Here is a 115343-nt window from a genome sequence, read left to right as displayed (position 1 = left end):
TTTATGAGCGCGAACAACAATTTGGTGGCGCTCAGCTGACTCAGGACATCGTCAGAAATTATGGTATGTCAGCAGAAGAAGCTGAACAGAAAAAGAAAAATGGTGATTTGCCTGATACCTATGAAATGGAATTGCTGGAACCCTTCCTGGAAAGTGCAGCCCTGGAAGTGACGCGTGCCATACAATTCTTTTTTACATCTACCCCATATACACGGGTTGATCAGATTTATCTGTCCGGCGGCTGTGCAGTCATTCCTGGACTGGTTGATATCATTGCTGAACGCACCAAGATTTCCACCGCGGTCATCAGTCCTTTCAAGGGTATGGAATTAGGTTCGAGCGTGAATGAGAAAGCTTTACGCAATGATGCTCCGGCATTCATGGTTGCCTGTGGTCTGGCATTACGGAGATTTGGCTAATGATCAAGATTAATCTTCTGCCGCACAGGGAAGAAAAGCGCAAGCAGTTAAAAAGCGACTTTTATGGACTCTTGCTTTTGTCTGCCATTGTTGGCGCGCTTATTGTTGTGGTTGTCAGCGCCTATTTCTCGCGGGAGCTGGGTACGCAAACTGACAAGAATACTTTCATAAAAAATGAAATAGTCAAACTCGATGAGCGTATCAAGGAAATTGCCACGCTCAGGCAGGAAATTGATGGTTTGAAAGCGCGTCAGCAAGCGGTAGAAGATTTGCAGGGTGACAGGAATCAGCCGGTGTACCTGCTTGATGAGCTGGTTAAATTAACACCTGAAGGTGTGTATTTACGTACGCTGAAGCAAGAGGGGCAAAGAGTAGTGTTGACTGGTTATGCCCAATCTCAGGACAGGGTTGCTGAATTTATCAGAAATCTTGGTACCAAATCTGACTGGATGTACAAGCCTGATCTTGATGGCATCAGTTCTGCCGTTTTGGGCGCTGCCAAAGATGCTAAAAAAGTATCTGATTTTCAGGTGAACGTGAGTATTCGACGCCCTCGTGAAAAAGAAGATATAGCTTCCCAAGCTGGTGAGACAGCTAAGAAACCTGGTGCGCCTTAGCGCGTAATGATATGCAATACAACGGAAGATTGTAAATGGCGATTAATCTGAATGAAATTGGTGACTCTATCAGTGGCCAATTTCGAGACCTGAACGGGCTTCATCCTGGTCTTTGGCCTATTGCACCGCGTATGGCGTCTGCAATTGGTGTGTTTTTGGTTGTCATATTTTTAGGCTGGTACATACAATGGAGTGACCAGCAACTGGCCATAGAAAAAGGGCAGGCTGAAGAACTCAAGCTCAGGGATGAGTATAAAGGCAAGTTGCAACAGGCAATTAATCTTGATGCTCTGAAAGAGCAGCGCAAGTTGGTTCAGCAATATGTTGCTACTATGGAAAAGCAATTGCCAAGTCAGGCTGAAATGGCTGCTTTGCTCGCTGATATTAATCAGGCAGGTACCGGACGTGGATTGCAATTTGATTCTTTTAAACCAGGATCACCTGCTGTCAAAGATTATTATGCCGAGCTGCCTATCGCGATCAAGATTCAAGGTAGTTATCATGATTTGGGGCAATTTGTAGCTGATATAGCAAAATTGCCGAGGATTGTTACCTTAAATAATCTCAACATCATTGCATTGAAAGAGGGTGGGCTGTCATTGGATGTGACTGCAAAAACTTTCCGTTATCTGAACAGGGATGAAGTTCTGGATCAGGCTGATAAAAAGAAAAAGGAGCCTAAGAAATGATGAAAGTCCTCGTTAGGCCGATCATTTATGTGATGTTGGCGCTGTCTTTGTCTGCCTGTGGAGATTCAGAAGAGACTGAGTTAAAGGCCTGGATGGCTGCAGAGCAAAAACAGGCAAAGGCAGTCATTCCAAAATTGAGTCCGCCCAAGGTATATACCCCATTTTCTTATGGTGGCAAGGGGGATATAGAACCATTTGATCCAGCCAAGTTGCTGGTGGTTCTAGCTCGCTTGAGGGCGCAGTCTGGCAACGGTATCAAGGCTCCGGATTTAACCAGAACAAGGGAAGCCTTGGAATCTTATCCCATGGACAGCCTGAAAATGGTTGGTACGATAGAAAAAAACAAAATGGTCTATGGTCTGGTTCAGGTCGACAAGACGGTATATCAGGTCAAGCTGGGCGCATATATAGGGCAAAACCTGGGGATGATCATCAAAATTTCCGAGAATGAAATCGGTATCAAGGAAACCGTACAGGATGCCGCAGGTGATTGGGCTGAGCGTGAAGCCAAGTTAGAGTTGCAGGAGGCAAAGAAATGAATGCGTTGATAAATACAAGTAAAAGGGGCGCCAAAGTGGTTAAATTTATTTTATTTGCTTTACTCAGTTTTTGTGGTGCGGCATTTGCGCAGACAAATTCCATTGAGTCTTTGACGGCAAATCAGCAAGGCGCCAATATCATAGTGAAAATCACCATGAAGCAGCCTTTGCAAAAACTGCCTGTGGGATTTGCGATTGCCAATCCTGCCAGAATTGCCATTGATTTTGCTGATGTCAGCAACAATACTGGCAAAACCTCTTTTGAAATGAATATGGGTGATTTGCGCGCTATCAATTTGATAGAGGCCACTGGTCGCTCACGCCTGATATTCAATTTGAATAAATCCCTCAACTACGCCACTGCCATAGACGGTAATTCACTGATTGTGACTATTGATGCTTCCGGTGGTGTTGCAACTGCAGTTAATTCTCAAGGTTTGCCTACCAATGTACAGCCAGCTGTAGTCGGGAAACGTTTCTTGAGAGATATTGATTTCCGTCGTGGTAGCGCTGGTGAAGGTAGAATTGTTATTGATTTGCCATTGGAGCAAGTCGCCGTTGATATTCGTCAGCAAGGGCAAAAAATCATCGTTGATTTCCTCAAGGTCGGTCTGCCAGAAAAACTGCGTAGCAGGCTTGATGTTGCTGACTATGGCTCACCAGTGCAGCTCATTACCACCACACCGTCTGGCGAAAACGTACATATGGTGATTGAACCTACCGGTTTGTGGGAGCATAGCGCCTATCAAAGTGATACGCAATTTGTGATCGAAGTCAAACCTATCAAGGAAGATCCAAACAAACTGACCCAGGGTACGCAGGGTTATCGCGGTGAACGTCTGTCCTTTAATTTCCAGAATATTGAAGTCCGCGCCATCTTGCAAATTATTGCTGAGGTCAGCAGCTTGAATATTATTGCCAGTGATACTGTGAGTGGCACGATTACGCTGAGATTGAAAGATGTACCTTGGGATCAGGCGCTGGATATCATTATGCAATCCAAAGGACTGGACATGCGTAAAAATGGTTCTGTCATCTGGATTGCGCCCAAGGAAGAGTTGCTGACCAAAGAAAAACTGGAACTTGAGCAAAAAGCGCAAATCGCAGATTTGGAGCCACTGAAAACAGAATCATTCCAGCTTAACTATCAAAAGGCGGAGTCTTTCAAATTGGTGTTTGGTATAGAAGGTGGTAGCGCTAACAACAGAATATTGTCAAAACGTGGTAGTGCAGTGATAGAACCGCGTACTAATCAATTATTTGTTACTGATATTGCTTCCAAACTCGAGGAAGTACGCAAATTAATCGCCAAAACTGACATTGCATCGAGGCAGGTTTTGATAGAAGCCAGGATTGTGGAGGCTGATGATAAATTCAGTAAAAATCTTGGTGCCAAACTTGGCTTTATTGATACACGTGGACTCAGCGGTGGTAACGCCGGTTATCAGGTGTCTGGCAATCAACGCGTCGCTTTGACTGGTAATTATCTTGGTGTCGGTGAGCAAACACTGCAAGCAAAACTTACAGATCAAAGTTTTATTCCAAATACACAGTTCGTGAATTTACCTGCGGCAGGTATCAATGGTTTAAACGCCGGTAGCCTGGCAGTGAGTTTGTTTTCTTCAGCTGCAAATCGCTTCCTGAATCTGGAGTTATCTGCACTGGAAGCTGATGGTAAGGGTAAAATCGTGTCTAGCCCCAGGGTTGTGACTGCCGACCAGTTGAAGGCATCCATAGAGCAGGGTACAGAATTACCATATCAAGTAGCTACTTCTAGTGGCGCAACATCTATTATTTTCCGTAAAGCGTCTTTGAGGCTGGAAGTAACCCCTCAGATTACGCCAGATGGTAATGTTATTCTGGATGTGGATGTGCATAAAGACAGCGTCGGTCAAGAAACACGTGCTGGTTTTGCAATCGATACTAAAGAAGTAAAAACCATAGTCCTGGTTGAAAATGGTGGCACGGTTGTTCTGGGTGGGATTTTCCAGCAAACTGAACGTGACAATGTAACAAAAGTGCCGTTCTTTGGTGACCTGCCCTTGTTTGGTAATCTGTTTAAATCTACAGGCCGTACCAATGACAAGACTGAATTATTGATTTTTATCACTCCTAAAATTATTGCCGAGAAATTTAGTGTTAAATAATGAAGAGTGCTTGATATGCGTGCCAGCTTATGGCAGACCGATTTTCTGAGTTTGTAAAAAATATAGGTGTTTCATGATGAAGTATATACGCGGTTTATTCGTGCTGATTTTAATGATAGGCCTGACGGCCTGTGGTGGCGGCGGTGGCTCCCCTGGTAATACCAGCGGTGGTGCCAAGTTGTTTACATCTGCCTCTGATAAAATAACTATCACTCCAGGTACAACGCAAACCTTTACTATCGGTGGCGGTGCACCCAATTATTCTGCGACTAGTAGCAACTCTGCTGCAATTGTTACAGTTGTAGACAAAACTTTGAGTATTACAGGTGGCGGCGGTGGTAGCGCAACTGTTACTGTCAGAGATGCCGCTGGTTCAACAGTGACCATAGACGTCACGATAGGCTCCGGACTGCAATTGTTCTCTTCTGCACCAGGATTGATCGTTGTTGGTGTAGGCGCGCAGTCATCTGAATACACCATAGGTGGCGGTAGTCTTATCTACAATGTTACAACCAGCAATGCCGCCGTCGCAGACGTGATATTCGCAGGTAATCGCTTTGTAGTCGTTGGTGTTCGTGGCGGTAGTGCTACTATATCAATACGTGATTCCATAGGCGGCATTGTTACTATCCCTGTAACTGTGGGTACGGTAGATGCCTTGGCAACTACGGCATTTACAGATATCAACGTAGGCGTCAATGCGGCTGTGACTTATACCGTAATTGGTGGTCAAGCTCCTTATACAGTTGGAAGCAGCAATGTTGCTGTTGCCACTGCGTCGATATCAGGAACAAAACTGACTATTACAGGTTTGAGCATAGGTACGGCAAAAATTGTCGTTCGTGACGCTACGATAGGCATAGTAAATATTAACGTGACAGTAGGTACAGCTATAGACTTATTCACAACTGCACCACCAGATTTGACAGTTGGTGTAGGCGCATCCAGCCCGACTTTTACAATCGGTGGTGGTAGCCAGGTGTATTCCGTGACTAGTGGTAACACTCAAGTGGCAACGGTTGGTATCAATGACAATAAATTCACTATTAATGGTGTAGCAGTTGGTACCACGACTGTTGTTGTCAAAGATACTGCGGGTAAAACAGTCAGTATCAATTTAACGGTGGGTTCTGCTGTAAAGTTCTACACTACGGCACCGTCGGCGATCACTTTGACTGCTAATGGCACAGGAACCTATGTGGTTGGTGGTGGTGTTGCGCCATACACGGCCACAAGTAGCAATACCGCAGTCGCAACCGCGTCTATCTCTGGCAATACCTTGACTTTGAAAGGTATTATTTCTGGTCAGGCAAATGTCATTTTGCGCGACAGTGCAGGCACAACGATTCCTCTTACCGTCACTCTGGGGTCGGGTGCCGCTAATGCTGTCTTCACGACAGCGCCAGCAGCAGTTACTATTGCCGTAGGTTCCAGCCCTAGCTACCAAATCGGTGGTGGTTCAGGACCTTATTCTATTACTAGCAGCAATACGACAATTGCATCAGTCAACCTGAATGCAGATAATACTTTCACGATCACTGGTGTTGCTACCGGTAATGCCAACGTTGTTGTGAAAGATTCTGCTGGTATACCAGTCACTATTGCCGTTAGCGTAGGTTCTGGCGCAGTCGTTGGTTTGTATACAACTGCACCTTCCACCATTAATTTGGGTCCTGGCTCTGCTCCTGTTTATAACATCGGTGGTGGTACTGCTCCTTATGCGGCAACCAGCAGTGATGTAAAAGTAGTGACGGTAGCCGTAGTTGGTAATGCAATGACTGTGACTGCGGTTGGTCCAGGTACGGCAACAATTCGACTCGTGGATAGCGTTGGTACACCAATTAGTGTTACTGCCAATGTGATTTCTGGAACAAATTCAGATTTGTCCGTAGCCCCTACGACCGTTTCAGCTGTTCCTGGCGACACGATTTACATTCGCATAGACGGTGGCAGCGCACCTTACAATGCAGTGTCTAGCAATAATAGTGTTGCAAGTATTACAAATGGTTCTATTCTGAATGCACCTGGTGTAGTTTCGGCTTTCATGTCGACTATAGGTACGGCAACTATTGTTGTTACAGATGCTAAAGGTAAGGTTATTACGGTTGCCATTACTGTCGCTGTTGGCGGACCGGGCATGTTCCTGACACCAACGACATGGACTATTGATGAGACAAATAACTCGTCCATTTCCTTGTCCATCTCCGGTGGTAACCCACCGTTCCAGGTGTTCACGAACAATACTTTGTTATCGTCAGTAGTGGGGACTAACATTGACCCAGCTAATCCTTTGACTTTCACCGGACGTACCGTGACTGTCAGCCTGGGTACGCAAGGTACACGCTGTGTCGCTGCCAATACACCGGTAACGATCACAGTCAAGGATGTAGTGAATACATCAGCAACCAGTGTAATGACTGTCCGTGACACGAATGGTGCTGCTGGCTGTTAATAGTTGAGACAGGTTTGCCTGAAGCGGAAAATTTCTACACAATAGCTGTTTATTTGCTTCGAACCAGTTATATTCTCCAGAGCCGCAAGCTCTGGAGAGTTCAGCAAAAGTCTTAAGCCAGGTAAACAGTTTTGAAGAATATTTTTCTCGTAGGCCTGATGGGCTCCGGCAAAACCACGGTTGGCCGGGCCCTGGCAAAAAAACTCAATAAGCGTTTCATTGATACTGATCACGAAATCGAGGCCCGTACCGGTGTCTCGATTCCCGTGATTTTTGAGATTGAAGGCGAGGCTAGTTTTCGACAGCGGGAGGCGGATGTGATCCGTGACCTGACTGGGCAAGAAAATATAGTCTTAGCCACAGGTGGTGGTGCCGTGTTAAGTGCAGAGAGCAGGAAGTATTTGCATGAACGCGGCATTGTCATTTATTTGCGTGCAGGCATACAAAGCATCTTGCAGCGTACCCGCCACGACAAGAATCGCCCTCTTTTGCGCACGACAGATCCGCGCAAAAAACTCGAAGAGCTGGAATCCCAGCGCGCCCCCCTCTACCAGGAAGTTGCCCATGTCAGCATAGAAACTGGCAGGCCCAATGTACAGTTTTTGGTGCAATCCGTACTGGATAAATTAGCTCAGGAAAAATTATTCGACATTCCTGAAGCCCTACTTAGTCATAGCAAATTAAATATGTCAGAGCAAAGTTCAGCCAGCACCAACACGGTCTTGAATGTCGATCTCGGTGAGCGCAGTTACTCCATCACCATAGGCGCATCCCTGTTAGCTGATAGCCAGTTCCTGCAGTCTAAAATCAAGGGCAAGAAAACGGTCATCATCACCAATACTGTGGTGGCCCCCTTATATCTGGCAACGCTGGAAACGGCTTTGCGCACGGCTGGCAAAGAAGTATTGTCCGTAGTTTTGCCTGATGGCGAAGAGCAAAAGAACTGGGCCAGCCTGATGCTGATCTTTGACGCCTTGCTGGAAAATAAATGCGATAGAAAAACCACTTTGCTGGCGCTTGGTGGTGGTGTCATCGGTGATATGACAGGCTTTGCCGCCTCGGCGTATATGCGCGGCATTCCTTTTGTGCAAATCCCGACGACCCTGTTGTCGCAAGTGGATTCATCGGTCGGCGGCAAGACCGGTATCAATCATCCTCTGGGCAAGAACATGATAGGGGCGTTTTACCAGCCCGAGGCTGTGATTGCCGATATAGGCAGTCTGCAAAGCCTGCCTGACAATGAACTCTCCGCTGGTCTGGCAGAAGTTATCAAGCATGGTGCGATTATTGATCCTGTGTTTTTTGACTGGATAGAAACCAATATGTCCGCCTTGCGCGCCAAAGATCCCAAGGCGTTGACACATGCAATTTTGCGCTCTTGTGAAATCAAGGCTGACATCGTGCGCCAGGATGAGCGCGAAGGTGGTTTGCGCGCCATCCTGAATTTTGGGCATACCTTTGGCCATGCCATAGAATCCGGTCTGGGCTATGGCAAATGGCTGCATGGTGAAGCGGTAGGCTGTGGTATGGTCATGGCGGCTGATTTGTCTTGTCGCCTTGGATTTATCGACTATGTCACCAAGACTCGCATCAAACAAGTCGTAGAAGCCGCTGGCTTGCCCAGTGTAGCGCCGGATCTTGGTGAAGAGCGCTGGCTGGAATTGATGGAAGTCGACAAGAAAAACGAAGGTGGTAAAATCAAATTCATCTTGTTGAAACCACTAGGGCAGGCACATATCATGACAGTCCCCAAAGAAATGTTGTTGCAAACCTTGCGTAGCTGTATCAGCAATTAACAAATATGTTTACCGACGCCCACCTCGCTCCCTATGCTGCACAATCTGCCAGTTCGCGAGGGCGGCGTCACACCGAAGAGTCATCATCCTCACGTAGCGAATATCAGCGTGACCGTGACCGCATCATCCATAGCACGGCTTTTCGCCGGCTAGAATACAAGACCCAGGTCTTCGTCAATCATGAAGGCGACCTGTTTCGCAACCGTCTCACGCATAGCCTGGAAGTGGCCCAGATAGGTCGCTCGATCGCACGTAATCTGCGCCTCAACGAAGATCTGGTGGAAGCGATATCCCTGGCACATGATCTTGGCCATACGCCCTTTGGCCACGCGGGCCAGGATGCCCTGAATGCCTGCATGAAGCCCTTTGGTGGCTTTGAACATAATCTGCAAAGTCTGAGGGTGGTCGATGAGCTGGAAGAGCGCTATGGCGCTTTTGATGGTCTTAACCTGACCTACGAAACCCGCGAAGGCATACTCAAACATTGTTCGATCACGAACGCCAGGTTGCTGGGTGATGTAGGGCAGCGTTTCATTGATAAACAGCGGCCTACGCTTGAAGCGCAAGTCACCAACCTGGCCGATTCCATCGCCTACAATAATCACGATATTGACGATGGTCTGCGTTCCGGTTTGCTGCTGGAATCTCAATTGCTCGACCTGGATATTTATGGACGCCATCGCGCGATTGTCGATGCGACTTATCCAGGCATCAGTGGCCGCCGTGGTGTCGCCGAAACCATACGGCGCATGATCAATACCCTGATTGTTGACTTGATTGAGACTTCAGCGCAAAAGATCAGGGATTGCCAGCCTGCTTCAGTCGATGAGGTGCGCAATATGGAAAGAATGATCGCTTTTTCAGAAAGCATCTACCGTGAAGCACAAGACTTGAAACAGTTTTTGTTTGAAAACCTGTACCGCCATTACCAGGTCAATCGCATGACCTTTAAGGCCAGGCGCACCATCACCGAATTATTTGATGCCCTGTACGCAGAACCAAATCTGCTGCCTACGGATTATCAGGTCCGCAAACTGGACAGCGCAGAGCAGCAGCAAATACAAGTCAGAAAAATCGCCGACTATATTGCAGGCATGACAGACCGCTTTGCCATGCGTGAACACAGGCGTCTCTATATAGTGGATGAAGTCTAGTTGCGACGACTGAATTGGCTACCCAGTATCTTCTGAGTTCCTACTGACGATGCCAGGCATTATCGGATTTACATAATTTGTACTTTCAAAAGCCAGGAAATACAGCAGGCTTTGTATAGAATATCAACTCTTTATCAGGAGAAAGCCATGCCATCCATTTCAACTTTATTTGCCCGCCTGCTGTTAGCCAGCAGCCTGCTCGTGGTCGCCACTGCCACTACTACTGCCCATGCAGTTTCTTTCTCTGATCTCAGTAATCAGGATGCAAGCACAGGTTTGAAAGCGGCCCTTGATAAAGGATCGGCGGCGGCTGTCAGCAAACTTGGTGTTGATGGCGGTTTCCTCAATAATGACAAGGTCAAAATCCAGCTGCCTTCGATATTGGAAAAAGCCCGCCCGATTTTGCAAATGACAGGCAAGGGTCAGCAACTTGATGAACTGGTGGTTTCCATGAACCGCGCCGCAGAAGCTGCCGTGCCCATGGCTAAACCCTTGCTGGTGAACGCTGTCAAATCCATGAGTCTGACCGATGCCAAGAATATTCTGACGGGTGGCGAGACTTCAGTGACCGATTTCTTCAAGGAAAAAACTTCCGCTCCTCTCAGTGCGAAATTCCTGCCCATGGTTAAAGGCGTGACCGACAAGGCTGGTCTGTCCGCCAAATACAATGGCATCATGAGCCAGGCACAAAAATTTGGCGCAGTGTCCCAGCAAGAAGCCACAGTAGAAGGCTATGTCACCCAAAAAGCCATGGATGCCTTGTTTTTGATGATCGCTGAAGAAGAGAAATCCATACGCCAGGATCCGCTGGGCGCTGGCAGCAAAGCCATCAGCAAAGTCTTTAGTTTGCTGAAATAAAATGCCAGGTGCAGGCAAGGCACAATATTGCCTTGCCTGTGCTAGTGGGCCGCATTGCATTGGCCATGGAATTCTTTGGAAATTAAAAATGCTGCTTTTTTGCAGCAGTTCTACCAAAAAATCACTAATCTGCACCGGTATCGATGAAATTCTTTCATCCCATCGCCGAAAGAGTTTCTCTCTGTCATAATTTTAGGTGTGTTTTTACCTGCCTTAAAACCCTGCTTTCTATCAAAAGCCTTGCTACACAAGGCCGTTTTCCCCGGATATACCTGCCAGATTACTGCTTGCCTCCACTTTTGCGTAGTATTACTTAAGTAGAACGGAGGCTGAGTTTTTTTCCATTTCCTGTTAATTTAGCGGGGTAATTCATGAATTTAATTTTTTGAAGTACTCTTATAAAAAATCAGGAGACAAAGATGTCATACAAAGTCAAAACCCTAGTCGCATCCATCGTTCTGGGTCTGGCTGCTGCCAGTAATGCAGCAGAGCCGATCAAGATTGGTGTCGCCGGTCCTTTTACTGCTGGTTCAGCACCGATGGGTGTTTCCATGCGCGACGGTGTCCGACTTGCAGTTAGCGAAATTAATGCCAAGGGGGGCGTATTGGGCCGCCAATTGCAATTGGTAGAGCGCGATGATGAGGCAAAAAATGAGCGCGGTGTGCAGGTAGCGCAAGAGCTTATCAACAAGGAAAAAGTATCTGCTACCGTAGGTTATATCAATACTGGCGTAGCGCTGGCATCCCAGCGTTTTTACCAGGACGCCAAAATACCGGTAATGAATAATGTGGCGACAGGCAGTGTGATTACCAAGCAATTTGCTGCGCCAGAGCACAAGGATAACTACGTTTTCCGTATTGCTGCCAGCGATGTCATACAGTCTGCAATGATTGTTGAAGAAGCTGTCACCAAGCAAAAATTTACAAAAGTCGCCATCCTTGCTGATTCATCAAATTACGGTCAGCTTGGCCGAGAGGATCTCGAAAAAGTATTGAGTGCAAAAGGCATCAAGCCAGTTGCGGTAGAAAAATTCAATGTCAAAGACGTGGATATGACACCTCAGTTGCTGAAGGCCAAACAAGGTGGTGCGCAAGTCATTCTGACTTATGGCATAGGTCCTGAGTTGGCACAGATTGCCAATGGCATGGAAAAACTGGGCTGGAAAGTTCCTATGATAGGCAGTTGGACTTTGTCCATGGGGAATTTCCTTGATAATGCTGGCAAAAACGGTGACGGTGCCATGATGCCGCAAACCTTCATCCAAGACCCGAATACACCAAAACGCAAGGCCTTTATCGAGGCTTATCAGAAAGCATATAAGGTAGAGCGCATGCCTTCTGCTGTCTCAGCAGCTCAAGGCTATGATTCCATTTATTTGCTCGCTGCTGCATTCAAACAGGCAGGAACTACTGACGGTGTGAAAGTGCGTGAAGCACTGGAAAACCTGAATGAAAAAATCGAAGGTGTAGTCACCACTTATAACAAACCATTCACGCATGACGACCATGAAGCCATCAAGCCTGGCATTCCTGTCATGGGTGAAGCCAAAGCCGGGCATATCGTCCAGGCCAAATAAGGGCAGGCACTCAGTATTCGCTCTTAGCCCAGCTGCGTCATCTATATGCAGTGGCTGGGCTGTTTTCAGATAAACAGCTGCAGGCTATCGACCGTATGTGGATAGTCGTGACAGGCTGCACTCCATGGGTGAGACAAAATGGAAATTTTACTTCAGCTCGTCTTCAGCGGCATTGCCCTGGGGATGATTTATGCTGTCATCGCGTTCGGCTATCAACTCACATTCGCTACTTCAGGTACCTTGAATTTTGGCCAGGGTGAAGCTCTCATGCTTGGTGCCCTGGTGGGCCTGAGCGTCGTTGGCAATGTGCATGGTGGTCCATATATGAATTATTGGTTGATGATACCCATCGTTATCGTCTTTGGTGCGCTGCAGGGCACCTTGGTTGAATGGATAGGCGTGCGTCCTGCCATCAAGATCAAATCAGAATTTGGTTGGATCATGTCTACGATTGCACTTGCCATCATTTTTAAAAATGTGGCAGAAAATATTTGGGGTAAGGATGACCTGACCTTCCCTTCCCCTTTGTCGGCTGCACCCTTCGAGGTTTTCGGTGTCAAGGTACAGGCCATGCAAGTGGTGGTGGTGTTAGGGGCGCTGGCCATGATGCTGGCAGTGGAATTTTTTAACCGCAAATCCATCTATGGCAAGGCCGTGGTTGCCACTTCCAACGACAGGGACGCAGCTGGCTTGATGGGTATCAATACCAGCATGGTCATCACCTTCTCTTATGCATTGTCATCGGCCACAGCGGCGTTTGCAGGTGTGTTGGTGGCTCCGTTGACACTGACAGGGGCCACCATGGGTTCTGCCCTGGGTCTGAAGGCATTTGCTGTGGCGATTATTGGAGGTTTGACCTCTGGTGTGGGTGCTATCGTCGGTGGTCTTATCTTGGGTGTGGCAGAAACACTGACAGGTTTTTATATCTCCACAGGCTACAAAGAGGTCCCAGGCCTGGTGTTGCTGTTACTGGTATTGGCGGTCAAACCGGCAGGTTTGTTTGGCAAAACTGCCATCAAGAAAGTATGAGGCCGGATGATGAATAAAAAGACCCTACTCGTTTCCATCGCTGGAATTGCTGCTCTGGGCCTGTTCCCGGTGATAATGCACAATCCCTATTACCTCCATTTGGTTGAAACCATACTGATCTACGCCATCCTGCTGTTTGGTCTGGACATTGTGGTTGGTTACACTGGCCAGGTTTCACTCGGTCATGCCGGTTTGTTTGGCATAGGCTCCTATACAACGGGCGTGCTGGTGTTCAAGCTAGGCATGTCGGTATTCGTCGCCATCCCCTGCAGTATCGCCGTCACGGCCGTATTTGGTGCCTTGCTGGCCCTCCCTGCGCTGCGTGTGACTGGTCCTTACCTGGCCATGGTGACACTGGCCTTTGGTACCATCATCCAGATTCTCATCAATGAAATGAGTTTCCTGACTGAAGGGCCGATGGGCATCAAACTCACCAAGCCTGTGATCTTTGGACAAAAGCTCGGTGAAGTTGGTTTCTTCTATCTGGTTGCTATCATGCTGGTGCTGGCGCTGATCGTGGTGCATCGTGTTTTACGCTCTCACTATGGCCGTGCTTTCCAGGCCTTGCGTGACAGCCCGATCGCGTCTGACTGTATGGGCGTGTCAGTTTACAAGTACAAAGTGATTGCCTTTGTCATCAGTGCGGCACTGGCTGGTCTGGCAGGCAGCCTGTATGCGTATTCGGAAGAATATATTTCACCGAATACCTACAACTTTGAACTGACCATCATGTTCCTGCTGGCAGTCATCATGGGCGGGCGCAAGACCCGTACTGGTTCATTGCTGGGTGCTTTGATTGTCGTGATGTTGCCATCGCTGCTGGCTGATATAGAACTGTTCCGCAAGATTGCTACCGTCGCTGCAGTCATCGCCGTGATTGCCGGTGGTGCCGCCATCGCCAAACAGCGCAAGACAGTCAGGGAACTCATCGTACCCGTTGGTGCGACTGTGGCCATGGCATTGTTCTCTTACAAGCTGGAAAACATTACTGACTGGCGTCTGACCATCTTCGGTTTGATGACCTTGTTTGTTGTGTACTACCTGCAAGATGGCATCGTTGGCTTCGTCAACAGCTTGCTTGGCAAAGGGCAGCAACATCTGGTCGTCAATGTAGAAAGCGCAGAGACCAATGCAGGCAATGCGATTGTCAACGCCAGCGATACTCGCGTTGGTGTCCTGTTGACAGGCCGGAAAATTCTCATGCAATTCGGTGGCCTGAAAGCCCTGAACCAGGTTGATCTGCAAATCAACAAAGGCACGGTACACGGCTTGATCGGCCCCAACGGTTCCGGTAAGAGCACCATGATGAATGTGCTGACCGGTATCTACCAGCCTACCGATGGCGTGGTGGAATTTGGCGGCAAAGTCATCTCCGGCAGCACTCCTTCCGCAATTGCTCTGGGTGGTGTGGCACGTACTTTCCAGAACGTGCAATTGTTTGGTGAGATGACAGCAACAGAAAACATCCTGGTTGGCTTGCACAGCACCTTCCGCAGTAATGTGGGTGATGCCATGCTGCATACGCCACGCTATCTGCGCGAAGAACGATTGGCAAGAGCACGTGCTGCCAGCATCCTGCAATTCGTTGGTCTGGCGGACCTGGCCAATGAAGAGGCGCGCAATCTGCCTTATGGCAAACAACGCCTGCTCGAAATTGGTCGCGCACTGGGTCTCAATCCGCAACTGCTGTTGCTCGATGAACCTGCTGCTGGTCTGACTGCGCCTGACATCAAGGACCTGATCGCCATCATCCGCAAGATACGTGAACACGGTATTACTATCATCCTCATTGAACATCATATGGATGTGGTCATGTCGATTTGCGATACCGTGACTGTGCTGGATTTTGGCCAGAAAATTGCAGAAGGCAAACCGGCGGCAGTGCAGGCCGACCCAAAAGTAATTGAAGCCTATCTCGGTGGCAGCGTTGCTGAAACCGTCGAAACTACTGCAGCCTGAGGAGAGAGTAATGTTAAGCATTTCAAATCTGCATGCAGCCTATGGCAAGGTCGAAGTCTTGCATGGTATTTCCATGGAAGTGCCCAAGGGTAAAGTCGTGACACTGATAGGTTCCAACGGTGCTGGCAAAACCACCACCATGCGCGCCATCTCCGGTATGTTGAAACCCAAAGAAGGTAAGGTGACACTGGCCGGTAAAGATGTTACCGGCCTCGATTCACACAAGATCGCCAGGGCAGGCTTGGCACATTCGCCAGAAGGCCGGCGCGTGTTTGCCACCATGTCGGTGACCGATAATCTTTTGCTCGGTGCCTTCCCGCGCTTCACCCGCAGCCGTCCGCGCGGTGACATAGAAAGTGATCTGCAAAAAGCCATGGAATTGTTTCCACGCTTGAAAGAACGCAAAAACCAGTTGGCAGGCACCCTGTCTGGTGGCGAGCAGCAAATGCTGGCGATGGCGAGGGCAGTCATGCTCAACCCTGACGTGGTCTTGCTGGATGAACCATCCATGGGTCTGGCACCGATATTGGTCGATGAAGTCTTTCGTATCATCGTACGCCTGAAAGAGCAGGGCACCACCATGCTGCTGGTGGAGCAGTTTGCCGCGGCTGCCCTGGCCGTGGCTGATTATGGTTATGTACTGGAAAATGGCAGGATATCTGTGCATGGCCCGGCGACTAGTTTGCAGAATGATCCGGCAGTGAAGGCGGCTTATCTGGGTGGTGGTGCGCAGCACTAATTAATGCCAGATTCTCGGTGGAAAATGTAGTGAAAAAATGGGGAGTTTGCTCCCCATTTTTTCATTTTGGCTCATCAATTCTTGCTTGAATTGTGATATTTTTCGATGCTGAATTGCGCTGGTTCGCGCTTCACATTGATCACCATTGGGCATCCCTATGAATTCCATTTCTTCAAAAATCCACCTTACGATTCTGGTGTTGGTCACACTCTTTAGTGCCTCCTGCATGGCAGCGCCAGTGCTGCAAGAACATACAATAAAAATCGATGGCAAGCCAAGACGCTACTATCATTTATCTGATACTGCCGCAACACCTCCTGGCCAGCCCATCCTGTTGGTCAGTGGCTCAGGTTGCGATGATTTTGCTACACGCTTGCCCCTGTTTTTTGAACGTTATCCCGCCACTGCCAATGTCTATTATCTGGAAAAACCTGGTGTCATCAAAAATGCCGACGGCAGCAAATGTAGTAAAGAATTTCAGGCAGCAGACAAATTTGATCAACGCTTGTCAGATCATTTAAAGTTCATCGAGCAAGAGCCTGAACTGAAAAAGATGCCAGTGCATTCCATTGCCGTACTGGGCTTTTCTGAAGGCGGTGCGATTGCGCCTTACCTCGCCAGGGATAGCGAGAAAATAGGCTGGCTGGCAACCGCTGGTAGTGGTGGTTTGAAACAAAGTGAAGAATTTTTGATCTTTGCTGATCGTGGTGTTGAGCCTTATGCCAAGCCATTTTCACGTGACTATTTTTTACATGTGTATGCTGACATCAAAAAAAATGGCAAGAGCCTCAGGAAAGAATTCTTTGGTCATCCCTATGCCTACTGGTCTGGTCGTTTGTTTACTGATCCTTTGAGCGTATATGCAGGCCTGGATATCCCCATGGTGGCGGCGATGGGGGAGAAGGATGAGAGTGTGCCTATAGAATCGGGGCATGCCTTGCGGGACTATTTCTTGAAGCACCCTGAGAAGGATTTTCAGTTTGTCGAATTTCCGGGCGCCAGCCATGGTTTGAAAACTGCGGAGAGGAATGGGGCGCAGGAGTTTATTGCGGGCTTGGCGGGGTGGTTTAAGGGGGATAAGAAGGCATTTGAGTTGAAGTGATTGCAGATATGCATAAGAGGCTGCTCAGCCTTGGATTTTAGGGCAATCTTATTAACGTCAATCCTGCGTAGGCAGGAATCTAGTGACGTTTGTTGTATACCGTAAAATGCATTAACTTCAGATTCTCATTATTTTACGAATCTGTTTTTCAAATACGTTTATGCGCCATTTAAGATTGCCGGTCGGGGGTAGCCCGACAGCTACATACCTTTCTTGCGTCGCCAAGAAAGGTATGCCAAAGAAGGCGACCCAGGCGTAGCCGCCCCCTAAAGGGGGTTCCCGTTTGTGCAGTACAAAAAATGGGAAATACCCGAAACTCGCCTGCGGCTCAAACAACGGTCATTTCTTTTTCCATTTTCTGTACCGCACAAACGGCGGCTACACATGGGAACTGCAAAAATCAATAGCAACTGCAACTGCAACTGCAACTGCAACTGCAACTGCAACTGCAACTGCAACTGCAACTGCAACTGCAACTGCAACTGCAACTGCAACTTCAACTTCAAAAGCAACGTCAATGCGACCTTTGTGCAAATTTTTGTATTGGCAATTGATTTAATTTTCTTAAAAAATCAGTTTTTAAATCACCCTTCCAAATACCGCAAAGGATGCGCATGAGCAGGCCATGCTTCTGCAAAGAATCCTGTCACCTGCTCTGTCGTCACTTCAGCCAATGTTGCAGGTGACCAGCGTGGACTATTGTCTTTGTCTACCACCAGGGCACGTACGCCTTCAAGTACTTCACCATGCTTGAAGCAATGGCGTACCATATTTCTTTCCATGCGCAGGCAGGCTGATACTGTCATGTCCTTACTGCGGCGCAGTTGTTCCAGTGTGACTGACATCAGCAAGGGTGAGCGCTTTTGCATGGTGGCCAGGGTTTGCTGGGCGAATTCGTTGCTGTTTTGCTGCAGTTTTTCACAGATGGTAGTGACACTATTACCTGCGAAGATGTCATTGATGGCCGCATGTTGCGCGGCCAGTTTGCTGGTATCCGGCTTTGCCTGGTCTGCAAAGCTAGCTGCGAAATCACGTATTGCCACGTGCAGGTCCGTGGCCGCGCTTTCGCTGAGCAAATTCATCAATGCTGGTATTTCAGCGGTGGGGATGTAGATATCTGCCAGCCCTGCATAGATAGCATCAGCGGCAGTAATGATCTCACCAGTCAGTCCCAGGTAAGTACCAATTTCACCCTCAGTGCGTGACAGGAAATAACCACCGCCGACATCAGGGAAAAGACCGATATTCACTTCCGGCATGGCCATCTTGGTACGCTCAGTGACAATGCGCAAACGGCAATCTGACCCTGCCTGGGCGATACCCATGCCACCACCCATGACGACGCCATTCATCAGCGCGATATAAGGTTTTGGGTAGAAATGGATTAAATGATTTAAGGCATATTCTTCTGTGAAAAAATCTTCCAGCAGGGCCGAGTCACCTTTCGGAGTAGCAGTGCCGACATCATAGAAAAAACGGATATCCCCACCAGCACAAAATGCCTTCTCGCTGCTGCTGTGAATAAACACGGCACGCACACTTTGATCATCCTGCCAGGCCAGCAAGGTCGCCGTCAATGCTCGCACCATATCGAGAGACAGCGAGTTCAAGGCTTTGGGTCTGTCAAGGGTGATATAGCCTATATTGTTCTTGACGGAGGTGAGGACAAATTCGCTCATGATGGACTATGCAGTGTAGGGGATGAAGCTGCTATTTTAACTTTGTCAGGCTTGGGCGTCACGGGGTGTATATGTTTATGAGGAAATAGAGTAAGGACGGCATGCTCGTTGCCGTTGGGTTTGACTTTGGGGTTGTTTTTGACTTTCGGCAGTTCCCATGTGTCGGCGCCGTTTGTGCAGTACAGAAAATGGAAAGAGAAGGACCGCTGTCTGAGCCGCAGGCGAGTTTCGGGCCTTCCCATTTTTTGTACTGCATAAACGGGAACCCCGCAGGGGCGACGACGCCTGGGTCGCCTTCTTTTGCTTCCTTTTCTTGGCGAGCAAGAAAAGGGAGTAGCCGCCGGTCTATCACCGGCGAGCAATCTTCAAATACGAATGCAGGTATTTCAAAATCCAGCTCGCAAAGTCTTACGATTCTGGCGTGAATAAACTTCGTGGCATACACCGAACGCCGCTGGATTCCAGCCAAAAGCACGCTGGAATGACGTTAATACGTGTACGGATTGCCATATGGCAATCAACTGAATAGATTGAGAAATATTATTTATTTCAAAACCACTCACCCAACAAAAAGGACGCCTTTAGCGTCCTTGTTTTGGATGTCCACAACCTGTTAGGGTAAGGACCGGGGTCTTATGAAGCCGATGCCGGATCAGGTATGTGCTTGATGGCGTCGTGCTGATGGTCTTGCATTTTATCTTTGTGCTTGATGACCTGGCGATCAAGTTTGTCTACCAGTGCATCGATTGCTGCATAAAGATCATGCGCCAGACTTTCAACGTGGATATCTTTACCGCTGATATGCAAATTAATGTCGGCTTTGTGTCGTTTTTCCTTTTCCCGGAGCTTGTCCACCGTCAGGATGACGGCGATATCAATGACCTGGTCGAAATGTCGCCTGATACGTTCTAGTTTGGTATGTACATATTCACGAATTGCAGGAGTTACTTCGACGTGGTGTCCACTGATGGTGAGATTCATACTGTGCTCCTATAGTGATGTTGCTTGCTGTAACGATACACTCTTGGCATTTATTTGCCTTGAGCTAAATCATATATAGCAATTCAAACCGTGATTACAAGGACTACTTACAAAGATTTACGCAAACTGACTGGGGGGATTTTCAGGGCTTCACGGTATTTGGCAACTGTCCGCCGGGCAATTACCATGCCCTGTTCACCCAGCATGTCTGCAATTTTGCTATCAGAGAGTGGGCTTTTCTGGTCTTCTGCTCCTATCAACTGCTTGATGAGTGCACGTATCGCGGTGGAAGATGCTTCACCCCCTGTTTCCGTCGCGACATGGCTGCCGAAAAAGTACTTCAACTCAAACATGCCATGTGGGGTCAACATGTATTTTTGGGTTGTCACACGTGAGATAGTGCTCTCGTGTAATCCTAGTGTATCAGCAATTTCGCGCAAAACAAGGGGTCGCATGGCAACGGCACCATGGGTGAAAAAATTGCGTTGCCTTTCAACTATCGCTTGTGCAACGCGCAAAATAGTGTCAAAGCGTTGCCGCATATTTTTGATGAGCCAGCGGGCTTCCTGCAATTGCGCACCCAGGCCAGCTTCACCACGGTTTTGCTTCATGATATTGGCATACACGCTGCTGACTCGCAGCCTGGGCATGACATCCTGATTCAGCATGACTTGCCAGCCATTGCCAGACTTTCTGACGATCACATCCGGCACCACATAATCTGATTCATCGGCGGCAAAGGCAATGCCAGGCCGTGGCTGGCACAGGCGTATGATGGTTTGTGCATCGCGCAAATCTTCATCATCGCAGTCGAGAATTTTCTTGAGTTTGGTGAAGTCTCTTTGTGCAAATAAAGCCAGTTGTGTTTCAACAATTTGCAATGCCAGTCTGCGTGTGACAAAAGCCACTTTGGGCATGCGCCTGATTTGCAGGGCCAGGCATTCTGAAGGGCTGCGCGCACCGACACCAGCCGGGTCAAAGCTTTGCAGCATATTCAGGGCAAAGGCCAGTTCTTCTGCTTCTACACAGAGTTCCAATGGCAAACTGGCATGTATTTCATCCAGGGTTTCAGTCAGGTAACCATTGCTGTCCAGCGCATCTATCATCAGTTCGACCAGGGCACGGTCACGCGGCTCACGCAGGTTCAGGCGCATTTGCTCCAGTAGATGTTCACGCAGGGTGATGTGGGCTGCTCCCAGTTGTGGACGGCCATCTTCATCATCACCAGATTTGCTGCCATGCTGCACATCATCAAAGCCCCAGTCTTCTTCGCTGGAGCTGGTGCTGTCATTGCTGATGACCGTTTCGGCATCGGCAGCGGCTGGCTCGGTGGATTTATCGCTTTCTTCTCTTTGCGCAGGTGCTTCCATGCCTGCGTCAGCCGAGGTACTTGTTGTATTGATGGCACCATCGGCCAGCAGGCGAACCGCATGGTCGAGTGGATCATCGACGCGTTCCAGCATGGGATTATCGGTCAGCAGCGTCTCCAGCTCCTGATGCAATTCCAAAGTCGATAACTGCAATAATCGTATTGATTGCTGCAATTGCGGCGTTAAGGCCAGATGTTGTGAGGTACGTAGTTGCAGGCTTTGTTTCATGATGATTCCCGTCACATCCGGAAGTGTTCTCCGAGATAAACGCGACGTACAGATTCATTTTGTATGATGTCGTCAGGCTTGCCGCTGGCAAGTACCGCGCCTTGATTGATGATGTAAGCGTGATCGCAGATGCCCAGGGTTTCGCGCACATTATGATCGGTGATCAAAACGCCTATGCCGCGTTCCTTGAGGAAGCGGACGATACGCTGGATTTCGATGACAGCGATAGGATCAACGCCGGCAAAGGGCTCATCCAGCAAGACAAAGCGTGGATTGGTGGCCAGTGCACGGGCAATCTCGACGCGGCGGCGTTCACCACCTGACAGTGACAAAGCCTGGCTCTCGCGTATTTTTTCTATTTGCAAATCTGCCAGCAAGGCATTCAGCCTTTGCTCGATTTTCTTGCTGCCGAGGAATTTGCCATCGCTGTCTTTTTGCAATTCCAGTACCGCACGGATATTGTCTTCTACCGTCAACTTGCGGAACACTGATGCTTCCTGCGGAAGGTAAGACAGGCCGAGCACGGCGCGCTCATGGATGGGCAGTTGCGAGATATTGACATCATCAATAATGATATCGCCAGCATCGGAAGGTACCAGACCAACGATCATGTAGAAAGAAGTGGTTTTGCCTGCACCATTCGGCCCCAGCAAACCCACCACTTCACCACTTTTCAATAGCAGGGAAACATCGCGCACGACCTGGCGTGCACCATAACGTTTTTGCAAACCCTTGACCAGCAAGGTGCTGCCTGACTGTGCTGTCATCTTAATTAGCCTGTTTTTCTGGTTTTGGTTGCAAGATGATTTTCAGGCTGCCCGAACCTTCTACAAACTGGCCACTGGTGGAGTTAGTGCCTACAAAGACTTCATTCTTGCTGTCATAAGACAGGTATTCGCCAGCCTGTTCCTGGGTGACTTTAGTGCCTTCCAGATAGCGTACCTTGGCCTTGGAAAAGAATTTGACGATTTCCGTGCTTTGATTGTATTCCGCACGTTCAGCTTCGCCATCTACCCACAGATCAGGTCCGCCATCGCGCTTTTGGCGGAAGGTGACTTTGCGATTGCTGCCACCAGTCAGTACTACAAATTGATCACCATTCGGCGCCTCGGTGACGACGGCATTTTCTGCCTTGACATTCAGAGTGCCACGCACCAGGGCGACACCCTTGGATAATCTGCGCACGCTGGTCTTGCCATCGCTCTCGCCATAACCGGCTTCGATGACGGTTTCCTTGTTGCTGTCGGCTTTTTCTGCATATGCAGTTGCACTGACCAGGCCCAGGCAGGCCAGGCCGAATAAATGGGTAATGCCGAATTTAGTAAGTGTCATGGAGATGATCGCTTTCTCAATTATTTGGTTTTAACTGCATTCACCGCTTCACGCTTCTTGAGCAGGATGCGGACTTTGCTTAACAGGGCCAGGTGTTGGGTAGAGTTATTGGCCAGCATACCGGTTGCGGTCGATGTCGATTTACCGGTGGTGATGGTGATGGGCTTATCGGTCTTGACAACATCATCATCTGGCAATAGCAATAGATAATCCGATTCCACATGCACGAATTGCGAACTCAGGCCCTCTGGCCTTTCCATGCTGACATTGTCATATAAATGCACTTCATCATGCTCACGCTTGGGTGTGATGACATTGGATTTTTGCGACACCACGGCCAGGTCGGCCCGCAGATGCAAGGGTGGCCGGTCCTGATCAAAGCTGTTGATCTGCGGATGCTTGATTTCTATATTGTCGTTACGCGGCAGATGTACCAGGCTGTCACCAGTAATATGGTAATTGGCCTTGCCATTATTCGACAGGCGTATGAAATTGAATTTCTCTACATAGTAATCAGGTGCTGATCTGGCTGCGCTGCGGTTTTGTTCATCGTCGCCATTGCGACGTATGACTTCCATGACCCAGATGGTGCCCAGGGTCAGTATGCCCAGCAGTATCACGGCCAGCCAGATGCGGAAGCGGTCTATGGTCAAATGGGATTTCATGTCAGATATGCTTGTAGAGCCTGTTCATATTTACCCTGGGCACGCAGGATGAAGTCGCAAACTTCGCGTGCTGCGCCCTGGCCACCGCTGGCCCTGGTGATGTAGAGCACGCGCTGTTGCACCTCTGCATGCGCATTTGGCACGCTGGCAGCAAAGCCCACGCGCGTCAGGATGGGCAAGTCGATGACATCGTCGCCGATAAAGCCGCAGGCTTCTGCGGGAATAGCCAGCTGGGCCAGCAATTCCAGGAACGCGGCTTTTTTGTCATGGATGCCCTGGCAAACATGGCTGATGCCCAGATCGGCAGCACGCTTGCTGACGATGGCGGATTGCCTGGCACTGATGATGGCCGTGATGATGCCAGCCTGTTGCAAGAGCTTGATACCCTGGCCATCCAGCACATTGAAGCACTTCATCATTTCACCTTCGGGCCCAAAATACAGGCTGCCGTCGGTCAGTATGCCATCTACATCAAAGATCATTAATCTGACCTTGCTGGCTCCTGCTGTCGCTGCATCTGCTGCATCTATTAAAGCTATGTCCATCAAATCACCTTGGCCCTGGTCAAGTCATGTATATGCAAGGCACCCACCAGCTTGCCCTGGTCGTCGGCGACCAGCAACTGGTTGATGCGGTAAGTTTCCATGACTTCGACGGCTTCTACCGCCAATTGTTCCGGACGTATGCGACGCGGGCTATGGTTCATGACATCGGCAATGCGTAATTGGGTAAAGTCGCGGGTGCCATCCATCAGGCGGCGCAAGTCGCCGTCGGTGAATATACCCAGCACCTGCTGCTGTTCATCCACCACGGCGGTCATCGCCATGCCTTTTTTGGTGATTTCGAGCAGTGCCGTCTTCAGGCTGGTTTCCGGGCCGACTTGCGGTATGGCTTCATCAACCCGCATGACATCCCTGACATGCGTCAGCAAGCGCCGACCAAGGGAGCCACCAGGGTGGGAGCGGGCAAAGTCTTCTTCGCGAAAACCACGTGCATCCAGCACTGCCACCGCGAGTGCATCGCCGAGGGCCAGGGTCACCGTGGTGCTGGCCGTTGGTGCCAGGTTCAGCGGGCAGGCTTCTTTATCGACATGCAGATTCAGATGGATATCCGCCAATTTGCCCAGGCTGGATTCCGGGTTGCCTGTCATGGCGATCAGTTTCACCCCCAGGCGCTTGATGATGGGCAGGATGGACATCAGCTCAGACGCTTCACCGGAATAGGAAATCGCAATAAATACATCCTGCGATGTCACCATGCCAAGGTCGCCATGCGCAGCTTCAGCCGGATGGACAAAGAACGAGGGCGTGCCAGTCGAGGCAAAGGTAGCAGCAATTTTGCGTGCAATATGACCAGACTTGCCTATGCCAGAGACCACGACCCTACCGTGGCATGCCAACAACATGCTGACCGCCTGAGAAAAACCGGCAGCATCGCCATTGCCCAGGCGCTTTTGCAGGGCCAGCAGGGCATCGGCCTCGATTTGCAGGGTTTCACAAGCCAGTTTCAGGGCGCGTTGCGCAGCGAGGGCCGCGTTGGCCTTGGCTTGTTGTTCAAAAGTTAAAGGTGCATTCAGTTCATTCATGCCGGAAGTATAAACGAAATCCTCAAAGCAAAAACTTTGCCAGTTGTAACGTAATGAATTATGTTTGCCCAAAAGCAGGATGACAGGTCTATAAATCGGCAATAATAGGCAGCATGACAGGTCTAGACACTACACTATTATTGTTGGCCGCCGCCGTATTGGGCGTGGTCGCATTCCGCATGTTGCAACTGCCGCCCATGCTGGGTTATCTGGTGGTGGGTATTTTCATAGGACCACATGGTTTTGGGGTAGCCGAAGATGGTGCAGTTACCCATGAGCTGGCCGAATTCGGTGTGGTTTTTCTGATGTTTTCCATAGGGCTGGAGTTTTCCCTGTCCAAACTCATGGCCATGCGCAAGGCAGTGTTTGGCCTGGGCATGGCGCAAGTACTGGTCACCATCTTTACCAGCATGGTCTTTGGCTGGGCTGCCAGCCGCTGGCTGCCGCAATTGTTTCAGATCAGCTGGGAAGCCTCATTTGCGCTCGGTGGCGCGCTGGCCATGTCATCCACTGCTATCGTCTCCAAAATGCTGACGGAAAGACTGGAACTGGAAAGCCTGCACGGGCGGCAAATTATCAGTGTGCTGCTGTTCCAGGATCTGGCCGTGGTGCCGCTGCTGATCCTGGTGCCTGCCCTGGCCTCAAAATCGCCAGACTTGATGCAAACCCTGGCCTGGGCCAGTGGCAAGGCTGTGCTGGTGCTGGTGTTATTGCTGGTGGTAGGGCAAAAACTCATGCGCGCCTGGTTCCATATCGTTGTCAAGCGGCGCTCGCAAGAGTTGTTCATGCTGAACCTCTTGTTCATTACCCTGGGGGCAGCCTGGCTGACCGAGAGGGCTGGCCTGTCCATGGCGCTGGGGGCATTCGTCGCTGGCATGCTGATTTCTGAAACTGAATACCGGCATCAGGTGGAAGAAGACATCAAACCTTTCCGCGACGTCTTGCTGGGCCTGTTCTTCATCACCGTAGGCATGCTGCTCAATGTAAGGCTGGTGCTGGAGCATTTCTGGCTGGTGCTCTTGCTGTTGACCGGGCCGGTCTTGTTGAAGTTTGTGCTGATTGCCGCCTTGGCGCGGGTTTTTGGCAATTCCACCAGCGTTGCCATGCGCACTGGCCTGGGTCTGGCACAGGCGGGTGAATTCGGTTTCGTTTTATTGAATCAGGCGGGTGGCTTGCAACTGGTCGATCCCCTGCTGGTGCAATTGATACTCGCATCTATGGTGATTTCCATGCTGATCTCGCCCTTCATCCTGGCCAAGTCGGATGCCATCGTCATGAAATTCTCTGCCAATGAATGGATGATGCAATCGCTGGCACTGACCCAGATCGCCGCGCGTACCATGACCACCAAGAAGCATGTCATCATCGCCGGTTTTGGCCGCAGCGGGCAAAGTCTGGCACGTATACTGGCAGAAGAAAATATCGATTACCATGCCCTTGATCTTGACCCCGACCGCGTGCGGGAAGCGCAAACTGCCGGTGCCAATGTCTCATATGGTGACGCAGCCAGGCGAGAAAGCCTGCTGGCGGCAGGTGTCAACCGCGCTTCGGCGCTGGTGGTGACTTATACCAGTACCGCGTCAGCCTTGAAAATTTTGCATTTCGTCAATGAAATGAACCCCAGCTTGCCGGTCATCGTGCGTAGCCATGATGATGTGGATCTGGATAAACTCAGGGCGGCTGGTGCGACGGAGGTTGTGCCAGAACTCATGGAAGGCAGCCTGATGCTGGCATCCCATGCCCTGGTCATGCTGGGTGTGCCTCTGCGCCGCGTGGTGCACCGGGTGCAGGCAGCCAGGGACGCGCGCTATGAATCCCTGCGCGGCTTCTTCCACGGTGCCAGTGACGCTGCCGATAGCCCGGAAAGCATGCAGATACGCCTGCATACTGTCATCTTGACCGAGCGTGCCAATGCGATTGGTCAGCATCTGGCTGAGTTAAAGCTGGTCGAACTGGAAGTTGATATCCATGCAGTAAGGCGTGGCAAGGCCAGGCTGGATCATCTGGATGACATCGTTTTACAGAATGGCGACGTGGTTGTCGTCAGGGGAACTTCCGAAGCAGTCGCTAGAGCAGAGCAGCGGCTGTTAAAATAGCGGGTTATTTTTAAAAATTGAAGGACATGCTCGATGTTGAATCCGGCCGAATACATTAAACAACATATACGCACAGTGGAAAACTGGCCACAAGCCGGCGTGATGTTTCGCGACATTACCCCCTTGTTGCAAAATCCTAAAGTATTTCGTGTGCTGATCGATATGTTTGTGCACCGCTACATGGATGAAAAGCTCGATGTGGTGGCTGGCCTGGATGCACGCGGCTTCATCATCGGTTCTGTAGTGGCCTATGAGCTGAACCTGGGTTTTGTGCCTATCCGCAAGAAAGGCAAACTGCCTTTCCATACCGTGTCTGAGCAATATGAGCTGGAATATGGCAGCGCCACAGTAGAGCTGCATTCCGACGCCTGTAAAAAAGGTGACCGCGTCGTCCTCATTGATGACCTGATTGCCACCGGCGGCACCATGATGGCGGGCAAGAAATTGCTGGAACGCCTAGGGGCGACAGTCGTGGAAGGTGCTGTCATCGTAGACTTGCCTGAACTGGGTGGTTCAAAAATTATCCAGGACAGTGGCCTGCCATTGTTCACCGTTTGTAATTTCGACGGCCATTGATAGGCTGGCTGGTACTTAGCTGGTACTTACTCACATGCATCAGTTTCACATTGCCAATGTAGACCCGGCCTTGCCCGAGGCTGTGGCTTTACTGGATGAACTCTGTGTCCGCCTGGCTGATATTACCGGCAGCAGCGGGCGTTCCTCCTTTGATGCAGAAGATGTGCGCGTGCCGGGTGCCTTGTTTGTGCTGGCCCGTAATGCTGATGGTAAGGCAGTGGGCTGCGGCGCTTTTCGCCCCATGGGTGAAGGCGTGGCAGAAGTCAAGCGCATGTATGCCCAGGTGGCCGGTGTCGGCCTTGCCGTATTGACACATCTGGAAAGTGCCGCCAAGGAATATGGTTACCGCAAGCTACGCCTGGAAACCCGCCTGATCAATCAGCGTGCTGTTGCCTTTTATGAAAAACACGGCTATGTCCGCATTTCCAATTTTGGCAAATATGTGGGCAAGGCAGAGGCTGTCTGCTTTGAAAAACAACTAAATCATCCGCAAAACCAGTCCTGACAGCGAATTTGCTGATTTTTTTGCTTATTTATTTGATAGCGCAAGAAATCAGCAAAAATGCCAGAGCTGCGCTATACTTCAAATCTTCCAAGGAGCGTTGCGACGAAAACTACGAGTTTTTGCCAGGCTTGGGATATCCATAACCGCGCTCACGTTACTTTTTTCATCAGAAAGGAGGGCGTGATGAACGCCGTCGTAACAAACACATCCAATACTTCCCAAGATTTTTTCGTTGCTGACCTGAGTCTGGCTGACTGGGGCCGCAAGGAAATCCGCATTGCTGAAACAGAAATGCCAGGCCTGATGGCGATCCGTGAAGAATTCGCGGCTACCCAGCCTCTGAAAGGTGCGCGTATCACCGGTTCCCTGCACATGACTATCCAGACTGCGGTGTTGATCGAAACATTGCTGGCCCTGGGTGCAGAAGTGCGCTGGGCATCTTGCAATATCTACTCCACACAAGATCACGCAGCTGCAGCGATTGCTGCTGGCGGCACACCAGTGTTTGCTTTCAAAGGCGAAAACCTGGATGAGTACTGGGATTTCACCCACCGTATTTTCGAATGGAAAGACGGCGGCTATTCCAATATGATCCTTGATGATGGTGGCGATGCTACTTTGCTGCTGCATCTGGGTACACGTGCTGAAACAGATATTTCTGTGCTGGCCAATCCAGGTTCAGAAGAAGAAATCTGTCTGTTCAATGCGATCAAAAAACACCTGGCGATTGATGCTACCTGGTACTCCAAACGCCTGGCAGAAATCAAGGGCGTGACAGAAGAAACAACCACAGGTGTACATCGCCTGTACCAGATGCACAAAGATGGCAAGCTGGCTTTCCCAGCTATCAACGTCAATGATTCCGTCACCAAGTCCAAGTTCGACAACCTGTATGGCTGCCGTGAATCCCTGGTCGATGGCATCAAGCGTGCAACGGACGTCATGATCGCTGGCAAGGTTGCTGTTATCGCCGGTTACGGTGATGTAGGCAAGGGCTCTGCACAAGCCATGCGTGCTTTGTCTGCCCAGGTATGGGTAACTGAAATCGATCCTATCTGCGCATTGCAGGCAGCGATGGAAGGCTACCGCGTCGTGACCATGGAATATGCTGCTGAACACGGCGACATTTTCGTGACGACAACAGGTAACTACCATGTCATCAGCCATGCACACATGCTGAAGATGAAAGACCAGGCCATCGTTTGCAATATCGGTCACTTCGATAATGAAATCGACGTCGCTGCATTGAAGCAATACACCTGGGAAAACATCAAACCACAAGTTGACCACGTGATTTTCCCTGACGGCAAACGCATCATCCTGCTGGCAGAAGGCCGTCTGGTGAACCTGGGTTGCGGTACAGGTCACCCATCCTATGTCATGAGTTCTTCTTTTGCCAACCAGACTATTGCGCAAATCGAATTGTTTGCCAATACAGCGAAATATCCAGTCGGCGTTTACACTTTGCCTAAACACCTGGATGAAAAAGTCGCGCGTCTGCAATTGAAAAAACTCAATGCACAACTGAGCGTGCTGACAGAAGAACAGGCAGCCTATATCGGCGTGAGTCAAAACGGCCCTTACAAGCCAGATCACTACCGTTATTAATCCACTATAGCGCCTGTCCGGGTTTGCAATTTGCAGACATGGACAGGTGTGCAATGAAGCTGTATCTTGTGGCTACAGCTTCATCCATCTACAACAGGAGCATGTATGCGTTTACTGGCAACCTGGTTGGTCAATGCGCTGGCTTTGCTGGCTATCCCTTATTTGATTTCCTCAGTACAAATCGATAGCTTCGGCACCGCACTGGTCGTGGCTGTAGTGCTGGGCCTGGTCAACACCATCATCCGCCCCATCGTCTTGATACTGACCTTACCTGCAACAGTATTGAGCCTGGGTCTGTTCATCTTCATCATCAATGGTCTGATGTTCTGGGCAGTAGCCAATATGGTAGATGGTTTCCATGTCACTGGTTTCTGGGCTGCAGTGGGTGGCGCTTTGTTGTACAGCGTGATCTCCTGGGCACTCTCGACCTTATTATTGCAGCAGAAAAAAGATGAAAATGCCTGATTTCAGCATAGAATTTTTCCCGCCCAAAACGGCGGAAGGCACGGAAAAGCTGCGTGCAACAAGGGCCAAACTGGCCGAACTCAAACCCAAATATTTTTCTGTCACTTTTGGTGCCGGTGGCACTACCCAACAGGGTACGCTTGATACCGTGACCGAGATACGTCGTGAAGGCCATGATGCTGCGCCGCATCTGTCCTGCGTGGGTGGCACCCGCGCATCGATACGCGCCATCCTGAATGATTTCAAGGCCAATGATATCCGTCGCCTGGTGGCCCTGCGCGGTGACTTGCCCAGCGGTTATGGCATGGGCGGTGAATTCCGTTATGCCAATGAGCTGGTGGAATTCATCCGCGCTGAAACCGGTGACTGGTTCCATATTGAAGTAGCGGCCTATCCTGAAATGCATCCGCAGGCACGTTCACCGCAAGATGATTTGAACAGCTTCGTGCGCAAGATGAATGCCGGTGCCAATGCCGCCATCACCCAGTATTTTTATAATGCCGATGCCTACTTCCGCTTTACAGAAGAAGCGCGCAAGGCAGGCGTGACAGCACCTATCGTGGCAGGCATCATGCCTATCACCAATAGCACACAGTTACAGCGTTTCTCTGAAATGTGTGGCGCAGAAATCCCGCGCTGGATACGCCTGAAGCTGGCCAGCTATGGCGACGATACTGCATCCATCAAAGCCTTTGGCCTGGATGTGGTGACTGCCATGTGTGAACGCCTGTTGGCCGGTGGTGCGCCGGGTCTGCATTTCTATTCTTTGAACCAGGCAGCAGCAACGACAGCAATCTGGCAGCGCCTGGTCTGATATAGTCACAGTCTTAGGCTCCTCTAAGGGTATCCACCAGTGCATGTATGAATTTTGATTCTTTCCCTCAAGTTGCCTGTCTGATGCTGCCGGTGTTTGGTTTGCTTTGTTTTGCTGTGGGCGTGTATGACTTCTGGGGCGCATGGCGCAGCAGGTCATGGCCTGCGACTGAGGGGGAAATAGTGTATTCCTGGGCGGTGAATGTGTTCCGGGTGACGGGGGCGAACAACGAGGGACCTGGCAGCAGGTTGGGGATTGGTTATGAATATACCCTGAATGGCGTTAGGTACGAAGGGCGGCGCGCATATTTCGGTGGCGAACCAACGCTGCGTGTTGCCCGCAATATCGTGGCAAAGTTTCCGGCCAAAGCTGTAGTGAAAGTATATTATTATCCAGAGCGGCCGGGTACCAGCGTGCTGATCCCCGGGTTTAATCGTTTTACCTATGGCGGCCTCATCCTGGCATTGCTATTCTTTTCACTGACTGCCTGGTTGTGGCAATATAGGTAGCCATAGCTAGCGCAAACCCAGCCACAAACCCAGCGGTACGAATAGCACCGCAGCGGCATTGCCGAGCAAAACGATAGACGCCACCTTGTCTGGTTCCTGTTTGTATTGTTCTGCCACCATGAAGCAAAATACTGCTGGTGGCAGGGCGGCAAACAGATACATCTGGCCGCGCTGTGTGGCCGTCAGCGGCAATGCCAACTCCAGTATCCCAGCCACCAGCAAACCAGCGAGAGGGCAAACGATGGCACCCGCCATGCCTATGCGCCAGCTGGCGAAATTGATGTCCAGCATGCGCACGCCGAGTGCAAACAACATGATGGGTATGCAGGCATCACCCGTCATCTTCAAGGCCAGGAACAAGGTAGGTTGCAAGGGAATATGCAAGACCGCAAACAGCATGCCCGCTGCCATTGCCAGCATCATGGGGCTCAGCAAAAAGCGCCAGGGATTATCCTGATGATCAGGATGCCCATGCTGGATGATGCGTATGCCCACCGTGAAATACACGAGGTTGCAAGCCATGAAGAGCGCCACCGCCGCCGACAGGCCAGCAGTGCCAAAGGCCAGTGCCGCCAGCGGCAAACCCATATTGCCACAGTTGTTATACATCATCGGCGGCACAAAGCTGCGCACGTCATAACCCAGCAAACGCGCCACCGGCCAGGCCAGCAAGCCTGAGCCCAGCGCAATCAATACTCCTGCCAGTATCAGCCAGAGATTGTGGGCCACATCAAAGTCCTTGCCTGCCAGCGCAGTGAAAATCAGCAAGGGGCACAGCACATCCATGCTGATGCGGTTGACCGAGACCATATCGGCTGCCGCCGCAGGGCCTTTACGCTTTGCATAGACAAAGCCCAGGCCTATGATCATGAACACAGGAAGGATGATGGAAAGTATGCGTTCTATCATGCGGGCTTGTCAGAAAAATGAGCGTATGGTTTTACTTCTGTTCACAAGAGTCTAGCCGCTTTATCTGCTTTGTGCTGTGGCAGAAAGCACAGGTGACAAGATTTCATGTGAGCCGAATTAGCCATGGCTTGATCCATGTCAAGAGCGGCTTTGCCAGTTTTTCTACAATATGATTTCACACCTAAGGTATGCGGGGATCAATTGGCGATAGAACTTTTTAATGATGGCAAACACATCTGCGTGATGTTCAATGATCTGCTGGACGATACTGCAGACCATGCCGTCCAGGCCAACCAGTTCCTTGTCGTATCAGAAGGTGAAGGGGCACTGATAGATCCCTCCGGCAACCTGACCTATAACGCGCTGCTGGTGAGCCTGCATAAGTATTTGCCCAAGAAGGATCTCAAATATCTGTTCGCATCACACCAGGACCCGGACATCATAGGCGCACTCGATAAATGGTTGATGGGGACCAATTGCGATCTGTATGTGTCCAAATTATGGTCACGCTTTGTCCCGCATTTTTGTAATCTGAATCGCGCTGAAGGCCGCATCGTTGGTATCCCCGATGAGGGCATGCCGGTACGTTTGCGCGATACCATCATCCATGCCGTACCTGCGCATTTCCTGCATGCGGAAGGCAATTTCCAGTTCTACGACAGCAAATCAAAAATCCTGTTTTCTGGCGACGTCGGGGCATCCATGGTTGATGCGCACGACATAGAATCTGCCATCACCACCAGGGCGCAATTCCTCGATCATGTATATACCATGAGTGGTTTTCATAAACGCTATATGGTGTCCAACAAGGTTTGCCGTTTGTGGGCGAACATGGTCAGGAAGATGGACGTGGATATGCTGGTGCCCCAGCATGGCCGTTACTTCCAGGGCAGGGAGGCTATCACCGCATTTCTTGACTGGATAGAAAACCTGCAATGCGGCATAGACTTGTTTACGCAAGAACATTACCGTTTCCGTGGATAAGCAAATGACTTGTCTTTTGTAGGAGCGGCTTCAGCCGCGAACATCCGTGCCGCATCGTGCATTCGCGGCTGAAGCCGCTCCTACGAGGAAAATGAAGCCTGTCTAGGCTTTACCACTTTTCAGCACTGCATAATTCAAGGGCAGGGCCGTGGTGTTCTTGATGACTTCCATCACAAAGCTGGAACTGACATCCTGCAAATCAGCCACTTTCACCAGCTTTTTATAGACCTGGTCAAAACCCGCCATGTCCGGCACATAAACTTTCAACAGATAGTCTATCTCGCCACTCATGCGCAAGATTTCGACAATTTCAGGAATCGCACTGACACCGGCAATAAAGCGCTGCATCCACTTCTCATTATGCTGGGCCGCTTTCAGCGCCACCATGACTGTCAGTCCAAGGTTGAGCTTGACCGGGTCACATAAGGTCACCTGCTGTTTGATGACCCCATCTTCCTGCAGTTTTTGCACGCGCCGCCAGCAGGGAGTGACCGATAAATGCACGGCCTGGGCCAGATCAGCCAGTGCAATTGAGGCATCTTTCTGCAAAATATTCAGAATTTCTAGATCAATTTTGTCCATATTTTTCAATTTGTAGGATATTTTTCTAAAAATAGCATGAATTTCTAAATAATTTGGTAAAAAATTCTTTCGCGCTGTTGTTAGCATCTGTCCTGTACTACCCCTGCTGCAATCAAGGTCTTTCACGGAAGGGCTATGCCGGGGTAAAAATCAGCAAACACAGAAACGGATGCCTTATGAACTTAGTCGAAACCCCATTGCAAACTGCCACCCGCCTGACCCATGCAGGTCGCAAGGGTAAGGATCATGCGGCCTTTGTCAATCCATCCGTGGTACGTGCATCGACCATGTTGTTCCCTGATGTTGCTTCCCTGAAAAATGCCTGTGGTACGCGCCGCGTGTATGGCCGCCACGGCAATGAAACCACACAGGCGCTGGAACAGGCCCTGTGCGCCGCTGAAGGCGCTGCCGCCTGCATGCTGACACCCTCTGGCCTGTCTGCCATCACCACCACCTTGCTGGCCTTGCTGCAACCGGGTGACCATTTGCTGATGGTCGATACCGTATATGACCCCACCCGCTTGTTCTGCGAAGGCTTGCTCAAGAAAATCGGTGTCACCACCACTTATTATGACCCGCTGGTTGGCCGTGGCATTGCAGAACTCATGCAATTCAATACCAAGGTGGTGTTTGTAGAGTCACCAGGTTCCCTGACGTTTGAAATACAGGACATTCCCGGCATTGCCGCTGCTGCCCATGCGCGTGGCGCTGTCGTCGTGTCTGATTCCACCTGGGCCACACCTATAGGCTGGGATTCTTTTGATCTGGGCATCGATGTCTCCATCCATGCCGCCACCAAATACATCGTTGGTCATTCCGATGCCCTGATGGGCGCGATCCTGACCACAGCCGCGCTGGAAGAGCGCATACGCGACACTTATCGCCAACTGGGCATGACCATAGGTGCAGATGATGCGGCATTGGCCCTGCGTGGCTTGCGCACCCTGGCAGCCCGTCTGGCAGCACACAGGGAAAGCGCCCACGTAGTAGCGCGCTGGTTGCAGGCACAGCCAGAAGTGGCGGAAGTCTTGTACCCACCCATGCCTGGCAGCCCTGGCCATGAATTGTGGAAACGCGATTTCAAGCCTGAATATGCCTGCGGCCTGATGGGCGCAGTTTTCCGCGCAGATATCACAGAACAGCAAGTTGCTGCCTTGATAGACCGCACCCGTTTGTTCGGCATAGGTTTTAGCTGGGGTGGCTTTGAGAGTTTGATCTTGCCGACCAGCCCGGCATCGTATCGCACAGTCAATGCCGATAAATGGCAGTCACCGATGTTGCGCCTGCATGTAGGGCTGGAAGCAGTACAGGACTTATTGGCTGATCTTGAGCAAGGCTTTGTGGCCTTGCGCAAGAATCAGGAAGCAGTGCGTGAGCGTAGTTATCTGAAAGCCGTCATCTAAGCTAGTCATCTAAGCTAAACAGGTTTTTAGCCATTCACCCACTCTATCGCCTTCCTGAAAATACCGGCAGGCGGTGGGCTGAAGGCTTCGGCATTGCTGGTAGTAGGTTCATCCGGTTCCAGGTGACGCATCATGGAGAGGGTGTGTTGCTGGCGTATCAGGCCCTGGCGGTTGATGGTGGCGATGGTGTTGGCGATTTTTTCTGCGGCTGCATCGAGGTCGAATTCATAGAATTCATCGCCCCGTTTACCGCGGCGTTGTTGCTGGAAGAGTTTCAGGATTTCATCCATGGCATGGCCGCAGTCCTTGGTATGCAGCTCGAATACGCATTCATAGACGCCAGGGATCAATTGTTGCTGGTCACGGTTGAGTTCCATGGCTTTGGAAACGCCAGAACGGCGGGTAGCCCCGATCTTGTACAGACCCTGGCGCAAGCCATCGTTTTGCAAAATGTAGATAGTACCAGGCGTGCCATGCATGAATTGCGGTTCGCGCGGCAAGGTCCTCTGGGGGCGGTAGGAAGTAGTCATCTCTTAACCTGACATTTTGTAAAGGGATGAAGAGCAGTCTACAAAACATGTACCTGGTTTCAGACGCGGAATAAGAGGGTGCTTTGTGCTCTGTTTGTTGTTTAGATGTTGCTGAAAAGTTCGAAACAGCAATTCGCAAAAGAAGTTTGTTAAGCCTGATGTCTTACTGAATTACCACCATCCTGTTCTTGTTCCCGGTCAGGATTTCAAGCCCGCTAGCTGAAGCTAGCGGGCTTTTTTTTGATGCCTGTCATGAGTATGTCATTTGCAGCCACTACCATGCGCCAGTCCTGAAAAGTTTTACCTCCAAAGGTCAGGATACTTGCCCGCAGAGCGATCTGCGGGCTTTTTCATACTACTGTGTCGATGTATTTGCCGGGGCTGTCGTGGTTGCCGAGCTGGTTGTTGGCGCAGCCTGTGGAATATCTCCCATATCCAGGGTGCGTACACCACCGCCATTCAAGAATTCATTGAACATCCAGTCCCCCTCGGCATTGCTGATACCTTCAGGCACGGCACGTGCCACTTCCGGCTTGCCAGCCAGGGCCACGCGCATGCTGTCTATCCAGATAGGCAGGGCCAGGGTGGCACCAAATTCGCGCCCACCCAGGGATTTAGGGTCGTCATAGCCCATCCAGGCTACGGCCACTACATTGCCTGCATAACCGGCAAACCAGCCATCGACGGCATCGCTGGTAGTACCTGTCTTGCCTGCCAGATCGTGGCGGCCGAGTTTAACGCTGGCGCTGGCACCCGTGCCGCTACGCACCACTTCGCGCAACATGACATCGGTGATATAGGCATTGCGGGCATCGATGACGCGTGCTTCTTCCTGGGCTTTGGCAGCGGGCTTGTTTTCAAACAATACCGTACCCTTGCCATCCACCACCTTGCTGATCAGCCAGGGGCTGACTGAGTAGCCGCCATTGGCAAATACCGCATAGGCAGAAGTCAGTTGCAGAGGCGTCACCGAACCCGTACCCAGGGCCATGGTCAGGTTGGCCTGGTGCTTGTCCTTGTCAAAGCCAAAGCGTGGCAACCAGGTCTTGGCATGGTCAACACCGATGGCTTTCAATATTCTCACGGATACTACGTTCTTGGATTGCGCCAAAGCTCTGCGCATGCTGATGGGGCCGTCATATTTTCCATCATCATTGCGCGGGTCCCAGCGCAAGTCATTGTCCGAGGTTTCCGAGAGTTGCACGTCATTGATCAGGGTGCCGGGATAAAAGCCTTTTTCCAGTGCGGCAGAATAGATAAAGGGCTTGATACTGGAACCAGGCTGGCGCCAGGCGCTGGTGACATGATTGAATTTCTTGCGGTTGTAGTCAAAACCACCCACCATGGCACGGAATGCACCATCTTCTGCATTCATGGCGACAAAAGCGCCCTCGACTTCAGGCATCTGGGTAATGCCCCAGTGTTTTTTATTATCCTGTATCACGCGTATGACGGCACCCGGGCGTATCTTCATGCCCGCCTTGGCCTTGTCTGACAATGCCCCGGCAGCGAAGCGCAAGCCTTCGCCAGAAATCTCTATGCCCTCGCCAGATTGCAGTTCTGCCTTGATGAGTTTGCCGCTGGCCTGGATGACAACGGCAGATTGCAGTCTGTCATTGTCAGGGTGTTTGCGCAAAATCTCATCAATTGCATCGTCGCGTTCATCTTCATCCGCAGGCAGCTCTATGAAAGCCTCAGGCCCGCGATAACCATGCCGCTGGTCATAGGCCATGACATTGCGGCGTACGGCTTCATAGGCAGCTTCTTGCTCAGCCTTGTTGATAGTGGTGTAGACCTTGATACCCTTGGTGTAGGTGTCTTCCTTGTATTGCGCAAAAATACTCTGGCGTACCATCTCGGCGACATAGTCAGCATGGGCATCGAATTGCTGGCCTTTGACGACCTTGATGTCTTCCTTGGCAGCGACTTCCATTTGTGCTTCGGTGATGAAACCATTCCTGACCATGCTCTTCAAGACCAGCAATTGCCTTTGCTTGGTTTTTTCAAAATTCACGGCGGGATTATGTCGCACCGGGTTTTGTGGCACGCCTGCCAGCATGGCAGCTTCTGCCAGGGACAGTTGATCAAGCGATTTACCAAAGTAAGTCTTGGCAGCACTGGAAAAACCATGACTGCGCTGGCCCAGGAAAATCTGGTTCATATACAGTTCCAGTATCTGGTCTTTGCTGAGTGCATCTTCGATACGGTAAGTCAGCAAGATCTCTTTCAATTTGCGCGGTAATGATTTTTCATTCGAGAGGAAAAAATTGCGTGCGACCTGCATGGTGATAGTTGATGCACCCTGATGAAAGCCACCGCGCAAGTCCGCCAGAATGGCACGACCTGCACCTATGAATGAAATACCGCCATGCTCGTAAAAGCGTGCGTCTTCTATCGACAGCAAGGCGTTTTTCATGACTGCCGGGATTTGCTTGATAGGCACAAAGTCGCGGTGCTCTTCACCAAATTCACCGATCAGGGCATTGTCTGCGGTATAGATGCGCAGCGGGATTTTGGGGCGGTAATCTGTCACCGCTTCCAGGGTGGGCAAGCCTGGTGCCACCACAAAATACACAAAGGCCAGACCTGCCAAAAACAGGGTGAGACTGACACTGATACCAAACACTATCCACTTCTTCATGCTAATCCTTACTCTTCCAGGGTTTGCAAGAGATACAGGCGCTGATAAATGCCTTGCTCCACTTGCATTAATTCTTGATGATTGCCTTGCTCTGCCAGCTTGCCGTGGTTCAGCACGATGATGCTGTCGGCGTCGCGTATGGTAGAAAGCCTGTGGGCAATTGCGATGATGCTGACCTTGCCGCGCAATTCTGTCAGCGCGGTTTGCACTACCTGTTCGGTTTCACTGTCGATATGCGAAGTCGCTTCATCGAGGAACAGGATGCGCGGTTTGCCAGCCAGCGCGCGGGCGATTGCCAGCAATTGTTTTTGCCCTGTGGACAAACGTGCCCCACCTTCACCCAGCGGCGTATCGTAGCCATTTTCCAGCTGCAAAATAAAATCATGGACATGTGCCGCCTTGGCCGCAGCGATGATATCTGCCTCGCTGATGTCACGCCCCATGGCGATATTCTCGCGGGCATTGGCGGCCAGCAAAAATGGTTCTTGCGGCACCAGCCCCACCTTCTCGCGGAAGTGTGCGTCCGTGATGCTGGCCAGCGGCTGGTCATCGACTTCCATGCGACCGGACTGCGGCGTATAAAAACGTAGCAAGAGACTCAGCAGGGTAGATTTGCCACTGCCGGTATGGCCGACGATGCCATAAAAACTGCCCGCCGGGATATCCAGGCTAAAGTCATGCAAGACTGGCCGCGCAGGGTCATAACCAAAATTGACTTTGTCCAGGGTCAGGTGGCCGTCAGTAATACGTGCATCGCTGTTGGCCTGTACATGCTGGTGTTCATTCAGTAGCGTGTTGACACGCGCAGCAGACACCACAGCTTGCTGTATCTGGCCAAATTGCAGGGTGATCTGTATCAAGGGTTCGACCACGCGGGCGATGTAGCTGACGAAGGCATACAGCACGCCTATTTCCACACCAGAAAAACTGCGCTGGCTGAAAGTGAAAATCACCACTACCAGCAAGATCGAATTCATCAGGTCCAGCGCCGGCCGCAACAGCCAGGCATTGGCACGCAATTCATCCAGCCTTGCTGCATAGTGCAATTGGTTGGTTTTGGCAAAGCGCTCACCAAAGCGGCGCTCGGCATTGCTGGCTTGCAGCGTGCTCATGCCATTGATGCTCTCTGCCACCTGGGCATTGATTTCACTGCGCAACTGACGTGCCTTGCTGACGGCGGGAGCACTCCAGCGCTGGTAAAACCAGACGATGATGATGACCGCCGGTATCAGCATGAGGACGATGAGCATCAAACGCCATTCCAGCAAGGCCATCGCAGTCAGGGCACCGAGGACGACGATGGAACTGTCGAGCATGACGAACAGCACCTGAACATACAGGTTCTTGACCGACTCAGTGTCATTCGTCACCCGGCTCACCAGTTGCCCGGTAATCGCCTTGTCAAAGAAAGCCATGGGCAGGCGCAGCACATGTCCATACACCTGTTCACGCAAGCGCCGTACTGAACGCATGGCCACACCAGCCAGCCGTGTCAGTTGCAAATAGCGTAACCAGGTCGCACCCCAGCCCGTCAGCACATAAGCGGCCAGCAAGCCTATGACCATGCCCATGTCCATCTGGTGAGGCAACAGGTAACGGTCTATGAAAGCCTTGCCAAGAAACGGTCCAACCGCTTCCAGGCCAGCGGCGATCATTAAAAAGAAAATGCCCAGCCAGACATGGCGTTTTTCATCGCGGGCTGCGTGCAACAGCAAATGCACTGCCTGTTTTTTCTCCGACATGGCAGCGGGTAATTGTTTCGTATCAGGCTGCATCCAGGCTTGCTTCCAATTGTTGATAACGCCATTGCGTGGCATACCAGCCATTCAAATCCAGCAAGGTCTGGTGATTGCCCTGTTCTATAATTTTGCCTTCACGCAAAACCAGGATGTGATTGGCTTCCAGTACCGCACTCAGGCGGTGACTGACGATGACGGCACTGCGTTCAGGATGTTCTTGTCGCAGCTCTGCCAGATGTTGCAGGATATGCGTTTCGGTTTGCGTATCGACGGCCGACAAGGCATCGTCTAGCAATAATAAAGGACTGGCCGTCAGTAGTGCGCGGGCAATGGCCACGCGCTGTTTCTGGCCACCAGACAGGGTGACACCACGCTCACCCACCAGCGTGTCATAGCCATGCGGGAAGCGTTGTATATCATCATCCACTGATGCCAGTTGTGCTGCCTTCATGACCTCGGCACGGCTGGCGGCAGGATTGCTGAGCGAGATATTGTCAGCAATCGACGCCGAAAATAAAAACGGTTCCTGCGCCACCCAGTTGATAGACAGGCGCAGGGCTTGCAATTTATAGTCTGCCAGCGCATGCCCACCCCAGGCAACTTCACCTTGTGCCGCCTCGATCTGGCGCAGCAGCAGGCGCACCACGCTGGATTTGCCTGAGCCGGTAGGGCCTACTATACCCAGGGTCTGGCCAGGCGCGATACGCAGGCTGATGTCCTGCAGGGCTGGCCTGGTTTGTCCAGGGTAAGCAAAGCTGACATTCTCCACGACCAGATCACCGGCTGGTGGTGTATCCAGTTTGCCTTCATCATTGACGCTGAGTTCCTGCGTCAATACCGGTTCCAGCCGCGCCCATGCAGCCTTGCCGCGTTCCAGCAGCGACAAGACCCAGCCCGCAGCAAACATGGGCCAGATCAACTGACCCAGATACATGGAAAAGCTGGTCAAGGCACCGATGCTCATTTCACCATGCCAGACCAGATAGCCACCGACGCCCAGCGTCAGTGCACCAGCCGCAGTCAGGGACAGGCCCACTGCAGGTTCATAAGCTGCTTCCCAGCGTTGCGCATTCAGGCTGGCAGCAGCGGCGTTTTCCGCCAGCTCGGCAAACTGTGCAGCACTGCGCTGTTCCAGGCCAAGGGCGCGCAGGGTGCGCACGCCGGATAAAGTCTCTTGCACCTGGTCATTGAGTTTGCTGAAGCGGTCGAGAGAATCGCGCGAGGCATCCTGTATATGATGGGTAATATGCTTGAAGGCCCAGGCCATGAAAGGGAAGGGCAGCAAGGCCGCCAGTGCCAGCCGCCAGTCCACGCCCAGCAGCATCATGCCTATCACCAGGGCAAAGGTCATGCTGCCATCAAAACCAGCAAGAGCGGCTTCGCCTGCGGCCAGTTCTATGGCATCTGCATCATTGGTGCCCAGCGCCATCAGGTCGCCAGTTCTTTGCTGCTGGAAAAAACTGCTTCCCTGCACACTCAGGCGTTCATACAAACGGGTACGTAATTGCATGCCGAGTTGATAAGAAGCCGTAAACAATTGCGTGCGCCAGCCTACCCGCAGGAAGTAGATTGCCAGACCCATGCCCAGCAACCAGGACAATTCCCACATCAGGGCAGTGTTGTCAAAACGTCCTGCCACCATGCCATCGATAATCATGCCGACACGGCGTGGTATCAAGACCGTCATGACAGCAACGGCAAACAGCATCAGGCCAGCACTGAGGTACTGGCGCCAGTGCTGGCGGATAAATTGTGCTAAAAGCTGATACAGACTCATAGGTGGTTCAGACTGGTAAGACAGAAAATGGTTGCATGTATCAAAGGCAAGTCCTTGAATGATGGCAAAGCGAGAAATGATACAGTATCCTCACCCTGGCTTTATTTATTGAGATTTTGATTGTTTCAATAGTAACTATTTGCTACGCCTTGATTTTCGTTGCAATTTAAGGACTACAATGAAACCATCATTGTACTTTACCGATAAGCATGCAATTTCAGCCCGAAGAGCAAGCACGAAAAGCAGTTTGCGCCGGCTGGCAAATCAGTTTTAATGGCCAGCGTATGCTGTACGAACAAGTCAGACCCTGTCTGGCGGGTTTATTGCGTGCGCAACATGTGGCGGAAGATATCGTCGATGACTTGCAATTGATTGCAGAAGAAGTCCTGGTGAATGTCTTGAAGCATGGCGCATCGGAACAAGACCCGGCATTGATCAAGCTGAATGTGCGTTTGCAAGAGCGCGAGATCGTACTGGATATGGTGGATAATTCCCATGCCTACAATCCACTGCATGGCGTTAGTCAGCCGGATCTGGAGGTGGATTTTGCCGACCGCCCCCTGGGTGGCCTGGGCTTGTACTTGGTGAGTGCGCTGGCTGATCATATTGATTACAACTATGCACAAGGCCAGAATAATCTGCATATACGTAAATTTCTTGTCAAAGCTTGATATCAACGAATAGACAACAAACAGAGGCCAGCCAGTGTTAGAAATTTCCATAGACGAAACCCAGTTGCCCACCGCAAGAATAGACCTGGCAGGCAGCCTTGATACCAGTACAGCAGCCGATCTTGAAGCGTTCTTTGCCAGCAGCGTCAGCGAAGAAGTCAAGATACTGGTCATGAGCATGGAAGCACTGACCTTCATCTCCAGCGAGGGTTTGCGGGTGCTGGCCAAAATACGCAAGACCATGCGCAATCATGGCGGCACGACTTATTTCGTCAACCTCAGCCGCCAGGTACAAAAAGTATTTGAAATCGTGCGCGCCGCGCCTTTGAATGAAATTTTTACCAGCACAGCAGAGCTGGATGCCTATTTAGCCGATATGCAACGCAAGGCGGTTGAAGATTAATTGGTTGAAGATCAATTTATACGAAATAAACAAAACATAAAAGCGTTGATGCTGGTATCAATGTTTTGTTTTTATGAAAAGTAAAAATAGAAAATTTTTGTAATTTTAGAATTGAATTCACAGCAGATCTGGAAACCTAGAGGTTTACTTCTCCCGCAGTTGCCTCATAGCACTATATAATTCGCACCCTCATTATTGTAGTCTCCATGCTTGTTGCAAAATAATCCGGCCTGATTGCGTCGGCCCCTGGTATTACCTATACTCAGGCAATGTCTGCGCGCTTCATGAGCGCGACACTAGCCCATCTTTTGCAACAGCCTCCAAACAAATGCTTCTTACATGCTAAAAAAGCATAAGGAAATCATATGAAATTGCGCTGTATTCTCCAGGCTGGCGTTTTTGCGTCGGCTGCCGTTATTGCACAGGTGTCAGTGGCTGACACCTTTGATCGTATCAAAAAAAGCCAAACCATCAATATCGCTTATCGCGAAGCAGCCTTGCCATTTTCTTACTTGTCTGAAAATAAGGCACCTATCGGTTACACCATCGATATCTGCACCAAAATGGTGGAGGCGCTCAAGAAGGAATTGAAGCTACCACAGTTGAAAATCAATTTTATTCCGGTGACCGCAGACAACCGCATACAGTTCATGACATCCGGCAAGACCGATATGGAATGCGGTTCCACCAGTAATACGGCAGAACGCCGCAAAGAGGTGGATTTCACCATACCGCATTTCTTTTCCACCTTGCGCATGATGGTCAGTACCAGTTCAGGCATCAAGAACTGGACCGACTTGAAAGGCAAGAAAGTCGTCTTCACCAAGGGTACTTCTACCGATAAATTCATACTCGAACGTGACAAGGTACGCGCCCTGAACATGAAGCTGGTAGAAGGCAAGGATCACAGCGATTCTTTCAGCATGCTGGAAGCAAACCAGGTAGATGCGTTTGCCCAGGATGAAGCGATTTTATTTGGTTTGAAAGCCAAAGCAAAAGACCCAGCCAAGCTGACGATCGTTGGTGATCCGCTGGCATCTGAAGCCTATGCCATCATGCTGCCTAAAGGCGATGCTGCTTTTAAAAAATCCATAGATGCAGAAATGGGACGCATGATGGCCGATGGAGAAATCACCAAGTTGTATGAAAAATGGTTTACCAAACCCATACAACCAAAAAACATGAACCTGGCCTGGCCCATGGGCTCTTTGTTGAAGGAAACCATACGCTTCCCTTCCGATAAAGTGAATTAAGACGCAGCCTGCAATCATGAAAAAAGCCCGGGATGCTATCCCGGGCTTTTTCTCATTTTGCAGCAAATATTAAAAAACTTTGCTGGTCTTAAGGTCTTATTTACTGAGCTTATTTGGTCTTACTTGGCCGAAACCTGGAACAGCTCATTGTCACGCTTGAGCATATTCCACAAGAAGGTATAAGTGATCGCACTCATGTCGGCACGTTGCGCATTATTTGCTGCACCACCATGGCCACCTTCTGTGTTTTCGTAATACCAGACATTCTTGTGTCCCTGTTCCATCATCTTGGCAGCCATCTTGCGGGCATGGCCAGGGTGGACACGGTCATCACGGGTAGAAGTGATGAACAAGACATTTGGATATTTCACTTCAGCCTTGACGTTCTGGTAAGGCGAATATTTGGAAATGTAATCCCATTCTGCAGGTACATCAGGATTACCATATTCACCCATCCAGGAAGCACCCGCCAGCAACTGGTTGAAGCGGCGCATATCCAGCAAAGGCACCTGGCTGACCACCGCATTGAACAAGTCTGGGCGCTGAGTCAAAGCGACACCGGCCAGCAGGCCGCCATTACTGCCACCCATGGCACCCAGGTGTTTGGGGCTGGTGATCTTGCTGGCAATCAGGTCTTCTGCTACAGCAGCAAAGTCATCATAGGCGCGTTGACGGTTTTCTTTCAATGCCAGTTGATGCCAGCGCGGACCAAACTCGCCGCCGCCACGGATATTGGCAACCACATACACGCCGCCTTTTTCCAGCCAGCTCTTGCCCAGGCCACCAGAGTAAGAAGGTGTCAGGGAAATCTGGAAACCACCATAGCCATATAGCAGGGTAGGATTATTGCTGTCGTACTTCACGTCCTTGCGGCTTACGACAAAATAAGGGACCTTGGTGCCATCTTTGGAGGTGGCAAATTTTTGTACAGTCGCATAAGCAGAAGCGTCAAAGAAGCTGGGGGCAGACTTCAGCAATTCGCGTTTGTCATTGCCTGCATGAGCCAGCATGTAAACGCTGGGTGTCAGGTAATCAGAATAGCTGAGCAGGTAATCATCTGACTTTTCTGCATCCATGCTACTCACACCAACTGCACCCAGGGTAGGCAGGGCAACGGTACGTGCAGTCCATTTGCCGTTGTCGAATTTCCATTCTTTCAAACTGCTCTTGACGTTATCCAGGCTTTGCAGCAAGAAATAATTTTTTGTGATAGCAGCACCGGTATAGGAGGTGGTGTCGCTAGGCGCGAACAAGACAGTGAATTCGCGGTTGCCCTTCATGAAGGCATCAAAGTCTATCGCCAGCACACTGCCAGACTCATAGGTTTTGCCACCGACATTCCATGCTTCACGCGGAGTGATGATGGCTTGTTTGCCAAAGAAATTGATATTGCTCTTTGCTGGCAAATCCAGCTTGGTCAGTTTATCGCCTTCTTTCAGATATTCTTCTGAGGTGTAGAACGTGATCTGGCGGCTCACCAGTTCTCTGTGCACACCTTTATGGTCGCTGGAATTGGCACCCACGGCCATATCAGTTTTTTCGCCTTCAAACAGAGTCTTGGCGGCAGACAATTCTGTACCGCGTTTCCATTCCTTGACGACGCGTGCGTAACCGGAATCTGTCAGCGTACCGGCACCAAAATCAGTGGCAACAAACAGCGTGTCTTTATTGACCCAGTCAAGGTTTACCTTTGCTTCAGGCAGGCTGAAACCGTCTTTAACGAAAGACTTGCTGGCCAGGTCAAATTCACGGGTAACAACCGCATCAGCACCACCGCGTGACAGCTCTATCAGGCAGCGATCATATACTGGTTCACGGCATACGCTATTCTTGAATACCCAGTTTTCATTTTCTGCCTTGGCCAGTGCATCGACATCGAGCACCACTTCCCATTTAGGCTGGGCTTTCTTGTATTCTTCCAGGCTGGTTTTACGCCAGACACCGCGCTGGTGTTCGGCATCCATCCAGTAATTGTAGACAGCATTGCCCATCTTGCGTATGCCGGGAATACGGTCTTTGGAATCGAGCACGACTTGCAAATCTGCCTTGAGCTTGTTAAAGCCAGCATCTGTATCGAGTTTGCTGCGCGTGACCTTGTTCTGGTCCTTGACCCAGTTCAGGGCTTTTTCGCCGGTGACATCTTCCAGCCACTGGTGTTTATCTTCTGCCTGGGCCAGTGCCAGACCTGTTGCGCTCAGCATGCACAGTGCGGCAATCAGTTTCAATTGTGGTTTCATTGCTTTCCTTATTGTTGGACAGGCTGTCCCAGCCTGGTATTTTTTCACTCAGGATTACTGCGGGCTATTTTCATGGCTCGCTGATTGACCCTGTGTACACGCGTTTAGTTCAGCGCGCCAGTCAAGGATTCTAAAGCTATGTATTCCAATAGTGCGCTGTGATTTATGTGATGATACAAAACTAAGTTTTGCTTTTTACAGGAAAACGGCTTTCAGCGTCAGAATGATGTAGTTTTAATAATTTTATGCAATCCTGCTTTGCAGGCCTCATTCTGCAGATGTCTTGATTTGCCTGGCAAATTGCGCCAGCTCTTCGCCATTCATGTCTGACACGGCGACATAGTGCATGCCAGCCTCACTCCATTGCATTAACTGGTAACCACGGTTTGACACCGTTGCTGGCGGGGATGAAGTTTTGCCATTTTCAGGATAGACATACAAACTCACAATATGCTTGCGATGCTGGTACACCAGAGCTGCCACCTGACGGCCAGCCAGATAATCTAGCCTGCCACCCAGCAGGGGGTAACCCTGTGCCGCCAGATCACGTACCGGCGGTGAAAAATCCAGTTTGCCCGCATACCAGGGTTTTACCGTGTGCTGGTCTGAAGACACAACATCGACCATATGCCCAGGTGCCAGCGAGCGGAAATGGCTGCTGAGCACATCCTCATTAAAAATGTCGGCGGCAGAAGGCTGCGACAGATAGAGTACCAGCATGCCCGCAAAGGCAGCAGTACTCATGCCCGCCAGGCCCAGGTTGATCCAGGCCCATGGCCAGGCACGGAAGCTCGAAGAGAGGGACGGGCGTTGCTGCGCCAGGTCTGCCATGATTTTCTTGCGCAATCCGGCGGGTGCAGTATGGTAATGCGCATGTTGCTGCACGCCTGCCTTCACTGCCTGCATTTGTGACAAGGCCGCACTGCAATCCTGGCAGCCTGCTATATGCATATCTACTTGCGATGCCTGCCTGGCATCGAGCTCCTGATCTAGGTAAGCAGACATCAATGGCCTGATTTGCTTACATTCCATGTTCATCTCCTGATGGTCCTGCTTGCAGAAATCCCAGCAATAATTTCCTGGCGCGTGCCAGTCGTGACATTACCGTGCCGATAGGGATGCCTGAGACTTCTGCGATTTCCTTGTAGGAAAAATCATCCATTTCTTTCAATACCAGCACCTCCCTGAAAGCCTGTGGCAGTTTCTCCAGCGCGAGATTGACGGTTTTGCCCACATCGCGCATTTCCCACGCATGGGCCGGGTCTTTGTCAAAGGCATAGCTGGAGTCTTCATTGCTGCCTGCGCTGTCACCATGCATATCCTCATCAAAGGCAATATCCGTGGCCGTGTCCTTGTTGTCACGCACAGTGGTGTAGTAAGTGTTGCGCACTATCGTCATCAGCCAGACGCGGATATCCCCACCGCGATAACTGTCGCGAAAACGGAAAGCCCGCAGATAGGCGTTCTGCACCAGGTCTTCTGCATCATGGTCATTGCGCGTCAACCAGCGTGCAAGGTTATAGGCGGCATCCAGATGCGCCAGGGCGAGGGTTTCAAATTCTTTGGCAGCACGGTCATCTTTCAAAAAAACACCCATTTTATTGATCCTTGCCATGAAGACTCAATATTGCGCAAATTTATTCCCGTTCGGATAAAAAAAATAAAACAAATTTTTTGAGAGATTGCCGGAATAAATTCCTGGCTTCATGAGTATTTGCATCCATGAGAATTACCACATCAAGCATAAGGCCAAAAAGATGAATAGTCGACCACATTTGCTGGCAATACTGATCAGCCTTGCCATGACGGCCAAAGCACATGCAGCAGGGGATGCCAGCGTCGGGCAGGTGCTTTACCAGGCCAGGTGTGCAGCCTGTCACTCTGTTCAATATAACGGTGTCGGCCCGGCGCATCTGGGCGTGTTTGGCCGCAAGGCAGGCAGCGTCGAAGGCTATGTCTATTCTGTTGCCTTGAGCAAGGCCAGGCTGGTCTGGGATGAAAAATTGCTGGATGCCTGGCTGCGTGATCCCGAGAAATTATTGCCGGGTCAAAAAATGGGCATCTCCACAGCTTCTGCCCGCGAGCGCGCAGACCTGATTGCCTACCTGAAGACCTTGAAAGCAGCACAGCCGCAGCACCCTTGACTTACCTCGTCATTTTTATTAAAGCGCAAGACCATCTTCTATAAAGGACGCATCATGTTAGACCGTAGAAATTTCCTGAAACTTGGTGCCGTAGGCGGCGGTGCCGTGTTCATGTCTGGCCTGTACCGCTCGGTGCTGGCAAATACTGAATCCGATTTTTATTTTGTCCAGTTGTCGGATACTCACTGGGGTTATAGCGGCGACGCCAACCCCGAGGCAAAAAACACCCTGAAGAAGGCGATAGAAAGTGTCAATGCCTTGCCCCATCAGCCTGATTTCATCATCTTCACCGGCGACCTGACTCATACCATCGATGACCCGGTGGAACGCCGCAGGCGCATGGCAGAATTCAAAGACATCACTGGCGGCCTGAAGGTCAGGAATATCCGTTTCATCCCCGGTGAACATGATGCTTCACTCGATGCCGGTGCTGCCTTTAAAGAGTATTTTGGCGCGACCAACTATAGTTTCGATCATAAAGGCGTGCATTTCATCGCCCTGGATAATGTGTCCGACGCAGGCGCACGCATAGGTGACAAGCAACTGACCTGGCTGGAGGCTGATCTGAGCAAGCAGGCAAAGGAGGCACCTATCGTGCTCTTCACGCACAGACCCTTATTTGATCTGGCTCCCAAATGGGACTGGGCCACCCGTGATGGCGCACAGGCGATTGCCTTGCTGACGCCATATACCAATATCAGCGTGTTTTACGGCCACATCCATCAGGAACACCATCACATGACGGGGCATATCCCGCATCATGCTGCCAAATCCCTGATCTTCCCTTTACCGGCTCCAGGCTCCCAGGACAAGCGCACCCCCTTGCCGTGGAAGCCGGATGCGCCATTCTCTGGCCTTGGTTTCCGCGAAATTGATGTGGACGGTAAAGTAAGCAGCGTCAGCGAATTCCCCGTAGTAAAGGCATGAACATGAAAGTATCCAGACGCCTGTTTTGTACGAGTGCGGCCATGACGTTGCTGGGCGCGGCATCTGTCATGACTTACAGCGAGCTTGCCCATGCGCAGGCTAAATCCAGAAAGCGTGTGATCCCTGTCAAAGCCCAGAAATTTTCATTCCTGCCAAATAGCATAGAAGCCAAAGTGGGTGAAACCATCGTGCTGGCTTTCACTGCACTGGATTTCACTCATGGTTTCAATTTACCCGATTTTAATCTGCGCATGGATCTGGTACCAGGCAAAGTCTTCAATGTGGAACTGAAATTGGACAAGCCTGGCACTTATGAATTTTTATGCGATAACTTTTGCGGTGATGGACATGAAGGCATGAGTGGTAAGCTATTGGTGCAAGCCTGAACATCATGGAGGAGCGGCTTCAGCCGCGAATGCCCGCGATATACGAAATGTCGGATACTGCGAAGTGTTCGCGGCTAAAGCCGCTCCTACGAACTACCCCTTTGCAGACTGAGCGTAAAACTGACCCCATCGGCGACATTCTGTGCACTGATGGTGCCACCCATTTTTGCCATATAGGTTTTGGCGACAAACAAACCCTGACCTCGGTTGCCATGAGCACCAGAATCGAGCTGGTCTGATACACCATATTCAAAAATCTTGTCTATCAAATCGTCGGCAATATGCGGTCCCCGATTGTGCATCGTGATCGTTGCTGCCGTTTCACTGTTTTCCAGCTTGATACTAATCACTGTTCCTGACTCGCGATAACGCTCTGCATTGCGCAAAACATGGGTCACTACGTCTTCCAGCGAATACTCATCGGCCTTGACCATGACGACCTCATTCACGCCTTCATAGGTGACATTGGGTATGCCTACCAGAGGTGCATTGCTGGCGACGTTTTTCAGGAACAGGGTGATATCAATTTCACTGACCTGCAAGACTGTCGATTGAAATGCCTCGCTGGGTGAGGCGCTGCCATACAGCACACGTATGGCTTGCTGCATGCGGCTGATATAACGGTTGCTCTGGTCTTCGGCATTGCCATGCAGAGCCATCAGCGACTGCAGTGGTGACATGATTTCATGGCCAACCGCATGCCACATTTCTTTCTCTTGTTCCGTGCGTATGGTTTCGCGTTCCACGTCTTCTTTGACACGTCTTAATAAATCATGCAGGCAACTGGCGAGCACACCCAGTTCATCCGGGCTGCGCAAATCGCTGACATCGAATTGTTCCAATTCACCCGCACCCTTCATGGTTTTGGAGAGGGACACGGCGCGCCTGGTCAGCAAAGTGATACGCCTGATTATACTGACTTCGATCAGCAACCATGCCAGCGTCAGCGCCAGTAACATGGCACCGACAAACCAGGAGACGCGGCTGGCCACCACACTGAGGCTCTTGCTGACACTGCGCACATCGCCTTTCAGCAAGACTTCATAATTGGCCAGCGGAGTGTTGATGGTTTCGCGGCTTTCCAGCGGGATATCGTATTCATCCACAGGCAGGCGACGTATCAGGCGGGTGATGATATTCCAGGATTCATCGCTTTGCTCAAAGGCTCCTGTCAGATTGACCAGGTCATCCTTGCTCTCTTGGGCATCGCGCTTGCGTATGATCAGGGTTTCGCCAGGCAAGAGATTGTTTTGTAAATCCTTGAGTGAAAATGGGGTTGCTGTCGGCGCGCTTTTACTGTCGAGCAGGGCGGTTTCAGAATCCGGTGGCAGCACAGACAGGCTGACTTCCATCTGGTCCAGGTCTTGTGGTGGCCAGACCGGACGCTTCTTTTCAAACAGGGCTTCCTGCAAGGCGGGGATGGGCAGGCGCAGCGAGAAAAAAGTATTTTTCTGGCAGTCGGCATCCTTGTCATCCAGGTCAGCCTGGTTGCAAACCGCCTGTTGCCAGGCCCAGCCACGAAAGTCTTTGACCGGGCGCGCATTCGGTTTGTTGGCTTCGCTTTCATTGAAACCGGTCAGACGTCCGCGCACCCCCTGATTTTGCCTGGCTGGGGCGATTTCTTCTTCAAACGGGGCTATCCAGCGATACGTCTGGCCGCGCAGACTGACGCTGACCTTCAGTCTGTGTGCCTGCATCAGGCTCTCATTGCCGCGTTTGTGCGAAACCAGCTGCTTGCTGTTGAAATTGCCTGCAACATAGATGAAACCACCGGCCCAGGGATTATTACCTATGCCACTACAGAGGGCTCCCTCATTGCCATACTGCACCAGGCAACCCGACATGGCGATGGCTTGCTGTACTTTATTCTGGTCATCAAAGTCGATGGCAGAGTAAGGTAGCAACAGTGGGTGCAGGGATGCCCGTTGATTTTCAACCGGAGGATTCAACAAGGCCAGTTGCCCGGCAGGGTGGCGCAGGGTGGCCGAGATTTGCAAACGGGTTTTATTGAAATTGCTTTGATAATTGTTATAGCTGAGCTGCTTTTCCTGCTGCAATACCGATAGCGCCAGGCCTACTGTCGCCACGGCCAGCAGTAAAAAGACGCCACGAAATAATATCCGTAGCCGGTAAGTCGCCAGCAAGAATTTATTCATCTCAGTCTTTGCTCTTGCCGTCATCCACCCATCTGAAACCGCGCATGGGGACGTTTTCTATGCATTCAAAATCCGCATCAATTTCGCGGAAGGCATCGCGTATCGTTGATACATGCTTGCGTATATTGTCACGGTTGCGCCCGCTCTTGACGACTTCATACAAGTCTTCATACGACACTACCTGGCCACGTCTGGCAAACAGGGCTGCCAGTATGCGCTGGGCAGTCAGCGGCAGATTGATGCGCTGGCCGCGCCAGATGGGGGTACGCTGGCGCAAGGGGTCCATGCTGAGCTGGTCGGCTACAGGTGTTTTGGCGGCTTCGCGGTCGGCCGCATGCTGGCTCTCCTTGTGTTGTTTGCGATCTTTGACCGAGCGCAGGATTTCCAGAAAGGTTTCTATGAAATCGGCTTCTTCAAAGGTGGCTTTTTGCAGATAGTCCCAGGCATCCAGCGCCTTCATGATGCTGCGGTAGATGGTTGCTGGCATGGCCGACACCACCAGCACCGGTGTCGCATGCTGTTTGTTGATGGCATTGATGATGGCAACGCCAGCATGGCGTTCACGCCCCAGTTCTATGTCCAGCACCACCAGATCATAGTTCTCACGTGCGATGGCGGCTTCGGCATCGTCACGGCTGAACCACTGGTCTATCTGTATGCCCGGCTTTGCCGCTTCTATCCAGGTTTTTAACTGATTGCTGGTGGGCAGATCGTCTTCGATAACAGCTACTTTGACCACGGTATTCTCCTGCAAGGTATTCAATAAGCGCAGTATCCACGCTTTCGCCGCAAATGTCATAAAGCTGCTGTGAGTTTTTCTTCACACGCGGCAAGGCTTATTCCTGGCACGGAATAAATAGCTTGCCACAGTGATATTTCTGCCCCCGCCTCAGCATTGTATGCTCCGGGGCTTGCGGCGCATGATGTGTGTCAGGGAAGCAGGGCAAACGCCAAAAACTGCCCCTGATAAAAAACCACCATCATTGGAGAGCCATCATGTCTGACCGTATCAAATCCCTGGTACAAGCCGTAAGGTCTACCCTGTCTGCCGTTTTCAGCAAAAGCGCTTCGGGAGTCAAAGCCGGGGCCAGGGTTACGTCAGAATCCGGCCTCTTCAGTAAAACCACCTTCAATCGCCTGGTTGTGCTCAGTCTGGTTGGTGGTGCTGTGTATGCCATCAGCACCCATCCACCGATAAAGCGTATAGGGCGCGGTGAAGTTGGTGTACGTATCAACCAGTTAACCGGTAATGCAGACCAGGTGCACGACGGTGCGGTCATCGTCGTGCCAGGCCTGCATGAGTTGCGTCTGTTTAATTTGCAGGATCAATTATATAAACCCACACGCAGCAGCCGCGCCGATGGCGAAGCACCTTTCCAGTCAGTAGAAGGTTTATCACTTGGTGTGGACCTGAGCATACGTTATGCAGTTGACCCCACCAAGCTGACCAATATGTCCAAGAGCCTGCCAGAAAACATTAATAACGACATCGTCGAACCGGCAGTGCAGGGGGTGATTTACAAGGCTTTTACTTTATATACAGTGCGCGAGATATTTTCCAGCAAACGGGCAGAAATCCAGAAGCAGATAGAAGCTGAATTAAAACCTCGGCTGGCCGCTGACGGCATCATCCTGCGCAGCGTCATGATGGGCAAGGTTGACCTGCCCGCCGACTATAAACGTGGCATGGAAAAACTGCTGGCCGAAGAACTGGAAAGCGAAAAAATGCGCTACACCCTGGAATTGAAAGACAAGCAGGTAAAACAAACCGCACTGGAAGCCGACGCCGACAAGATCAAACGCGAAAAAGCGGCAGAGGCCGCAGGTAATGAGCAGATCATTGCCGCCAGGGCGGAAGAAGAAGCCATGAAGCACGTCCTGCCTTTCAAGCAAAAGCAGATAGAACAACGCAAGCTTGAAGCCGAAGCAGAAAAAGTATCCCGTATCAAAACTTCGGAAGGCACAGCCCAGGCACGTGTCATCGAAGCCCAGGGCGAAGCTGATTCACGTCGCAAACTGGCCGACGCCGAAGCCTACAGGCAAGACCTGGTCGGCAAGGTCGCCAGCTCACAAATGGAGCGTGATGGCGCCCTGCTGACCAAGCACCCTTTGCTGATACAAAAAACCATGGCTGATAAATTGTCCGACAAGATTTCCGTCATCATCGCGCCGCCGCCATCAGATGGTGGTTTCATAGGAGCTGCATTGCTGGGCGCAGGCAAAAACAATAAACCTGTTGCACAAAAAGTCAGTACCGAAGCTGAGGCAGAAACCACTAACGAAAACAAAGAGAGCCAATAATCATGTTTGCTACTTTAGCTGCCGTCGCCGTGCTTGCTGTCGTCACACAAGACCAGGCACAATTACGCGCCGCCCCCAAGGATGGCGCACAACAACAAGCTGTGCTGTGGCAGGGCGATAGCCTGGAAATCCGAGGTGAAAAACTTGACTACCTGCAAGTGTATGACCACAGGCGCGAACGCGCCGGTTATATCAAGGCATCGCAAGTTCGCCTGGTCTCCATGCAACCGGATGATGCACCAGACAGTTTTGCCGTGATTCGCTTCCTGCGCGATACCCCGGGGGCAGAATCCCTGGGTATCAGCTACACAGCTGCCTATCTCAAAGCTGCGCCTGCCAAAGCGATCAGCGCAGAAGCTTTTGATGCACTCGGCAGCATGGCAGAACGTCTGGCGAAACGCGCCTCCAGCAAACAGCCCAAGCAAAATGAGGCAACTATTGCCGCCCACCTGGAAGTGGTCGCCAATTACGGCGTCAATATCAAAGGCTATGAACGCGAAGGCCGCATGCAGCTTTGTTATGACGGCGAAGCTTTCCGTCGTGTGCTGGCCATGAACGCCACGCCTGACCAGAAGGCCCGCGCTGCCCTGGCATTGACAAGACAGGATTGCATAGACCCCACCATGCGCCCGGGCGAACGCTATGCCCTAGATCAATGGCGTGCTGATGTGCTGGACCGTGTCAACACCAGCAGCTTGCCTGAGTATCTGAAAAACCGCATGCATATGCGCAAGTCCAGCGTCTGGTCCAGCATCGCCTTCCAGCGTGCCCGCAAAGGGGAGAAATTTGACGATGCTGGCAACCGCGCTATGATGGAATTGGTAGCAGTCAATAAAGAGGAATTTGCCGATGAAGATGGCTATGCCTACGCCGATGCCGGTGTGCGTGTGGGCACAACGCGCTGGGCAGCAGAAGCTGCAGTTGCCCCTAATCCTGGCCTGAACATCATCACTGCCCCAGGCCAGCCAGGCGAAACCTGCGTCATGCTGACTGATGCAAAGCACGATGTAAAAACCCCGCTGGCAAAACGCTGCACCTATAGCGTAGTCTGGGCCGCATCTGCTCGCGCCAATGCACAAAACACGGCACTCAGCCTGGCTGTACAACCCATGGAAAACTGGCGCGAACTCTGGCTATTCCACCAGACCAGCCAGGGCTGGATTATTGACATCCTGCCACCTGCGAACAGTGACCCTGATCTTGGCTATGCAGAATTTGCTGGTTGGGTACTAGGCACCAACAAAATGCTGGTAGCACGCGAAGCCAAAGTCGAAGGCCGTTTCAAGAAGAGCTTTGAAGTCGTCAGCATGGACAGCCTGCAAGTTGAAAACGCTGCCGACAAACCCGGTTCCTTGAATGTGTTTTACAAGTGGCAAGACCCGGCATGGAAGAGGCAGACCATCAGTTTGAGGTGATTTGTAGTGGCCGCTTGGCAGTAAGCAGTAACTGCAATCAGTTGCAGTAGTCAGTAAATAAGGCAAGTTTTCATTCTATCAATTCATACACATTTATATCTTTACCAGGAGTTTTGTCATGAATTTCAAATTAGCGTCCATCGCTCTGTTATTCGCCAACAGCATCGCTTTTGCACAGGAGGTGACACCCCAGATGCAATTGCCGGACTGGGCTAACAAGCAGCTCAATGGCTTGTCCCAGCAAGAATCCATTGAGGTGAACAGCCGTATCAATCCCTTTGTCTGGCGTGGCGATTTTCTGGGGGCTGGCAAGGGTGACCTGGCGGTATTGGTCAAGGATAGCAAGAGCAAAAAAGAGGGGATCGTCTTTTTGTCGCATGGCAAAGCCAAACCGGTCATTGTCGGCGCAGGGCATGCCCTGGGTAATGGTGGCGATGACTTTTCATGGCTGGAACTCTGGTATGTCGAAGACAAAGGCTCGCAGCCGCATAGCTATCATGCCAAGTCTGTCAAATTGCACAATGATGGCATCGTCGTCGCGAAAGAAGGCTCCGCCAGCGGCTTGATTTATTTGAAGTCAGGCAAGGCCACCTGGCAGCAGCAAGGGGACTGATTTTCAAAAAAATGCGTTCGGGGACAGAACGGGGAGCGGTTTTTTAGGGGATAAAAGACATCGGATCCCAGGAACTGGATGAGTGCTCGTTCAGTCCCTGGTGATTGCATTTTGATTAACGAGCGACCAGGCCAGTCAATTTCCGAGCCCCGCGAATCTGGCGCGCGATTCTAGCAAATGTACATTAAATAGTGTGGAAATTGACTAAAAAATATTTTTAACTTTCTTTGACATTTTTCGAGAACTTTCCTTTATGCTTTAAACAAGCGCACAGAGAGTACGTGCATTTGGGACCGTTTCCGTAGACCAACGAAGATGCCACAACAACAAGAAATTGACTTTGCCAGGACTGTAGATGAGTAATTCCAGCCCCTTGTTTCGTCCTGAAGTCACAGCAGCATTAGGCAGTCAATGGATGGGCTCCATCCGCCTGGCACAGCCACTTTCTGCTAGCTTGATTGCCATCGTTGCGCTGATCATTGCCGCAGTCCTGATTGCTTACATTACTTTTGGCAGCATCACCAAAAAAGCCCGCGTCACTGGTATTACCATCCCTGTCGGTGGCCAGCTTAGTGTGGCGGCACCTAATGCCGGTATTTTGCTGACTACTCATGTCAAGGAAGGCGAACAAGTCCTGGCCGGGCAAATCTTGTTTACCTTGAGTACAGAACGACAAAACAGTCAGGGTGAAATCACCGCCCTGGTGGCCCAGCAACTGGCCAGCCGTGCCGATAGCATGGCAGCAGAACAAAGACTGCGCCAAAGCCAGTACCAGGAAAAAAAGCAGGCCCTGAGCCAAAGACTGGCCAACCTGGCACAAGAGCATACCCAACTGGAACAAGAGTTGTTACTGGCCCAGCGCCGCCAGCAACTGGCACAACAAAGCGTCGCCAAGTATGAAACCTTGCAAGGCAATGGCTATGTCTCCGCCGCCCAGACCCAGCAAAAGCAGGAAGACTTGCTCGACATCAGCACCCGCTTGAGTACTTTGCAACGTAATAAAACCCAGTTGCAGGCGAATCAGATCGCCCTGCAATCAGAACTCGATAGCTTAGCGAATACCCTGGCTACTGACCTGAGCCAAATAGAAAGAGCCAAGGCCAGCCTTAAACAGGAAGCCGCAGAAAATGCCAACCGCCAGGCTTTGCAAATTACCGCAACGCAAGCAGGCATCGTCAGCGCCCTGACCAACCAGCCAGGGCAAGCCATCAATGCCGGGCAAGTGCTGGCCAGCCTGATACCTGTTGACGCCAAAGCGGTAGACACTAATTCACTGGAGGCACATTTATATGCCCCCAGCCGCACAGCGGGTTTCATCCAGCCAGGGCAAGAAGTCTTGATACGCTACGCCGCCTTTCCCTATCAGAAGTTCGGTTTGCACAAGGCAACGGTAGTCGATGTCAGCCGCACCCCGTTTGCACCATCTGAGCTGCCACAGAATCTTGCAACCACGATTTTGAGCAATGCCCAGCAAGCCATCAATGGCTTCAACAGTAATGAAGCTTTGTACCGTATCAAGGTAAGGCTGCACGAGCAAAGTATCAATGCCTATGGGCAGCCACAAGCTCTCAAACCAGGCATGACGCTAGAGGCGGATGTGTTGCAAGACAGTAGAAAAATTTGGGAATGGGTATTGGAGCCAGTGCTGGCGATGACTTGAAGTACTTCATTGCTAGCAGCAAGAAATTCTAGAATTCGATGCTGGATCTGCCAGGAAAAACCGACAGATCCAGCCCGAAAAAACCGTTCAAGGTGGTCGAGACCTGGGACGGAGCAGTAAAACCATGCCATGAGGCATGATCCGACTTAACCATGTATAGGAATAACACAAAATGCGTTTGATTACAAATGAAGAAGTGATGGTTGTGGCTGGTGGTGATCTTGAGCCAGATGAGCCTGTTCAGACAGTTGAGATTGTAGGGCAAAGAATGACTGATGATGAAAAGCATGACTATGACAAGGGAGAAATTTGGGCTGCCAACGGTTCGGGCGGCGGCGTCTAATTAAGCGTAATTAGCTCAAGTCATGTAGCACCACTTTTATAGTGGTGCTACTTTTTACCCATCTGACGATAAGTAAAGAATGAATCAAGTCCTGCATATTGTTACTGCCTTATCTTTATTTTTTTTGCACGACACAGTAATAGGGGCTGAGCATGCTGCAGTGTCAGATATGGCGGCGTCATGTGCAACATTTATTACGGAGTCGGAAGGAATTCGCGAATACAAACTAAGTAATGGATTGCAAATATTAATCTTACCGAAATCTGATGCATTGAATGCCACTGTTAACATGGTGTATCGGGTAGGTTTAAAGAACGAGGCTGATAATAATATTGAAACAGCCCATACTTTGGAGCATTTATTGGTTGCAAGATCTACAGCTTTGCATCCTGACTGGCCCGAAGAAATCAAGAAAAATAATTTACGCCGTGTTGGCAATACAGCTCAGGACTATACCTCCTATAAGACTTCAGTTCTATCAACGGAAGAAAAGCTAAACTGGCTTTTTGCCATTGAAGCTGAACGTATGTCATCTTTTACTTATTCAAATGACGACGTTGCTGGAGTTGTTGCAGAAGTTATCGATGAGCGTGATGCTACTGAGCGAAATGCACAAAAATTTTTCAGGCATAAAGCATTAAATCTGGTTACTGGAAAAACGGAACAAGCTCCTGGAAATTCTCTGACACACATCAGCTTGCTCAAGTTGCAGAAATTCTGGGAAGAGTTTTATCTACCTCAAAGAGCTACGCTTGTTGTTGGCAGTAAGCTTGAAGCACAATTGACCATGGAGTTAGTACAAAAGAATTTTTGCAATATATCCAAAATAACTTCCTTAAAAAGCCTTGAGGAACCCAAAATTTCTTCCACGAATTTTCCTTATAACCAAGAGATTGTAAAGAAACGCAGTAAGCCCATTTTGTTATTGGCATATCGCACGATGGGACTAAGTGACCAGAATTTTGCTGCAATCCCATTGCTCGCACACATACTGCAAAAAAGTAAACTGCTTCCTTTGAATGATCAGCCCGAGCAGAAAAAATCTGGGCAAATAAAAAATGTATATTTTACAGGCTTGCTATCAAGTGGAATTTTGATGATAGAACCTGTAATGGAATATGGCGAACAAAAAAATTTACCAGTTATTAAAACTTCGCTGCTCAATACAGTGGAAAAAATAAATGAAACGCCCGTCAATGAAAATGAGTTGACGCTGGCAAAAGAAAGTCTTGGCAGAGCATACAAAAAAATGAGTGCTGATAACGAAGAAACTGCGGTCAAATTGGCACCCTATATTGCTACTGGCAATTGGCAGTTATTTTTTAAAGTACGTGATGATATACAGAATTTTTCTATTTTCAAAATTCAGGAGAACGCAGTAAAAATACTGTCGCCAGCTAATAGAATATTTATGCAAGTCAGTGAACAGATTGATGAATGAAGCCGGGACGGAAATCTGTCTTGAGAAATTAGTTACGGACACGCGAGTGCATAGATTTTTGATTGCAAGTACTAATCAACCAAGTTCCTGTCGATGCCCAAGTGGTCGATACCAATTGCCAGGAGGTGCATCTATATACTATCAGCCACCCTCCATTTCCCCCGGCAGAGTTGCTGACGTGTCTGATAATCACAATTTTGACCAATGTTTGGCAAACTATCAATGGCTAAATAGTAGTAACACTTTGTATCATATTCATAGGTAAGTGCAAGCTCTCAAACCAGGCATGACGCTGGCCGCAAATGTACTCAAGGGGGGATTTGGAAATGAGTGCTGGAGCCAGTGCTGGCGATCACGCAACATGCCTGAATTGAAGGTGGCAAAGATTTATCGAACGGTCATTCTTACACATGAAAAAGCTTGAGTCAGCAGGGGGGAAATTAATTTCATTTTTTGAAGATTTTAAGGTCAAAGGCAAGATTCGTTATAGTCTCTATTTTGCAACTATGCATTTCTTCATTTTAATAATGATATTAATGCTTATACCTATTGACGAAAATTCTGCGCCAGAAAAACGTAACCATGTATTTTATTATGTAGTAATTCTTGGTCCCATCGTTGAAACGCTTTTATTTCAAGCACTTCTTTCAGTATTGCACGTCGATTAAAACTTAATGACTGGTTAACTTTATTGATCATGACTAGTCCATTTGCATTACTTCATTATCCAAATGGCTTGATAGGGGTAGTTAACGCTTTCTTAGGTGGTTTAATTTATAGCGCATCGTTTATAGTTTGGGAAAAAAATAGCTACAAAGTTGCACTTTGCATCGTAATGGCGATTCATGGTTTGCATAATTTAGAATTAACAGGACTGAGTCATGGCCTCATTTATGTACTTGGTTTATTAAAATGACTTTGTAATATTCAACACAAACTGCAATTTTTACGATTCATATAGGCTCAAAAAGAGAATTGATTTGTCCAGTCGCCTTATAAGAATGCGATTGTTTTCGGTTTTGTAGTCGCTGAATATCAACGTGTGAGATGGCTAACAATTAAAAAATTTGGATGAGGTATGCAAATAAACCCAATAAAATCAAATCATTCTAGTAACAAGAACCTGGCGCTTTATACGCTCGTCACTTGCAATATTGCTGTTCTATTTTTCTTTATCGTAAACGTCATTTTCAATCATGCGCCGCTCTTGAGTTTTTGGTTGCCAACATGTGCCCTCTTCATTTTAAATGGCTATTCTGGTGTAGATGAATATAAAAAACTCGATGCATTGACAATGATAAAGGAAAGAGCTTCATGGAAGCTTGGCATGCTCTTTCAGGTACTCGCCGTATTTGTACTGCTGACCAAGGTATGGGAAAAAACACCGCCTGGAATTACAGATGCCTTTATATTGGCACTCTTGTTCAACAATACCAAAGATTACATCGTAGATTTGTTGGCGACGCATAAATTTGGCAGTGTATCCGGGAATAAATGAAGATGCATGCGTGCTGTTTCGCTTACATCTTAGCGCCAACAATGTTCGTTATTCTTATTGCTAAACGCTATTTCCAAGATTCATGAGACCTCTCCTCCAAACCGAATCCAGCGAATGCGGCCTGGCTTGCCTGGCCATGGTCGCCAGCCATTTTGGCTACCATACTGATTTGGCAGATTTGCGCAGGCAATTTTCCATCAGCCTCAAAGGGGCAACCATGGCGCAGCTGATGCGTCATGCCTCTGCCATGCAGTTGAACAGCCGCCCCTTGCGGCTGGAATTGGATGAGCTGGATCAACTGGCCTTGCCCTGCATCCTGCACTGGAATTTGAATCACTTCGTGGTCTTGAAGGCGGTGCGCAAAGACTGGCGTGGCAAAGTCACTCTGGTGTTGCTGGACCCGGCAGTCGGTGAAAGGCGTATGCCTGTAGAAGAAGCGTCCAGCCATTTCACAGGCGTGGCGCTGGAGCTGGCACCCAGCCCCTCCTTCAAACCCAGGGATGAAAAAAAACAGGTCGCCCTGCGTGACTTGACTGGTCATATCGTCGGCTTGCGTTCAGCCATCGTCAAGGTGTTGGCACTGGCCCTGGCGCTAGAGATATTTGCGATATGCGCCCCCTTGTTCAATCAGTTTGTCATTGATGAGGTCATCGTCAGTGGCGACAAGGAATTACTGGTCGTACTGGTCATTGGTTTTGCACTGTTGATGATCACCCAGAATGCCATAGGTCTGGCGCGTAGCTGGTTTTTGATGCGCTGGAGCATGGATATCAGCCTGCAATGGTCGGCGCGGGTATTCGCCCATCTGGTGCGTTTGCCGGTGTCTTATTTTGAAAAGCGCCATCTTGGTGATGTGGTGTCGCGCTTTGGCTCTATCGGTGCGATACAAAGTACCCTGACTTCCATGTTTGTGGAGAGTGCGCTGGATGGCTTGATGGCCTTGCTGGCCCTGGTCATGATGCTGGTGTATAGCATCAAGCTCAGTATGCTGGTGCTGGGGGCTGTGGCCTTGTATGCGGGTTTGCGCTGGGCCTTCTATCAACCTTTTCGTGAAGCATCACAAGAGCGCCTGATCTTGTCTTCCAAGGAGAGCTCTCACTTCCTGGAAACCATGCGTGCGGTCACACCCTTGAAATTGTATGGCCGTGAAACCGAGCGCCTGTCGCGCTGGCAAAACCTGAAGATTGATGTGCAAAACCGCGATATCAAGACGCAAAAACTCTCCATCCTCTTCAAGCTCAGCAATACCCTGATCTTTGGCATACAGGGTTTGGCGCTGTTTTATATCGGCGCCGGGCAAGTCATGCAAAACAGTTTGACGGTGGGTATGCTGATGGCATTCTCCAGTTATTCAGGCACTTTCACTGGCCGCATTTCCAGCTTGATTGATGTCTTTATCAGTTATCGCATGTTGAGTCTGCATAGTGAAAGGCTGGCCGACATTGTGCTGGAAGAGGCAGAAGCAGAAACCGCCATCGAAACCGATATCTCGCGTATTGAACCTGTCATCACGCTCAAGAATATCAAGTTCCGTTATGCAGAGGGTGAGCCCTGGGTACTCAAGGACATCAACTTGACGATACCGGCAGGGCAGAGTATAGCCCTGGTTGGCCCCAGCGGTTGCGGCAAGACCACCTTGTGCAAAATCATCCTGGGTTTGTTGAAACCGACTGAAGGTGAAGTCCTGATCGACAAAATCCCCATCACCCAGCTGGGCATCAAGACTTACCGCCAACTGGTAGGCACGGTCATGCAGGAAGATGTCTTATTGGCGGGTTCCATCATGGACAATATCGCTTTCTTCGACAGCCATTGTGATCCCGCCAGGGTAGAGGAATGTGCGAAGCTGGCTGCCATCCACGAAGAAATCAGCAAGATGCCCATGGGTTATCAAACCCTGGTCGGTGACATGGGTAGCAGCTTGTCTGGCGGGCAAAAGCAGCGCGTCCTGCTGGCCCGCGCCTTGTACAAGCAACCCAAGGTGCTGGCGCTGGATGAGGCCACCAGCCATCTGGATGTGAATAATGAAAACAAGGTCAACCAGGCACTGGGGAACTTGCAATTGACGCGCATCATGGTGGCGCACAGGCCCGAGACGATCAATGCAGCAGAGCGCGTAGTGTCCTTGCAGGACGGGGGCGTGATGGAATTGCGGGCGGCAGTCGTTAAAGAAGATGTGACGAGTTTGAAGCTCGCCTGAGCATTTGAACTGAAGACAAAATGAAAATACTGATACGTCATTTTTGCAGCAATTTATTTCTATCTTTTTCCCTGCTATTCGTGCTGGGCATGATTGCAGCATTGTCTAAGCTGGATCAAGATTGGATGAATGCATTCGGCTTGGTAGCGCTCAGTTTTTCTTTTGTCAGCTACTATGTTGCTGGTGAAAAAAAACTGTATCTTGAGGCCAATGCTTATCCGGTTTTTAGAAACGCTGAGAAAGGTTTGTGCTGGCAAGAGCTGGTTTTCCCTGTACTATTGTTTGCAGCAATTGTCCTGGTGCTTTACTTGGACAATGCCATCTCTTTTCATGCGGAGATATCTGATCTGCACTACCAATCCATGCTCCTGACTTTTGGAGCTGCTGCTTTGGAAGAGGTTTTTTTTCGTGGTTATTTGCTGGCAGGCTTAAGGAGATATCTGAGGCTGGAAATTGCCGTGTTGATAGCTGCGGCGCTGTTTTCTCTCGCCCATTATTCAGCAGATAAACCAGCTTGGTTGTACGTGGGCTATTTCACGTTTGCGATAGCAATGGCAGCAGTGACGATCAAATATCGCTCTTTGTTATTTGCGATTATTTTCCATTTTATTTTCAATTACGCGGTGGGCGTGAGCGAGGATTATTTTGCAGATGCCTACAATGGCCAGGGACTGTTCCAGTTTCACGACAGACCTGCATCAATATTGTATGCCCAGGTTTTCATTGCACTTCATTTGGGACTCATTTTTTGGTGCGCCAGAGATTACTATGCCGCCAAGCTGCGTCAGATAGACCAGAGTAGCAAAGAATTCAGTGCCTAAGGGGCTGAAATTAGTTACGGGCGGTCTTGAGCGGTGCCGCCACATTCTGCCTTATCCATGTCTGCATGTCTTGCCAGATGCGTTGTACTTCAGCGTCCGGCGGCATTTGTGTGGCATTTGGCAATTCTATGGTGACGACGGGGATATCTTTGTGTATGCCGCTGTAATTACCCAGTGAGCCAGGATAAACGCCGACGCGATTATAGATCAGGCGGCCAAAGCGGTTAGGTGGCGTGGTCGGGCCATCAAAGTCGAGTACGCCAAAAGGGGCATGGACAGAGATGATGACGTCGGGCTTGTATTTTTCTATGGTCTCATACACCCAGCGGCTTTCCGGTTCTGAGATAGGCGCCTTGCCTGGGTAGCGACGCGGGTCGCTGCGGGTCACCCGTGCCCAATAACTGGGCGCTTCTTTTTGCCAGTTGGGTGTGGGGAAGTTGCGGTTCAGGTCTATGCCTCGGGCATTCATGCGGCGTGGCTTGGGAGCCAGTAAGCCATCAGGATTGACCACCGGGGCGATGCGCCAATTGAATTCCAGCGGGCTTTTTTGCATGGCATCCATCCATTTGAAAACGATGGAAGAGGCTGTCTGTTCATCACCATGTATGCCACCCAGCAGCAGTACGCGTATGGCTTGCGGATGTTTGGCATCGGCCTTGATATCGCGGAACAATACCGGGAAACCATTGAGTGAATTGGCACCAGTCGGGCTGAGCTTGCTGTTATTGCAATCAGCCAGGCTGACTTTGGGCAGACGCGCAACCAGGGGTGTACACCAGTCGCTGATGGTTTTTGGTTTTGCCGTTGGCTTGGCTGGAACAGGTGGTGCAGATGGGGATGCTGGCGAAGCAGACAGGCTGTTTGCAGATGGCATGGCCAACAGGCCAGCCACCGCAAACAAAGCACCGAGTTTTTTGCAGCGAAATGCACAGAATTTACTTCTAAAAATACTAGCTGGCATTCTCGCTGCTACTCCCAGTGCTACAAATTGCTTGTTACAAGCATTATTACAAAAATCAAGACGACTAATTACAGCCCGGCAGCGGCACGCAAAATCGCGGCCTTGTCAGTACGTTCCCAGGTGAATTCTGGCTCTTCACGACCAAAGTGGCCATAAGCCGCTGTTTTGGAATAGATAGGGCGCAGCAAGTCCAGCATCTGGATGATGCCTTTTGGACGCAAGTCAAAATGTTCATTCACCAATGCGGCGATCTGGTCATCAGGGATCACGCCTGTGCCTTCAGTGTAGACCGTCACGTTCATAGGGCGTGCTACACCGATCGCGTACGCTACCTGGATCTGGCATTGACGGGCAATGCCGGCAGCGACGATATTCTTGGCGACATAACGGGCAGCATAGGCAGCAGAACGGTCAACCTTGGTAGGATCTTTACCGGAGAAAGCGCCGCCGCCATGCGGGCAGGCACCACCGTAGGTATCGACAATGATCTTGCGACCTGTCAGGCCACAATCACCTTGTGGACCGCCAATAACGAAACGACCAGTCGGGTTGATCAGGAATTTGGTGTCCAGCAACCATTCTTTAGGCAAGACCGGTTTGATGATTTCTTCAATGACAGCGTCAATGAAGGATTGCTTCATCTTGGTCGGGGTTTCACTTTGGTCAGGATGATGCTGGGTGGACAGCACGACAGTATCGATACTATGCGGTTTGCCATCGACATAACGCATGGTGACCTGGCTCTTGGCATCAGGACGCAGGAAAGGCAGGCGGCCATCCTTGCGCAATTGTGCCTGGCGCTCTACCAGACGGTGTGCATAGTAAATCGGCGCAGGCATCAGTTCTGGTGTTTCATCGCATGCATAACCAAACATCAGGCCCTGGTCACCGGCACCGGTGTTGAGGTGGTCATCAGATGCCTGATCCACACCCTGGGCGATATCATTGGATTGCTTGTCGTAGGCAACCAGCACTGCGCAACCTTTATAATCAATACCATATTCAGTATTATCGTAACCGATGCGTTTGATGGTGTCGCGTGCGACCTGTATGTAATCAACGTGGGCATTGGTGGTGATTTCACCAGCAAGTACCACCAGACCGGTATTGGTCAGGGTTTCAGCGGCAACGCGGGAACGTGGATCCTGTTCAAAGATCGCATCGAGAATTGCATCGGAAATCTGATCGGCGACTTTGTCCGGGTGTCCTTCGGATACCGATTCAGAGGTGAAAAGAAAATCATTAGCCATCGCAGGCTCCTATAAAAAATTGACCGTAATAAATGTGCCGCAGTCGGAAGAGTCCTGCGACGCTTTAGCGAGTTTTATTAACCGCCTCGCAAGTTGTCTGTTAACTCGGCGGTGACCAGCTTTATATAATCAAGCCAGCCAATGTGTGATATTTTACGCTCGTTCTGCATAGTCTGTCGAATATACCCTTATTATTATACTGATAATTGAGCAGCATCATGCTTGTCACTTTGTTTCGTTTCCTTTCCATTTTTCCATTGTCGGTCTTGCATTTTTCCGGAGCCGCGCTGGGTTGGTTCGTTTATTTGCTGTCCGGTTCTTACCGCCGCCGCCTGAAGCAGAATATCAGCCGCGCCGGTTTTCCCGGCCATCTGCACGAGGCTGTGCGTGAGGCTGGCAAGAATATCCTGGAGCTGCCCTTCATCTGGTGCGCCAAACCAGAGCGGGTGTTAAAGACCGCAACCATAGAAAACTGGGAACTGGTGCAAACCGCGCTGGATGCGAAAAAAGGCGTGATCTTTTTGACACCGCACCTGGGTTGTTTTGAAATTGTCGCCCAGAGCATCGCGGTACGCACCCGCCTGACTGTCCTGTACCGGCCACCCCGCCAGGCGGCCTTAAAGCCGCTGATAGAAGGTGCCAGAGCGCGTGATAATCTCTTGCTGGCACCGGCAAACCTGTCTGGCGTGCGCATCATGGCCAAGGCCCTTAAAAAAGGCGAGGCCATAGGTTTGCTGCCTGACCAGGTGCCACAGGAAGGTGAGGGCGTCTGGGCCAAATTCTTTGGCAAGCGTGCCTACACCATGACCTTGTCGGCCAAATTGCATGGCATGACAGATGCACCCATCATCCTGACCTATGCTGAGCGCCTGCCCGGCGGGCGCGGTTATGTGATCCGTTTCGCGCCTTTTGAAGAAGAACTGGGCACAGACCCGGTGGCCCAGGCCAGCGCCATCAACCGCGGCATGGAAAAACTCATCGCCCGCTCACCCGCACAATACTTCTGGAGTTATAACCGCTATAAGAAACCGGATGGCGTCGACGCACCTGAATCCCGTTTTGATCAGGGGCAGGCATGAGGGCAGTACTGGGTTTGATGTGGATTTTGCACTGGCTGCCTTTGCCGCTGCTGGGCCGGCTGGGTGAGGGCGTGGGCAGCTTGCTCTTCATGCTGATCAAGAAGCGCAGGCATATCACGCTGACAAATTTATCATTATGTTTGCCGCAACTCAGCGAAGCCGAGCGTCTGGCCATGGCAAAACGGCATTTCCAGGTGTATGCCCGCAGCGTGCTGGAGCGCGGCATACTCTGGTGGGCTTCAGAAGCGCGCCTGAAGCGTTTGATACAGATAGACCCTGCTGTACCCATGGCGGCGATGGCAGATGGCCCTAGCATCTTGATGTGCCCGCATTTCGTCAGTCTGGATGTGGCGGGTGTGGCAGTCATGCTGGAATCATCGCTATGTTCCATTTATACCCAGCAACGCAGCAAGGTGTTTGATGCAGCGCTGCGCAAGGGGCGTTCGCGCTTTCGACCTGTGAAACTGTTTTCCCGTGCTGAAGGCGTCAAGCCCATCATTCGCGCCATGCGTGAGGGCTTGCCCTTTTTCATGTTGCCTGACATGGACTTTGGTGCCAAGGATGCCGAGTTCGTCCCTTTCTTTGGTGTGCCCGCAGCGACGATCACGGCAGTACCCAGGATAGCAGCGACTACCGGTGCCAAAGTGATACCCGTCATCGCTACTATCTTGCCTGACTACAAAGGCTGGAAAGTGACTTTCCACGAGCCATGGCAAAATTATCCGGGTGATGACATTGTGGCGGCTACGCGTTATATGAATGCCTTTATCGAGCAGGAAATCCTGAAAGCACCCGCTGAATATTTTTGGGCACATAAGCGTTTCAAAACACGCCCATCTGGTGAGCCCAGCGTTTATTAAATTGGCTTAGTGACGGCCTGGGCCGTCGCCTCAAATTCCTGTTGTAACCATGCCAAAAACGCCAGGCGGCGCTGGTCTTCATCAAAAGGCGAGGCTGACAGCAAGACATAGTCACTGCCATCTGCCAAGAATGCATGCGCTGCCAGCAATTGCCCGCTGCGAATTTCATCTTCCACCATATAAGCCGATGCCATGGCGATGCCCAGGCCAGCACTGGCTGCCTGCAGGCTCAGGTAAAAATGTTCATAGGTCGCCCGGCTTTTGCCAGTTGCAGTTTGCCCGCTGAGCTTTTGCCATTGCTGCCAGGCCCTGGGCCGCGTTGCCGTATGCAGCAGGCATTGCTGGTTCAGTGTTAGCTTGCCTGGTTTGAGCAGCTTGGGAATGCAGACCGGGGCGATCAATTCCTGAGCGACTTTCGCCACGTGGTAGTTTGCATCCCAGACAAAATCATTGCGCCGTAATGCCAGGTCTATATGCCCATGGCGCAAATCTACAGGCCCGCCAGCAGCAAATAAATGGATGTCCAGTTCTGGATGTCGTTGCCTGAATTTGCCCAGACGTGGTATCAGCCAGCGCATGGCGATGGTGGGTTCGCAAGAGACTACCAGAGGTTGCTCATCTATCTGCCTGAACTGACTCAACTGACTCAGCCCGGCCTCCAGCTGTCGCATGATGTCAGTGCAAGTGCCTTGCAGGCTGAGTCCGGCACGGGTTAAAAAGATGGCGCGGTTACGGCGCTCAAACAATTCTATGCCCAGGTTTTCTTCCAGTTGTTTGATCTGGCGGCTGACGGCACCATGGGTCACATGCAATTCTTCCGCTGCCTTGACCAGGCTCAAATGGCGGGCCGCGACTTCAAATACGCGTATGGCATTCAGGGACGGCAGGTGATTGGTCATATGTGAGTTTTTCTCAATGATATATCTGAGTATATATCGATTTTCATTATTGCTGTCTGGCTTCAGAATCTACCTATCCGTGATGATAGATCACGAATGAATATTTTTATCTTGAGGAAGAACATGACAGAACTCATCGCCGTCGCCATCATCACCATCCTGGCCGTGATCAGCCCAGGGGCGGACTTTGCCATGGTCACCCGCAACAGTTACCTGTATGGACGACGGGCAGGCCTGCTGGCCGCCAGCGGCATTGCATTGGGTGTGCAAGTCCATGTCATGTACACCATGCTGGGTGTGGGCCTGTTGATTGCCAAATCACCCAGTCTGTATTTTGCGCTCAAAATCATAGGCGCGATCTACCTGATCTACATAGGTTACCAGACCTTTTTTGCCCGCGCTGTCATCACTGCAGAAGCGGGTATTGGGCAGTCATTGAATAATCTGGCAGCCTTGCGTGCAGGTTTCATGACCAATGCCTTCAATCCTAAAACCACTTTATTTGTGGTCAGTACGTATACTCAGGTAGTGCAAATTGATACCAGCCTGGCAACACAAATCGGCTATGGCTTGTTCATGTCCTTCGCACACTGGATATGGTTCAGCCTGGTGGCTTTGTTTTTTTCAGATAGCCGCCTGCGCATGGGCATGCTCAGGCAGCAGGTAGTGCTGAATCGCTTTATCGGTGCGGTATTGATCGTGCTGGGTGTGTCGCTGGCTGGCTTGCCAGCCTTGCATTAAGCGTTCAAGCACTTTTTTCGGTAGATGACAATTCTGTACAGACCTGGTTGCGGCCTGATTCTTTAGCACGGTACATGGCCTGGTCGGCATTCAGGAACAAGAGTTCGCTGGACATGGCTGCATTTGGCTGCAAGCTGCAGACACCGATGCTGACGGTAACCCAGGCGGAACATGTTGAAGCTGGATGGGGCAATTGCCGGGCTTCGATATGGGCTTGTATCTGGCATGCCAGTGCATGGGCGTCGTCAAGGCCGGTACTGGACAACAAAATCACAAATTCTTCTCCACCGTAACGGGCTACCAGGGCATCTTGTGATAATGCGACAGTGCGCAAGACCTGGGCAACTTGTTGCAGACAACGGTCTCCAGCCTGGTGCCCGAGGGCATCGTTGTAGTGTTTGAAGTGATCGACATCCAGCAAAATCAGGGATATTTCATGCGCATTTTCAAGCGCACTTTGCCAGGCATTGTCCAGGCAGCTATCAAAATGACGGCGGTTTGCCACATTGGTCAACGCATCCATGCTGGCTTCCCTGCGCAGGGCATGTTCAGACAATTTATGGCGGGTAATATCATGCAACAAGCCGACAAATAATGGTTGCCTGACAAACATGGGCATGATGGATAAATCAACATTGAGCATGGCACCGCTATGATGTTTGATTTGTACTTCACGACTACCATGCTGCTGGGTTTGCATGGCCGTGCCATCGTGGGTAATGCGATCGAAATACTGGCGATATTCCTGGCTGGATGCGGTGTCCAGCAAAGCAAAGATAGAATGCCCGTGTAATTGATCTGGTGCATAGCCAAACAAGTAATCGGCCGCCGGATTGCTGGACTGTATGCGGCCATCCGCTTCTATGATGAGTAAGCCTTCTGCCATATTATTGACGATGGCGCGCATGCGTTCTGCCTGTTCTCTTTGCTCCAGGATGTAACTGCGTATCTGTAATTGTGTCTGTATGCGCGCCAGTGCTTCTTCCATGCGTAGCGGCTTATTGATATAGTCGGCGGCACCCAGATTGAAACCCTCGACAATATCCTGGGTATCAGTTTTTGCCGTGATGAAAATGATAGGAGTTTCCCTGGTCAGGTGGTTTTCTTTCAGTCTGCGGCAGGTTTCAAAGCCATCCATGCCCGGCATCATGACATCCAGCAAAATCAAATCCAGTGGTACCTGGGCAGCGACATTCAAAGCGCCCTGGCCAGAAGTGGCAACGAATAATTGATGTCCATGTGGTAAGAGCATGCCACGCAATACACCAATATTGTCTGGCATGTCGTCGACAATCAACAAGGCCATTTCGCGGTTCGTGGCGGGGTTGCTGCCTAGCTTAAACATGTTCAGGCCCTGTCATCAATTCACGCTCCAGACCGTCCATATCATATTGCATCAGATAATTAGTCAAATGGCTGGCCATGGCAGCTTCTTCTGTACCGCACTGCCTCAGTTCAGCCAGGGTGGATTCCAGCCCGCTGATCCAGCCCGTTTTGGCTGCTGTCAATAAACGCTCACGGAAACGCTCTGGTAACTTGTTCATGGCGGGTTTGGCCTGAGTTGCAGATGCAGCTTCTTCCTTGCTGGTAAAGTGCAGGCCCAGCTGCTTGTGAAGACAGGCATAAATAGTCTCGAATAAAAATGGCTTGCCTATGAAGTCGTCAAAACCTTCCAGCATATAATGTTCGCGTTCATGCAAAAGGGCAGAAGCGGTCAAGGCCACGCATTTTGGTTGCGGTTGCGGCCATTCCGTACGTATATGACGCATGGCTTCTATCCCATCCATGACGGGCATGCGGATATCCAGAAAAATAATATCGGCCGGGGCTGCCCGCAAACTCTCCAGCGCTACTGCGCCATTCTCGGCTTGCCTGACCGTGGCCCCCAGGCTTTGCAGCATGCGCGCCAGCACGTCGCGGTTTTCTTCTATATCGTCGACTACCAGAACGTTCAGTGCCTGGCCGGGCAACAGGCTGAGTTTGCCGTGCGCAGGGCGGCTGCTGGCCGGTATTGCATTTTGTATGCGCAGTAATTCCAGTTCAAAACAAAATCTTGAACCGTGATCAGGGGTGGATGCCAGTTGCAAGCGGCTCCCCATCAATTCGACCTGGCGATTGGAGATGGCCAGACCCAGGCCGGTGCCGCCGCGTTTGTTGTTGGGCTCAGCCTGATGGAAGGGCGCAAACACCAGGGATTGCTGTTCCAGTGGGATACCCAGGCCAGTATCCCTGACTTCGAAACTAAGTCGCGTATGATCTGGTTTTTCGCTGGCACTTTCCATCACGGTCAAAACGACTTCGCCGCAGTCTGTAAACTTGACGGCATTGCTGAGCAAATTCAGCAAGACCTGGCGTAGTTTTTCATTGTCACCCAGCAGGCAAGTCGCTGGTGTAAAGTTGGCTGCACAATGCCAGTGTATGCCTTTTTGCGCACAGCGCATGGCGAAGATATCACTGACTTCGGCGACCAGGTTTTCCAGGTCTATGGGGCCAAATTCCAGGGTCATGCGGCCTGCTTCTATCTTGGACAGGTCAAGTATGTCATTGATCAGATTCAGTAAATGCACACCAGATTTCTCTATCGGTGTAACGATGCTGCTCAATTCTGCAGGCAGACGCTCATCCTTGCTCAAGAGCTGGGCATAACCAAAAATCGCGTTCAGAGGCGTGCGTATCTCATGCGACATATTCGCCAGGAAGATAGACTTGGCATCATTGGCTTTTTCTGCGGCGAGCTTGGCCATTTCCAATTCATTGGTACGACGTATGACTCTTTGTTCGAGGTCACGGTTAAGCTCCAGCACTTCTTTCTGAGCTAGCCTGGCCTCGGTGACATCGGTGGCAACCACCACATATTGCTGAGGCTGATTATCATGATCCATGAAGGGGACGACACTGGTATTCATCCAGTAAGACTTGCCCAGGCTGGATTTTCCCGCCACCGTACCTTGCCAGATTTCACCTTTATCCATGGCCGCCCACATGTCATTCAATGCACTGGTAGTGGTGGATTGCAGGCAAAGATGATCAAATTTCTTGCCCATTAATTCGCTACTACTGCAAGCCGAGATACTGCAAAATTTGTCGTTGACGGCAAGGATATTGCCGCTGCGGTCTAGGATGACATAAATGGCATGCTGGTTCAATGCAGTTTCCAGGTTCTGGATTTTTTTCAGGGAGTTGCCCAGGGCTTTTTGTGCAGCCATCATCTCGCACAAATTATCATAGGCGCGCAAGGCACAGACCACCATGGTGAATAATTTTCCACTACCCAGCTCAGTCTTGCTTTTGTAATCGTCTATATCAAAATCCATGACGATGCGATGCTCGGGCACCAGCCCCGGCTGGCCAGTGCGCAAGACGATGCGCACCAGATGATTATTCAATTCATGGCGTATCCTTTTGACCAACTGTAAGCCAGCGTCAGAAGTCTCCATGATGATATCAAGTATCACCAGGGCGATATCCGGCGTATCACGCAAGATGGCAAATGCCTGTTCTGAACTGTAGGCGCTGATGAATTCAAAGCGGCGCTGACGGAAGTGCTGGTTTTCCAGCGCATAGCAAGTGGCGGTGTGGGTAGTGGGATCGTCGTCGACGATGAGTATGCGCCAGGGAGATGAGCACCTGAGCATTTCCTCTTCTGCGGAAATGACAGGCGAGTCGTCCAGATACTCTGCCGTATTTTCCTGTTCCTCTAAGGGCATATTTTCTCCTCAGTCGTCATATGGACTATGCGCTTGCCAATTACATCTCAATCGCGACGATGTGCTTTCCCATCTGACCATGCTGGGCTTGCAGGGCCGCGGACAAGGCCGCCAAAAGCTGCTGAGCAACCTGCTCAGGCTGCGGCACCTGGCTGGCATAGGCAATACTGATACCAGCCTCCTGGTCGCCAGCTGTGCTTGCGGCATGTGTGTTTTCTCTGAGCACGAGCATAAGTTCATCCCTGAGCGTGTGCGTCAGAAATGCACAGGCTTCCTTGTTTAATCCTGGCAAGAGCAGGGCAAAGTCATGCCCGGCGATACGGGCAGCCAAACCATTGCGACGATTGGCTAGTGCCAGCAAGCCCTGGGCAATTTTTTGCAATAACTGATCGCCTGCAGATTGGGCTGGTTGCAGATCATCATTTTCAAATTGATAAATGCGTATGAGTAAAAGGGAGGCCGGCATGGCATTGGACAGACAGTATTGCCAGCTCTGTTCCAGTATTTCTAGAAAACCGCGCAGATTGGCCAGCTTGGTCAGCGGATCGCAATCTGTCGCCCGCAAGCTGGCGAGATGCTGCAATTCGGGCTGGCGATCTCTCAGCAAGCCGACATAATGGCGTTCTTGTAAAAAGACCGAGGCCAGGGTCAGATCCATATTGATGGCTTTGCCGCTGCGATGCTGGACACTGACTTCGCTGGGGCCGCAATAAGGTGTGCTGTTGGCGGGGTGTTCACTTTTTTCGGTAAAAAAATTCAGATAGCTGGCGGGCTGATGTTCGCTAAAAAGTGCCGTGATGGATTTGCCAAGAACCTCATTGCCGGTATAACCCAGGCCAGTATGGCAAGCAGGATTGCTGAAAGTGATCTGGCCTTTGGCATCCAGCAAGACCACAGCCTCGGACATATTGTCGACGATGAGTTTGAGTTTTTCTGTCTGCTCTTGCTGTGCCATCAGGAAATGCTGTTTTTGCAAATGCATTTTTACCCGGATCAATAATTCTTCCAGTCTGAGTGGCTTGCTCAGATAATCTACGGCACCCGCTGCAAAACCCTTTGCGATATCTTCTGTGCTATTGGCTGCGGTAATGAAAATGATGGGAATGTGTGTGGTGATCGCCTCATTCTTGAGTCGCCTGCAAGTCTCAAAACCATCCATGCCTGGCATCATGACATCCAGCAAGATCAGGTCGGGCCGTATTTCATGTGCGATCAGCAAGGCCTGGGCTCCTGAAGTCGCAGCATAGATCTGGTAACCCGCCTGCTGCAATGCGGCATACAACAAACCTATATTTGGCGGCGTGTCGTCGACTATCAGTATGCGGTAGTCTGCAGCCTGGCCATGCTCTTCGCTTGAGGAATGATGACTCAAAACACGGACTCCTTTCACACCACGGTGATCGCTCAGTAAGCAATAACAATTTGCTTATTATCAGGGTTTAGCAGAGAAATATCTGGGTTTCAAGCCATATTCATGAAGTTAAAGATGGTTGACGTTGTTTTTATAGTGGCCTACAATCGCGGCACAGGTGCTGTAAGGGGCGCCTGCCCGCACAAGAGGCTCTCACCCTGCAAATGCACATCCATATTAATGTGATAATTGCCATGTTTCGTTTGACGTCAGCGGGTCGTCGATAAGCGAACTGGAGTTCATCATGTTATCTTCGTACTACCCCTCATTGTTCATCGCCCTGCAGCCCGGCTTTAGTGGAGCAACAGCATGAACGCACTTACTACAGAAATCAAAACTCGCGCCCGTTTATTGCAAAAACTGCTGGAGACAGGCAATACCGCAGCCAGCAAACGTGCGCTGATCCTAAGCCGCCAGCGTCATTGGGAAATCCCCGAGAGCTGGCAACTCAAGCATTGTATGAACCTGGCCGCCGCCGATGCCGGTTTCCAGAATTGGGAACACGCCCGTATCGTCCTCGGTGGCGAAGCCAAATCTTGTGAAGATATGGGTGACTTCTGGCATGGCCCTGAGGTGTCTGTCTTTATCAATCACTGGTATGCCAGCTATGCCGAAGCCCAGGAGCAATTGCGGATGAATGAGGCTGGCTATTTACTGCCCTACCGCAAGCAATACCTGGTCGTCACCACAGATTATCTGCAAGCCCTGGGTGTCAGTGCTGCTGCTGAAATTTGGGATGCTATCGGGCGTGATCTGGTACAGGGCTATGGCAGCGCAAGCTGGCTGAACCTGGCACAGCAGCGCTTGCAAACTAGTCGTACCGAGCGTTTCAAGGCGAACTGGGATGCCTCTCAACTCATGCTGGATTTGCAATCGACTGAAGTTGAGGCCGAGCGGGTGATGAAATCTTTCGTCAAGGACGGGCGGCTGGTGAGTATTCCTGAACAGCGTAAAAAGCGGCTGGTGATTTTGCGCTGGCTGGTGGAGCAATTACAGTTTGAGCAGCGGTATGTGGAAGCGGATATCAATAGCTTCTTGTTGCAGTTTCATTCTGATTTTGCGACCTTGCGGCGGGAGTTTATTATGAATGGTTTGATGGAGAGGGCGGAGGGGGAGTATTGGAGGGTGTGATCGGCATCTTGGTATTTTGATGCAGATGGAATCCACGGTTTCGACATGCATGCCGAGCTGAAAGAATTCAAATTGACGGCAATAAAGTTATCGTCATTCCACCGGGCTGGCGCTCCAGCGTGCTTTTGGCTGGAATCCAGTGGCGTTCGTTGCATACTGTTAGGTATATTAATTCAGATTCTTAGTGTTTCGCATATCTGTTTTTGAAATACTTTTACACGTCATTTAAGATCGCCGGTCGGGGGTAGCCCGACAGCTACATACCTTTCTTGCGTCGCCAAGAAAGGTATGCCAAAGAAGGCGACCCAGGCATAGCACTCCACTGCGCCGCTTGCAAGCGGCTTAGATGTTAGCAGCGCAAAGCATGCTTTGCGAAACCCTGCCAACATCCCCTGCGGGGTTCCCGTTTGTGCAGTACAAAAAATGGGAAGGCCCGAAACTCGCTTCAGCCTTGCTCTTAGGAACATGCGCTTGCAAGCGCATGCCGTTACGCAGGCGGACAGCATGCTGTCCGAAACCCCTGCTACACCTCAAACAGCGGTCCTTCTTTTTCCATTTTCTGTATTGCACAAACGGCGGCTACACATGGGAACTGCGAAAAGTCAAAAGCAACGTCAAATTCAACAGCAACATCAAATTCAACAGCAACGTCACCACGACCGACACTCATATTTTTCGCAATCAGTTGCTCACCAATTAGCCCTACTTCACCCCAACCTGCAAAGGCAATCTAACACTCACCGCCAAGCCCCCACCCTCACGATTGTCAAAGCCCACTTCCGCATGCAGTTGCAGCGCCAGTTGCGCCACGATCGCCAGGCCGAGGCCAGCGCCACCGGTATCACGGTTACGGGACGATTCGAGCCGCACAAAAGGTTGCATGACGGCGTCCCACTGGTTTTCGGGGATACCTGGGCCTCTGTCCTGTACGGTGATGACTGCACACTGCTGATCACTGCCCAGGACAACTTCCACTTCACTGCCAAACTTCAGGGCATTGTCGATGAGGTTGCTGAGCAGGCGGGACAGGGCCAGGGGGCGGGTTTGTATGATCTGGCTGCTATTGCCAATCAGGCTGACATGTTGGCCGGTGTCGCAATAGTCTTGTACCAGGCTGCCTGCCAGTGCATCGAGATTGATCTTGCTGCTGGCTTCCTGGTCGGCTTGCAGTTGATTCTGTACCTTGGCATAGGCCAGACCCTGTTCTACCAGTTTTTGCATGGCTTGCAGGTCAGCCTGCATTTTTTCCCTATGCGTATCGTCGTCCATGAGTTCGGTACGCAGGCGCAGGCGGGTGATGGGGGTTTGCAGGTCGTGGGTGATGGAGGCCAGGATTTGCATGCGTTCTGCCAGATAAGTGTCTATGCGTTCTTGCATGTTCTGGAAGGCGGTTGCAGCACGAAATACTTCTCGCGGCGCACGGGCAGGGAACTGTGGCCTGGCACCGGGCTTGACCATGGCATCGGCTGCTTCTGCCAGCATGGCCAGCGGGCGGGTTGCTGTCCTGACTGCCAGCCAGGTCGCCAGCATGATGATGGCCAGCTGTACGCAGAGCAGCGAGAACATGTTCCATTGTATGGTGTATGGCGTTGCCGTCAGGCGGACGGTGATAGGCGAGCCATCACTCATGGCCAGATGCAATTGCAGGATTTTTTTTTCGTTTTCCGTGCGCACGCTGATACGGATTTTTGCCGGATGTTCCAGATTGTTTTTGATCGCCTCTATCGCCTCGTTGGCAATGTCCAGGTCTATGCTGTCTGTCGCATTCGCGGGGGCCGCTTGCAAAGTATATTCATAGTTGTTGCGGGCCAGCTTATCCAGCCAGGCCTGGCGTTCGCTAACCGGCAGTCGGTCAAGAAATGAAATCGCATTGGCGACATCCTTGCCTACTGAATAAACCATATGATTTTTCCTGACCTGCATTTTGTCCCATTGCGACGAGGCAAATGAGAGTGCATAAGCCATCAGCAGGGCACTGAGTAAAATCAGGCACAGGCGACCAAACAGGGTGTGCGGCCAGTGCGGGCTTTCTATGATGTGCATCAGGCTTCCTCAGGTGCGGTAACCTGCGCGCAAAATACATAGCCTTCGCTGCGCACGGTTTTGATATAGCGTGGTTCGCGCGCATCGTCGCGCAAATGCTGGCGCAGGCGGCTGACCAGCAAATCGATGGAGCGCTCGAACAAGTCAGCATCGCGGCCCTGGGTCAGATTCAGTAACTGGTCACGATTCAAGACTCTTTGTGGATGCTCGACAAAGACTTGTAGTAAACGGTATTCAGCCCCGCTGAGTGTCACCATGACGCTGTCTTTGTCGAGCAGATGGCGTGCCAGAGTGTCTAGCTGCCAGTCGCCAAAATGGAGCATGGCCGGTGGTTTTTGTTCGCGCAGTTTGGGCGGTAGCATACGTGTGCGGCGTAATACGGCCTTGATCCTGGCCAGCAATTCCCGGGCGGCGAAAGGTTTGGTCAGGTAATCGTCAGCACCCATTTCCAGTCCCACGATGCGGTCGGTTTCTTCTGCGCGTGCCGTCAGAAAAAGCAGAGGTATGGTTTTGTGCGGGCTGGAGCGTAATTCACGGCACAGGCTTAACCCGTCTTCACCCGGCATCATGATATCAAGCACGATGAGGTCTATGGTATTAGCTTCCAGCGAAGCGCGCATTTGCTTGCCGCCTGCCGCCGTGCAGACCTTGTTGCCATTCTTGCGCAAGTACAGGGCAGTCAGTTCGCGTATTTCTGCATCGTCGTCAACGATGAGGATGTGGTCCGGGGAGTCAGTATTTTCCATGTGTCGGGCTTTGTGCTCATTCTATTCACTACGCTCATAGGGCTTTATAGCCTAAATCGCGACAGAGGCAAAATCTTTTGTATCCCAGTGTATCTGGCTGCCTTTGACACATATAGAGATGCAAATAAGGCATTTCCTGACATCAGCCAGATACCTTGCGCCTGTCTAATGACATTGCCGTGATGATTTCATCACCTTTATAACCCAAGGAGAACTGACATGAAAAAACAAATGATCGTTATCGCCACTTTCGCCACCTTATTGATGAGTGCCTGGTCTGTACAGGCACAGCAGGCAGGTTTGTCTGATTACTACCTGGCACCTGTGGAAGCTGAAATCCAGGCCAACAGTCAGGCCAATAAGCCAGGTGCAGTCGCTGGTACCTGGCTTACCCAGAGCGGTAGCCTGGAAGTGCAAATCAGCAATTGTGGCCAGGCCTTGTGCGGTAAAGTCAGCAAGGTCAACGATGCGGGTAATATAAATAATATGGCGGCCATGGGCGCTACTCCAACTTCCGTACCCGCAATACCTGTGCTGGGCAAGACCATCATGGAAGGCTTTACCCCAGGCAAGGCTGACACCTGGTCAGGCAAGATTTTTAACCGTGCCGATGGCCAGACCTATGCCTGCCAGATGCGTATGTTGAGTGCGAATGAGCTGGAGATTCTCGCCTACAAGGATACGCCAGAAAATGGCCGCAGCCAGGTATGGACCAGGGTATCCAATACCATCACTGCACAAAAATAAAAAATGGGACATCACACTGGATGTCCCATTTTATTTTTTACATTGAGGCTGGCTTATTACTGACTTATTGCTTGCTTACGGCAGCAATTCAACCTCACCCGGCAATAAAGTATTGGCTGGCAAGGCATCGAGTTGTTTCAGGCGCTCATAATAAGGCGTGAAATCCGGTGCCGTGCCATCAAACAATTGCTGGAAATTGTCGATGACAAAATAAGTTTCCTGGAAGCTGTCTATTTTGTACAGGGTTTGCAGGCAGCGTTCTATTTCAAGATGGATATGGCGCGAAGGCGTACCCGGCTTCAGGCAATATTCGACCTCGCCACCAGATGACAAAATGCCCGCACCATAGATGCGCAAACCCTTGTCTGTCTTGATCAGGCCAAATTCCACGGTGTACCAGTACAGGCGCGCCAGATAATCCAGACCACCCAGCTTCATCGCTTTCAAACCACCCTTGCCATATAACTGCATATAGTCGGCAAAAACAGGATTGAACAGCAGCGGCACATGACCAAAATAGTCGTGGAAGACATCGGGTTCAACGATGTAATTGAATTCCTCAGGCTTGCGCAACCACACAGTGATGGGGAAGCGGCGGTTGGCCAGGTGTTCAAAGAAAGTCAGCTCAGGGATCAGGCCAGGCACGGCGACGATGCGCCAGCCAGTGGCGGCAAACAATTCTTCTGAAGTGCGTTCAAAACGCGGGATGCCACCAGAAGCATCCATCTTGTGCAGTGCTTCTATGAACTCGTCGCAGGCACGGCCAGGCAAGAGTTCCATCTGGCGCTGGTAGAGCTTGCGCCACAATTCATGTTCTTCTTCTGTATAGGCGTCCCAGTCTTGCTCGACGACGTATTGCTCGTCGGCCTTTTCATAATTGCCACGCAAGGCAGCGCCATTGGATTTTTCGGCAACGGTGGCGAGGAAATCGTCGTTGCTGACGGTAGTGTCAGCAGTAGTGGAAGTAGCGATAGTATCCATATTTTTCAGCGAAAAAGGCCGGCATCATGATGATGGCCAGCCTCCTTCAAGTCTCCATTAGCTGTTGGCGAAACAAAGTTTTAATGCCTCAGGCAGTTGTTTCGTCTTTGATGACGCCACGACGGATCTGATCCAGCTCAATAGATTCAAACAGGGCGCGGAAATTACCTTCACCAAAACCCTGGTCGCCTTTGCGCTGGATGATTTCAAAGAAGATAGGGCCGATGACCGTGGTTGTGAAAATCTGCAACAGCAATTCACGTGATGTTTCTGTGCTCTTGCCATCCAGCAGGATGCGCAGCTTGCGCAATTCTTCCAGGTTTTCACCATGGCCAGGCAGGCGGCGGTCAACCAGGTCATAGTAAGTATCGATGGTGTCCTGGAACACGACGCCATTGGCTTTCATGCCGCCGACTGTGTCATAGATATTGTCTGTACCCATGGCGATATGTTGCACGCCTTCACCGTGGTACAGGTCCAGGTATTCAGCGATCTGGGATTTGTCGTCCGAAGATTCATTGATAGGAATGCGGATTTTGCCGCAAGGAGAAGTCATGGCTTTGGACTTCAGACCTGTGTGTTTGCCAGCGATATCGAAGTAACGGATTTCGCGGAAGTTGAACAGAGTTTCATAGAAATCTGCCCATTCCTTCATGCGGCCACGGTGTACATTGTGGGTCAGGTGATCGATGTAAGTCAGGCCCTTGCCAACAGGATTGGAATCCACACCAGGCAATGCCACGAAGTCTGCGTCATAGATACTGATATTGCCGATGGCACCTGTATCTGCACCATCTTTGCCATGCCAGCGGTCAACGAAATAAATCAGGGAATCACCGATGCCTTTGATGGCAGGGATGTTCAGTTCCATAGGGCCGGTTTTATTGTCGAAACCCCAGGCACCCAGTTCCAGTGCGCGCTTGTAGGCAGCATTGGCATCCTTGACGCGGAAAGCGAATGCGCAAACAGACTGACCATGTTTGCGGGCAAATTTTTGTGCGAAAGAATCAGGTTCTGCATTGATGATGAAGTTCACACCGCCCTGGCGGAACAAAGTCACATCCTTGGTGCGATGCTTGGCGATCGCGGTAAAACCCATGGTGACGAATAATTCGCCCAGTGCTTTTGGATCTGGTGCCGCGTACTCGATAAACTCAAAGCCATCGGTACCCATAGGGTTTTCCCAAGTTTGGAAAGTCATGCCTGTCTCCTCAGTGTGATCATCAGTATTGCTGCATCAGGCTAGTTTGAAGTCTGGCTTTGATGTAGCTCAAGCTCTCAGTATAGTCTGCGAAACGCGCCATATAATTGCAAAATAACCCAATACTTCATTGATTTGAGCAATAATATTGCTTAATTTATTTGGTATGGGGCAGATTATGCTTGAAGTTGAATTGGACAAGATAGACCGCAAGATACTGGCGATTTTGCAGGCAGACGGCAGGCTGACCAACCAGGAAGTGGCCGAGCGCGTTAATCTCTCGCCTTCCCCTTGCCTGCGCCGCATCAAGCGCCTGGAAGACAGTGGGGTCATCCGCAAATATGTAGCCTTGCTGGAACCCGCCAAGATAGGCCTGGGCTTGCTGGCCTATGTCAATGTCAGGCTGGAGAAACATAGTGACGCCCCTGGCAAGGGAGCATCACGCTCGCCGCGCGATGATTTTTCTGCCTCGGTAGGCCAATGGCCAGAAGTGGTGGCCTGCTATGCCATGACGGGCGAAATGGATTATCTCTTGCGCGTGCATGTAGAAGACATGAATCACTTTTCACGTTTCATGATGGAGACCCTATTGCGTCACTCAGCGGTACTCGACGTGAAATCCAGTTTTGCCTTGCAGCAAATCAAGGATACGACGGCTTTGCCGGTCCTTGTTGGCAATTAATTATTCAGTAATTAATTTCTTTAAATGCAACATTATTTTAATGGTACGCTGGAATCCCCGCAGCTAAAGCGCTTAAAAACTGGAAAGGAAGTCAAAGATGGACAGGTATGAAGTCACCAAAAAAATTATCTCGGTCAAAGTGGCACAGAAGATGAAATGGGCAGATATTGCCGCAAAAATCGGCCAGAGCAAGGAGTGGACAACTGCCGCCATGTTGGGCCAAATGACCCTTAATCTGCAACAGGCTACCGTCGCCAAGGAATTGTTTAGTCTGACCGATGAAGAAACAGCCTGGCTGCAAATTGTGCCCTACAAAGGTTCCTTGCCTACTGCTGTGCCCACAGACCCTTTGATCTACCGCTGGTATGAAATGGTTAATGTCTATGGCTCCACCATCAAGGAATTGATTCATGAGGAATTCGGTGACGGCATCATGAGTGCGATAGATTTTTCCATGGACATACAGCGCGAAGCTGACCCCAAAGGTGATCGCGTGAATGTGGTCTTGAGCGGGAAATTCCTGCCTTATAAATCTTATTGATTTGAACCCGAGTGTCCTCTCGAAGGCCGGTGCCATCATGCATATTGTTCATGTATTATTGAGGCACTTTATTCCAAAGGGCATGCGATGAATTCCAAGGTGGATGGGTATGTGGCCAGAGCAAAGCAGTGGCAAGAAGAAATAGCCGAATTGCGAAAAATCGCCCTGGACTGTGAATTGACCGAAGAGTTAAAGTGGGGCACGCCCTGCTATACCTCACAAGGTAGCAACATAGTCTTGATCCATGTATTCAAGGAGTATGCAGCCCTGTTGTTTTTCAAAGGGGCTTTGTTAAAAGATCCCAAGAATATCCTGATCCAGCAAACAGAAAATACCCAGGCTGCGCGCCAGTTGCGCTTCACCAGTGCACAAGAAATAGTGAAGATGAAAGCCACGATCAAAGCCTATATTGCCGAGGCGATCAAAGTAGAAAAAGCTGGCTTGAAAGTGGATTTCAAAAAGACAGAAGAATTCAGTATGCCTGAAGAATTCCAGCAAAAGCTGGAGCAGCACGCAGATTTAAAAACTGCTTTCGAGGCACTCACACCAGGGCGGCAAAGAGCCTACCTCTTGCATTTCTCTGCTGCCAAACAAGCCAAGACCAGAGAAGCCAGGGTAGAAAAATGCATGCAGAAAATTCTTGAGGGGAAGGGGCTGGATGATGAGTGAATGGATGGCGTCCAGCACACAATAGATATTTGCGACAAGTTAATATTTTTTGCTACCTTCATTCGCTAAATTATGATTGCAGGCCGGTGGTAGACCGGCGGCTACCCACCTTTTTGCTTCGCCAAAAAGGTGGGCCAAAAAGGCGCCCCAGGCGTCGGCGCCCCTGCGGGGTTCCCGTTTATGCGGTACAAAAAATGGGAAGATCCGAAACTCGCTTCGCTCAAACATCGGCTCTTCTTTATCCATTTTCTGTACCGCACAAACGGCGTCGACACATGGGAACTGCGAAAGTCAAAAGCAACGTCAATGCAACCCATAGCCTAATTTTTGGCTACCATGTAAATCAACATTTAAGACATGCTCTGTGATGAAAGGTCTTAAATCAACTACTTCGAACTACCCTTCCCACCCGGCAAATACCTGAGCCATTTGGCGGCGGCGCGGGCATTGGCTTTGATGGTGTAGTCTATCGTGGCGACTTGTTCCTGCATGGCTTCTTTCAAGATACTGGCAGCATTGGCGGGCAGGATTTTGAGGTAGGCGTCGGCTTCGCCGTAGGCGCGATGGATTTCCATGCCGGCTTTTTTGGCGATGTGTATCATGGTCTGGTTGGATGACAGACAATGCATGTACAGGGTGTCAACATCATCATTGCGGCAGTGGATGGCGCCGCGTTCAAACAGCTTGGAACCTATGCCCTTGCCGCGGGCATTGCCCGAGACTGAGACACCAAATTCTGCCACCTTGTCCTTGTTGGTGTGTTCATCATCTTCACTACGCGAAGCATAGGCCAGATGACCAACGCCCACGATATTGAAGCGATGGCTGATGACACCAAACACCTTGTCGCGCGAGAAATCTATGCCTTCTACATATTTTTCTATCATGGCATCTGGCAAATAAGTGCCAAAGCGTAGCAGACGGTCACTTTCTTCGAGGCCGAGAAAGTGTTTCAGGATGCGATGCCTGTCCTTTTCTGATAATTCCTTGACGAAAACAGTGGATCTGGATGATTTATTGGCAGGATCTAGCAAGTGTTTGGGATCTTCTGGAAAAACGTCGGACGCATTCATGGCAGCTCCTTATGGGTAGCTTTTGTGCAGTGCACAATGCATTGTAGATGATCTGTTTCGATTATTCCAGAAAAGCGTTTTATTTGAGAATAAAACTTCTATTCCACTTGCCTCAGTCAGTGGCAGCCTCCAGCGCCGCTATTCTGGCTGCCCGTATGGCAACAGGAATTTGTGAGGGCATGCTGGCATGCTGGCTGGCAATCTCGCCACCATTAACTTGTTGAGCCAGTTCCAGTGCCCTGGCTAGCTGGATTTGTGGTTCATAGGCGGCATCTGATTTGACCTCTGACTTGCCAAATAAGCAGGCAGCCGCGCTCAATAACTCCAGGAAACGCTGGGGTTTGCGATAGGCGTCACAGCGACCTAGCAGATCAATCTGGTCTGCTGCTGACATGTTCATGGCCGCCTGGATGTGCAAATGCTCACGTGCCAGCATGATGGCCAGGTCGCGGCAATCTGCCGGTACTTTCAGACGCTGGCTAATCGCATCGGCAAGGGCAGTGCGCTGCTTTTCCTGGGCAGGAGTGCTTGGATCGCTTGTTTTTGCAGTAGTCAGATCGTGCAGGAGTACGGCATAGCGCGTCGTCAATGGGCATGCCGCTTGCGCCGTTGCATCCAGCAATTCCATCAACTGTGTGGCGGCTGGGCCAGACCATAAGGCATCTAGCTCAGGCAACAGGCGTTGCAGTGCGCCGCAACTGCGCAGCACTTCAAACATGCGGGAAGGACGTGCTTCCATGAGGCCGCGTGAAATCTCTTGCCATACGCGCTCTGCTACCAGAGCATCGACTTCACCGGCAGCGACCATCTCTTGCATGAGGGTGGTGGTTTCTTGCGCCACACTGAAATCCCGCGGTGGTATGGCAAAGCGGGCGGCAAAGCGGGCCAGGCGCAAGATGCGTACCGGGTCTTCACAAAATGCCATCGATACATGGCGAAAAATACGGCTCTCCAGATCCTGCAGGCCGCCGTAAGGGTCGATGATGGTGCCATCGTCATCCTGGGCCATGGCATTGATGCTGAGGTCGCGCCGTATCAAATCCTGTTCCAGTGTTACATCGGCATCGGTATGGAACACGAAGCCTTTATAACCAGCCGCAGTCTTGCGTTCTGTGCGGGCCAGGGCATATTCTTCATGCGTCCTGGGATGCAGGAATACCGGGAAATCTTTACCCACAGGCAGGTAGCCCTGGGCCAGCATATCTTGCGGGCTGGCGCCAACGACGACGAAATCCCGGTCTTGCACGGGGTAGCCCAGCAGTGCGTCGCGCACTGCACCTCCAACCATATATGTCTTCATACTATGTCTTCATACTCACTGCTCAGTCGCCATGGCGCTTGTCATGGCCAGGCATGAATTCTGTTTCCAGCAAAGCTTCGCGTACCCACAGGGCCACGGCTGGATGGGCAATGACGCGGTCGACATAGGCTTGCAATGCTGGTGCCAGGGAGACGCCATAGGTACGAAAGCGCATGACTACCGGTGCATAAAATGCATCGGCGATAGAGAAAGCACCGAACAGGAATTCATGCGCGCCATACAGGGCCAGGCAATCTTCCCAGATTTCGCTGATGCGGCCTATGTCTGCCTGCGAGCCTATGGTGCGTCCCTTGCCAAACAAGTCGGCACGGATATTCATGGGCATGTCAAAGCGCAGGGAAGAAAAACCGGAATGCATCTCGGCGCAGATACTGCGCGCCGTGGCCCGGGCGGCAACATCTTCCGGCCACAGACTGAGGATAGAAAATTGCTCGGCCAGGTATTCGCATATGGCCAGTGAATCCCAGATCGTGATTTCGCCAGCCAGCAAGACAGGCACGCGACCAGCAGCAGAATATTCGGCGATGCGGTTGGTGGTATCTGGCTGGTTCAGCAGTATGCGTATCTCTTCAAAAGGAATGCCAAACGCCTTCATCAACACCCAGGGCCGCATGGACCAGGACGAATAATTTTTATTGCCTATCACCAAACGCAAACCGGCACGGTGCTGGTCCAGCAGGGCGGCTAGTGCAGGTTGCATTTCTGTATCTTGCATGATGTCTACACTCAAAGATTGGCAGGTATATCGGAGTCAGTGGCCGTCATGCCCTTGGGCACGACCGTGCCCAGACGTTTTTTCAAGGACTGCGGTTTTTTCTCGAACAGGGCAGCGTAATACGTTGCATTCGACAACACATTCTTGACATACACGCGGGTCTCATTAAAGGGGATGGTTTCGGCAAAAATTGCCCCTTCCACTGGACGCGTCAGTTTGGAGCGCCAGGCACGTGGACGGCCCGGGCCAGCATTATAGGCAGCCGAGGCCAGGGCTTGCGAGCCACCGAGGTCGGTCAGCACCATGTTCAGATAATTCGTGCCCAGGGCGATATTGGTTTCTATGTCATTGACCTGGGTAGGCACAAAATTACCAAGGCCAATTTTCTTGGCGACATAGCGTGCCGTTGCCGGCATCAATTGCATCAGGCCGGATGCGCCCACATGCGATTTGGCATTCATGATGAAGCGTGATTCCTGGCGTATCAAACCATACACCCAGGCCATGTCCATGCCCAGCGCCTGGGTAGTTTTATACATGCTGTCATTGAAGGGAGTAGGGTAGCGCTGGCTGAAATCGAGTTCACCCTTGGTGCGGTCTGAGGTATTGACCATGCGGTCCAGCAAATTGTTGGCCCTTGCCAGTTCTGCTGCGGCCAGATGCTGGCGCTCGCTCATCTTGCGCAATTCCCAATTCCATTCACGTGTGCCTTCAAAGCGCAGGTTCATGGCATAGAACTTCAGGGCTCTTTGCAGGTTGGCATTTTTTTCCATCGGGGCCAGTTCTTCTGGCGTCACCGGCTTGACGGTAGCTGGCACACCTATTTTTTGGCCCTGTTCTTCGAGGGCAAGCTGGCCATAGAAATGCAGTTGATCGGCAATGCTGGCAAACTGGGCGCGGGCTTCTTCATTCTTGCCTTCGGCTTTCAGGGCACGACCATACCAGTATACCCAGGCCGGGTCGGCCTTCAGGCTGGCGGGCATGGCGGTGATGCTGGATTTCACCAGTTTCCAGTCTCCTTCACGCAAGGCAGTGCGGGTGCGCCATTGATAGGCTTCCTGCGTCAGCGTTGCACCCTCGGCTTTTTGCCAATAGCCCAGGGCTTCCGGTTCCAGCTTTTGTGCGGCTTGCATGGCGATCTGGGCCCAGCCCAGGGCTTTTTCACTATCCGTGAACTGAGCGGCATTGCGGTTCAGGGTAGCGGCAGCTTGCTCATGGTCGGTTTTTGCCAGGCGGCCCAGCGCGATCAGATAGAGTTCATGGGCGGCAAGACCGGCATCTGGTGCTCTCTTGAGCAAAGCGGCTGGTTTGTCCATAGCTTCTGCGACTTGCTTTTCTGGCACATTCAGCAATTTTGCCAGGCGTTGTGCAAGAGGCAAGGCGCCACTTTCTGCAGCCATGCGCATTTGTGCCCATAAATCAGCCTGATTAAATTGCCCATTGCTGTTCAGATAAGTCACCAGGGCATAACAGCCTTCGCCATAGTCCCGCGGACTATTGAGCAAATTGCGAGCCTCGCTTGCCACTTTCTGTTGTTTTACCGCTTTGGATAACAAGGAGTAACAGCGCAACTGATTATCGTCAGCTACCACAAATTGTGGATATTGCTGATCGAACAAGTCCCACTCGCCACGCCTGCCCAGCAATAATAACCAGTCATTACGCAGGCGGTCAGCGATGGCGCTGCCTTCGTACTTGTTAATAAATTCACGGAATTCAGAGTTTGTCGTTTTTATCAGGCGCGCCCGCAAGCGATAATAATCGACATAGGAAGGAATTTCATAATTCTTCAGCGCTGCCGCATGTTGCTCGGCGCTGGCGGCGTCTTCATGGAAGGCGGCATCGCGCAAGGCCATGAAACGGTCGTCATCATTGATAATCAAGCCCTTTTTTGCTGCCGCAGCATAGGCAAAGGGACTTGTCGCGAAACCTGCTAAGATCATCAGGCCCAGACCAGCTAAACTTTTTTTCACAGACATCTTTTGACAGTTTGAGATTACATTTCTGACAGTATGACACAGCCCAAGAACAGCGAGCATAAACTCATCATTGAAACAGCGCAAAGTCGGCCTGAATTACGCCAGCGTTTACGGCAAAAGCGCCAGAGTATCCCGCCAGAACAGAAGGCCTTGCTGGATGCTGAGTTGGGAAAGCAATTGCTGACATGGTGCCAGCAAAATAAGCCTGCCAGCCTGGCTGTGTATTGGCCCATACAGTCTGAGCCTGATTTACGCGTCCATTACCAGCAATTGCAGGATCAGGGGCTGGCATTGGCCTTGCCGCTGGTCACAGGAAAAGATACCGCACTGAGTTTTCTGGCCTGGCAGGCAGGAGATGCCATGAGCGTGGATCGCTATGGGATTGCCATCCCGGCACATGGGCGGCTGGTGAGCCAGCCCGAGGTCTTGCTCATCCCTTGCCTGGGCTGGAATGCAGAGGGCTATCGTCTGGGTTATGGCGGCGGTTTTTATGACCGTACCCTGGCCACGACACCTCGACCGACAGCGCTGGGCATCGCCTATGCCTGCACTCAAGCAGAATTCGCTTCAGAAGAGCATGATATTGCGATGGATCTTATTTTCGTGGCTTGATGAGGGAATGCAGGGAGGAAATATCCTGCGGTCTGACAACTCATTCACTGAGACTGAAGTCGGAGTTCATTTCCAGGCATCAGTCTTTTGTAATTCCCTGCTCTCTTAAAATCGCAGCAAGATGGTTTTGTGCTTCAATGAAGCCAGGCTGGAGCTGAACTGCCTGCTGATAATGTGATATAGCCTCTTCAATCAGGCCCTGCTCTTTAAGCACGACGGCCAGTTGGTAATGAAGTACCGGCTCTGAGGGTGCCTGGCTTAGCATTTGCCGGTAGATACTGGCCATCTCAGCAAAACGTTTTTGCTGCATGTACAGGCCCAGCAAATTATCACGGGCGCTGATATTATCAGGGTGGCGTTGATAGAGATTCTTCAGCAAAGTTTCTACATCAGCCGGTCTGCCTTGTTGCTGATACATATTGATGAGGAAAAAATCGGCATTCACCAATTCAGGTTGCGTGGCAATAGCCTTTAAAAAGCAGGACTCTGCCTCAGTCATGCGCCCCTGGCTCGCGAGTATCATGCCCAGATTGCAGTAGGCATAGTAATGCTGTGGGTCCAGCTTTAGCAATTCTTCATAATGATAAATTGCCGCACTCAGATGATCGCGCTGCTGCAGCAATATCCCAAGATTGAAATGCGCATGCGTCATCTGTGGCTGGAGTTCCAGTGCATGCTGGTAAGCCTGTTCTGCTTCCAGATTTTGTCCCAGCAGCGACAGGCTGACGGCGAGATTGAAGTGGGCGATAGCATAGTCAGCCTGCTGGGCAATGACATGCCGGTAGCAGAATATGGCTTCGTCAAAGCGGCTTTGCCCATCCAGTGTCAAACCCAGATTGATCCAGGTTTCCAGGGACTCTGGTCTGGCCTGCAACACCAGACGATATACAGCTTCAGCTTCTGGCAAGAGCATTCTTTCATACAGCTTGTCAGCCAGGATATTGGCGGGCAAATTTTCTGCCATATCCAGTCCCAGTAGCTGATAGGCACTAGCCAGGATATGTTGATCGCCTTCAACCATCACGGTAGTTGATGATGCGCCAGCGTGTTCTGACATTTGCGTTGACGATGGAGCAGGGTTATTAAGCAGGTTCAACATGGGGACTGATGAGTTGATGAATATAAAATGAACGTGTTTCTGTCAGTGGAATAAGCTACCGCGGATTCCTGATTGATTGTTGATAGCCTGCTCCGATCGAATTTGCGTTTTATTGAGCAGGATGTAATCAGCGCTTTCATCTTTGCGTAGGCGCGGCTTTAGCCGCGAACAATTTACCGTGACTGTCATTGTAGACTGTATCAGGCCTGTAATAATATCTCAGCGTATGATATCTGGATTCAGTATTTCCTCATCTACCCTGGGTGTCTGCCCGCGCAAGACAGAGTTACCGCTGTAGAGATTACGCTGGTCTATTTTTGCAGGCTGGCACCAGTGGGCTTCCTGCATTTCCTGGTTCAGGCCATACACGGACAAGGCATTGGCATACACTACCTGGTGGATGACTTCGGCAGAGATACCCCGGCTGGCCATCAGGCGGGCGGACTTAGGTACAGCCAGTGGGTCAGATACGCCCCAGTCACAGGCAGAGTTGACGATAATGCGTTCCGGGCCATATTGTTTCACGATGTCTGCCAGCCTTTCATTGCCCATCTTGGTCGATGGGTAAATCGTGAAGGCGCACCAGTAGCCACGGTCCAGCACCTCCTGTACAGTCTCTTCATTATTGTGGTCGATGACGCAGCGTGCAGGATCAAAGCCGCATTCTTCCAGCACATCCATGGTGCGCGTGGTGCCGCGTTTTTTATCGCGGTGCGGTGTATGTATCATGATGGGCAGTTCAAATTCTATTGCCATGGCGATTTGCGCGCGCAAGGCCTTGTCTTCCAGATCGGTTTGTTCATCGTAGCCAATTTCACCAAGCGCAACCACGCCTTCCTTGCCGAGGTAACGCGGCATGATGTCGAGCACCGCTTCTGCCAGGGCAGGGTTATTTGCCTCCTTGGGGTTGAGACCGATAGCGCAATAATGGCGTATGCCAAACTGACCTGCACGAAAGCGCTCAAAGCCAGTGATGGTGGAAAAATAATCGATGAAACTGCCGACATTGGTGCGCAACTGCCCCAGCCAGAATGCCGGTTCTATGACGGCGACGATGCCCGCCTTGGCCATGGCTTCATAGTCATCGGTAGTGCGGGCTATCATATGTGCATGCGGGTCTATCATCATGCCATTGCCGCCACTGGCCAGTTGCCGGAAGGCGGCCTGGCCCTGTTGCAATTGCCCGGCCTGAGCCAGCAGGTTTTGCAGCATTTGCGGCGTGATTGTGCCATTGCAGCAGGGACAGGTCACTGCACGGTCGGAAAACATTTCATCGACGATAGTGCTGTCAGCGATGAAGCTTTCTGAAAAGCTGCCTGGGAATTTAACCTTGTTATTCATGTGCCTGCTCCTGGGTCGTATTTTCAAACATGATCTTCAAAGCGATATCCTTGATATCGGCTGCATGGACTTCTTGCCTGCCATCTGCCAGCGGGCGATCGAGTATCAGTAAGGGCCCATCGGCTGGATCATCCACTGGCCTGCCGTGCGATCCCTGCACCAGACTGGCATCTAGACCAATGACATTCATCAGACTGCGAAAACCCAGCAGCCGCTTGCCGAGACGCCAGGCGACTGCCAGTTTGGGAAAGCGGATATTGCTATCGACAAACAGCTCGGCTGGGTCATAGCCGGGTTTGCGATGGATTTCTACGGTGCGGGCAAAGTCGGGCGCCAAAGCATCATCCTGCCAATAATAATAAGTGAACCAGGAGCGTTTATCAGCCATGAGCACCAGTTCTCCTGAGCGTGGGTGATCCAGCCCTATGGCAGCGCGCTCACTCCCTGCCCAGATGCCTTCTACGCCAGCGACATTGCTGAGCAGCCTGCGCACTGGCGCAATCAATTCTGGCCTGGAGATATATATATGGGCAAACTGATGGTCCGCCACGGCATAGGCACTGGAGGCGATGGGGTCCAGCAATTCCGCTCCATCTTCCATGCGCACCACCACATAACCAGCTTCACGCAAGATGCGGTTCAGGTGTATGGGCCTGTCCACCGCAGTAATACCATATTCAGACAAGACCATGACGCGTCGGCCAGCCTGTTGCGCATGGGCGATTAACTCACCCGCCACTTCATCAATATCGCGCAGGGATTGCTGGACCGCAGGGTCCGTCAGGTCTGGCCCATGTCTTTGCAAGTCATAGTCCAGATGTGGCAGGTAGACCATGGTCAGGGTAGGATCTTTATCCGTGATGGCCAGCTTGGCTGCATCAGCTATCCAGCGGCTGGACTTGATCGTGGTGGCCGGCCCCCAGAATTGGAACAGCGGGAAGGCACCGAGTTTTTGCGTCAGCTCGTCGCGCCATTCCGGCGGCGTCGTATAACAGTCAGGCAGCTTGCGGCCATCTGCCTTGTAGATAGGGCGGGGGGTGATGCCATAGTCATGGCTGGATGCCATGTTGTACCACCAGCACAGATTTGCACAGGTAAACTTGGGGTCGCGTGCCTTGCCTGCTTCCCAGATTTTTTCTCCGGTAACGAGCTTATTGGATTGCCGCCAAAACCAGATTTCTGCCAGGTCACGAAACAGCCAGCCATTGCCGACGATGCCATGTTGCTGTGGCGACAGCCCGGTCATGATGGTCGCCTGCACAGTGCAGGTGACGGCGGGTGTCACGCTTTTCAGTGGCTGCATATGGCCGCTGGCAACAAAGGCAGACAGCCGTGGTGTCAACGGACCCAGCAAGCTGGGTGTGAGACCAACGATATTCAATATCAACAAGCTTTGCATCAGTCTGGCCTTGCTTATTCATAGAGTGGTGGAATCTGGAAATGCCGCAAATTCTGCTGACAGCCAGATGCATGGTGCACTAGCTTATCGAAGAATTGTTTCCTTATTATTAATTTAATCTCAACTTTGCGCAATAGCTCCTTGTTATTAAGTATTTCTTAAAAAGAAATGTTGTGTGAAAAAGATATTTCAAAAAAAGATACTGGCAGACTATTGCATATTTTGCACTATTGTTTCAATATCGGTAATTATGTTTTCTGCAATGTATGTTCCAGGTTTGAAGGGAATGTCAGGCAGGATGCCAGATAGGCTTGTATGGGGCTGACGCTAAATTGCTCGGGCAAGCAGTAGCGCTAAGACGGCACTCTGGTGTTGCCGGTATCCGGCTTACCGCTAGCTTTCCAGGGATAAGAGACGAAGGCGTGGATAAACCAGCAAAGGATGCATCATGAAACTCGCTGAACTAAATCGCTTGCCCGATCTGGAAGTGCTAGTACCAGCAAGCACGCGCACTGGCTGGCAGCAGCAACATGTGCGCGTCGATTATGCTTTTCCCGTGGTATCGACCCGCGATGCCTTTGATATTGCCAATCCTGATTTCCGTGCGGTAGTAAGCTTGCGCGAACCACAGCGCAGGCACAGGCTGGCCATCTTCCTGGATGAAGGCGTGGCCAGGGCCATGCCTGGCCTGGTCGAGCAAATCCTTGCCTATTTGCGCTTTCATCATGAAAGCATGGAATTAATCGGTGATATCTTCATATTGCCTGGCGGCGAAGCCTGCAAGAATGATGCAAGCCTGGTCGAAAGACTGTTGCAGGCTTTGTCAGAGCGCGCCATAGACAGGCATTCTTATTCCATCGCCATTGGTGGCGGGGCAGTGCTGGATGCAGTGGGTTATGCCTCGGCCATTTTTCATCGCGGCGTACGTCATATACGCTTTCCGACTACGGTGCTGGCGCAGGACGATAGCGGTGTCGGCGTCAAGAATGCGGTCAACTGGCAAGGACAAAAAAACCTGATAGGCACGTTTGCGCCACCCTGGGCTGTCATCAATGATGCGCGCTTCATTGATATCTTGCCTGAGCGAGAAAAACGCGCCGGGCTGGCAGAAGCTGTCAAGGTAGCCCTGATACGCGACCATGCATTTTTCCTCATGATGGAAAAACAATTGCCAGCGCTGGCGGCATTTGACAGCAACGTACTGAATGCCGTCATCACCCGTTCCGCCAGCCTGCACATGCACCAGATTGCCCATGGCGGTGACCCGTTTGAAAGCGGTTCGGCCAGGCCGCTGGATTATGGCCACTGGGTTGCCCATAAACTGGAAAGACTGACTGCCCATGCGCTCTCGCATGGTGAAGCAGTGGCCATAGGCCTGGCGCTGGATGCCCGCTATTCCTGCCTGGCAGGTCTGCTGCCGGTTGGTGAGGATGCCCGCATCCACAAACTGCTGACGCAACTAGGCTTTACATTGTGGCATGCCCAATTACTCGCTCAAGATACACAAGAAAATGCACACGGAGAATTACTGGTGCTGCAAGGCTTGAGAGAATTCCGCGAACATCTGGGCGGCGAGCTGACCATTACCCTGCTGGCAGCCATAGGCAGTGGTGTAGAGGTACATGAGATGGATGCCGCGCTGGTGCGTGCAGCGATAGACTGGTTGCAGAGCCTGCATGTAAACCCGGTTGCCCTGACTGGCAGGGGCTGACATGCAATTATCCCTGCCATCGCAAAACGTGCATTTGACTTACTGCACGAATATTCATGCGGGTGAAAGCTGGGATGAAGTGCGCACTAGCCTTGATGAAACCATACCTGCGCTCAGGAAAAAACTTGAATTGCTTGATGACCAGGCCTTTGGCATAGGCTTGCGTCTGTCTGCGCAAGCGGCAGACAGCCTCATCAATCCCGCCAGCTTGCAGGAATTCAAAGCACAACTGGCACGCCTGGGTGCCTATGTCTTCACCATCAATGCTTTTCCTTACGGGCCGTTTCATGGTGTCAGGGTCAAAGAACAAGTCTATCTGCCAGACTGGCGTGATGCTGAACGTTTGCGCTATACTAGGCAATGCGCCTACATCCTTGCCGAGCTTTTACCTGATGAGATGGAAGGCAGTATTTCCACCGTGCCCGGTGCCTATAAATCGGAAACACAGGTAGCAGGGGCGCAAGGGCAAATCCTTGAGCAATTAGTCGCTGCCGTCGCCATGCTGGCTCAACTGGAGCAGGACACAGGTAAATGCATAGCCCTGGCGCTGGAACCAGAACCCTGCTGCTTTCTGGAAACCATGGCCGAGACCACGGCATTTTTTTGTGGTCAGTTATGGGCAGCCGACACCATAGCCAGGCTGGCCGATTTATGCGATAGCAGTGAGACAAGAGCCACCCGGCTGATGCGTCGCCATCTCGGGGTTTGCTATGACATCTGCCACGCAGCTGTTGAATTTGAAGACCCGGTCAGTGCCATGCAAACCCTGACTGAGCTGGGCATACGCATCCCCAAGATACAACTATCCTGCGCCTTGCGCCTTCCGGTCATGCATGTCGATATGCTGGATGAATTGCGCCGCTTTGATGACGGCATCTATCTGCACCAGGTGGTCGTGCAAAATCAGCATGGCTTGCAGCGTTATACCGACCTGCCTGCTGCACTGACTGCATATCAGGCTGGTCTGGCCGATGGCGAGTGGCGGGTACATTGTCATGTACCGATATTCTGGGATAGTGACGGACCACTGGGGTCGACCAGGGCCGACTTGCATGCGACCTTGCAAGCCTTGCGCAGGCAAGGTTTTTCCAGCCATCTGGAAGTGGAAACTTATACCTGGGATGTCTTGCCGCCGCATTTGAAATCCGAATCCAAAGCCCATGCCATTGCGCGTGAATTGAGTTTTATCATGAAAGAGCTACTGACATGAATACCTTAGTGATGAACAATAGCCGCATGGGCATTTATTTGCGCCTGGGCCGGGTATCCAACTTGCCGACCGTATGGACCAATGTACTGGCAGGGACCATCGTCGCCAGCAGCATCACCGGCCGCCCCTTGTCGACTGTGCATACCTTTCTGGTCATGCTGGCGATATCGGCATTCTATTGTGCAGGCATGTATTTGAACGATGCCTTTGACCGTGAAATTGATGCCCGCGAAAGACCAGGGCGCCCCATTCCTTCAGGTCAGATCAGTGCAAGAGCAGTGTTTGCCATCGGCTTTGTCTTGCAAGTCGCAGGCATTGCCATACTCAGTTATTACGGCACCTGGGCCATGCTCTGTGGTTGTATGCTGGCTGCTACCATCTTGCTCTACAACGTCTGGCACAAAGGCAATCCGCTTAGTCCGCTCATCATGGGCCTGTGTCGTGCCCTGGTGTATTTTGCGGCAGCGGCCAGCGCCATGGTCATCACCGGTAATCTGGTTGACGATCATTTTTTGAATATGGGAGATCGTCTTCCTCTGAACAATACCTTGCTGGTGAATACTACGGTAGTGCTGGCAGCACTGGCTATCTGGGCGCATGTCGTGGGCCTGACTTATGCAGCAAAACAGGAAAGCCTGAATCGCCTCGGTAGTCTGTGGCCCTTGCTGATCCTGGCTTTGCCTGTGCTCTTGTACGGCAGTCGCTCAGTGAATAGCTGGGTGGATGGTGGTTTGCCGTTGTTGATGTTGCTGGCATTGATTGTGGCTGACATCATCGCCGTACGTCTGCTGATTACGCGGCATATAGCGGGCGCAGTTCCCAAAGCGGTAGCGCAATTGATTGCTGCCACCTCGTTGCTGGATGCTGTGGTGATCGCGATTGCTGGTGGCGATCTGGCCGCCGTGGCATTTTGCCTGTGCGCCTTTGTCATGACCAGGGTCTTGCAGCGTGTCATACCAGGCACTTGATCCAAAAACTGAGGAGTGTCAACATGAGACATCCATCGCTGGAAGAAATGCAGGCCCTGGCCCCCACCGCTGCCGCCCTGGCACAACTGGATAGCTGGATAGCTCCCCGCAGCACGCCAGAAGCCTTGTTCTGGTTTCGCCTGCAATGCCAGCAAATCAGTACGGCAAAACAAGAGCGGGATGTGTATAAGGCCATGGGCATGGCGGCGCGCAAATTGGGCAAGGCTGATTTGAACTTGAGTGGTGAAGAATTGGTGTCGGCGCATGCACTGCGCCCAGGTTTTGATCCCTCGGGCTGGAGTCTGGATCTTGCCGCCAGGGTGGCTTTTCTGCTCGCCAGTTATTCTGGTGACGATGCACAATTTGCCAGGCAACTCGACAACATCGCTGACAGTGCAGAAATCAATGAACTGATCGCACTGTATTCCGGTTTTCCTCTGTATCCCGCGGCCCATGTGATAGAGCACCGTGCGCGCGAAGCCATACGTTCCAGCATGCGTCCCATCTTTGAAGCCATGGCACATCGTAATCCCTATCCCATGCAGGAATTTGATGAAGCCGCCTGGAACCAGATGCTCGTCAAATGCTTTTTTCTCGACAGCCCCTTATGGCCAGTGCAAGGTCTGGAACAAAGGAATAATCCTGCCCTGGCGAACATCCTCATCGACCTGGCCCATGAACGCTGGGCGGCGGGGCGTGCCGTCAGCCCTGAATTATGGCGCTGTGTAACGCCGCAACTGGCCTTGCTTGGTGAACCAGAATTACTGCGTGCTCTTGAGCAGGGCAGCATGGCAGAAAAGCTGGCCATTGCAAAAAGCCTGCCGACCGAGGCTGGTGAGGGCGGCAAAATCCACAGGCTGTGTCAGCAAGAAAACCTGCTCACGGCAGCGAAAGACTTGAGTTGGCAAGAACTGCTGCAAGTGTCACATTGACAGAAAAATTGATAGAGCAATTGATAAAAACAAGGAGAGTCACCATGTTTGAAAAAAACACCGAACACCAGCAATGGCTGGAAGACAGCATCGCCAATTTGGATGCAGCCGCTGGCACCATACACATACAACGCGGTGAAGATTTGTACCTGAGTGCTGCCTTGCGCATACCTGAGCCTGTGCTCGCCATTGTTGCCCATGTCAGCCATGGCAAGGGCATGGCGGGGGCTGCGCAGTTGAGCAAGACACCAGTGCAAACCTGCAATTTGCAAGATGATAAAAGCGGCAATATACGTCCCGGTGCCAAGGCAGTTGGTGCCCAGGCAGCCATTGCCATCCCCCTGTTGAGCAAGGCGGGTGATGTCATGGCTGTGGTTGGTTTTGCCTGGCAAAAAGAAGGCGACCCTGCGGAGTGGGTAGCGCAAGCACCTTTCCCCGATAAACTGGCTGAACTGACGTCGCGCCTGCAAGCGGTTTAATTTAGAGCAGTTTAATTTAGAGATGAGCTGGCAGGCTTAGTTTGCGTACATAGCCTTCCAGCGCCACGGTAGCGCCGTCGGCATTGGCAATCGGGCGGCCGGGCAAGCCCATGCCTTCGCTGATGAAGACTACATTGCCTGCCACGCATAAATTGGATGGGGTATCCAGATGCGTCGCCAGGCAAGTCACGTTGTGCTTTTCCAGATCGCAGCACAACAGGCGACCAGAATAGCGTTTGAAGCCACCGTGCCAGGCAGTTTGCGGTATTTCATCTGCAGGCATGGCTTCTAGAAAATTCTCGCATAATTCCAGTACCAGCAATTGCCCTTGCTCAGTAAAAGCCATGCCTGTTGCCAGGGTCAGACCTTCTATGACAGTGCTGACGACGCCTGTCTCCAGATCCAGCCTGACGATCTTGCTGACGCCTTTTTCAAAGTGTATGCCCGTCTTGCTGGCATCGCCCTGCAACTCGCCTGAGAACAGGGAAATCAAGACAGGCTGTTGACCATCAGTTTGTTGCCAGTTTTGATCGAGTATCACCATCACCGGCACTGCATGCTGGCCGCCAGACAAGTCAGGCAACACGCCAACCACGGCTTCTGGCTGGCCATCTTTGAATTCTATCGCCTGGTTGCTATCCGGCTTTACCGTCAGCCAGCTTTGTCTTTGCGGGTGATAGCACAGTGCATTCAGATTGCCACGGCTATGTATCACGGGCTGAGGCGGCAAGCTGCTTAAATCCAGTATGCGTGAACCGGATACATAATCAGTCTGGCTCAGTAGCCAGCGACCATCCCCATACGCGATATCCGCCAGGCCAAATATCTCATCCCGGCACATGCGTGCCTGCATATTCATGGAGCGAAAACCATCAGCGAGAACTTCGCATTTCGTATAGCCGCCTTCAGCATCCGGTTTGAACTGCAACAGCCGGCCAGAGAAAACTTGTTCTGCATCACCACTGCCTGCTTCCACCAGCAACAGACTGCCATCCTGTTTGCACTTGATGCCGCGCGGATTATTCAGGCCGCGCAAGATGATGCTGGAAGCACAGGGCTGATGTGAAAGTTGTTGTGACAAGACGATAGGGGAGTTTGTCATATGACGAGTCTGCAAGTCTGGAGAGTTATTTATATGTCATCGCAGTGTTTCATAAAAAGCAATGATGGTCAACGAAAGGCAAGCACATTTACGACACGATTTAATTAAAAAAAGAACAATGACATTGACTTTTGAATAATTGAAAATATACTAATTAAGCTTGCTATATTGATAGCAAGCAGTTTCACCAAATCCAACAAACGCACAATCAGACTCATCATTTAAAGGAGTAATTCATGACTACCAATAAAGAGACTTTTGGCACTATCCATCCCATGTATGCCGTGGCTATGAGCGATGCGATTGCCAGCGGGGATGCGGCCCAGTTGAGTGCTGCGCGTGAAGCCGCATTCAGCCATCTGGCTGCCGCTGCTGATGTTGCCCGTCTTTTGCCAGAACTGGAAAGTGCCATCAAAAGCAAGGGTGGCGTGATACGCCCACTGTATGCCGTCACCATACAAGAGGCTGTGGCCCGTGGTGATGCAGTTGAAATTGCCCGTCTCAAAACTGAGTTGTCCACCTACAATAATCTGCTCGGTGGTGCCAGTGCTTTCCACCCAGTGACACCTTATGGCGTTGCCATTCAGGATGCTCAGGCCCGTGGTGACCATGCAGAAGTAGACCGTTTAAAGGCTTATGCCCAAAGCCTGCTGGCACAGCTCAACGTCGGCAAATAAGCAGCTCTCACTTTCATCCCAGGTGCCAGCTTGCTGGCCTATGCTCACGGAGCCAAGCATGGAACAAACTCTCGTATCCGAACCCGCCAGGGCACGCACCCTGTCTGACCTCAATGGCCATACCCCCGTGCATGTGGTGTGGGAAATTACACTTGCCTGCAATTTGAAATGCAGTCATTGTGGTTCACGCGCAGGCAAGCGCAGGGTTGGTGAACTCTCTACCGAAGAAGCATTGTCCGTGATCGATCAACTGGCCGCCCTGGGCACGCGAGAAATCACACTCATCGGTGGTGAAGCCTTCCTGCGCAAGGACTGGTTGCAACTGGTGGAGCGCATCGCCGGACACGGCATACGGGTAGGCATGCAGACGGGTGCGCGCAATCTCAATACGGCCAGGCTGGAGGCAGGCAAGCAGGCGGGTTTGTTTGGCATAGGCGTTTCCATCGATGGCATGAAGGATTATCACGACAGGGTGCGCGGTGTTATCGGCTCCTGGAATGATGCCCTGCGTGCCATGGAAACCGCCAAGTCCCTGGGCCTGGGTGTCAGCTGCAATACCCAGATAGGGGCAGAAACCATACCCCAGCTGGAGCCGCTGTTCAACCGCATCATAGAAGCGGGCGCTACCCACTGGCAACTGCAGATCACCGTGGCCATGGGCAATGCAGTAGAGAATGATCATCTGCTGCTGCAACCACATCGCGTGCTTGAACTCATGCCTTTGTTGAACCGTCTTTATCATGAAGGCCAGCAACGCGGTTTGTTGCTGACCTTTGGCAATAACCTCGGTTACTTCGGCCCCTTCGAGCATCACTGGCGTGGCCTGGGAGATGAAACCCTGCACTGGACGGGTTGCGCTGCGGGCCAGAATGTCATTGGCCTGGAAGCCGATGGCACCATCAAGGGCTGCCCTTCACTGGCGACGGAAACCTATGGCGGTGGCAATGTTCGTGACAGTGCCGTGGCAGAATTGTGGAACACTTCCGAAGCCCTGCACTTTGGCCGCATGCGCAATATCGATTCATTGTGGGGCCATTGCCGCACCTGCTACTACGCCGATGTCTGTCGTGGTGGTTGTACCTGGACTTCAGATTCTCTGTTCGGCAAACCTGGCAATAATCCCTATTGCCATTACCGCGCCCTGAAGCTGGAAAAGCGTGGCATCCATGAAAAAATCCGCAAAGTGGCACCAGCGCCTGACAAGCCTTTTGCCATAGGCAGATTTGAATTGTATGAAGAAGCCATACCGGGCAGGGAAATCTTGCCAGAAGAACCTGCACCAGCACCACGGGTGGCTGAACGCACCAGCAGTGCACCCTTGCCGGAATTGTCACTGTGCCGCAACTGCAATGAATACATCTGGCCGGACGAAGTCACTTGCCCGCATTGCCGTGCCGATATTGCCACTGCCGCACAAAAATATGCGATTGAAGAAGCCAGACGGCAAGCCGTCATGACAGAACTCAAGAGCGTACTTGATCGCCTGCAAGTATTGACCAGCACCGCTTGAGCATGAAGCTCAGGCAGGCATGATGTATAGCCTGATTTATGAATCTACTGATTTATTGATTGACTAATTTACCAATTTACCAATTTACTTAGGAGTATGTATGGCTTCCCCTACACACGCTACCCCTCTAGCTGCCTTGTATGCAGTCCCCATGCATGATGCTATCGCCAGTGGCGATGTCGGCAAAATGTCGGCCATCCGCGACCAGGCACTCGACTACCTGACAGCTGCCGCCGCCATAGAACGCCTGCTGCCAACACTGGACCGCGCCCTGAAAGCCAAGGGCTTGCCACCACAGGCGCTGTATGGTGTCTCCATACAAGACGCAGTAGCCCGTGGCGACCAGGCTGAACTGGCACGTCTGAAAGCAGAAGTGGCTTACTATAGTCGCTTGCTGTAAGGCCTAAGAAAAAACTCCATCATCGCTAGCGGCGGTGATGGAGTTTTTTTATTGAACGCGGAAATGCGGTGACCTCAATGTAGTCGCTCCTGCGCGGGCAATCTCGTAGGTTGGGCTGCGGGGTATCAGCCCAACACTGTGCCTGTGATAAACGTATACGTCATTTAAACGCTGAGTGTTGGGCTGATGAAGCGTAGCCCAACCTACGAAGCTGAAAGCAGAAGTGGCTTACTATAGTCGTTTGCTGTAAGGCCTAAGAAAAAACTCCATCATCGCTAGCGGCGGTGATGGAGTTTTTTATTGAATACGGAAATGCAGTGACCTCAATGTAGTCGCTCCTGCGCGGGCAATCTCGTAGGTTGGGCTGCGGGGTATCAGCCCAACACTGTGCCTGTGATAAACGTATACGTCATTTAAACGCCGAGTGTTGGGCTGGTAAACCGTAGCCCAACCTACGAAGCCTAGCGAGGCGTAGCCCAACCTACGATATTAACGCGGCCCGACCGAACCTACGATACTACCTGCTTCACTACCCCACCTTCTCCGGCGGCGTCACAATCAACACCGAAGGTACGGCCTCAGGATTATATAAGCGCAGATAAAAGTGCCCTATCCCCGCTGTCCCCAGCATCAGGTTAGGTGTTTCTCCCGTGCCCGCCACACCGCAAGGCCAGGGCATGTCTGACTGGCCGTAATGTTGCCAGCCTTCCTGTCCTACCTTTTCAGCGACCTGGCTCAGGTCGGGGCGTTGCAGATATTGTCCTGCCATGATCATCAAGTCAGCATTGCCACAGGCCCCATGGCACAAAGAGAAATTGCCCATGCCATGCACCCAGGGTGCCATCAGGGAGTTGGCGGTGGTTTGTATGGCAGCATGCAATTCCTGCATGAGCATGGCATCATCTGGCATCAGGGCTACATTGCGCAGACGTGACAAGCCTATGCCGGGTGCACCATGGCACCATGCCAGGTTATAGACAGGTGGGGCATCGGTCTGACTGGCATCCATGATGCGCAAGTCTGGCCAGTTATTATGCTGGACGCTGAACAGGCTGCGCTCATAGCGCAGACCTTCACTGGCACCATCGAGGTAGCACTTTTCACCCGTAGCGCGATACAGTTCCAGCAGAGCCGTAACGATGCCTGCCACGCCATGTGAATGCCCGGTCAGGTGTTTTTGCCCTGGCACATGCATGGTTTCCCAAGACCAGCCTGCATCGCTCTTGCTCGCATGTGCCAGTAAATAATCACCATGGGTTTGCGCCAGGGTGATGAAGTCAGGGCGCTGGTGTTCCAAGCCCAGTTTCAACATGGCGGGTATGGCACCGGCACTGCCGCCGATGACATCGATAAACAGAGCATCGGGTGCCTGGTTTGTCAGGCTGGCCATTTCTTGCAGGCCACGGGCGATCAAAGCTTGGTTTTGCAATAATGTGCCTATGCGTACCAGCACATAGGCAAAGCCGCTGCTGCCTGCATAAAAGCCGTTACGCGCTGCGCCCTGCATTTTGTCTGATAGCGACAGGGCCTGATTCAATGCCGCTTCGAGTACCCGCTTTTGTTGCTTGTCTGCGCTGAACTGATATAGCTCTGCCAGGAACAGGGCAATGCCACTCGTGCCCGCATACAGGTCACCGGCAAAGGAGCGATAAGCTGGCATCCAGTTTTGATTCACTGCTTCCATGGACCAGCCCAGCCAGTTACAGCGTGCGCCATCCCAGATGGCATCACGACACAGATTGCGGCCTATGCGGTCAGCGACGTCGAGATAAACTTCCTTGTACGAATTTATTGGAGCAATAATTGATGCGTCCAGCGGTGCATCCAGCGGTGCATCCAGCGGTACGTTAAGCGGTGCATTCATAGATGCAAACCTCCGGTAAATATTGCTGTTTCAAATAAATTGACTGAATAACGATTCAGATAGGGGGTGTGCATATCAATGCCATTCTCAGCAAAGCGTTTTTGCACGGCATCTGCTCTTGCCTCCCTGCTTTGTGAACCGGCCAGCCAGGCATCGACCATGCCTTCGGCCACCAGCCTGCATCTGTGCATGCCAAAACTCTCACCTGTGCCCGGTTCTTCTGCCACGCCTATGCCATCCACCAGGGTTTTGCAAAACATCGGTGTGACGGTGCGCAGCTTGCTGCCCAGGCTGGCATGCAAATCCAGCATCAGTGCCGCTACCATAGGGTAGTGACGTTTGGCGATGTACAGTACAGCAGCATCCGCACGGCGATAGGCACTGGCATCCACCAGGGTTTTATAACGGAAGGGCAGGGCATAACGGTTCAGCTGTGCGGTCAGGCCATATAACAATTCTGCTGCCGCATGGGCAGGCACATTGAAGTAAAAACGTATCAGTTCATAATCATCAAACTGGTCAGACAGGTTGCTGCCAAAGGCATAGTAAAAACCTTGCTGCATATCGGCCGTGCCGGGATAGACACGCAAGTTCACCAGATCACCTGCCACCGCTGCCATGCCCGGCCATTTATTGGCGGCGTATTCACCTGCCATTGCGGTACGGCTGCGTTCACCTTTTTGTATCATGACGCGACCATCGGTGCTTTGTTGATAAATTTTCCAGCCTGGGTCCCAGCGGTCTGCTGTCTGGTTGGCCTGGCTCAAATTAGGCACCAGGCTTTGCGAAGGCAGCATGGCTTCGTCCGCAATATTACGTACATAGTACATGCCATACAGGCTGGTATTGATGGCCGCGATCAGGGCCGCGACTGGATTTGCTTGAGCAGTTGATGATGCAGCGGACATGCTTGGTGTAACTGGCAAGGGCGCACTGTTACCCAGGGCATAGCTATATTGTGAGTGTATCTGCAAGGCGGCATAGATGCCCTGCAATTCTTCATGTAAGGATGTGTCGCTCATTGCAGCTCCCCGCCAAATCCCAGCAGGGCAGTAGCGGCCTGCTGAGGGTTGCGTAAAATGTTTTGACTGACCTGTAACAAGATTGCCGCATGATTGCTCATGCTGGGCGAGTAATACAGGGATTCAAAAGCAGTCTGCACCATGCGTGCCGCACCATATTCCATGCAGCGCAACAGATAGGCCGGTGCCTGTGATTTTTCTATACCTGCTGTTTGTATATAGTTGCGCCAGAAAGCATGGATGGCGGGATACATGCCCTCCAGCGGAAAGTTCGCCTTGTCGACAAAACTGGCGGGATTGAAATCCAGGTGCAGGGGCATGGAATAAATCCACGAAGTCAGATAGGCTTGCAATACTGCCCCTATGTCCCAGCTGGCATCGCCATAATCAACCAGTTCCCAGTCTATGATGCGAAACGACAATTCACCATCGGCACCAGGATAGACCACGCAGTTATCCCATTTCATATCACCATGGATAATGCTGTCATAGCGCCAGCCCTGTGCCAGCCGGGTCAGGTTGTGTTGCAGATCAGGATATTGCCTGATGATGGCCCCGAGTTTTTGCACACCACCACTGAGGGTGTTATTGGCCACCAGGCTGGTTTGGTGGAAGCTCAAAATCCAGGGCACCATGCGTGGAAAATTGCTCAAGTCTTCAGCATGCAAAGTGTTGCTGCGCAGAGTCTGGTGATAACTCCCCAGCGCCGTACCCAGCATCTTGCCCACGCTGGCCGGAAATATTTTTTTGCGGGCATGAAATTCAGTCAGGTTCTCTCCACCTGGCAAGAGTGCGATGGTCAGGCAATGACGTGCCGCATCATGATCAACAAAACCGGGCATCAAGTTTGCCAGTGCCTCATAACCTGGTTTTTGCGCCATGCGGTAACAGGCCGCCTCACGCTGCATGGTCGAGATCGCCATCGGCTCGACTTCCTTGATTTGCTTGACGAACAAGCCACTGCCGTCACGCCGCATGATTTTGTAATTGCGGTTGCGGCGGCCTGCTTCAACCACCATAAAATCACCATCGACGACAACAGCTGGTGGGATAGTGCCACGTGCCAGCAGATAGTGGGCCATATTGGAAGCGGTCAAAAACATTCCTGATTACTCCTGGTATTGCGGCAAACCAAATGGCTTGCCAGTATGCCGAAACCCCAGGTGCAAAAACTTGCACTTGGGGTTTACTAAGGTTGAGCGAATCCACGGTCAGGATTTCCCCTGACCGGTATTGCAGACTTGCTCAAACTACTCAGTACTTCTTGAATTCGCTATGCTGCTTTGTTAGCAAACTCCAGGTACTGTCATTACCGGACCTACCGTCATAGGCAGGCAAGTGCAACCCAGCAAATGCGTAGGTGCTACCGCTTGTGGTTGGCAAACTGTGGCAGCAGTGTGTCCAGGGTGGCAAACAGGAGCAACCGTAGGGCAATGTGGTGGTGCCGACAGCGGTTGATGGCAACCTGGCCAAGCGGTATGACCACAAAGCTGTGGCGTTGCTGTGCAATGCTGTACACCAGTTGGGCCTACCTGTTGTGCACCCAGTGTATGTGGAGGGCACACAAAGCAATGGGTAGCCGCCGTTGGATTCATTGCCTGCGGCTGTTGTGGAGCAGCCTGTTGTGCCTCAATCGTAAAAGGTGGGCAAATGAAGCAATGGGTGTTGGCCGTAGGATGGGTGGTTGGGTGGACAGGGAATTGTGCCTGTTGAGGTGCGCAACCATGCCATGCCGTATTGCCGCAGAATTGAGGCGCTGCCGTGCAATGTTGCACACCAGTCTGACCTATAGGTGGGCAACCATGCCACGCTGTATTACCGCAAAATGCCGGGGCTGCGGTGCAATGTTGTACACCGGTTGGGCCTACATTTGCCTGAGCAGCGAATTGTGCTGGCGCGGCAGCAAAATTCTGTGCTTGTGCCGGTGCCTGGGCTGCCAGGCCACCATGCAGGACTGGTGTCTGGGTTTGTTGCACGATGGTCGTATTTATCGTTGGGAACGGAATATGCTGGGTAGCAGCCACGCATTGTATGCCACACTGAGGGTGGTTATGCGTGATCTGGCAAATCGCAGGAACAGTGGGATGACAAATCTGCGCAACGATAGTCGGTGGCAGGCATTGTGGTGGCTGAGTCACATGGCAAATCACGGGTGAAGTCGGGGGGATGCATTGTGGTGGTACCGTGAATTGATGGCAGATGACAGGTGATGTTTGTGGCAGACACTGTGGCAGCACGGTATGTGGTGTACATTGTGGCAGTATTATTGTTTGTATCGGGCAATTCGGAAACTGAGTAGTCATAGCAAACTCTCCTAATAGTGGCACTACATTTCATGAACGATAAAAAACCAGGGGAACAAACGCATGGCAGCATTTCTTGCACCGCAAGGTGACAATGTTTGCGCCATTCTTCACACATTCGCATGAGAAAAAGGTCTTAAAGCCAAGGACCCTTCACATCACGAATATTTCAATTGGGTGGGCAGCCTGGCCATGCCGTATTGCCGCATACAGCCGCGGCTTGCGTGCAGTTCAATACGCCTGTGGGGCCGCCTGCAACTGCTACCTGGGCAGCATTAGCGGTTGCAGTGGCCTGAGCACTTTGTATTGGGCCGTTAAAGAAACAAAGCTTGGTGTCGGCCACGCTCTTGCCTTTGCGTATCAGCTCGGCATCGGCCTTGACCCAGACATAGGCTGTTTCCAGTGGATTATTGGCAGTGGCGGACGCCGTTGCCGTGTGCAAAATCGCCTCTGCGGGGATTTCATAGTATTCATTCAGTACCGCATTCAGATACAGGCGCGTATACCCTTCCAGTGCAGAGTTGCCCACAAAGCCATTGAGCAAAATCACATCGGGAACATTCGCCGGATCTGCTGCAAGTACTTCTACAAAATTCTTTTCTTTCGCCATCACAGTTCTCCATACGGTTGAAACTGAAATCCACATCAGGGACAGGCTTTTGAAATCCCTGGTACAGGTTTTCAGAAAATTTGGACAACAAACATCAAGGGGCAAAAGCCAGACTCCGCCTCGCCCATCACAACGTCAAACAGACTGCCAGACCACCTTGCAGCTAATGCACGCGACACTAAAACGCAATGACGCGCTCAAACCTGTTTCCAGGTGCCAGATGGAAACCGGCAACCTGGCAAAAAAATGACAACAACCCACCCTGAGCTGGCTGGCAGCAAGCTCAACATTAAAAAGATACTGAAGGGAAAGAAATGAAGGGCAGGAGAATGTTCAGCGCATATGCTTATTACTTTATTTGCATGTCAATTGCCTAATATTAATTTATTATTAATATTTGTCAAGCCATGAATGCGTAACAAATTATTACGGATTTGCTGAGTGGCAATCCTTTTCCAGAAGACATTATTTCCGTTTTTTCGGAGCCAGTTTGTTTTTGTTGGCAAAGCCGATTAGTTTCTCCCATGAAATTTTGTTTTTGCAACAAATTTCAATTCCATTTCCAGGCGCGGCCATGTTGAGATATTGGCCATGCAGGTGATCCATTCGCTTATGAATAGCCTATTCAAAGCAGACAACATACAATGAGTCTTATCGCCAACTTGCCAGAGTTCCTCTGTCGCTTCAGCTCCTGTATGAAAACAGCAAACCTAGCAAAACGAGCACCGATTAAATTAGCCATGTATGCGTTCATCGCCCTGGTTTGTACGGTGCTGGTCGGGAATAGCGTCTGGCAAATGTGGAAAACCTATGACATGGCGATGCGGGCTGGTGATGTGGCGGCGGCTAACCTGGCGCAAGCCATGGCCCAGCATTCTGGTGATACGCTCAAGGCAGTCGACGCTGCCATCCTCTCTGTCATGGACAGGCTGGAACAGGACGAAAACTATCTGCACCAGCGTGACAAGCTCACTCTGTCATTGAAACGTGAGATGGATAATTTGCCGCAATTAAAATTGATGGCGGTGATCGCTGCCGACGGCACTCTGATGGCTTCAGGCAGTGCAGACTTTACCCATATCAGTGATCTCGATCGCGACAATTTCAACTACCACCAAACCCATGACAGCAGTGACTGGTATATCAGCAAATCAGCCAGGGTCATACAGGATGGCAGCTGGGTCTTTTTGATGTCGCGTCGCCTGAATAATAAAAAGGCTGAATTTTCAGGCATGGTCCTGGCGCATATTGACGTGGATTTTTTGCTGAAATACTTCAATAGCATCAACCTCGGTAAAAAAGGTTCTATAGCCATGCTGACAGATGACGGCACGCTGATCCTGCGTCGCCCTTTAATTGTCAGCGCTCTTGGTAAAAAATATGTCAACAGCCCCATCTTTCGGGAACAGATCAATGCCACAAGTTCAGGTACATTTTCTACCACTTCCAAGCTTGACCACATCGAACGCGTAGTCGGTTATAGCAGGCTGGAGCATTTCCCCCTGATTGCCGTGGCGGCCGTATCCAAGGAAGAAGTACTGGAAGCCTGGCGTTCCAGTGCCATCGTCCAGGCCATAGGCAATGCTGGCTTTATACTGATACTGCTGATCTTTGGCGCTGTCATCGTCAGGCAGTTTGAACGGCAATTGCAGGCGACAGCCAAGTTATCACAACTCTCTGCGATTATCGATAGCTCGGATGATGCCATCATAGGCGAAACCCTGGGCGGCATTATCACCAGCTGGAATGGCGGTGCAGAAAAACTCTTTGGCTATAGTGCTGAAGAAGTGCTGGGACGATCCACCAGATTATTGTATGTCGACAGCGATCTTCAGGCGGGCATTGCTAGGCTGAATCACATCATCAAGGGCGAGCGCGTCAGTCATTTCGAGGTGACGGGCATGCGCAAGAATGGCGAAAAGGTTCAACTCTCGGTGGCGATCTCGCCGGTGCATGATGGCGACCATCATATAGTCGCGGCATCTACCATCGCGCGCGACATCTCTGAACGCAAGCAAATGGATAACATGAAAGCCATCTTCATTTCCACTGTAAGCCATGAATTGCGCACACCAATTACCTCCATACGTGGCGCGCTGGGCTTGCTGGAATCTGGCACGCTGACCGAGCTTAGCCCCAAGGCCATGCAATTGGTACGTATCGCCCACAATAACAGCAAGCGCCTGAGCGGCCTGGTCAATGACATTCTCGATATGGAAAAAATTACGACCGGCCATATGCGTTTCGAAATCCAGCGCGTTGACCTGGTAGCTCTGGCATGGCAGGCGATAGAAGCCAATGCCAGCTATGCACAAGATCATCAGACTTCCTTTGTCATGGCTGAATCCCCCAAATCCGCCTGGGTCATGGGCGACAGCGACCGGCTTATGCAAGTGTTTGCCAATCTCTTGTCAAACGCGGCAAAGTATTCGCCCGCACATGAAAAAATACAAGTGCGCATCAAGCATGAAGATGCGATTTTCAAGATAGAAGTGGAAGACCATGGCGCCGGTATTCCTGAAGTATTTCGCTCGCGCATCTTTGGCAAATTCGCCCAGGCTGAAGAGCATGGAGAAAAAAACCTGGGCGGCGCTGGCCTGGGCTTGAATATTACCAAGACCCTGGTCGAAAAAATGGGTGGCAACATAGGCTTTGAATCCGAAGTTGGTGTGCGCACGGTATTCTGGTTTACCTTGCCTGCCTGTACCCAGCGCAGTGATGATGTATCAAACCACTAGCGCTGCATGTCACTCATCTTCATCCTTATCTTCATCTATACCCAATAGACTGCCTATCATCGCCATCCAGCTATCATCATTTGATTCCTGGGCCCATTGATAGGACTCTTGCAAAGCGGCGGCAAACAAATCAGGATTTTTTTGGATGACATCATAGGCTTCACCCGCGCCTGGCCAATTCGGATCTGCCATAAAACTGATGATTTCCAGCTGGCATTGATAGCTGATGGGCGTGGCCGACAAGACCTCAATCAAACCTGGCCAAGTGTATTTTCCTAAACTGACACACTGGCTGACTATCGCCTTCGCGATCTCATCATCCTGTTTTTGATGCTTCAGAAAAGCCAGTGCACGCTGTTCTGCAAAACCTTCCCAGCCTATGCGTTCACACCAGGAACGCAAGGCCATGGTCTGAGGATTGGGCATGGTCCATAGGTTTGCCTTGTCAGTTGTCTGGCCTACCAGTAAATCAACCGGCGATGCCGATTCGCGCTCCTGTATCAAAAAATTCTGATTCAGGGAAAAGCGCGCCAGCACTTCCATTCCCAATGATAAAAATGCCTGACGACGCTGCTCAAAAAAGCTGGCATGTTCAGTTTCATATTGCGCTATCCTGGCATGTATGGGCAGCAGCCTGGCATGCATCTCGGCCAGGATCTCGTCAGGCCCATTGAAAGCCAGATCCTGCTCCAGCACCTGTAACAGTGCAGCGCTATGCAGACTATGCAAGCCTAAAGCACCTGCAGCGGCGTTAAAGTGCACACTGATATAGGGATCTTTCCAGGTGGTATTGCGCACACCATAAAAGGCCAGGGCAGGCGTCTTCTTGATAGCCCATGGCCCAGAGGCTGCGTGATAGCTTTGTTCCTTTGCGCGTGGTCTGTCGCTGGGCCAGCAGAATTCCAGAAATTCAGCCACGTAACGCGACCCGCCATCAACGGGCATGGTGATGCTAAAACTGTTTTCCAGAATTTCTGCGCCATGTTCAAAACGGACAATTTGCGTATTTTGTGTCAAGGGGTCAAATGGACGCTCATCAAGCAGACAAAATTGCCGCTCATCCAGTAGCGGCTTGTACTCGTCCACAGGCGTGTTTTCATTGCCTGCGATGTCGGTAAAGCCTTGCAAAAATCCTTGTAGAATTTCACTCAGATCAAACGCAGGATTCAGGCTGGCCCACAATTCTGCTACGCCGTTTTTTATTTTCAAGATAGGCTACCTTTGAGCTTTCAACGATCAATCATTAAAACTGAACTCATTAGGGTATGCAAGTGTAATAAGAGTGTCCATCTTTATGGAAAGATGGGCATTCTTTAGGGAGAAATAAAGCACTAGCGTCCTAAAACCAGGCTCAATTAATTACCAGGACAAGTTCAGCATAGAGTATGCCCTGCCTCTCGTAAAAGAATGTTGGCGCAAGGCATGTCATGACGCTTGATCAGCAGATGATCTCCGTCATAAGTAGAGACAACGAATACGCCTATGCCATTTTCTGACAAAGGCCTGACGACAGAGAGCACGATGCCGGTTGCGCCGAAGGCGAAGGGGCCAACAAAGCGATAGCATACCCAGTCACGCTCGCTGATTATATCTGTCGGGACACGCTGCGCCAGACAAACGATGGATAATTCATAGGCCGACCGGCAAATCGATACGAAGCCTGCACCATCAGCCCAAGCAGGCAACGCAGCCTCTGCAGCCAGCCGGCTGACGGCGTAGTCTTCTGCTGAAAGTTCTAAAGTAATTTGCTGAATTTCCATTATTGTACCTTTTAAAAAATGATGAGCGAGTAAGCAATGCCCCACATGCTGAGGGCAATTGCCGCATTCAATGCGCGCCAGGCAGCGGGCCGTGAGAACAGCGGTGTCAGCAAGTGTGCCCCCAAGCCGAGTGCGGAGAACCAAAGCACCGATGCCGCCATAGCACCGCTGGCGAATTCATAAGTCTTAGCGCCCACCTGCTGGGCACAGACCGAGCCTAACAAGACCACCGTATCCAGCCAGGCGTGGGGGTTAAGCAGACTAAGAGTCAGGGCCATCAAGAAGGTCTTACTTCTTGACAGTGCGGCATCACTGCCAACGAATACCTGTATCGACGATGGCTGGTAAGCAGATACTGCGGCACGACGACCATATTCCAGTAGAAACAATATGCCAGCGATGCGCATAAGCAAAAGACATTGCGGCATAGCGTCGAGTAATTGGCCCATGCCGCCGACACCAAAAGAAATCAGCAGGATGTCGCATGCCATACATGTCAGTACGCACAAGGCGACATGCTTGCGTTGCAAGCCCTGTTTGAGCAGAAAGGCATTTTGCGAACCTATCGCAATGATCAGGCTGCCACCCATGCCCATACCTTTGAAAAACGCTGTATCCCACATGCTCTCTCCTAAGAAGAATTGAGCATACGGATTTCCTACACATTAGTATAATGAATCATTCTTATGAAATATTAGAAATACTAATGAGTACGATAGACTATCGTGGACTTGCCGCACTCGATGCGATCATAGGCACTGGCAGCTTTGAGCGGGCCGCGCTGGCGCTCTCTATCAGTCAGCCAGCTGTCTCGCACCGTCTGCGCGCCCTGGAAGAATCGGCGGGCGCATTGCTGGTGATCCGTAGCCATCCACCTCAGGCCACAGAACAGGGCCAGCGCCTGATCGCGCACTACCGGCAAGTGCGCTTGCTGGAAGCCTCGCTGCGACCCGGTCCAGGCGCACCAGCAGAGTTGCCGCAACTGGGGATCGCAGTCAATGCCGACAGCGCTGCCACCTGGTTTCCTGAAGCGCTGGCACCCTTATTGACGCCACCTTCATGCTTGATCGACATCCGCATTGATGACCAGGAGCATACCCTGCGCCACTTGTGTGAAGGCAGGGTAGTTGCTTGCGTCACCAGTGCCAGGGAAGTGATTGCGGGTGCAGACATGACGCCGCTGGGCATCATGCGCTACCACTGTGTCGCAGCACCCAGTTTTGCCCGACACTGGATGCCTCAAGGCTTAAGCGTGGAGGCAGTGTCGCGCGCGCCAGCCCTGATTTACAATAAGAGCGACGCCCTGCATGACAGCTTCTTGCGCCAGCAACTGGGGTGGAAGGGGGGATATCCGCATCATACTTTTGCGACATCGGAAGGCTTTGTGCGCTTTATCGAAGCTGGACACGCCTATGGGATGGTGCCAGCATTGCAGGCACGTGCCTCGCTAGCAAGTGGCGCACTATGCGAGCTTGTACCAGGAGTCAGCTTTGATGTACCCCTGGCCTGGTACTGCTGGTCTATCCAGACCGCGCTCACCCGTAACCTCACGGCATCTGTGGTAGAAACAGCGGCCCGCTGGCTGGTCTGAAAAAAATCACATTTTTCGACCTGTCAGTTTTTATTCGACAAGGCCAGCTTGATACCAAAAGAAACAAACATCAGACCGATGAAACGGTTTAGCCACAAGGTGACCGCCTGATTGACACGCATGCGCTGTCTGGCAAATGCTGTCGATACTGCCAGGAAATGACACCAGATCATGCCATTGAAATTAAAAATGCAACCCAATACGATCAGCGCCAATGGTTTGTTGCTGGCATCCGCTGCAATAAATTGCGGTACAAAAGCCAGGAAGAAAATCGCTACTTTAGGATTGAGTACATTCGTCAAAAATCCCTGCATGAAAATCTTGCGATGGCTAAGCAAGGGCTGGCTGGTATTGCCTGCCTGTTTTTGCTCAGCAGACTTTGCCTTGCTTATGAGCATGGATACGCCCACGTACAGCAGATAAGCTGCCCCCGCCAGTTTGACGATGGTGAAAGCCGTCGCAGACGTCGCCAGCAAGGCCGACAAACCCAGGGCCGCTGCCATGATATGCACCAGTGTCCCAGTACCTATACCCAGCGCTGCGGCCGACCCGGCACGCCAGCCCTGCGTCGCACTACGCGTCATAATGAGGATAGAGTCAGGGCCAGGGGCAATGTTAAGCAAGATGTGTGCGTTTGCTAGCTGAATTGACCCTGTCAGTTTGATCCACCTTCCACTTCCTGGCGAAGGCGGCCACCCGGTCATACGACCCTTCAAATCCCAGTTCTTTCAGATCCAGATGAAGTTGTTTCAAG

Annotated in this window: 108 protein-coding genes and 1 riboswitch (1 of these 109 running past the window's edge); of the genes, 60 read left to right on the top strand and 48 right to left on the bottom strand. The window is 51.2% G+C overall.

Going from position 1 to position 115343, the window contains the following annotated elements:
* The 15 genes from ACO0LF_RS22305 to ACO0LF_RS22235 form a co-directional block, all read left to right on the top strand.
* On the top strand, positions 1-419 hold the 3' portion of the coding sequence (locus ACO0LF_RS22305) for a pilus assembly protein PilM (RefSeq protein WP_423018033.1). 661 nt of this gene lie to the left of the window's left edge; 419 of the gene's 1080 nt are visible here — the last part of the coding sequence; the start codon falls outside the window, past its left edge; its stop codon occupies positions 417-419.
* Entirely contained in the window at positions 419-1036 is a 618-nt protein-coding gene (locus ACO0LF_RS22300) for a PilN domain-containing protein (RefSeq protein ID WP_423018031.1), read from the top strand. Before ACO0LF_RS22305 ends, ACO0LF_RS22300 begins: the two co-directional genes overlap by 1 nt.
* A 35-nt stretch (positions 1037-1071) precedes the next feature.
* The gene (locus ACO0LF_RS22295; protein ID WP_423018029.1) at positions 1072-1725 is read left to right on the top strand and encodes a type 4a pilus biogenesis protein PilO; all 654 of its coding nucleotides are present in this window, start codon (positions 1072-1074) and stop codon (positions 1723-1725) included.
* A complete protein-coding gene (locus ACO0LF_RS22290) occupies positions 1722-2264 on the top strand; it encodes a pilus assembly protein PilP (protein WP_423018027.1) in 543 nt (180 codons plus the stop codon). The genes ACO0LF_RS22295 and ACO0LF_RS22290 overlap by 4 nt, the downstream gene beginning before the upstream one ends.
* On the top strand, positions 2261-4411 hold the full coding sequence (gene pilQ / locus ACO0LF_RS22285; protein WP_423018025.1) for a type IV pilus secretin PilQ: 2151 nt from the start codon (positions 2261-2263) through the stop codon (positions 4409-4411). Before ACO0LF_RS22290 ends, pilQ begins: the two co-directional genes overlap by 4 nt.
* A gap of 73 nt (positions 4412-4484) precedes the next feature.
* Positions 4485-6863, top strand: a complete 2379-nt coding sequence (locus ACO0LF_RS22280; protein WP_423018023.1) for a beta strand repeat-containing protein — start codon at positions 4485-4487, stop codon at positions 6861-6863.
* Positions 6864-7021: 158 nt separating this feature from the next.
* On the top strand, positions 7022-8659 hold the full coding sequence (gene aroKB, locus ACO0LF_RS22275; protein WP_423018262.1) for a bifunctional shikimate kinase/3-dehydroquinate synthase AroKB: 1638 nt from the start codon (positions 7022-7024) through the stop codon (positions 8657-8659).
* A 5-nt stretch (positions 8660-8664) separates the two neighbouring features.
* On the top strand, positions 8665-9813 hold the full coding sequence (locus tag ACO0LF_RS22270; RefSeq protein WP_423018021.1) for a deoxyguanosinetriphosphate triphosphohydrolase: 1149 nt from the start codon (positions 8665-8667) through the stop codon (positions 9811-9813).
* A gap of 147 nt (positions 9814-9960) precedes the next feature.
* The gene (locus ACO0LF_RS22265; protein WP_423018019.1) at positions 9961-10671 is read left to right on the top strand and encodes a DUF4197 domain-containing protein; all 711 of its coding nucleotides are present in this window, start codon (positions 9961-9963) and stop codon (positions 10669-10671) included.
* A 419-nt stretch (positions 10672-11090) separates the two neighbouring features.
* Entirely contained in the window at positions 11091-12248 is a 1158-nt protein-coding gene (locus ACO0LF_RS22260) for an ABC transporter substrate-binding protein (protein ID WP_423018017.1), read from the top strand.
* 138 nt (positions 12249-12386) lie between these two features.
* The gene (locus ACO0LF_RS22255; RefSeq protein ID WP_423018015.1) at positions 12387-13277 is read left to right on the top strand and encodes a branched-chain amino acid ABC transporter permease; all 891 of its coding nucleotides are present in this window, start codon (positions 12387-12389) and stop codon (positions 13275-13277) included.
* 9 nt (positions 13278-13286) lie between these two features.
* Positions 13287-15236, top strand: a complete 1950-nt coding sequence (locus ACO0LF_RS22250; protein ID WP_423018260.1) for an ABC transporter permease subunit — start codon at positions 13287-13289, stop codon at positions 15234-15236.
* A gap of 10 nt (positions 15237-15246) precedes the next feature.
* Positions 15247-15975, top strand: a complete 729-nt coding sequence (locus ACO0LF_RS22245) for an ABC transporter ATP-binding protein (RefSeq protein ID WP_423018013.1) — start codon at positions 15247-15249, stop codon at positions 15973-15975.
* A gap of 157 nt (positions 15976-16132) precedes the next feature.
* Positions 16133-17077, top strand: coding sequence for an alpha/beta hydrolase family protein (locus ACO0LF_RS22240; RefSeq protein WP_423018011.1), 945 nt, complete (start codon positions 16133-16135; stop codon positions 17075-17077).
* A 283-nt stretch (positions 17078-17360) separates the two neighbouring features.
* The gene (locus tag ACO0LF_RS22235; RefSeq protein WP_423018009.1) at positions 17361-17636 is read left to right on the top strand and encodes a hypothetical protein; all 276 of its coding nucleotides are present in this window, start codon (positions 17361-17363) and stop codon (positions 17634-17636) included.
* Between the two features lie 25 nt (positions 17637-17661).
* Here ACO0LF_RS22235 and ACO0LF_RS22230 read toward each other — a convergent pair whose 3' ends face one another.
* The 8 genes from ACO0LF_RS22230 to ACO0LF_RS22195 all read right to left on the bottom strand — a co-directional run bounded on the left by ACO0LF_RS22230 (position 17662) and on the right by ACO0LF_RS22195 (position 24917).
* On the bottom strand, positions 17662-18756 hold the full coding sequence (locus tag ACO0LF_RS22230; protein WP_423018007.1) for an enoyl-CoA hydratase/isomerase family protein: 1095 nt from the start codon (positions 18754-18756) through the stop codon (positions 17662-17664).
* Between the two features lie 633 nt (positions 18757-19389).
* The gene (gene hpf, locus ACO0LF_RS22225) at positions 19390-19737 is read right to left on the bottom strand and encodes a ribosome hibernation-promoting factor, HPF/YfiA family (protein WP_422948895.1); all 348 of its coding nucleotides are present in this window, start codon (positions 19735-19737) and stop codon (positions 19390-19392) included.
* A gap of 107 nt (positions 19738-19844) precedes the next feature.
* On the bottom strand, positions 19845-21335 hold the full coding sequence (locus ACO0LF_RS22220) for an RNA polymerase factor sigma-54 (RefSeq protein ID WP_423018005.1): 1491 nt from the start codon (positions 21333-21335) through the stop codon (positions 19845-19847).
* 11 nt (positions 21336-21346) lie between these two features.
* Positions 21347-22102 carry an LPS export ABC transporter ATP-binding protein gene (gene lptB, locus ACO0LF_RS22215; RefSeq protein WP_423008903.1) on the bottom strand — a complete coding sequence of 252 codons (756 nt, stop codon included), beginning with the start codon at positions 22100-22102 and terminating at the stop codon, positions 21347-21349.
* A 1-nt stretch (position 22103) separates the two neighbouring features.
* Positions 22104-22667, bottom strand: coding sequence for a lipopolysaccharide transport periplasmic protein LptA (gene lptA, locus ACO0LF_RS22210; RefSeq protein ID WP_423018003.1), 564 nt, complete (start codon positions 22665-22667; stop codon positions 22104-22106).
* A gap of 20 nt (positions 22668-22687) precedes the next feature.
* Positions 22688-23332, bottom strand: coding sequence for an LPS export ABC transporter periplasmic protein LptC (lptC, locus tag ACO0LF_RS22205; protein ID WP_423018001.1), 645 nt, complete (start codon positions 23330-23332; stop codon positions 22688-22690).
* The gene (locus tag ACO0LF_RS22200) at positions 23329-23877 is read right to left on the bottom strand and encodes a KdsC family phosphatase (RefSeq protein WP_423017999.1); all 549 of its coding nucleotides are present in this window, start codon (positions 23875-23877) and stop codon (positions 23329-23331) included. The genes lptC and ACO0LF_RS22200 overlap by 4 nt, the downstream gene beginning before the upstream one ends.
* Positions 23877-24917 (bottom strand): KpsF/GutQ family sugar-phosphate isomerase, encoded by a 1041-nt coding sequence (locus tag ACO0LF_RS22195; RefSeq protein WP_423017997.1) that lies wholly within the window; start codon positions 24915-24917, stop codon positions 23877-23879. The genes ACO0LF_RS22200 and ACO0LF_RS22195 overlap by 1 nt, the downstream gene beginning before the upstream one ends.
* A gap of 113 nt (positions 24918-25030) precedes the next feature.
* Between ACO0LF_RS22195 and ACO0LF_RS22190 the strand changes: the two genes are divergently transcribed.
* The 7 genes from ACO0LF_RS22190 to ACO0LF_RS22160 all read left to right on the top strand — a co-directional run bounded on the left by ACO0LF_RS22190 (position 25031) and on the right by ACO0LF_RS22160 (position 31490).
* Entirely contained in the window at positions 25031-27013 is a 1983-nt protein-coding gene (locus ACO0LF_RS22190) for a monovalent cation:proton antiporter-2 (CPA2) family protein (RefSeq protein ID WP_423017995.1), read from the top strand.
* A gap of 33 nt (positions 27014-27046) precedes the next feature.
* Positions 27047-27589 (top strand): adenine phosphoribosyltransferase, encoded by a 543-nt coding sequence (locus tag ACO0LF_RS22185; RefSeq protein ID WP_423017993.1) that lies wholly within the window; start codon positions 27047-27049, stop codon positions 27587-27589.
* A 34-nt stretch (positions 27590-27623) separates the two neighbouring features.
* The gene (locus ACO0LF_RS22180; RefSeq protein WP_423017990.1) at positions 27624-28094 is read left to right on the top strand and encodes a GNAT family N-acetyltransferase; all 471 of its coding nucleotides are present in this window, start codon (positions 27624-27626) and stop codon (positions 28092-28094) included.
* 83 nt (positions 28095-28177) lie between these two features.
* Positions 28178-28252: riboswitch (S-adenosyl-L-homocysteine riboswitch) on the top strand.
* Positions 28253-28277: 25 nt separating this feature from the next.
* Positions 28278-29702: an adenosylhomocysteinase gene (ahcY, locus tag ACO0LF_RS22175; RefSeq protein ID WP_423017988.1), complete on the top strand. Its 1425-nt coding sequence runs from the start codon at positions 28278-28280 to the stop codon at positions 29700-29702.
* A 105-nt stretch (positions 29703-29807) separates the two neighbouring features.
* A complete protein-coding gene (locus ACO0LF_RS22170) occupies positions 29808-30167 on the top strand; it encodes a phage holin family protein (RefSeq protein ID WP_423008885.1) in 360 nt (119 codons plus the stop codon).
* On the top strand, positions 30154-30981 hold the full coding sequence (metF, locus tag ACO0LF_RS22165; RefSeq protein ID WP_423008883.1) for a methylenetetrahydrofolate reductase [NAD(P)H]: 828 nt from the start codon (positions 30154-30156) through the stop codon (positions 30979-30981). The genes ACO0LF_RS22170 and metF overlap by 14 nt, the downstream gene beginning before the upstream one ends.
* A 47-nt stretch (positions 30982-31028) precedes the next feature.
* Positions 31029-31490 (top strand): DUF3592 domain-containing protein, encoded by a 462-nt coding sequence (locus ACO0LF_RS22160; protein WP_423017986.1) that lies wholly within the window; start codon positions 31029-31031, stop codon positions 31488-31490.
* 6 nt (positions 31491-31496) lie between these two features.
* On the opposite strand, the gene ACO0LF_RS22155 is transcribed toward ACO0LF_RS22160, so the two are convergent.
* The gene (locus ACO0LF_RS22155) at positions 31497-32399 is read right to left on the bottom strand and encodes an AEC family transporter (RefSeq protein ID WP_423017985.1); all 903 of its coding nucleotides are present in this window, start codon (positions 32397-32399) and stop codon (positions 31497-31499) included.
* Between the two features lie 201 nt (positions 32400-32600).
* Here ACO0LF_RS22155 and ACO0LF_RS22150 point away from each other — a divergent pair, with 201 nt between their 5' ends.
* Positions 32601-33383 carry an MBL fold metallo-hydrolase gene (locus ACO0LF_RS22150; protein ID WP_423017983.1) on the top strand — a complete coding sequence of 261 codons (783 nt, stop codon included), beginning with the start codon at positions 32601-32603 and terminating at the stop codon, positions 33381-33383.
* Between the two features lie 102 nt (positions 33384-33485).
* On the opposite strand, the gene ACO0LF_RS22145 is transcribed toward ACO0LF_RS22150, so the two are convergent.
* Positions 33486-33965 carry an Lrp/AsnC family transcriptional regulator gene (locus ACO0LF_RS22145; RefSeq protein WP_423017981.1) on the bottom strand — a complete coding sequence of 160 codons (480 nt, stop codon included), beginning with the start codon at positions 33963-33965 and terminating at the stop codon, positions 33486-33488.
* Positions 33966-34141: 176 nt separating this feature from the next.
* Here ACO0LF_RS22145 and metC point away from each other — a divergent pair, with 176 nt between their 5' ends.
* Entirely contained in the window at positions 34142-35368 is a 1227-nt protein-coding gene (gene metC / locus ACO0LF_RS22140; protein WP_423017979.1) for a cystathionine beta-lyase, read from the top strand.
* Positions 35369-35394: 26 nt separating this feature from the next.
* Here the strand turns inward: metC and ACO0LF_RS22135 are convergent, their stop codons facing one another.
* The 4 genes from ACO0LF_RS22135 to ACO0LF_RS22120 form a co-directional block, all read right to left on the bottom strand.
* Positions 35395-35898, bottom strand: a complete 504-nt coding sequence (locus ACO0LF_RS22135; RefSeq protein ID WP_423017977.1) for a GIY-YIG nuclease family protein — start codon at positions 35896-35898, stop codon at positions 35395-35397.
* Between the two features lie 355 nt (positions 35899-36253).
* The gene (locus ACO0LF_RS22130; protein ID WP_423017975.1) at positions 36254-38539 is read right to left on the bottom strand and encodes a penicillin-binding protein 1A; all 2286 of its coding nucleotides are present in this window, start codon (positions 38537-38539) and stop codon (positions 36254-36256) included.
* A gap of 8 nt (positions 38540-38547) precedes the next feature.
* The gene (locus ACO0LF_RS22125; protein WP_423018258.1) at positions 38548-40314 is read right to left on the bottom strand and encodes an ABC transporter ATP-binding protein; all 1767 of its coding nucleotides are present in this window, start codon (positions 40312-40314) and stop codon (positions 38548-38550) included.
* Entirely contained in the window at positions 40304-42055 is a 1752-nt protein-coding gene (locus tag ACO0LF_RS22120) for an ABC transporter ATP-binding protein (protein ID WP_423017972.1), read from the bottom strand. The genes ACO0LF_RS22125 and ACO0LF_RS22120 overlap by 11 nt, the downstream gene beginning before the upstream one ends.
* Positions 42056-42264: 209 nt before the next feature.
* Here ACO0LF_RS22120 and ACO0LF_RS22115 point away from each other — a divergent pair, with 209 nt between their 5' ends.
* The 3 genes from ACO0LF_RS22115 to ACO0LF_RS22105 all read left to right on the top strand — a co-directional run bounded on the left by ACO0LF_RS22115 (position 42265) and on the right by ACO0LF_RS22105 (position 44382).
* Entirely contained in the window at positions 42265-42726 is a 462-nt protein-coding gene (locus tag ACO0LF_RS22115) for an ATP-binding protein (protein WP_423017970.1), read from the top strand.
* Positions 42727-42760: 34 nt separating this feature from the next.
* On the top strand, positions 42761-43129 hold the full coding sequence (locus ACO0LF_RS22110; RefSeq protein WP_423017968.1) for an STAS domain-containing protein: 369 nt from the start codon (positions 42761-42763) through the stop codon (positions 43127-43129).
* 365 nt (positions 43130-43494) lie between these two features.
* Positions 43495-44382, top strand: coding sequence for an amino acid ABC transporter substrate-binding protein (locus ACO0LF_RS22105; protein ID WP_423017966.1), 888 nt, complete (start codon positions 43495-43497; stop codon positions 44380-44382).
* A gap of 119 nt (positions 44383-44501) precedes the next feature.
* Here the strand turns inward: ACO0LF_RS22105 and ACO0LF_RS22100 are convergent, their stop codons facing one another.
* The 3 genes from ACO0LF_RS22100 to ACO0LF_RS22090 all read right to left on the bottom strand — a co-directional run bounded on the left by ACO0LF_RS22100 (position 44502) and on the right by ACO0LF_RS22090 (position 48234).
* Positions 44502-46619, bottom strand: a complete 2118-nt coding sequence (locus ACO0LF_RS22100; protein WP_423017964.1) for a prolyl oligopeptidase family serine peptidase — start codon at positions 46617-46619, stop codon at positions 44502-44504.
* 267 nt (positions 46620-46886) lie between these two features.
* Positions 46887-47651 carry an anti-sigma factor family protein gene (locus ACO0LF_RS22095; RefSeq protein ID WP_423017962.1) on the bottom strand — a complete coding sequence of 255 codons (765 nt, stop codon included), beginning with the start codon at positions 47649-47651 and terminating at the stop codon, positions 46887-46889.
* Positions 47641-48234 carry a sigma-70 family RNA polymerase sigma factor gene (locus ACO0LF_RS22090; protein WP_423017960.1) on the bottom strand — a complete coding sequence of 198 codons (594 nt, stop codon included), beginning with the start codon at positions 48232-48234 and terminating at the stop codon, positions 47641-47643. The genes ACO0LF_RS22095 and ACO0LF_RS22090 overlap by 11 nt, the downstream gene beginning before the upstream one ends.
* A 142-nt stretch (positions 48235-48376) precedes the next feature.
* Between ACO0LF_RS22090 and ACO0LF_RS22085 the strand changes: the two genes are divergently transcribed.
* From ACO0LF_RS22085 to ACO0LF_RS22075, 3 genes are read left to right on the top strand one after another with little or no spacing between them, the layout of a single operon-like run.
* The gene (locus ACO0LF_RS22085; protein ID WP_423017958.1) at positions 48377-48763 is read left to right on the top strand and encodes a c-type cytochrome; all 387 of its coding nucleotides are present in this window, start codon (positions 48377-48379) and stop codon (positions 48761-48763) included.
* A 54-nt stretch (positions 48764-48817) separates the two neighbouring features.
* On the top strand, positions 48818-49690 hold the full coding sequence (locus ACO0LF_RS22080; protein WP_423017956.1) for a metallophosphoesterase: 873 nt from the start codon (positions 48818-48820) through the stop codon (positions 49688-49690).
* A gap of 2 nt (positions 49691-49692) precedes the next feature.
* On the top strand, positions 49693-50076 hold the full coding sequence (locus ACO0LF_RS22075; RefSeq protein WP_423017954.1) for a cupredoxin domain-containing protein: 384 nt from the start codon (positions 49693-49695) through the stop codon (positions 50074-50076).
* Between the two features lie 86 nt (positions 50077-50162).
* Here the strand turns inward: ACO0LF_RS22075 and ACO0LF_RS22070 are convergent, their stop codons facing one another.
* Positions 50163-52232: a sensor histidine kinase gene (locus ACO0LF_RS22070; RefSeq protein ID WP_423017952.1), complete on the bottom strand. Its 2070-nt coding sequence runs from the start codon at positions 52230-52232 to the stop codon at positions 50163-50165.
* Between the two features lies 1 nt (position 52233).
* A complete protein-coding gene (locus tag ACO0LF_RS22065; protein ID WP_423018256.1) occupies positions 52234-52971 on the bottom strand; it encodes a response regulator transcription factor in 738 nt (245 codons plus the stop codon).
* A 257-nt stretch (positions 52972-53228) separates the two neighbouring features.
* Between ACO0LF_RS22065 and ACO0LF_RS22060 the strand changes: the two genes are divergently transcribed.
* The 11 genes from ACO0LF_RS22060 (at position 53229) to ACO0LF_RS22010 (ending at position 64524) form a co-directional block, all read left to right on the top strand.
* Positions 53229-54533, top strand: coding sequence for an SPFH domain-containing protein (locus ACO0LF_RS22060; RefSeq protein ID WP_423017950.1), 1305 nt, complete (start codon positions 53229-53231; stop codon positions 54531-54533).
* A gap of 2 nt (positions 54534-54535) precedes the next feature.
* The gene (locus ACO0LF_RS22055; protein ID WP_423017948.1) at positions 54536-55948 is read left to right on the top strand and encodes a hypothetical protein; all 1413 of its coding nucleotides are present in this window, start codon (positions 54536-54538) and stop codon (positions 55946-55948) included.
* A gap of 118 nt (positions 55949-56066) precedes the next feature.
* On the top strand, positions 56067-56561 hold the full coding sequence (locus tag ACO0LF_RS22050) for a hypothetical protein (RefSeq protein ID WP_423017946.1): 495 nt from the start codon (positions 56067-56069) through the stop codon (positions 56559-56561).
* Positions 56562-56916: 355 nt separating this feature from the next.
* Positions 56917-58221 carry an HlyD family secretion protein gene (locus ACO0LF_RS22045; RefSeq protein ID WP_423017944.1) on the top strand — a complete coding sequence of 435 codons (1305 nt, stop codon included), beginning with the start codon at positions 56917-56919 and terminating at the stop codon, positions 58219-58221.
* Between the two features lie 172 nt (positions 58222-58393).
* On the top strand, positions 58394-58564 hold the full coding sequence (locus ACO0LF_RS22040) for a hypothetical protein (protein WP_423017942.1): 171 nt from the start codon (positions 58394-58396) through the stop codon (positions 58562-58564).
* Between the two features lie 79 nt (positions 58565-58643).
* On the top strand, positions 58644-60005 hold the full coding sequence (locus tag ACO0LF_RS22035) for a M16 family metallopeptidase (RefSeq protein WP_423017940.1): 1362 nt from the start codon (positions 58644-58646) through the stop codon (positions 60003-60005).
* 410 nt (positions 60006-60415) lie between these two features.
* A complete protein-coding gene (locus ACO0LF_RS22030; RefSeq protein ID WP_423017938.1) occupies positions 60416-60673 on the top strand; it encodes a hypothetical protein in 258 nt (85 codons plus the stop codon).
* 29 nt (positions 60674-60702) lie between these two features.
* The gene (locus ACO0LF_RS22025) at positions 60703-60921 is read left to right on the top strand and encodes a hypothetical protein (RefSeq protein WP_423017936.1); all 219 of its coding nucleotides are present in this window, start codon (positions 60703-60705) and stop codon (positions 60919-60921) included.
* Between the two features lie 162 nt (positions 60922-61083).
* Positions 61084-61503 carry a hypothetical protein gene (locus tag ACO0LF_RS22020; protein ID WP_423017934.1) on the top strand — a complete coding sequence of 140 codons (420 nt, stop codon included), beginning with the start codon at positions 61084-61086 and terminating at the stop codon, positions 61501-61503.
* Positions 61504-61585: 82 nt separating this feature from the next.
* Entirely contained in the window at positions 61586-63703 is a 2118-nt protein-coding gene (locus ACO0LF_RS22015) for a peptidase domain-containing ABC transporter (protein ID WP_423017932.1), read from the top strand.
* Between the two features lie 89 nt (positions 63704-63792).
* A complete protein-coding gene (locus ACO0LF_RS22010; RefSeq protein WP_423017931.1) occupies positions 63793-64524 on the top strand; it encodes a lysostaphin resistance A-like protein in 732 nt (243 codons plus the stop codon).
* A 10-nt stretch (positions 64525-64534) separates the two neighbouring features.
* Here ACO0LF_RS22010 and ACO0LF_RS22005 read toward each other — a convergent pair whose 3' ends face one another.
* Entirely contained in the window at positions 64535-65485 is a 951-nt protein-coding gene (locus ACO0LF_RS22005; RefSeq protein WP_423017929.1) for a M14 family zinc carboxypeptidase, read from the bottom strand.
* A 68-nt stretch (positions 65486-65553) separates the two neighbouring features.
* Positions 65554-66735, bottom strand: a complete 1182-nt coding sequence (gene metK, locus ACO0LF_RS22000; RefSeq protein WP_423017927.1) for a methionine adenosyltransferase — start codon at positions 66733-66735, stop codon at positions 65554-65556.
* A 218-nt stretch (positions 66736-66953) separates the two neighbouring features.
* Here metK and ACO0LF_RS21995 point away from each other — a divergent pair, with 218 nt between their 5' ends.
* Positions 66954-67814 carry a lysophospholipid acyltransferase family protein gene (locus ACO0LF_RS21995; RefSeq protein WP_423017925.1) on the top strand — a complete coding sequence of 287 codons (861 nt, stop codon included), beginning with the start codon at positions 66954-66956 and terminating at the stop codon, positions 67812-67814.
* Positions 67811-68674, top strand: coding sequence for a lipid A biosynthesis acyltransferase (locus ACO0LF_RS21990; protein WP_423017923.1), 864 nt, complete (start codon positions 67811-67813; stop codon positions 68672-68674). Before ACO0LF_RS21995 ends, ACO0LF_RS21990 begins: the two co-directional genes overlap by 4 nt.
* Here ACO0LF_RS21990 and ACO0LF_RS21985 read toward each other — a convergent pair.
* Positions 68671-69573 carry a LysR substrate-binding domain-containing protein gene (locus ACO0LF_RS21985; protein ID WP_423017921.1) on the bottom strand — a complete coding sequence of 301 codons (903 nt, stop codon included), beginning with the start codon at positions 69571-69573 and terminating at the stop codon, positions 68671-68673. The two genes, ACO0LF_RS21990 and ACO0LF_RS21985, sit on opposite strands and share 4 nt — an antisense overlap.
* Before the next feature lie 123 nt (positions 69574-69696).
* Between ACO0LF_RS21985 and ACO0LF_RS21980 the strand changes: the two genes are divergently transcribed.
* A complete protein-coding gene (locus ACO0LF_RS21980; protein WP_423017919.1) occupies positions 69697-70314 on the top strand; it encodes a LysE family translocator in 618 nt (205 codons plus the stop codon).
* 4 nt (positions 70315-70318) lie between these two features.
* Here ACO0LF_RS21980 and ACO0LF_RS21975 read toward each other — a convergent pair whose 3' ends face one another.
* Genes ACO0LF_RS21975 through ACO0LF_RS21965 form a run of 3 tightly spaced genes read right to left on the bottom strand, consistent with a single transcriptional unit; the run spans position 70319 to position 75393 of the window.
* Positions 70319-71659, bottom strand: coding sequence for a diguanylate cyclase domain-containing protein (locus ACO0LF_RS21975; RefSeq protein WP_423017917.1), 1341 nt, complete (start codon positions 71657-71659; stop codon positions 70319-70321).
* Complete coding sequence (locus ACO0LF_RS21970) at positions 71652-74021, bottom strand: response regulator (protein ID WP_423017915.1); 2370 nt, start codon at positions 74019-74021, stop codon at positions 71652-71654. The genes ACO0LF_RS21975 and ACO0LF_RS21970 overlap by 8 nt, the downstream gene beginning before the upstream one ends.
* Positions 74022-74061: 40 nt before the next feature.
* On the bottom strand, positions 74062-75393 hold the full coding sequence (locus ACO0LF_RS21965; protein ID WP_423017913.1) for a response regulator: 1332 nt from the start codon (positions 75391-75393) through the stop codon (positions 74062-74064).
* A gap of 348 nt (positions 75394-75741) precedes the next feature.
* Between ACO0LF_RS21965 and ACO0LF_RS21960 the strand changes: the two genes are divergently transcribed.
* On the top strand, positions 75742-76563 hold the full coding sequence (locus tag ACO0LF_RS21960) for a DUF2087 domain-containing protein (protein ID WP_423017911.1): 822 nt from the start codon (positions 75742-75744) through the stop codon (positions 76561-76563).
* A gap of 523 nt (positions 76564-77086) precedes the next feature.
* On the opposite strand, the gene ACO0LF_RS21955 is transcribed toward ACO0LF_RS21960, so the two are convergent.
* From ACO0LF_RS21955 to ACO0LF_RS21945, 3 genes are read right to left on the bottom strand one after another with little or no spacing between them, the layout of a single operon-like run.
* Positions 77087-77233: a hypothetical protein gene (locus tag ACO0LF_RS21955; RefSeq protein WP_423017909.1), complete on the bottom strand. Its 147-nt coding sequence runs from the start codon at positions 77231-77233 to the stop codon at positions 77087-77089.
* Positions 77234-77265: 32 nt separating this feature from the next.
* A complete protein-coding gene (locus ACO0LF_RS21950; RefSeq protein ID WP_423017907.1) occupies positions 77266-78606 on the bottom strand; it encodes an ATP-binding protein in 1341 nt (446 codons plus the stop codon).
* A complete protein-coding gene (locus ACO0LF_RS21945; protein WP_423017905.1) occupies positions 78606-79352 on the bottom strand; it encodes a response regulator in 747 nt (248 codons plus the stop codon). The genes ACO0LF_RS21950 and ACO0LF_RS21945 overlap by 1 nt, the downstream gene beginning before the upstream one ends.
* A 219-nt stretch (positions 79353-79571) precedes the next feature.
* Here ACO0LF_RS21945 and ACO0LF_RS21940 point away from each other — a divergent pair, with 219 nt between their 5' ends.
* A complete protein-coding gene (locus ACO0LF_RS21940; protein WP_423017903.1) occupies positions 79572-80099 on the top strand; it encodes a DUF2147 domain-containing protein in 528 nt (175 codons plus the stop codon).
* Positions 80100-80174: 75 nt separating this feature from the next.
* On the opposite strand, the gene phhA is transcribed toward ACO0LF_RS21940, so the two are convergent.
* Positions 80175-81080, bottom strand: coding sequence for a phenylalanine 4-monooxygenase (gene phhA, locus ACO0LF_RS21935; protein WP_423017901.1), 906 nt, complete (start codon positions 81078-81080; stop codon positions 80175-80177).
* 88 nt (positions 81081-81168) lie between these two features.
* Positions 81169-82281, bottom strand: a complete 1113-nt coding sequence (hppD, locus tag ACO0LF_RS21930) for a 4-hydroxyphenylpyruvate dioxygenase (protein ID WP_423017899.1) — start codon at positions 82279-82281, stop codon at positions 81169-81171.
* Between the two features lie 178 nt (positions 82282-82459).
* Here hppD and ACO0LF_RS21925 point away from each other — a divergent pair, with 178 nt between their 5' ends.
* From ACO0LF_RS21925 to ACO0LF_RS21915, 3 genes are all read left to right on the top strand, one after another.
* On the top strand, positions 82460-82963 hold the full coding sequence (locus tag ACO0LF_RS21925) for an Lrp/AsnC family transcriptional regulator (protein ID WP_423017897.1): 504 nt from the start codon (positions 82460-82462) through the stop codon (positions 82961-82963).
* A 97-nt stretch (positions 82964-83060) separates the two neighbouring features.
* Positions 83061-83504 carry a cyanase gene (gene cynS, locus ACO0LF_RS21920; RefSeq protein ID WP_423017895.1) on the top strand — a complete coding sequence of 148 codons (444 nt, stop codon included), beginning with the start codon at positions 83061-83063 and terminating at the stop codon, positions 83502-83504.
* Positions 83505-83591: 87 nt separating this feature from the next.
* Positions 83592-84173 (top strand): YdeI/OmpD-associated family protein, encoded by a 582-nt coding sequence (locus ACO0LF_RS21915; RefSeq protein WP_423017893.1) that lies wholly within the window; start codon positions 83592-83594, stop codon positions 84171-84173.
* 39 nt (positions 84174-84212) lie between these two features.
* On the opposite strand, the gene ACO0LF_RS21910 is transcribed toward ACO0LF_RS21915, so the two are convergent.
* From ACO0LF_RS21910 to ACO0LF_RS21890, 5 genes are all read right to left on the bottom strand, one after another.
* Positions 84213-84419, bottom strand: a complete 207-nt coding sequence (locus ACO0LF_RS21910; protein ID WP_423017891.1) for a hypothetical protein — start codon at positions 84417-84419, stop codon at positions 84213-84215.
* Positions 84420-84559: 140 nt separating this feature from the next.
* Positions 84560-85246 (bottom strand): GNAT family N-acetyltransferase, encoded by a 687-nt coding sequence (locus ACO0LF_RS21905; protein WP_423017889.1) that lies wholly within the window; start codon positions 85244-85246, stop codon positions 84560-84562.
* Between the two features lie 112 nt (positions 85247-85358).
* Positions 85359-86546 (bottom strand): multifunctional CCA addition/repair protein, encoded by a 1188-nt coding sequence (locus tag ACO0LF_RS21900; protein ID WP_423017887.1) that lies wholly within the window; start codon positions 86544-86546, stop codon positions 85359-85361.
* Between the two features lie 22 nt (positions 86547-86568).
* Positions 86569-87282: a glutathione S-transferase family protein gene (locus ACO0LF_RS21895; protein WP_423017885.1), complete on the bottom strand. Its 714-nt coding sequence runs from the start codon at positions 87280-87282 to the stop codon at positions 86569-86571.
* An 11-nt stretch (positions 87283-87293) separates the two neighbouring features.
* Complete coding sequence (locus ACO0LF_RS21890; protein WP_423017883.1) at positions 87294-89261, bottom strand: transglycosylase SLT domain-containing protein; 1968 nt, start codon at positions 89259-89261, stop codon at positions 87294-87296.
* A 33-nt stretch (positions 89262-89294) separates the two neighbouring features.
* Here ACO0LF_RS21890 and ACO0LF_RS21885 point away from each other — a divergent pair, with 33 nt between their 5' ends.
* The gene (locus tag ACO0LF_RS21885) at positions 89295-89873 is read left to right on the top strand and encodes a 5-formyltetrahydrofolate cyclo-ligase (RefSeq protein ID WP_423017881.1); all 579 of its coding nucleotides are present in this window, start codon (positions 89295-89297) and stop codon (positions 89871-89873) included.
* Between the two features lie 79 nt (positions 89874-89952).
* Here the strand turns inward: ACO0LF_RS21885 and ACO0LF_RS21880 are convergent, their stop codons facing one another.
* From ACO0LF_RS21880 to ACO0LF_RS21870, 3 genes are all read right to left on the bottom strand, one after another.
* A complete protein-coding gene (locus ACO0LF_RS21880; RefSeq protein WP_423017879.1) occupies positions 89953-90972 on the bottom strand; it encodes a tetratricopeptide repeat protein in 1020 nt (339 codons plus the stop codon).
* A 219-nt stretch (positions 90973-91191) separates the two neighbouring features.
* Positions 91192-92313 (bottom strand): TatD family hydrolase, encoded by a 1122-nt coding sequence (locus tag ACO0LF_RS21875; protein WP_423017877.1) that lies wholly within the window; start codon positions 92311-92313, stop codon positions 91192-91194.
* Complete coding sequence (locus ACO0LF_RS21870; protein ID WP_423017875.1) at positions 92306-93712, bottom strand: nucleotide pyrophosphatase/phosphodiesterase family protein; 1407 nt, start codon at positions 93710-93712, stop codon at positions 92306-92308. Before ACO0LF_RS21870 ends, ACO0LF_RS21875 begins: the two co-directional genes overlap by 8 nt.
* A gap of 448 nt (positions 93713-94160) precedes the next feature.
* Here ACO0LF_RS21870 and ACO0LF_RS21865 point away from each other — a divergent pair, with 448 nt between their 5' ends.
* The 5 genes from ACO0LF_RS21865 to ACO0LF_RS21845 are packed head-to-tail and all read left to right on the top strand — an operon-like array spanning position 94161 to position 99012.
* On the top strand, positions 94161-95423 hold the full coding sequence (locus tag ACO0LF_RS21865) for a 3-dehydroquinate synthase (RefSeq protein ID WP_423017873.1): 1263 nt from the start codon (positions 94161-94163) through the stop codon (positions 95421-95423).
* A gap of 1 nt (position 95424) precedes the next feature.
* Positions 95425-96633, top strand: a complete 1209-nt coding sequence (eboE, locus tag ACO0LF_RS21860; protein WP_423017871.1) for a metabolite traffic protein EboE — start codon at positions 95425-95427, stop codon at positions 96631-96633.
* Positions 96630-97601 (top strand): UbiA family prenyltransferase, encoded by a 972-nt coding sequence (locus tag ACO0LF_RS21855; protein WP_423017869.1) that lies wholly within the window; start codon positions 96630-96632, stop codon positions 97599-97601. The genes eboE and ACO0LF_RS21855 overlap by 4 nt, the downstream gene beginning before the upstream one ends.
* Before the next feature lie 23 nt (positions 97602-97624).
* A complete protein-coding gene (locus ACO0LF_RS21850; protein WP_423017867.1) occupies positions 97625-98533 on the top strand; it encodes an EboA domain-containing protein in 909 nt (302 codons plus the stop codon).
* A 44-nt stretch (positions 98534-98577) separates the two neighbouring features.
* Positions 98578-99012, top strand: a complete 435-nt coding sequence (locus ACO0LF_RS21845) for a GAF domain-containing protein (protein ID WP_423017865.1) — start codon at positions 98578-98580, stop codon at positions 99010-99012.
* A gap of 16 nt (positions 99013-99028) precedes the next feature.
* Here the strand turns inward: ACO0LF_RS21845 and ACO0LF_RS21840 are convergent, their stop codons facing one another.
* Positions 99029-100114, bottom strand: coding sequence for a hypothetical protein (locus ACO0LF_RS21840; protein WP_423017863.1), 1086 nt, complete (start codon positions 100112-100114; stop codon positions 99029-99031).
* A gap of 236 nt (positions 100115-100350) precedes the next feature.
* Here ACO0LF_RS21840 and ACO0LF_RS21835 point away from each other — a divergent pair, with 236 nt between their 5' ends.
* From ACO0LF_RS21835 to ACO0LF_RS21825, 3 genes are all read left to right on the top strand, one after another.
* Positions 100351-100791 (top strand): DUF1843 domain-containing protein, encoded by a 441-nt coding sequence (locus ACO0LF_RS21835; RefSeq protein WP_423017861.1) that lies wholly within the window; start codon positions 100351-100353, stop codon positions 100789-100791.
* A gap of 58 nt (positions 100792-100849) precedes the next feature.
* Positions 100850-102301 (top strand): GDL motif peptide-associated radical SAM/SPASM maturase, encoded by a 1452-nt coding sequence (locus ACO0LF_RS21830; RefSeq protein WP_423017859.1) that lies wholly within the window; start codon positions 100850-100852, stop codon positions 102299-102301.
* Positions 102302-102401: 100 nt separating this feature from the next.
* A complete protein-coding gene (locus ACO0LF_RS21825) occupies positions 102402-102701 on the top strand; it encodes a DUF1843 domain-containing protein (protein WP_423007718.1) in 300 nt (99 codons plus the stop codon).
* A gap of 529 nt (positions 102702-103230) precedes the next feature.
* On the opposite strand, the gene ACO0LF_RS21820 is transcribed toward ACO0LF_RS21825, so the two are convergent.
* The 5 genes from ACO0LF_RS21820 to ACO0LF_RS21800 form a co-directional block, all read right to left on the bottom strand.
* Entirely contained in the window at positions 103231-104565 is a 1335-nt protein-coding gene (locus tag ACO0LF_RS21820; protein ID WP_423017857.1) for a lanthionine synthetase LanC family protein, read from the bottom strand.
* Positions 104562-105587, bottom strand: coding sequence for a T3SS effector HopA1 family protein (locus ACO0LF_RS21815; protein WP_423017855.1), 1026 nt, complete (start codon positions 105585-105587; stop codon positions 104562-104564). Before ACO0LF_RS21815 ends, ACO0LF_RS21820 begins: the two co-directional genes overlap by 4 nt.
* The gene (locus ACO0LF_RS21810) at positions 105584-106690 is read right to left on the bottom strand and encodes a phosphotransferase family protein (RefSeq protein WP_423017853.1); all 1107 of its coding nucleotides are present in this window, start codon (positions 106688-106690) and stop codon (positions 105584-105586) included. Before ACO0LF_RS21810 ends, ACO0LF_RS21815 begins: the two co-directional genes overlap by 4 nt.
* Positions 106691-106873: 183 nt before the next feature.
* A complete protein-coding gene (locus ACO0LF_RS21805) occupies positions 106874-107890 on the bottom strand; it encodes a hypothetical protein (RefSeq protein ID WP_423017851.1) in 1017 nt (338 codons plus the stop codon).
* 169 nt (positions 107891-108059) lie between these two features.
* Positions 108060-108500, bottom strand: coding sequence for a hypothetical protein (locus ACO0LF_RS21800; RefSeq protein WP_423017849.1), 441 nt, complete (start codon positions 108498-108500; stop codon positions 108060-108062).
* 695 nt (positions 108501-109195) lie between these two features.
* Here ACO0LF_RS21800 and ACO0LF_RS21795 point away from each other — a divergent pair.
* The gene (locus ACO0LF_RS21795; protein WP_423017847.1) at positions 109196-111238 is read left to right on the top strand and encodes an ATP-binding protein; all 2043 of its coding nucleotides are present in this window, start codon (positions 109196-109198) and stop codon (positions 111236-111238) included.
* A gap of 9 nt (positions 111239-111247) precedes the next feature.
* Here ACO0LF_RS21795 and ACO0LF_RS21790 read toward each other — a convergent pair whose 3' ends face one another.
* The 3 genes from ACO0LF_RS21790 to ACO0LF_RS21780 form a co-directional block, all read right to left on the bottom strand.
* Positions 111248-112447, bottom strand: a complete 1200-nt coding sequence (locus tag ACO0LF_RS21790; protein ID WP_423017845.1) for a hypothetical protein — start codon at positions 112445-112447, stop codon at positions 111248-111250.
* Between the two features lie 164 nt (positions 112448-112611).
* On the bottom strand, positions 112612-112998 hold the full coding sequence (locus ACO0LF_RS21785) for an ACT domain-containing protein (protein ID WP_423017843.1): 387 nt from the start codon (positions 112996-112998) through the stop codon (positions 112612-112614).
* Positions 112999-113009: 11 nt separating this feature from the next.
* Positions 113010-113621: a LysE/ArgO family amino acid transporter gene (locus tag ACO0LF_RS21780; RefSeq protein ID WP_423017841.1), complete on the bottom strand. Its 612-nt coding sequence runs from the start codon at positions 113619-113621 to the stop codon at positions 113010-113012.
* 83 nt (positions 113622-113704) lie between these two features.
* On the opposite strand from ACO0LF_RS21780, the gene ACO0LF_RS21775 reads away from it, so the two are divergent.
* Positions 113705-114589: a LysR family transcriptional regulator ArgP gene (locus ACO0LF_RS21775; protein WP_423017839.1), complete on the top strand. Its 885-nt coding sequence runs from the start codon at positions 113705-113707 to the stop codon at positions 114587-114589.
* 23 nt (positions 114590-114612) lie between these two features.
* On the opposite strand, the gene ACO0LF_RS21770 is transcribed toward ACO0LF_RS21775, so the two are convergent.
* A complete protein-coding gene (locus tag ACO0LF_RS21770; protein ID WP_423017837.1) occupies positions 114613-115212 on the bottom strand; it encodes a LysE family translocator in 600 nt (199 codons plus the stop codon).
* Positions 115213-115343: the final 131 nt, after the last annotated feature.

The sequence above is a fragment of the Undibacterium sp. Di27W genome (assembly GCF_049340345.1).
Classification (GTDB): domain Bacteria; phylum Pseudomonadota; class Gammaproteobacteria; order Burkholderiales; family Burkholderiaceae_D; genus Undibacterium.
The sequence above is the reverse complement of the archived record's forward strand: the minus strand, read 5'-3'. Positions and strand labels throughout refer to the sequence as shown.

Excerpts from the sequence above, each read along its gene's own strand:
- ACO0LF_RS22020 (WP_423017934.1), top strand. The coding sequence starts at position 61,084 with ATGCAAATAAACCCAATAAAATCAAATCATTCTAGTAACAAGAACCTG.
- ACO0LF_RS21995 (WP_423017925.1), top strand. The coding sequence starts at position 66,954 with ATGCTTGTCACTTTGTTTCGTTTCCTTTCCATTTTTCCATTGTCGGTC.
- ACO0LF_RS22135 (WP_423017977.1), bottom strand. The coding sequence starts at position 35,898 with ATGACTACTTCCTACCGCCCCCAGAGGACCTTGCCGCGCGAACCGCAA.
- ACO0LF_RS22120 (WP_423017972.1), bottom strand. The coding sequence starts at position 42,055 with ATGAGTCTGTATCAGCTTTTAGCACAATTTATCCGCCAGCACTGGCGC.
- ACO0LF_RS22010 (WP_423017931.1), top strand. The coding sequence starts at position 63,793 with ATGATTGCAGCATTGTCTAAGCTGGATCAAGATTGGATGAATGCATTC.
- ACO0LF_RS22105 (WP_423017966.1), top strand. The coding sequence starts at position 43,495 with ATGAAATTGCGCTGTATTCTCCAGGCTGGCGTTTTTGCGTCGGCTGCC.
- pilQ (WP_423018025.1), top strand. The coding sequence starts at position 2,261 with ATGAATGCGTTGATAAATACAAGTAAAAGGGGCGCCAAAGTGGTTAAA.
- hppD (WP_423017899.1), bottom strand. The coding sequence starts at position 82,281 with ATGACTTTCCAAACTTGGGAAAACCCTATGGGTACCGATGGCTTTGAG.
- ACO0LF_RS22095 (WP_423017962.1), bottom strand. The coding sequence starts at position 47,651 with ATGGAATGTAAGCAAATCAGGCCATTGATGTCTGCTTACCTAGATCAG.
- ACO0LF_RS22200 (WP_423017999.1), bottom strand. The coding sequence starts at position 23,877 with ATGGACATAGCTTTAATAGATGCAGCAGATGCAGCGACAGCAGGAGCC.
- metK (WP_423017927.1), bottom strand. The coding sequence starts at position 66,735 with ATGGCTAATGATTTTCTTTTCACCTCTGAATCGGTATCCGAAGGACAC.
- ACO0LF_RS21870 (WP_423017875.1), bottom strand. The coding sequence starts at position 93,712 with ATGCAAAGCTTGTTGATATTGAATATCGTTGGTCTCACACCCAGCTTG.
- ACO0LF_RS22145 (WP_423017981.1), bottom strand. The coding sequence starts at position 33,965 with ATGGACAAAATTGATCTAGAAATTCTGAATATTTTGCAGAAAGATGCC.
- metF (WP_423008883.1), top strand. The coding sequence starts at position 30,154 with ATGAAAATGCCTGATTTCAGCATAGAATTTTTCCCGCCCAAAACGGCG.
- ACO0LF_RS21990 (WP_423017923.1), top strand. The coding sequence starts at position 67,811 with ATGAGGGCAGTACTGGGTTTGATGTGGATTTTGCACTGGCTGCCTTTG.
- ACO0LF_RS22075 (WP_423017954.1), top strand. The coding sequence starts at position 49,693 with ATGAAAGTATCCAGACGCCTGTTTTGTACGAGTGCGGCCATGACGTTG.
- phhA (WP_423017901.1), bottom strand. The coding sequence starts at position 81,080 with ATGGATACTATCGCTACTTCCACTACTGCTGACACTACCGTCAGCAAC.
- ACO0LF_RS21830 (WP_423017859.1), top strand. The coding sequence starts at position 100,850 with ATGGAACAAACTCTCGTATCCGAACCCGCCAGGGCACGCACCCTGTCT.
- ACO0LF_RS21955 (WP_423017909.1), bottom strand. The coding sequence starts at position 77,233 with ATGAGTGTCGGTCGTGGTGACGTTGCTGTTGAATTTGATGTTGCTGTT.
- ACO0LF_RS22125 (WP_423018258.1), bottom strand. The coding sequence starts at position 40,314 with ATGCAGCCTGATACGAAACAATTACCCGCTGCCATGTCGGAGAAAAAA.
- ACO0LF_RS22030 (WP_423017938.1), top strand. The coding sequence starts at position 60,416 with ATGAAAAAGCTTGAGTCAGCAGGGGGGAAATTAATTTCATTTTTTGAA.
- ACO0LF_RS22160 (WP_423017986.1), top strand. The coding sequence starts at position 31,029 with ATGAATTTTGATTCTTTCCCTCAAGTTGCCTGTCTGATGCTGCCGGTG.
- ACO0LF_RS22100 (WP_423017964.1), bottom strand. The coding sequence starts at position 46,619 with ATGAAACCACAATTGAAACTGATTGCCGCACTGTGCATGCTGAGCGCA.
- ahcY (WP_423017988.1), top strand. The coding sequence starts at position 28,278 with ATGAACGCCGTCGTAACAAACACATCCAATACTTCCCAAGATTTTTTC.
- ACO0LF_RS22055 (WP_423017948.1), top strand. The coding sequence starts at position 54,536 with ATGTTTGCTACTTTAGCTGCCGTCGCCGTGCTTGCTGTCGTCACACAA.
- ACO0LF_RS22240 (WP_423018011.1), top strand. The coding sequence starts at position 16,133 with ATGAATTCCATTTCTTCAAAAATCCACCTTACGATTCTGGTGTTGGTC.
- ACO0LF_RS22130 (WP_423017975.1), bottom strand. The coding sequence starts at position 38,539 with ATGAAGAAGTGGATAGTGTTTGGTATCAGTGTCAGTCTCACCCTGTTT.
- ACO0LF_RS21925 (WP_423017897.1), top strand. The coding sequence starts at position 82,460 with ATGCTTGAAGTTGAATTGGACAAGATAGACCGCAAGATACTGGCGATT.
- ACO0LF_RS21980 (WP_423017919.1), top strand. The coding sequence starts at position 69,697 with ATGACAGAACTCATCGCCGTCGCCATCATCACCATCCTGGCCGTGATC.
- ACO0LF_RS21865 (WP_423017873.1), top strand. The coding sequence starts at position 94,161 with ATGAAACTCGCTGAACTAAATCGCTTGCCCGATCTGGAAGTGCTAGTA.
- ACO0LF_RS22270 (WP_423018021.1), top strand. The coding sequence starts at position 8,665 with ATGTTTACCGACGCCCACCTCGCTCCCTATGCTGCACAATCTGCCAGT.
- eboE (WP_423017871.1), top strand. The coding sequence starts at position 95,425 with ATGCAATTATCCCTGCCATCGCAAAACGTGCATTTGACTTACTGCACG.
- ACO0LF_RS22265 (WP_423018019.1), top strand. The coding sequence starts at position 9,961 with ATGCCATCCATTTCAACTTTATTTGCCCGCCTGCTGTTAGCCAGCAGC.
- ACO0LF_RS22155 (WP_423017985.1), bottom strand. The coding sequence starts at position 32,399 with ATGATAGAACGCATACTTTCCATCATCCTTCCTGTGTTCATGATCATA.
- ACO0LF_RS21850 (WP_423017867.1), top strand. The coding sequence starts at position 97,625 with ATGAGACATCCATCGCTGGAAGAAATGCAGGCCCTGGCCCCCACCGCT.
- ACO0LF_RS21880 (WP_423017879.1), bottom strand. The coding sequence starts at position 90,972 with ATGTTGAACCTGCTTAATAACCCTGCTCCATCGTCAACGCAAATGTCA.
- hpf (WP_422948895.1), bottom strand. The coding sequence starts at position 19,737 with ATGAATCTCACCATCAGTGGACACCACGTCGAAGTAACTCCTGCAATT.
- ACO0LF_RS22245 (WP_423018013.1), top strand. The coding sequence starts at position 15,247 with ATGTTAAGCATTTCAAATCTGCATGCAGCCTATGGCAAGGTCGAAGTC.
- ACO0LF_RS22220 (WP_423018005.1), bottom strand. The coding sequence starts at position 21,335 with ATGAAACAAAGCCTGCAACTACGTACCTCACAACATCTGGCCTTAACG.
- ACO0LF_RS21810 (WP_423017853.1), bottom strand. The coding sequence starts at position 106,690 with ATGTTTTTGACCGCTTCCAATATGGCCCACTATCTGCTGGCACGTGGC.
- ACO0LF_RS22290 (WP_423018027.1), top strand. The coding sequence starts at position 1,722 with ATGATGAAAGTCCTCGTTAGGCCGATCATTTATGTGATGTTGGCGCTG.
- ACO0LF_RS22195 (WP_423017997.1), bottom strand. The coding sequence starts at position 24,917 with ATGAATGAACTGAATGCACCTTTAACTTTTGAACAACAAGCCAAGGCC.
- ACO0LF_RS22040 (WP_423017942.1), top strand. The coding sequence starts at position 58,394 with ATGCGTTTGATTACAAATGAAGAAGTGATGGTTGTGGCTGGTGGTGAT.
- ACO0LF_RS22280 (WP_423018023.1), top strand. The coding sequence starts at position 4,485 with ATGATGAAGTATATACGCGGTTTATTCGTGCTGATTTTAATGATAGGC.
- ACO0LF_RS21910 (WP_423017891.1), bottom strand. The coding sequence starts at position 84,419 with ATGGATAAAGAAGAGCCGATGTTTGAGCGAAGCGAGTTTCGGATCTTC.
- ACO0LF_RS21875 (WP_423017877.1), bottom strand. The coding sequence starts at position 92,313 with ATGAATAACAAGGTTAAATTCCCAGGCAGCTTTTCAGAAAGCTTCATC.
- ACO0LF_RS21825 (WP_423007718.1), top strand. The coding sequence starts at position 102,402 with ATGGCTTCCCCTACACACGCTACCCCTCTAGCTGCCTTGTATGCAGTC.
- ACO0LF_RS21950 (WP_423017907.1), bottom strand. The coding sequence starts at position 78,606 with ATGCACATCATAGAAAGCCCGCACTGGCCGCACACCCTGTTTGGTCGC.
- ACO0LF_RS22115 (WP_423017970.1), top strand. The coding sequence starts at position 42,265 with ATGCAATTTCAGCCCGAAGAGCAAGCACGAAAAGCAGTTTGCGCCGGC.
- ACO0LF_RS22295 (WP_423018029.1), top strand. The coding sequence starts at position 1,072 with ATGGCGATTAATCTGAATGAAATTGGTGACTCTATCAGTGGCCAATTT.
- ACO0LF_RS21835 (WP_423017861.1), top strand. The coding sequence starts at position 100,351 with ATGACTACCAATAAAGAGACTTTTGGCACTATCCATCCCATGTATGCC.
- ACO0LF_RS21820 (WP_423017857.1), bottom strand. The coding sequence starts at position 104,565 with ATGAATGCACCGCTTAACGTACCGCTGGATGCACCGCTGGATGCACCG.
- ACO0LF_RS21805 (WP_423017851.1), bottom strand. The coding sequence starts at position 107,890 with ATGACTACTCAGTTTCCGAATTGCCCGATACAAACAATAATACTGCCA.
- ACO0LF_RS21800 (WP_423017849.1), bottom strand. The coding sequence starts at position 108,500 with ATGGCGAAAGAAAAGAATTTTGTAGAAGTACTTGCAGCAGATCCGGCG.
- ACO0LF_RS21970 (WP_423017915.1), bottom strand. The coding sequence starts at position 74,021 with ATGCCCTTAGAGGAACAGGAAAATACGGCAGAGTATCTGGACGACTCG.
- ACO0LF_RS21905 (WP_423017889.1), bottom strand. The coding sequence starts at position 85,246 with ATGAATGCGTCCGACGTTTTTCCAGAAGATCCCAAACACTTGCTAGAT.
- ACO0LF_RS22250 (WP_423018260.1), top strand. The coding sequence starts at position 13,287 with ATGAATAAAAAGACCCTACTCGTTTCCATCGCTGGAATTGCTGCTCTG.
- ACO0LF_RS21895 (WP_423017885.1), bottom strand. The coding sequence starts at position 87,282 with ATGCAAGATACAGAAATGCAACCTGCACTAGCCGCCCTGCTGGACCAG.
- ACO0LF_RS22025 (WP_423017936.1), top strand. The coding sequence starts at position 60,703 with ATGACTAGTCCATTTGCATTACTTCATTATCCAAATGGCTTGATAGGG.
- ACO0LF_RS22230 (WP_423018007.1), bottom strand. The coding sequence starts at position 18,756 with ATGAGCGAATTTGTCCTCACCTCCGTCAAGAACAATATAGGCTATATC.
- ACO0LF_RS22080 (WP_423017956.1), top strand. The coding sequence starts at position 48,818 with ATGTTAGACCGTAGAAATTTCCTGAAACTTGGTGCCGTAGGCGGCGGT.
- ACO0LF_RS22005 (WP_423017929.1), bottom strand. The coding sequence starts at position 65,485 with ATGCCAGCTAGTATTTTTAGAAGTAAATTCTGTGCATTTCGCTGCAAA.
- ACO0LF_RS21775 (WP_423017839.1), top strand. The coding sequence starts at position 113,705 with ATGAGTACGATAGACTATCGTGGACTTGCCGCACTCGATGCGATCATA.
- ACO0LF_RS21795 (WP_423017847.1), top strand. The coding sequence starts at position 109,196 with ATGAAAACAGCAAACCTAGCAAAACGAGCACCGATTAAATTAGCCATG.
- aroKB (WP_423018262.1), top strand. The coding sequence starts at position 7,022 with ATGGGCTCCGGCAAAACCACGGTTGGCCGGGCCCTGGCAAAAAAACTC.
- ACO0LF_RS21945 (WP_423017905.1), bottom strand. The coding sequence starts at position 79,352 with ATGGAAAATACTGACTCCCCGGACCACATCCTCATCGTTGACGACGAT.
- ACO0LF_RS22170 (WP_423008885.1), top strand. The coding sequence starts at position 29,808 with ATGCGTTTACTGGCAACCTGGTTGGTCAATGCGCTGGCTTTGCTGGCT.
- metC (WP_423017979.1), top strand. The coding sequence starts at position 34,142 with ATGAACTTAGTCGAAACCCCATTGCAAACTGCCACCCGCCTGACCCAT.
- ACO0LF_RS22180 (WP_423017990.1), top strand. The coding sequence starts at position 27,624 with ATGCATCAGTTTCACATTGCCAATGTAGACCCGGCCTTGCCCGAGGCT.
- ACO0LF_RS21900 (WP_423017887.1), bottom strand. The coding sequence starts at position 86,546 with ATGAAGACATATATGGTTGGAGGTGCAGTGCGCGACGCACTGCTGGGC.
- ACO0LF_RS22045 (WP_423017944.1), top strand. The coding sequence starts at position 56,917 with ATGAGTAATTCCAGCCCCTTGTTTCGTCCTGAAGTCACAGCAGCATTA.
- ACO0LF_RS21890 (WP_423017883.1), bottom strand. The coding sequence starts at position 89,261 with ATGTCTGTGAAAAAAAGTTTAGCTGGTCTGGGCCTGATGATCTTAGCA.
- ACO0LF_RS21940 (WP_423017903.1), top strand. The coding sequence starts at position 79,572 with ATGAAAAAACAAATGATCGTTATCGCCACTTTCGCCACCTTATTGATG.
- ACO0LF_RS22300 (WP_423018031.1), top strand. The coding sequence starts at position 419 with ATGATCAAGATTAATCTTCTGCCGCACAGGGAAGAAAAGCGCAAGCAG.
- ACO0LF_RS21915 (WP_423017893.1), top strand. The coding sequence starts at position 83,592 with ATGAATTCCAAGGTGGATGGGTATGTGGCCAGAGCAAAGCAGTGGCAA.
- ACO0LF_RS22185 (WP_423017993.1), top strand. The coding sequence starts at position 27,047 with ATGTTGAATCCGGCCGAATACATTAAACAACATATACGCACAGTGGAA.
- lptB (WP_423008903.1), bottom strand. The coding sequence starts at position 22,102 with ATGACAGCACAGTCAGGCAGCACCTTGCTGGTCAAGGGTTTGCAAAAA.
- ACO0LF_RS21815 (WP_423017855.1), bottom strand. The coding sequence starts at position 105,587 with ATGAGCGACACATCCTTACATGAAGAATTGCAGGGCATCTATGCCGCC.
- ACO0LF_RS22255 (WP_423018015.1), top strand. The coding sequence starts at position 12,387 with ATGGAAATTTTACTTCAGCTCGTCTTCAGCGGCATTGCCCTGGGGATG.
- ACO0LF_RS21975 (WP_423017917.1), bottom strand. The coding sequence starts at position 71,659 with ATGTTTAAGCTAGGCAGCAACCCCGCCACGAACCGCGAAATGGCCTTG.
- ACO0LF_RS21780 (WP_423017841.1), bottom strand. The coding sequence starts at position 113,621 with ATGTGGGATACAGCGTTTTTCAAAGGTATGGGCATGGGTGGCAGCCTG.
- ACO0LF_RS22085 (WP_423017958.1), top strand. The coding sequence starts at position 48,377 with ATGAATAGTCGACCACATTTGCTGGCAATACTGATCAGCCTTGCCATG.
- ACO0LF_RS22060 (WP_423017950.1), top strand. The coding sequence starts at position 53,229 with ATGTCTGACCGTATCAAATCCCTGGTACAAGCCGTAAGGTCTACCCTG.
- ACO0LF_RS22090 (WP_423017960.1), bottom strand. The coding sequence starts at position 48,234 with ATGGCAAGGATCAATAAAATGGGTGTTTTTTTGAAAGATGACCGTGCT.
- ACO0LF_RS21960 (WP_423017911.1), top strand. The coding sequence starts at position 75,742 with ATGAACGCACTTACTACAGAAATCAAAACTCGCGCCCGTTTATTGCAA.
- ACO0LF_RS22015 (WP_423017932.1), top strand. The coding sequence starts at position 61,586 with ATGAGACCTCTCCTCCAAACCGAATCCAGCGAATGCGGCCTGGCTTGC.
- lptC (WP_423018001.1), bottom strand. The coding sequence starts at position 23,332 with ATGAAATCCCATTTGACCATAGACCGCTTCCGCATCTGGCTGGCCGTG.
- ACO0LF_RS22050 (WP_423017946.1), top strand. The coding sequence starts at position 56,067 with ATGAATTTCAAATTAGCGTCCATCGCTCTGTTATTCGCCAACAGCATC.
- ACO0LF_RS22190 (WP_423017995.1), top strand. The coding sequence starts at position 25,031 with ATGACAGGTCTAGACACTACACTATTATTGTTGGCCGCCGCCGTATTG.
- ACO0LF_RS22260 (WP_423018017.1), top strand. The coding sequence starts at position 11,091 with ATGTCATACAAAGTCAAAACCCTAGTCGCATCCATCGTTCTGGGTCTG.
- ACO0LF_RS21785 (WP_423017843.1), bottom strand. The coding sequence starts at position 112,998 with ATGGAAATTCAGCAAATTACTTTAGAACTTTCAGCAGAAGACTACGCC.
- ACO0LF_RS22070 (WP_423017952.1), bottom strand. The coding sequence starts at position 52,232 with ATGAATAAATTCTTGCTGGCGACTTACCGGCTACGGATATTATTTCGT.
- ACO0LF_RS22035 (WP_423017940.1), top strand. The coding sequence starts at position 58,644 with ATGAATCAAGTCCTGCATATTGTTACTGCCTTATCTTTATTTTTTTTG.
- ACO0LF_RS21855 (WP_423017869.1), top strand. The coding sequence starts at position 96,630 with ATGAATACCTTAGTGATGAACAATAGCCGCATGGGCATTTATTTGCGC.
- ACO0LF_RS21845 (WP_423017865.1), top strand. The coding sequence starts at position 98,578 with ATGTTTGAAAAAAACACCGAACACCAGCAATGGCTGGAAGACAGCATC.
- ACO0LF_RS21840 (WP_423017863.1), bottom strand. The coding sequence starts at position 100,114 with ATGACAAACTCCCCTATCGTCTTGTCACAACAACTTTCACATCAGCCC.
- cynS (WP_423017895.1), top strand. The coding sequence starts at position 83,061 with ATGGACAGGTATGAAGTCACCAAAAAAATTATCTCGGTCAAAGTGGCA.
- ACO0LF_RS21885 (WP_423017881.1), top strand. The coding sequence starts at position 89,295 with ATGACACAGCCCAAGAACAGCGAGCATAAACTCATCATTGAAACAGCG.
- ACO0LF_RS21985 (WP_423017921.1), bottom strand. The coding sequence starts at position 69,573 with ATGACCAATCACCTGCCGTCCCTGAATGCCATACGCGTATTTGAAGTC.
- lptA (WP_423018003.1), bottom strand. The coding sequence starts at position 22,667 with ATGACACTTACTAAATTCGGCATTACCCATTTATTCGGCCTGGCCTGC.